We start from the raw sequence: 114724 nt of genomic DNA on the forward strand, positions 1-114724 counted from the left end.
GGCGATGCTCAAGACCGCAGAAGAATCCACGCCATGCACCATGTCCAGTCTGTCTGAACCGGACAGCCGTGGGCTTGACCCGGCCATCCATCTTTCGAGTGAGGATGGATGCCCGGGCCTTCGCCGTGCCGAAGCGGCTACGGCCGCGCAGGCGGGTCAAGCCCGGGCATGACGAGTCCCCTATTGTCAGGCCATTTTGGGGTCTAGACACGCGAGACGCTGTCACGCCAGCGCCTCGCTCTTCAGCAGGCGCTCCAGCGTCTCCAGCCGGTCGGCGTCGCGCGGCGGCTTGTCCCAGCGCAGCCGGCTGATGCGCGGAAAGCGCATCGCGATGCCGGATTTGTGCCGCGGCGAGCGCTGCAGGCCCTCGAACGCCACTTCGAGCACAAGGCCCTGCTCGGGCTCGTGCACGACATGCCGCACGGGACCGAACTTCTCGGTGGTGTTGCGGCGGACGAAGCGGTCGATCTGCAGGAGCTCCTCGTCGGTGAAGCCGAAATAGGCCTTGCCGACGGGGACGAGCTGATCGCCGCCGTCTCCTGCCGTCCAGACGCCGAACGTGTAGTCGGAGTAATAGGACGAGCGCTTGCCATGGCCGCGCTGCGCATACATCAGCACGGCATCAATGATGTGCGGATCGTGCTTCCACTTCCACCATTGCCCCTTGGGACGGCCGGGCAGATACAGCGCGTCCCGCCGCTTCAGCATCACGCCTTCGACCGCCTCGGCATCGTCGCCGGCACCGGCCGAGGCGGGATTGGCACGCGCAGCCTTCAGCTCGTCCCAGGTCGCGAACGCAATCGTCGGCGACAGGTCGACGCGCGGGTCATCCAGACGCCGGATGAACGCTTCGAGCCGCTCGCGCCGCTGTTCGAACGGCAGCTCGCGCAGATCGTGCTCCTCATCGCCGAGCAGGTCGTAGGCGCGCAGGTGGATCGGATACTCCTTCATCAGCTTCGGCGACACCGTCTTGCGGTTCAGCCGCTGCTGCAGCACGTTGAAGCTCTGCACGCGACGGTCGCGCACCACCAGCAGCTCCCCGTCGAGCGCGCCGGGCAGATGCAGCGAGGGCAGCAGGTCCGGGAAGCTTGCCGTGATGTCCTCGCCGCTGCGCGAATACAGCCGCGTGACGACGCGGCCATCGGCCTCGCGGCCGCTCACTGCCTGCACGCGGATGCCGTCCCATTTCCATTCCGCGATGTAGTCGGCTGCCTTCATGTTGGCGAAGTCGTCGTCGTCGACGGCATGCGCCAGCATCACCGGCCGGAACGGCGCGGGATCGCGATTGACCGGCTTGTCGCCGCGGCCTTCCAGCCAGGCGAACAGGTCGAGATAGGGCGGCGCGAGGCCCGGCCAGATCAGCTCGACCTCGTGCGGGTCCTTGTCGCCGAGGGCGGCGGCCGCGGTCTTGGCGAGGCGCGCGGAGATGCCGATGCGCAACGCGCCGGTGACGAGCTTCAGCAGTGCCCAGCGCCCAGTTTCGTCGAGTTCATCCAGCCATTGCGCGAGCTGCCGCGGCATCTCGGTCTTGCCGAGCGTGCGCAAGGTGGTGACGACCTCGGTCAGCGTCGGCGGTGGCGGGTTGTTGTGGCCTGCGGCGTGCGATCCGGGTGTGTGCGCTTCAGGGAAACCGCCTGTGTGGCACCCCCCTCCCTGACCCTCCCCCACAAGGGGGGAGGGAACGGAGAGAGCGGAGCTCGGAGGGGCAAGAGCACTTTTCGAGCTGCCGTTCGCTATCGAATGAGATGCAAACTCCGGGTCCCACTCGGCTCCCTCCCCCCTTGTGGGGGAGGGCTGGGGAGGGGGGTACCCGGAAACGAGCTGCTTATTAGGAGCGCCCTTCGGCCACATCAGCGCGACCGTCTCCGAGAGATCGCCGACATAGTCATACGACAGCGCGAACAGCACCGGATCGGTGCGCGCGGCGATGAGATCGCGGATCAGCGCCGGCTTGGCGTGCTTGAACGACAGCGCGCCGGTCAGCGCGCCCAACGCGTAGCCGCGATCGGGATCCCCGACCTCGCGGAAATACGCCGTCAGCAGCCGCAGCTTGTTGTTGCGGCCGGGCTCGTAGGCGAGGCGGTCGAGCAGCTCGGCGAAGCGGTTCATGCCTCGGCGTCCTCCGTCGCCGCCACTTCGCTCTCCTCCTCGTCGCCGTAGCCGACCAGGTCGAGCGGCCGCGCGGCAAGCCCGCGCGACTGGCACCAATGCACCAGCGCGTCCTCCTGCCCATGGGTGACCCACACTTCGCTTGCGCCGGTCGCCGCGATCGTCGCGGTCAGCCCGTCCCAGTCGGCATGGTCCGAGATCACCAGCGGCAGCTCGATGCCGCGCTGCCGGGCTCTGGCGCGCACCCGCATCCAGCCCGAGGCGAAGGCGGTGACGGGATCGGGAAAGCGCCGGGTCCACAGGTCGGAGGTCGCGCTCGGTGGCGCAAGCGTGATGGTGCCGGCAAGCTCGGCCTTCTTGACGCCCTTCACAGGCCGCAACTCGCCCAGCGCGATGCCCTTGTCCTGATAGTAGCGCGTGATCTTCTCCATCGCGCCATGTAGGTAGATCGGCCGATCATAGCCGGCCTCGCGGATCAGCGCGATCACGCGCTGCGCCTTGCCGAGCGAATACGCGCCGACCAGATGCGCGCGCTCGGGAAACAGCGCCACCGAGGCCAGCAGCTTGTTGACCTCCAGCGCCGCGTCGCCGTGACGGAAGACGGGCAAGCCGAACGTGGCCTCGGTGATGAAGACGTCGCATTGCACGAGCTCGAACGGCGCACAGGTCGGATCGCGCGCATCCTTGTAGTCGCCGGAGGCGACGATGCAGGTCCCGCCGCGGGACACCTTGATCTGCGCCGAGCCCAGCACATGGCCCGCCGGGTGGAAGCTCACGGTGACGTCGCCGAGCCTGATCTCCTCGCCATAGCGGATCGGCTGCGTGTTGCCGGCAAAATTCTCGCCATAGCGCAGCCGCATGATGTCCAGCGTCTCCTGCGTCGCCAGCACGGCGCCGTGGCCGGCACGGGCATGATCGGAATGGCCGTGGGTGATCAGCGCCCGCTCGACCGGGCGCACGGGATCGATATGAAAGCCGCCGGACTTGCAGCACAGGCCGGACGGAACAGGCAACAGAATGTCTTGCGGGCGCATCAAGTTCATATAGGTCTCGTCAGCCGGATTTTCAGTCTGTCCCATTCCCGGCCGGGATGCGCGGGCTTGACCCGCGCATGCATCTCCTGGAATGACAGCCCGCCCAGACCACGGTTCCAGCATGCCCCACCGTTTCTTCCTCTCCTCCGGCGACCTGATCGCCGACCGCCGCTACGAGTTCGCCCGCGACCTGCAATTGAAGGGCGATCTGGCCGCGGCCGCGGAGGTGATGGAGCAGGCCATCGAGGTCGCGCCGAACTTCGCCTCGGCGTGGTTCGAGCTCGGCCAGATCAGGATTGCGCTCGGCGAAACCGACAAGGCGGTCGCCGCGTTCCAGAACGCCCGGGCCGCCGATCCGGATGACCGCCATGGCGCCGGCGTGCGGCTGATGCAGCTCGGTGCCGCGCCGCTGTCGGATATGCCGAAGGCCTATGTGCAGTCGCTGTTCGACCAATACGCGCCGCGCTTCGAGTCCGAGCTGATCGAGCGGCTCAACTACCGGGCGCCGAACATCCTGTTCAAGGCCGTGCTCGCGGTGCGCGCGGCCGAGCGCAAGCCGGCCTACTTCAAGCGCGCGATCGATCTCGGCTGCGGCACCGGGCTGGGCGCGGCGGCGTTCGCCAAGAACGTCGACAGCATCATCGGCATCGACCTGTCGGCCGGCATGATCGCGGAAGCGCGCGCCACCGGGCTCTATGCCGGGCTCGAGGTCGACGATATGACTGCAGGGCTGGCGCGCCAGGACGATGCGTCTGCGGATCTCATTCTTGCTGCCGATGCGATGGTCTATGTCGGCGACCTCGGCCCGGTGTTGCGCGAGGCGCAACGTGTGCTGATGCCGGGGGGGCTGCTGACCTTCACCGTCGAGACCCATGACGGCGACGGTGTCATCATGGGCAAGGGGCTGCGCTATGCCCATGGCGCGGAATATGTCCGTGGCGTGATCGCAGCCGCGGGATTGAAGCTGGCTCATCTCGCGCCGGCGTCGCCGCGCACCGAGGAGCAGCTGCCGGTGCGCGGGCTGGCCGTGGTCGCCACCAGGACTTGAGTCTACACGCTATTGAATGCGCTGCACGCGGCGTCCAATGCGGCAACTTCGCTCTTGCCGCAGCTCTCCCGATGCCAAAAAATGCCGGCAGTCCAGGGAGAGACAAAAATGAAAAAACATCTGACGCGGCGCGATTTCTGCGCCACCGCGCTTGCGACCATCGGCGCCTCGACGATCGCGTCGCCCTATGTCTGGGCCGCCGAGAAGAAGTATGACGCCGGCGCCAGCGATACCGAGATCAGGATCGGCCAGACCATTCCGCATTCCGGCCCGGGTTCGCTGTATGGCGTGCTCGGCCGTGTCGGCGAGGCCTATTTCCAGATGCTGAACGAGCAGGGCGGCATCAACGGGCGCAAGGTCAAGTTCCTGACGATGGACGATGCCTATAGCGCGCCTAAATGCGTCGAGGCGACCCGGCGGCTGGTCGAGCAGGACGAGGTGCTGGCGCTGTACGGCTCGCTCGGCACCGCGCCGCAGACCGCCGTGCACAAATATCTCAACTCCAAGGGGGTGCCGCAGCTCCTGCTCAACACCGGCGCCTCGAAGTGGAACGACCCCAAGAACTACAAATGGACCATGGCCGGCCTGCCGCTTTATCCGACGGAGGCGCGCATCCTCGCCAAGCATGTGCTGAGCGTGAAGCCGGAAGCCAAGATCGGCATCCTCTATCAGAACGACGATTTCGGCCGCGATTTCCTGGGACCGTTCAAGAAGGTGCTGGCCGATGCCGGCGGCAAGGCGCAGGTGATCATGGAGCAGACCTATGATCTCACCGAGCCGACGGTGGACTCCCAGCTCATCAACCTGTCGAAGTCCGGCGCCGACGTGTTCTACAACATCACCACCGGCAAGGCGACGTCGCAGTCGATCCGCAAGGTGGCCGAGCTCGGCTGGAAGCCGCTGCAGCTGTTGTCGGCCGGCTCGACCGGCCGCTCGATTCTCTCGGCCGCCGGACTCGAGAATGCCAAGGACATCGTCGCCATCCGATATTCCAAGGATGCCGGCGTGCCGCAATGGAAGGACGACCCGGACGTCAAGGGTTTCGAGGCGCTGCGCGCCAAGTACCTGCCCAACATCGATCCCGACAACACCATCGCCTATGCCGGCTACGGCCAGGCGGTGTCGATGGGCGAGATCCTGCGCCGCTGCGGCGACACGCTGACCCGCGAGAACGTGCTCAAGCACGCCACGACGCTCGCGGGCTTCCACTCGCCGTTCTTCCTCGATGGCGTCAACTACGCCTACACGCCGGACGACTACACGCCGATGAAGACGCTCTACATCTCGATCTTCGACGGCAAGGATTGGAGCATCTCCGAGAAGCCGATGACAGAGTAGGGATTTTCTCTCCATCGGATGATGACACCGGAGCTGTGGCCGCACTCTCCGGTGTCGTGCCGGCGAGCGCAGGGACCCATACCGCGGGGTCAATCGGTCAGGCATAACTGCCAGTCATCGTCTCGTCGGGGCCGGTGGCTATGGGTCCCTGCGTTCGCAGGAACGACAAAGGAGTTTGCTGAGGCGCTGGTGCGCTTCAGCATGGGCTGGGCCGACGGCGGAGGTGGTCGAGGCAATCGCGTGTTATCGCCCCGACCCTCGACGAACCGCGCGTGACTGCCTACCTTCCCCCGGTGCCGCCCCGCGTCTCACCAGTCCCGTCCGACGACAGCGCCGCGCTGCCTGACCATTTCGCAAAATGGTTCGCGGCGCGCGGCTGGGCGCCGCGCGCGCATCAGCTCGCGCTGCTCGACAAGGCGCGGGCCAACCGGTCGGCACTGCTGATCGCCCCGACCGGTGCCGGCAAGACGCTCGCCGGGTTCCTGCCAACCTTGGTGGAATTGGGCTCGGCCTCTGCGTCGAATGACCGATCTGCTCGCGCCAAACAATCCGCTCTCTCCTCTCCCTCCCCCCTTGTGGGGGAGGGGCGGGGAGGGGGGCCTCCGGCGGAAGTATCGATGAGTCCCGCGCCTTCACGCCGGTACGCCTCGCACGAATCCGGCGAGTCCACTGCCGCGGATCCCGATCCTTCGTCTTCGCGAGTAGCAGGAACCAACCCGGCAGCTGCAAAGGTGATTTCAACGGGGCGATCCGTCGTTCGCTCCACCGGCCTGCACACGCTCTACATCTCGCCGCTCAAGGCGCTCGCGGTCGACATCGCGCGCAATCTCGAGGCGCCGATCTCCGAGATGGGCCTGCCGATCAAGGTCGAGACCCGCACCGGCGACACGCCGGTGTCGCGCCGGCAGCGGCAGCGCCGCTATCCGCCGGACATTTTGCTGACCACACCCGAGCAGATGGCGCTGCTGCTGTCGTCGGACGATGCGCCGTTCCTGTTTTCCTCGCTGAAGCGCGTCGTGCTCGACGAGCTGCACGCGCTGGTCACCTCCAAGCGCGGCGATCTCTTGTCGCTCGCGCTGGCACGGCTGTGGCGGCTCGCGCCGGACATGCGCATGATCGGCCTGTCGGCGACGGTCGCCGAGCCCGAGCAGCTCGCGCGCTTCCTGGTGCCGCAGCCGCGCGGCGGCATCGCTGCGGCCGATGTCGTGGTCGCCGGCGGCGCCGCACCGCCGGTCGTCGAGATGCTCGACACCCAGGAGCGGTTGCCCTGGGCCGGCCACAGCGCGCGCCACGCGCTGGCCGAGATGTACGAGCTGATCAAGAAGAACAAGACCACGCTCGTGTTCGTCAACACCCGCAGTCAGGCCGAGATGCTGTTCCAGGAATTCTGGCGCATCAACGACGACAACCTCGCCATTGCCCTGCATCACGGCTCGCTCGACGTCGCACAGCGCCGCAAGGTCGAGGACGCGATGTCGGCCGGCCGGCTGCGCGGCGTCGTCTGCACCTCCTCGCTCGATCTCGGCGTCGACTGGGGCGACGTCGACCTCGTCATCAATGTCGGCGCGCCCAAGGGCTGCTCGCGGCTGATGCAGCGGATCGGCCGCGCCAATCACCGGCTCGACGAGGCCTCGCGCGCGGTGCTGGTGCCGGCCAACCGCTTCGAGGTGCTGGAATGCTCGGTGGCGATCGACGCCATCGCCGACAACGCGCAGGACACGCCGCCGCTGCGCATTGGCGCGCTCGACGTGCTGGCCCAGCACGTGCTCGGCTGCGCCTGCGCCGAGCCGTTTCTCAGCGACGAACTCTATGCGGAGGTGATCACCACCGCGCCCTATGCGTCGCTGTCGCGGGCCGATTTCGACGACGTCGTCGACTTCGTCGCCACCGGCGGCTACGCGCTGAAGACCTATGAGCGGTTCGCGCGCATCAAGCAGGATGCGAAGGGCCGCTGGCGCGTCGCCAATCCCAAGGTGCGGCAGAGCTATCGCCTGAACGTCGGCACCATCGTCGAAGAAGCGATGCTGAAGGTGCGGCTGGTGCGCGCGCGCGGCGGCGGCACGGGAGCGACCGGCGCGATCGCGCGCGGCGGCCGGCTGCTCGGCGAGATCGAGGAGGCGTTCATCGAAGGCCTCACGCTCGGCGACACTTTCGTGTTCAGCGGCGAGATCGTGCGCTACGAGGCGCTGGCCGAGGACCAGGTCTATGTCAGCAGGGCCAACGACTCCGATCCGAAGGTGCCGTCCTATATGGGCGGCAAGTTTCCGCTGTCGACCTATCTCGCCGAGCGCGTGCGCGGCCTGCTCGACGACCGCACGGCCTGGAGCGCGTTGCCGGAGCAGGTGCGCGACTGGCTGTCGTTGCAGAAGGACGTGTCGCGCATCCCGGCCCGGCGCGAGCTGCTCGTCGAGACCTTTCCGCGCTCCAACAAGCACTACATCGTCTGCTATCCGTTCGAAGGCCGGCTCGCGCATCAGACGCTCGGCATGCTGCTGACGCGCCGGCTCGAGCGGGCGCGCGCCCGGCCGCTCGGCTTCGTCGCCAATGAATATGCGCTTGCGGTGTGGGGGCTCGGCGACATGTCGCTGATGGTCAAGCAGGGGCGGCTCGACCTCGCCAAGCTGTTCGACCCGGATATGCTCGGCGACGATCTCGAAGCCTGGCTCGCCGAATCCGCACTGATGAAGCGCACGTTCCGCGCCTGCGCCATCATTTCCGGCCTGATCGCGCGGCGGTCGACCACCGAAGAGAAGACCCGCCGCCAGGTGCTGTTCTCGACCGATCTGGTCTACGACGTGCTGCGCCGGCATCAGCCCGATCACATGCTGTTGCGCGCGGCGCGCGCCGATGCCGCCACCGGCCTGCTCGATCTGAAGCGACTCGGTGATATGCTCCAGCGCATCGAGGGACGAATCACCCATCGGGAACTCGATCGCGTCTCGCCGCTGGCGGTGCCGGTGATGCTGGAAATCGGCCGCGAATCCGTCTATGGCGAGGCCGCCGACGAGCTCCTGGCCGAGGCTGCCGAGGAACTCGTGAAGGAAGCGATGGGGTAGAAGCGAGGCGGACTTGCGGGGGACTTTCTGTGCATCGGGCATGATGGACGTCGCCGGCGCCGCGCTGCGCGTCGATCTCTCCGGCGCGCTGGTGTGGGACGAGCAGCGCCTGCTCGTCGTCTCCGATCTGCATCTTGAAAAGGGCTCGAGCTACGCCTCGCGCGGCACGCTGCTGCCGCCGTTCGATACCGTCGCGACCCTCAATCGCCTCACAGCCGTGATCGCCCACTACAATCCGCGCATCGTGATCGCGCTCGGCGACAGTTTTCACGATCGCGACGCGCATACGCGCCTGACCGGCGACGATCGCGCCTGCATCGCCAACCTCCAGGTTGGCCGCGACTGGGTCTGGATCACGGGCAACCACGATCCGGCGCCGCGCGGCATCGGCGGCGAGGTGGTCGACGCGATCACGATCGGCGCGATCAGCTTCCGCCACGAGCCGACCGGCGCGCGCGGCGAGATCGCCGGCCATCTGCATCCCAAGGCGCGGGTGGCGACGCGGGCGCGCACTTTGGAGCGGCGCTGCTTCGTCTCCGACGGCGAGCGCGCCGTGATGCCGGCGTTCGGCGCCTATGCCGGCGGCCTGAGCGTGCGCGACGCAGCCTTTGCCAAGCTGTTTCCCAAGCGTGCCTTCATCGCGCATGTGCTGGGCGATACCAGGCTGCACAGCATCGCCGCGGCGCGGTGTTATTAGTTGGATGGTGGAAATTCATTAGTTGGATTGGTGATCAGAGGTCGAACGGATCATTCGAAGTTGGACTGATCATGCCCCTCGCGCGCACCGCTGCGCCCTCTCCCCCGCGTGCGGGGGAGAGTTGGAGAGGGGGCGCCACGTGCAGCGCTGCTGGAGCGGCCCCCTCCCTAGCCCTCCCCCGCAAGCGGTAGAGGGGACGCACCGCCGTCGTGGCGGCAGAGTGGCAGGAGGGGTAGACAGATGCTCGTCACGCCGCCTTCGTCTGCACCTTCTCGCAGAACTCGGCCAGCCGGTCCGCGAGCCGCAGCGTCGCCGGGCTGGCGTCGGGCGAGGCGAGCAGCGCGACCTCGGTGCGGTCGATCGGCGCAAAGCCTTCGCGGGCCGTCAGCACGCGGTGCTCCGACTGCACGGACATCTCGGACAGAATGCTCAGCCCCATGCCGGCGGCGACCGCGGCCTGGATGCCGGCGAGGCTCGACGAGGTGTAGGCCATGTGCCAGGCGCGTCCCTCGCTCTCCAGCGCATGGATCGCGCGGGTGCGATAGATGCAGCCGAGCGGGAAGCCGATCAGCGGCAGCGAGCGGGCCTCGAGGCTGACCGGATGGCTCTTGCTGGTCACCCAATAGACCTGCTCCGGCCATGCTGCGATCGCCGCCGTGCTGTCGTCGACGCCGCGCTTGAGTAGCGCCAGGTCGAGGTCGCCGCGCTCGATGTCGCGCTTGAGGTTGAGGCTCTGGTCGGCGCGCACGTCGAGCCGCAGATCGGGATGGGCGCGCGAGAACGCCGCGAGCAGTTTTGCGAGGCGGTAGGCGGCAAAGTCTTCGGGGATGCCGAGCTTGACCGCGCCGGCCGGACCCGGCCGCGCGACGACGTCGCGGGCCTCCTCGGCGAGCGCTAGCAGGCGGCGGGCGTAGGACAACAGCCGCTCGCCGGCCTCGGTCGGTATGACCGCGCGGCCGTCGCGGTTGAGCAAGGTCTGGCCAAGGTCGTCCTCGAGCCGCCGGATCTGCTGACTGATGGTCGACTGCGTACGGTGGACGCGCTCGCCCGCGCGGGTGAAACCGCCCGCCTCGACCACCGAGACGAAGCTGCGCAACAGGTCCAGATCGAGCATTCCTGGCCTCCATTTGGAAAACCACTGAGTTTCAGTCTATCATTTAATTTCCAGATGGGAAAGAACAGCCCTACATCGAGGACGAAGGAGATCCCCGATGTCGTCCGTATCCTCCGTTGCGGTGACCCCCGTGAAGTCGAACCTGCTGCCGCTCGAGATCGGCCTGTTCTGCCTGCTGTGGAGCTTTGCCTTCGTCGCCGGCAAGATCGGCGTCACCTATTGTCCGCCGCTCCTGCTGCTTGCGGCGCGGTTCTCGCTCGCCGGCGTGCTCATTCTCGCGGTGCCGGCTATCCGGGGCGAGCTGCGCATGAGCTGGCGCGATGCGGCGGTGTTCGCGATCATCGGCATCGCCAACAACGCACTCTATCTCGGCCTCGGCTATACCGGCTTGCAGACGGTGTCGGCGGGGCTCGGCGGCCTGATCGTCTCGGCCAATCCGGTGTTCACCGCGGTGTTCGCCGCGCTGCTGCTCGGCGAGCCGCTGACCCTGCGCAAGGTCGCGGGCCTCGCGCTCGGCACCATCGGCGTCGCCATGATCGTCTGGCACCGCATGTCCGTCGGCACCGACCACCTCGAAGGCATCCTCTATACGCTGGCGGCGCTGGCCTCGATCGTCACCGGCACCATCCTCTTCAAGCAGCTCGCGCCGAAGGGCAGCCTGTGGGTCGGCAACGGAATCCAGAATCTCTCCGCCGGGCTGGTGCTCTGGCCGGTGGCGCTGGGCGTGTCGCACGTGGGCGAGATCGTGCTGAATGCGCAACTGATCGGTGCGTTCGCCTTCCTGGTGCTCGGCGGCTCGATCCTCGCCTACGTGCTCTGGTTTCACCTCCTGAAGGTCTGCGGTGCGACCGCCGCCAGCGCCTATCACTTCGTGATGCCGCCGCTGGCGATGATCTTCGCCTTCGTGGTGCTCGGCGAGCACGTGGCGCTGCAGGATCTGCTCGGCGTCATACCCGTCGCGCTCGGGATCTATCTGGTCACGCGGGCTCCGGCCCGCACGGTGGGAGCACAAGCATGAGCGTTGCGATCACGCTGATCGGCGGCCCGACCGCCCTGATCGAAATCGACGGCTTCCGCCTGCTGACCGATCCGACCTTCGACGATCCCGGCACATATCAGCTGCCGCACGTCACCCTGGAGAAGCTCTCGCGACCGGCGCTGACGGCAGATGCGGTCGGCGACGTCGACGCGGTGCTGCTCAGCCATGATCAGCATTCCGACAATCTCGATCATGGCGGACGGGCCTTCCTGTCCCGTGCGCGGCGCGTGCTGACCACCGAGATCGGTGCAATACGGCTCGGTGCGTCAGCCGAAGGGCTCGCGCCCTGGAGCGAAACCGAGCTGACGAAGAATGGCAGGTCGTTGAAGGTTGTGGCGACCCCGGCGCGCCACGGTCCGGCCGGCATCGAGCCGGTCGCGGGCGATGTCATCGGATTCGTGCTGCAGTCGAAAGGGTCTGCGCCGATCTATGTCAGCGGCGACACCGTGTTCTACGACGGCGTCGCCGAGGTGGCGCGGCGCTTTCGTGCGGGAATCGTGCTGCCGTTTGCTGGCGCGGCGCAGACGCGCGGGCCGTTCCACCTGACCATGGACACCAACGACACGATCGAGACGGCCCGGGTGTTTTCCGACGCGCTGATCGTTCCCGTCCACACCGATGGCTGGGCACATTTCCGGCAGAGCGCGCAGGACCTGCGCAACACGTTCGACGCACTCGGCTTCGGGGCGCGGCTGAAGCTGCTGGAGCCAGGTGTGCGGACGGTGATCGAACGCTGACCTCGCACAGCGACTAATCCCTTCGGAACACGATCGACGCCATCCATCCCGTCATCAGCGCCATCGCGGCGGTGACCAGGCCATAGACGAAGCCGTTCTGCTTGGCGGAGGCCGCGACGAACTGCTCGAAGCCGACCTTGACGATCTCGAACGCAGTCTCGGTCTTGGTGACCAGCGCGCCGTCGGCGAGCAGCTTGATCTCGACCTCGTAGGTGCCGATCGGGACCGCAGCGGGCAACGGGATTCCGGTGCGGAACAGCGTCGGCGTGAGGAAGGTCACCGCGGACGTATCCTCGCGGTACAGGCCGTGCTGCGACTGCAGCCGCACGAAGGCGCTGCGGAACGCGTCGTTCGGGACGACATCGGCATAGTCGGGACCGACGCGCTGCGTGAGCAGCACGTTGTTGAGTCCGAGCTGCTGCCGGCGCAGCACCTCGGGCGCGGCCATCGCATCGAAGGGGCGGTTGGCGAACAGCGCCAGATAGCCGGGCACTTTCAGGAACTGGCGGGAGTCGGTGTTGATCCAGATGCCGAACTTTCGTTCCTTGCGCCGCGTCACCATGTCGGCCCGCGGTCCGCGGACGGTGACGACGAGGTCATAGGCGGTGCGGCCCGGCGGCGTCTGGATGTCCTTCTCGACCGAGCCGAACAGCACCAGCTCCTCGCCGGAATAGTTCGGCGTCACCGTCACGCGATGGTTGGAGACCGAGACGATCAGGCGCTCGGCGCGTGCGGATGCGGCGCCGGCCAGCAGCAGCATGACGATAAGGCTGGCGAGGCGGAGCGGCGTCATTGGCTGATCTCGGTCTCGCGGATCGTGAACAGGTCGTCGGGCTTGATCACGAGCTCGATCGCGAACCGGATGCCGACGGCGAGGATCAGCAGGCCGAGCAGCAGCCTAAGCTGCTCGCCGCGGATCATCTGGCCGGCGCGAGCCCCGAACTGCGCGCCCGTGACGCCGCCGACCATCAGGATCAGCGCCAGCACGGCGTCGACCAGATGATTGCTCATCGCGTGCAGCATGGTCGCGATCATCATGGTGGCGAGCGTCAGCACCATCGAGGTGCCGATGACGGTCGAGGTCGGCACGCGCAGCAGGTAGATCAGCAGGGGCACCAGAATGAAGCCGCCGCCGATGCCCATCACGGCGCCGAGGAAGCCGATGATCAGACCGATGGCGATCACCGGAATGACGGAGACGTAGATCTTCGAGCGCTTGAAGCGCATCTTCAGCGGCAGGCCATGAATCCAGACATGGCTGCCCGGACGCCGCACGGTCGCGACCGCGCCCTGGCGCGCGCGCATCATCGCGCGCAGGCCTTCCCAGAACATCGTGCCGCCGACGCTCGTCAGCAGCGCGACATAGGACAGCGCGATCATCAGATCGAGCTGGCCGAGCGACCGCAGCAGGGTGAAGGTGGCGACGCCGAGCCCCGTGCCGAGCGCGCCGCCGATCATCAACACCGAGGCCAGCGAGGGATCGATGGCGCGCCGCCGCCAATAGGACAGCGCGCCGGAGAACGACGAGGCGGCGATGTGGCTGGAGACCGAGGCGACCGCAACTGCTGGGGTGATGCCGACGAAGATCAGGAGCGGCGTCATCAGGAACCCGCCGCCGATGCCGAACATGCCGGAGACGAAGCCGACGGCCGCGCCCATCGCCAGCAACAGGAAGATGTTGACCGGGATGTCGGCGATCGGAAGATAAATCTGCATCCGCGCGGCCTCTGCCATCCTTCGAGCGAGCATCCCGCGCATGCCATGCAGGACGCCAAGCTCCTGCATAACCGAAAATCGCAGCGAAGGGATCAGTCATTCCCGCCCGAAGTCACATCCGCCGACGCCGAGCGTGGGGTTCTGAGGGCTCGGTCAAAGGGCCTTGAGCTGCGCGGTCACCAGCCTCATGGCCTCGGCATCGCTCGGATCGAGCCAGCGGATGTCGCGGGTCTGCGACATCGCCTCGATGACCTGCGACGATACGCCCATGCGCGTCATGTAGCCGAGGATGGCACCGGTGACGCGCTGGGTGTCGGCGACCGCGTCGGCGCCGCGGGCCTCCGACGTGAAGCGGTGCACGCCGAGCGCCGAACCATCGAGGCCGTAGCGGGTCTGCCCGCCGGCAAAGGCGAACACGCAGGCGCTGGCGCAGAATCCCGGACGGATGCGGCCGCCATTGTCGGCCACGCCGACGGCGGTCGCGAGTCCGTGGGCGCGGATGATCTCGCCCATCAGCACCCCCTGGTCGAGGTTGCCGCCGGGCGAGGACAGCAGGATCACGTCACCCGGCTTGAGACGGGCCTCGCTGATCCGCTCACGCAGCCAGCCGGCCGCCGCTGGTCCGATGGGGCCGCTGACGGCGAGCACGGCGCGCCTGTCGCCCAGCCCGGCAAGGACGGGGTCGGCGACCAGCGCCGCCGACAGACTTGGCGAAATGTACCGATCCTTCCAGAACGACCAGGCGTCAGGCCGCGACAGGTCGCGGTAGGCGCGAATGCCCCCGCCGAGCACGATTGCAACGAAGAAGATGACGGAAGCCAGCCGGCGCCATCGGAACGCCGCAGGATAGCCGTCGGTCACTTGCTGCATTCGTTGGCGAGGAGGCGGAGCAGCGACGACGTTCGCCGTGGTCCGCGGCGGCACGCGGGGCCCCGTCGGCGACTGCAGGAAGTGCGCGCCGTCCTGTTGTTCCTTCCCCGCTGACACCTGTCGATGCTCCTCGCGGCGCTCGTGATGATCCGCCGCGACAACCTATATCGATCGACCGCGCGACACTATGGCGGCGCGATCGCAAGCCGGGAGGATTTTTTTGGCTGCGCGCGAGCGCTCGTCCATGTCGAGAGGGGGCGCTATACCCGTGTCAGCGCGGCGCCGTCGCCGCCGCGCGCTTCGCCAGGGCCGCCTTGGCGGCGGCAGCCTTCGCGATCGCCTGCGTGCCATCCCAGCCGCCGGCGGGCGCCGGCACGTTCACGGCGTCGTCGGGCTGCGGTTCGACCGTGAAGGTCTGGATCGCGAGCTTGGCCGCGGCGAGCGACTGGACATCGAGCCGCTTGGCGACATCGTCGCGCTTGCGCCCTGCGTCGACGTCACCCTGCGCTGCGGCCAGGGTGAACCATTTGTAGGATTCGGCGAGGTTCTGTTCGACGCCGATGCCACGGGCATAGAGAATGCCGAGGTTGAACTGGCTATCGGCGACGCCGCGCTCGGCGGCCTTGCGGAACCATTGCGAGGCGCTCTTGTAGTTCGCGCCCTTGCCGCCGCCGTCGGCGTCCAGGACGGCGAGATTGTGCATCGCCTTGGCATTGCCGCGCTCGGCGGCGACCACGTAGTAGCGGCGGGCGATGTCGGCGTCCTTCTTCACGCCGAGACCCTTCTCGTAGAAGGTGCCGAGACGGAAGACCGCCGGGATCAGCCCGGCCTGCGCCGCGCGGTCATACCACTTCGCGGCTTCCTCATAGTTCGCCGCGACACCCTTGCCCTCGGCAAAGCGCACGCCGACTTCGTAGGCGGCGGTCGGATCACCCTTCAAGGCGGCATTGCGCAGCGCCAGTCCGCCGATGGCATCGGGCAGCTTCTCGGAGGCGGGCACCTGCACCAAACCGAGCTTCTGGCCGTTGGCAGCGGTGGGGATCGTGCCGGTGACGTCAGTGGGGACGGCAGCGGGTAAGGTGGCTGGCTTTTCGACGTCCTGCGGGATCGCGAGCATCGCGATCGTCTCCGCTTCGCTCGGCATGGCCCGATTGTAGGACTGACGGTCGAGCGGCGTCGGCGAGGTCAACGACGGCGCGCTCTGGTCGGGCGTCGTCGGCCGCGGCGACAGGCTCGGCGAGGCCGACGGCATCTGCGCGCGCGGCGCCTCGCCCTGAGTCTCCATCGGCGAGATCGGCGGCGGCGTGCTGCCGCTGTCGAGCAGCGACATCGCGAATTTGAAGGTGCCGAGCACGATCACCACGACGCTTGCACCGACCAGGAGCGAACGGATCTTCGACCCGATGGTCGAGACCTCTTCGTCGCCCTCGGCGGTGAGAGCGAACGTCGGCTTGTCCTTGGGTTTGGCCTTGGGCTTGACAGCGTCGCTGGCGACGTCCTTGGGGAGGTCTTTCGGCGGCTCCTTGGCCTTGTCCTTCGGCTTGTCCTTCTTCGCCTTCTTGGCGTCTACAGGCTGTGCGGCCGCCGCGGCCTGCGCCGCGCGGCGCGCAGCCGCGATGAAGCTCGATGTCGACACCGGCTCCCGCTTGCCGGCGGGAAGCTCGCTCAGGGCATCCTCGGACGCGGCGATCCGCTCGGCGGGCGATGCGGTCCGGCCAGGCGGACGGGTGCCGGGTTCGAGCGGATGATCCGGTGGCAGCTCGGGGACGATAACGGTCGGGCGGGGCGCCTGCGCTGCGTGCGGCTCCAGGATGTCGGCGATCGCCTTCGGCGGAATCGGCGGCGGCATGGCAGCCGATGGCGCCTGCGCGGCGTGGAAGTCGCGCGAGGCCGCTGCGAACGCCTGTTGACCCGCGGCCGGAGCGACAATCTGTCCCGCTGGCTCCTCGGCCGCCGGATTGGGCAGCTCCGGGCGGTAGGCAGGCTCTGGCTTGGCCGGCTCGGCATAGGCCTGGGGCGCTGTCGCGCGTGCGGCCGGCATCGGCGACTCGATTGGCGGCGCCAGCGGCGGCAGCGCGGCCGGCGGGCTCGCGGTGGCGCGCACATTGCGCAGGTCGCCTTCGATCATGGCGAGGCGGTCGACGACGTGCCCCAGCGTGTTGTGGACGGCCTCGAGCGAGTCCTGGGTGTTGCGGTCGGTCTCGGTCTGGCTGAAGCGGATGTCGGACAGCTCGCGCTTGACCATGTCGATCAGGCCGCCGTCCTGCGACGTTTCGCGCTGCGACCGGCTCTCCGCCAGCGCTGCGAAGGTCGCCTGCTGCCGTTCGAGATAGCGCAGGATGTCCTGCAGGCCATCCTCGACCCGGGTCATGTTGCCGCCGCGCGGGTCGTTGGCGGCTTCGAGCCGCTCCAGCAGGTAGCTGATCCGCTGTTCGAGATGCGTGATCGCCGATGAGCCGTCGCTGCCGACCTGCAGGCGGTCGATCCGGTCGGACAGGCCGCGCAGCGCGTCCTCGATCTGGGCGGTGTTGTCGGGCGCGGCCGCCGGCGGCTCGCGGCTCTCCAGGGTCGAGGTCAGCGCGGCGATGCGCTGTTCGAGCGCCGCAAACGACTCGTGGAACGAGTCGTGATTGTCGCGCGCCTGCGTGACCTGGTCGACCTTCGACGACAGCTGGCGGAGATCGTCCGACAGCCGTTCCAGCGCGTCGTTGGAGGCGACATTGGCGACGATCGCACGCAGCGCCGCGATGGCGCTTTCGAGCTGCTGCACGGTGCCGGGGTCGTCATTGGCGCGCAGGATCAGGTCGAGCTTGGCGCCGAGATTGCGGATCGCCTCGTCATAGACGGCGAGCTGCTCGGCAGGCTTCAGCGAGCCGACGACCTCGCGGATGTCGGTCAGCGCGCGCTCGATGCCGGCCAGAGCCTGGCCGTCGACGCCGGTGTTGCGGTTCTCGTCGATGCGGCGCGACAGCGAGCGGATCTCGTTCTCGATCGACTCGATCGCGCGGCGCGGCATCGCCTCGGTAATGGCGTGACGGATCTCGGAGAGCTCGTTGCGGAAGCCGGCGATCGACTGCTCGATGCCGTCCTCGGGGCGATGCAGCGCCTCGATCTGGCTCGTGATCTTCAGCAGATGGCGTTCGAGCAGCGAGAAATCGGGAGTGGGTGCCGCCGGTTGCGGCGGCGTCAGCGGCGCGCTGATCGGGGTCATCAGCGGCGCTGCTGCGGATGCCATGGCGGGCGCGGTCGGCGGCGCCTGGTGCGGCGGCAGCGGGCGCGCATTGTCGAGCTCGCTCTGGCGGGCGCTGATTTCGGCGACGGCCACGTCGAACGAACCTGCGCTGAGCGGCTGGGCCGGACGGTAGAGCTGCGCCGCGGCGCGCTCGACGCCGTCAGGACCACGATAGCGGTCCTCGGTGTCCGGCTTGCGCAGCGGCGTCGAGATCTGTGACAGGCGGGCGTCGAGCCGCGAGATCGCGTCGTTCAGCTGGCGCGCGACGCCCTGCTCGTCGCGCGGCGCATCCTTGCGAGCGACGGGGCGCGACATCTGCTCGATCTGCCGTGCGATGGAGTCGAGCCGCTGATGGATGTCGGTCACCTCGCGGGCATCGCGGCTGACGGTCGGCGTGCTGCGTGGCGCGGGGCTGCCGCGGAAATCGGGCGGGGCCGATGCGCCGAGCGTGGAGTTGATCCAGTCGTTCAGCGTCATGCCGGCGCGTTGCGCCGCGGCCTCGGCCCTTTCACGGACAGACGGGTCGATGCCTTCATTACTCCACGGTACGCGCGAATTCATGTCTCGTCCGGTTCCGCTTCCAGCGCTCCACCAAGCGCCTCCAGCCTCCCCACGCGTCCCGGACGTGAACATGAACGGGTCCGCGCAGATCGTCTGCTCCAGGTCCCGACTTTTGACTTTTACGGTAAATAACGCGTTAAGTTTACCGCAGGCGCGGTCAGAAGTTTTGCGCTGTCAAACCGCGCGTATCAGCCGGCATTTTCGCGTGATGATGGATCGAGCGGCCGCACGCTGCCCGCGCCGGATATCGTCGACAGCGCGGTGATCGCCTCCTCGCACCATTCCGCCACCATGCGCTCGTGACGCAGTCCGAGCCGCAGGTTGAGCAGCTTGCCCATGTCGGCCGGGGCGACGCTGCCGTCAGCATAATGCTTCTTGAGAATGCGATCGTAGCGCTCGGCGCGGTCGCGATGATGCTCCAGCCGCGCCATCAGGTCGGCCCGGATCGGCGCGATGTCGGCGGCGCCCAGTGCATAGAGCCGCACGAGAAGATCGTCCTTCGTCGAGGCCGGTGTGCTTGGCCGCGCCGCCCAGCTGCGGAACGCCGCGCGGCCCTCGGGGGTCAATGTGTAGACCAGCTTGTTGGGCTTGCCGGTCTGCACCACCTCGCGGCCCTGGATATAGCCGCGGTCGCGCAGCCGCGACAGCTCGCGGTAGATCTGCTGGTGGTCCGTCTTCCAGAAGAAGCCGATCGAGGAGTCGAACGTCTTGGCGAGCTCGTAGCCCGTCATCGGATGTTCGGTGAGGCAGGCGAGGATGGCGTCGCCGAGGGCCATGGCCGGAAACTGCTCCCGTTTTTCTGATCGTGTTCTGCCCCGCTCCACGCTTGACATTATGCACACTGGCGCATATGCGTCAATGTGCATATGGGGTGGTTGTGGTGCTGGCCTGTTCCGCCCCGAGGAGACGCCCAATGACAATGACCGGCCTCGATGGATGGTACGGCTATATGAGGTCTCACGATCTCGGCGCTTTGCGGGAGCTGCTGCACCCGGACGCCGTATTCGAAAGTCCCGTCGTGCATACGCCGCAGCGCGGCCGCGACATCACCTTCAAATACCTCGCAAGTGCTGAGAAAGTCCTGGGCGGTCCCGGATTCAAGTATGTCGGGGAGTGGCGTAACGCCACGGGCGCCGTGCTCGAATTCGAGAACGAGATCGAAGGCATCAAGCTCAACGGCGTCGACATCATCAGCTTCGACGACGCCGGTCTGATCACCCATTTCAAGGTCATGGTGCGCCCGCTCAAGGCGATCAACCTGCTGCACCGCCTGATGGGCGAACAGCTCGCCGCGATGAGCAAGCCGTCGTGACGTGACCGACGGCCGCAACGTGACGGCTGCCGCAAGTGCCTCAAACCCGCTACAGTCCGCGGCCTGCATTGTCTGCCGCGTCCGTGGAAATCCCAGTCTGAAACTTCAGCCTTCCTGCCGGAGACGCCGATGCCGATCTACAAAGCCCCCGTGGAAGATGTCACCTTCCTGCTCAACGACGTGTTCCAGATCGACCGCTACGACAATCTGCCGGGCTTCTCCGATGCCTCGGCCGATGTCCGCGAGGCGATCCTCGGCGAAGCCGCCAAGCTCGCCGAAGAGGTTCTGCACCCGCTGAATCGCGTGGGCGATCTCGAGGGCTGCAAGCGCCATGACGACGGCAGCGTGACAACGCCGAAGGGCTTCAAGGACGCCTACAAGCAGATCGTCGAGGGCGGCTGGCTCGGCCTGTCGGCACCGACCGAATATGGCGGCCAGGGCCTGCCGGTGACGCTCAGCCAGACCGTCAACGAATTCCAGTGCTCCGCCAACATGGCCTTCTCGATGTATGGCGGCCTCACCATGGGCGCGACGGCGGCGCTCATCGTGCACGGCAATGAGGAGCAGAAGAAGACCTACGTGCCGAAGATGGTCGCCGGCGAATGGACCGGCACCATGAACCTGACCGAGCCGCATTGCGGCACCGATCTCGGTCTCTTGCGCACCAAGGCGGTGCGCCAGGCCGACGGCAGCTTCAAGATCTCCGGCACCAAGATCTTCATCTCCGCCGGCGAGCATGACCTCGCGGACAACATCATCCACCTCGTGCTCGCCCGCATCGAGGGTGCGCCGGCCGGCATCAAGGGCGTGTCGCTGTTCGTGGTGCCGAAGTTCATGGTCAACGCCGACGGCTCGGTCGGTGCGCGCAATGGCGTCAGCTGCGGCTCGATCGAGCACAAGATGGGCATCCACGGCAACTCGACCTGCGTGATGAACTACGACAACGCCACCGGCTGGCTGATCGGCGAAGAGAACAAGGGCATGCAGGGCATGTTCGTGATGATGAACGAGGCCCGGCTCGGCGTCGCCGTGCAGGGTCTCGCGCAATCCGAGGTCGCCTATCAGAACGCGGTCGCCTATGCGCGCGAGCGCATCCAGGGCCGCTCGCTGACCGGCGCCAAGGCGCCGGACAAGGCCGCCGATCCGATCATCGTGCATCCCGACGTGCGCCGCACCCTGCTGTCCATCCGCGCCTTCAACGAGGCCGCGCGCGCCATGGTGGTGTGGACCTCGCTGAAGAGCGACGTCGCCCACCGCTCGCAGGACCCGAAGGACCGCCAGGCGGCTGACGACCACATGGGCCTGATGACGCCGGTGATGAAGGGCTACATGACCGACATGGGCTTTGCCAACGCCGTCCAGGCGCAGCAGATGTATGGCGGTCACGGCTACATCGCCGAGCACGGCATGGAGCAGTTCGTGCGCGATGCGCGTATCGCCATGATCTACGAGGGCGCCAACGGCATCCAGGCGCTGGACCTCGTCGGCCGCAAGCTGCCGCGCGACGGCGGCCGTGCGGTGATGGCGTTCTTCAACGAGGTCGGGACCTTCGCCAAGGAGCAGGGCGGCAATGACGCGATGAAGCCGTTCGTAGCTCCCTTGTCGACCGCGCTCGGCCATCTGCAGCAGGCCACGACCTGGCTGATGCAGAACGCGATGACCAAGCCGGACAATGCCGGCGCCGCCGCGACCGACTACATGCATCTCTTTGCGCTGGTCACCTTCGGCTACATGTGGGCGAAGATGGCGAAGGTCGCGCAGGACAAGATTGCGGCCGGTGACAGCTCGACCTATCTCACCACCAAGCTGGTGACGGGGCGCTTCTTCATGGAGCGCGTGCTGCCAGAGACGGCGGCGCATCTCGCCCGCCTCCAGGCCGGCTGCGCGACCGTGATGGAACTGCCGGCGGAAGCCTTCTGAGGATCAGACGAGAGCCGGTGCGCGCCGCGCGCCGGCTCCGTCGTCAATGCCAACAACAAATCTGACCAGATGAGGAGGGCGTGATGCCTGAGGCCTTTATCTACGACCACGTACGGACTCCCCGCGGCCGCGGCAAGGCCGACGGCAGCCTGCATGAGGTGACCGCGCTCGCGCTCGCCACCGTGCCGCTGAAGGCGCTGAAGGACCGCAACAACATCCCTGAGGACGCGGTCGACGACGTCGTGCTCGGCGTGGTCGATCCGGTCGGCGAGGCCGGCTCCGACATCGCGCGCTTCGCCGCGCTGAATGCGGGTCTCGGCGATGCCGTTCCGGGCATTCAGATCAGCCGCTTCTGCGCCTCCGGCCTTGACGCCGTGAACTTCGCCGCGGCGCAGATCATGAGCGGCCAGCATGAGCTGGTCATCGGCGGCGGTGCGGAATCGATGAGCCGCGTCGGCATCGGTGCTTCCGGCGGTGCCTGGCCGATGGATCCGTCGATGGCGGTGCCCGCCTACTTCATGCCGCAGGGCGTCTCGGCGGACCTGATCGCGACCAAATACGGCTTCTCGCGCGACGACGTCGACGCCTATGCGGTCCAGAGCCAGCAGCGCGCCGCGAAATCCTGGGAGGAAGGCCGCTTCGACAAGTCGGTCGTGCCGGTCAAGGACATCAACGGCCTGACTATCCTCGCCAAGGACGAGCATATGCGTCCGTCGACGACGATGCAGTCGCTGGCGCAGTTGCAGCCGTCGTTCGTGCAGATGGCGCAGATGGGCGGCTTCGACGCAGTGGCGATCCAGTCGCATCCGGAGATCGAGCGCGTCAACTACGTGCATCACGCTGGCAACTCCTCCGGCATCGTCGACGGCGCAGGTGCGGTGCTGCTCGGCAGCAAGGAGGCGGGCGCGAAGTATGGCATGAAGCCGCGCGCGAAAATCCGCGCCTTCGCCAATATCGGCTCGGAGCCGGCAATGATGCTGACCGGTCCGGTCGACGTCACCGAGAAGCTGTTCGAGCGCTCCGGCATGAAGAAGTCGGACATCGACCTGTTCGAGCTCAACGAAGCCTTCGCCTCGGTCGTGCTGCGTTACATGCAGGCGTTCGAGATCGACAAGGACAAGATCAACGTCAATGGCGGTGCGATTGCGCTCGGCCATCCCCTGGGCGCCACCGGCGCGATGATCCTCGGCACCGTGCTCGACGAGCTCGAGCGCACCGGCAAGGCGACCGCGCTGGTGACGCTGTGCATCGGCGGCGGCATGGGCACCGCGACCATCATCGAGCGGGTGTGACAGCCGTAGGGCGGGTTAGCCGGAGGCGTAACCCGCCGTGTTGCGAGAGGCGGTGGGTTACGCTGCGCTAACCCACCCTACGATCGACGAATACAGGACAACGCCGCGCCGACTGGCTGCTGGCACCGAGGGAGATCCATATGGCCTTCAAGAACTTCAAGCTCGAAACCGATGCCGACGGCATTGCGCTGATCACCTGGGACATTCCGGGCCGTTCGATGAACGTGCTGGACGAGACCTCGACCAACGAGCTCGAGGCCATCGTCAAGCAGACCACCGCCGACGCCGCCATCAAGGGCGTCGTCATCACCTCGGCCAAGGAGGCGTTCTGCGCCGGCGCCGATCTGTCCATGCTCGAAGGCATGAACCGCATCTATGCGGATGTGCTGAAGAGCAAGGGTGAGGAAGCCGCCAACCAGATGCTGTTCGACACCAGCCGGCGCTTCTCGCAGATCAACCGGTCGATGGAGACCTCGGGCAAGCCGTGGGTCGCCGCGATCAACGGCCTCGCGCTCGGCGGCGGCTTCGAGATCACCCTGTCGTGCCACTACCGCGTCGCGGCCGAGAACCCGAAGACCCGCCTCGGCCTGCCCGAGATCAAGGTCGGCCTGTTCCCCGGCGCCGGCGGCACCCAGCGCGTGCCGCGCATCGTGCAGCCGCAGGACGCCATGAACTTGCTGCTGAAGGGCGAGGCGCTCACGCTCGACAAGGCCAAGGCGCTCAAGCTGGTCGATGCGATCGTGCCGGCCGCGGATCTCATCAAGGCGGCCAAGGACTGGATCAAGGGTGGCGGCAAGGCGGTTCAGCCGTGGGACGAGAAGGGCTTCAAGCTGCCCGGCGGCCCGGTGTTCTCGAAGAACGGCATGATGATGTTCCCGGCCGGCAACGCCATCTATCGCCGCGAGACCTACGACAACTATCCGGCCGCGCGCGCCATCATGAGCTGCGTGTATGAGGGCCTGCAGTTGCCGATCGACGCCGCGCTGCGCGTCGAGTCGCGCTACTTCACCAAGATCCTGCGCTCCAAGGAAGCGGCGGCGATGATCCGCAGCCTGTTCCTGTCGATGCAGGAATTGAACAAGGGCGCGCGCCGCCCCGCGAACGTGCCGGCGACCAAGCTGAAGAAGGTCGCCGTGATCGGCGCCGGCTTCATGGGCGCCAGCGTCGGCTACGTCTCGGCGCGCGGCGGCCTCGAGGTGGTGCTGATCGACCGCGATCAGGAGAGCGCCGACAAGGGCAAGGCGCATGCGCAGAGCGTGATCGATGGCCTCGTCAAGAAGGGCCGCGCCAAGCCGGGCGAGGCCGAGGCGATCATGGGCCGCATCACCGCCACCGCCGACTACGCCGCGCTGAAGGATTGCGATCTCGTCATCGAGGCCGTATTCGAGGACCGCAAGGTCAAGGCCGAGACCTATGCCAAGGCGCAACAGCACCTGAAGGACGGCGCGATCTTCGCGTCGAACACCTCGACTTTGCCGATCACCTCGCTGGCCGAGGAGTTCAAGGACCAGGGCCGCTTCATCGGCATCCACTTCTTCTCGCCGGTCGAGAAGATGATGCTGGTCGAGATCATCATGGGCAAGGCCACCGGCGACGTAGCGCTGGCGACCGCGCTGGACTATGTCCGCACCATCGGCAAGACCCCGATCGTCGTCAACGACTCCCGCGGCTTCTTCGCCAACCGCTGCGTGATGCGCTACATCGCCGAGGGCAACGAGATGTTCCTCGAAGGCGTGCCGCCGGCGATGATCGAGAACGCGGCCAAGATGGCCGGCATGCCGGTCGGCCCGCTGTCGCTGTCGGACGAGGTCGCGCTCGATCTCGGCCTGAAGATCATGAAGGCGACCGAGCACGATCTCGGCCCCAACGCGATCAACCAGGACCACAAGAAGCTGATGGTCGAGCTGGTTGAGAAGCAGGGCCGCTTCGGCCGCAAGAACGCCAAGGGCTTCTATGACTATCCCGAGAAGGGCAAGGGTCAGAAGAGCCTGTGGCCGGATCTGGCCAAGCTGCAGCCGAAGCATCTCGATCCGGATACGCTGGATGTCGAGGAGCTGAAGCAGCGCTTCCTGGTGGTGCAGGCGGTCGAAGCCGCGCGCACGGTCGAGGACCACGTCATCACCGACGTGCGCGAGGCCGATGTCGGCTCGATCCTCGGCTTCGGCTTCGCGCCGTTCACCGGCGGCACGCTGTCCTACATCGACTTCATGGGCACCAAGAAGTTCGTCGAGCTGTGCCACACCTTCACGGCGAAGTACGGCTCGCGCTTCGCGCCGCCGAAGCTCCTGGAGGAGATGGCCGCCAAGGGCGAAACCTTCTACGGCCGCTTCCCGCCGAAGAAGGCGGCGGCTTAGTCCTGTTGTGAGTTAGCACGGAGCCGGCCTCGCCCGATCTCCGTTCCCTCCCCCCTTGTGGGGGAGGGTTAGGGAGGGGGGTAGCCACAGGCGACGGTGTCCGTGGCTACCCCCCTCTCTATCTCTCCCCCACAAGGGGGGAGAGAACCTACTGCCCGGGTGGCAGCAGAGAGCTCTTTCAACAGCGAACTCACCCCGCCTTCATCAGCCCTTCCTTGGTCAGCGCTTCCTGCACCTTGGGACGCGCCGCGACGCGGTTCTTGTAGGCCACGAGATTCGGCATCGCCGACAGGTCGAACTTCATCCGGTCGGCCCAGGTCAGGATGGTGAACAGATAGCCGTCGGCCACCGTGAACTGGCTGCCCATCAGGTAGTCGCGGCCGGCGAGCTGGCTGTCGATGTACTTGAACTTGCCCATCACCCGGTCCTTGAAGAACGCCTTGGCCTCGTCGGCGAGCACGGGAGAGAACATCGGGCCGAAGTTCTTGTGCAGCTCGGAGGTGATGAAGTTCAGCCACTCCAGCAGCTTGTAGCGCTCGCCGCTGTCGCGCGCCGGCGCCAATCCCTTGTCCTTGGCCTGGTCGGCGATCATCTGGACGATGACCGGTCCCTCGGTCACGATTTCGCCGCTCGGCAGCCCCAGGGCCGGCACCTGGCCCTTCGGATTGACCTTGAGATAATCGTCGCCATTTTCCAGGGTCTTGGCGCGCAGATCGACCTTGACCAGATCATAGGGCAGGCCGGCCTCGAGCAGGGCGATATGGGGCGAGAGCGAGCAGGCGCCGGGTGAATAATAAAGCTTCATCTTGTATTCCCTCCGTGAGACCTTTTCTTCGTGGAACCGGTCGGGGCGCCACATCCGCCTTTACATGCAGATGCATGGAATAGTCAAGATTGATGCAGCTGCATCGAATGCGCTAGACTGTGCATCTGAGGATACGAGCCGGCCCATGAAACGCAAACCATCGACCGAGGCGACCGCCGCCTGGATCCGCCTGATGCGGGTCCAGAGCCGGGTGCTGGACTGCGTCGAGCAGGAGCTGAAGAAGGCCGGGTTCCCGCCGCTCGCATGGTATGATGCGCTTCTCGAACTGTCGCGCGCGCCCTCCGGCGAGCTGCGTCCGGTCGAGCTGGAGCGGCAGATGCTGATCCCGCAATATTCCACCTCCCGGCTGATCGACCGTCTGGTCGACGAAGGTCTGGTCGTCCGGCGCGAATGCAAGATGGACAAGCGCGGCCAGTTCGTCGAGATCACCGAGGCCGGGCGCGAGCTGCAGAAGCGGATGTGGTCGGCCTATTCGGCCGCGATCGAGAAGCATGTCGGCTCCAAGCTGTCGGATACCGACGCCGCAAAGCTCTGCATGCTGCTGGATCGCCTCGGCTGCTCCTGTGGTCAGGCCGCTCCGTTGGCGGCCGGAGAGGGCGCAGCGATCCGATGAAGCATCCGTTCCCATTCACATCCGCGGCCCCCTGGGGTCCGCGGCCCTTCCTGTCACCACGCGCGACCCTCGAAGCGCTTCTGAACCGAGACTCCCATGGCGCGTGACCAGATCGATATGACCCCGTTGCAGTCGCGCGACGAGCTCGTGGCCTGGCTGGCCGCCGGCGTGAAGCCGCCGTCCGCCTTCCGCATCGGCACCGAGCACGAGAAGACGCCGTTCACGCTCGACGGTCACCGCCCGGTCCCCTACGAGGGCGCGCGCGGCATCGGCGCGCTGCTCGAAGGCATGAAGCTCTTGCTCGGCTGGGAGCCGATCATGGAGCGCGGCAACATCATCGGGCTCTATGACGTCACCGGCGGCGGCGCCATTTCGCTGGAGCCCGGCGGCCAGTTCGAGCTGTCCGGCGCGCCGGTCGAGACCGTGCACCAGACGCATGCGGAGCTGATGGCGCATCTGGCGCAGGTGCGCGAGATCGCGACCCCGCTCGGTATCGGCTTTCTCGGCCTGGGCATGACGCCGTCCTGGTCGCGCGCCGAAATTCCGATGATGCCCAAGGGCCGCTACAAGATCATGACCAGCTACATGCCGAAGGTCGGCAGGTATGGCCTCGACATGATGTACCGGACCTGCACAGTGCAGACCAATCTCGACTTCTCCTCCGAAGCCGACATGGTCAAGAAGCTCAGGGTCTCGGTGGCGCTGCAGCCGATCGCAACCGCGCTGTTCGCCAATTCGCCGTTCACCGAGGGCAAGCCGAACGGCTTCCTGTCGTTCCGCTCCGAGATCTGGCGCGACACCGACAATCAGCGCTCGGGCATGATCCCGTGGGCGTTCGAGGACGGTATGGGCTTCGAGCGCTGGGTCGACTACGCGCTCGATGTTCCGATGTATTTCGTGAAACGCGAGGAGACCTATATCGACGTCTCCGGCACCTCGTTCCGCGACTTCTTCGCAGGCAAGAACCCAGCGATGCCGGGCGAGCGGCCGACGCTGTCGGATTGGGCCAATCACCTCTCGACGATCTTCCCCGAGGTGCGTCTGAAGCGCTACCTGGAAATGCGCGGTGCCGACGGTGTGCCATGGGGCCGGCTGCCGGCGCTGCCGGCGTTCTGGGTCGGCCTGCTCTACGACGATGTCAGCCTCGATGCGGCCTGGGACCTCGTCAAGGACTGGACCGCGTTCGAGCGCCAGAACCTGCGCGACGACGTGCCGCGCCTCGGCTTCAAGACGCGCATCCGCAATCGCTACGTGTTCGAGGTGGCGAAGGAGTGCCTGACGCTCGCCCATCACGGCCTGCGCCGCCGCAACCGCGTCGATCAGAATGGCCGCGACGAGAGCCGCTATCTCGAGCCGCTCGATCAGATCATCGATTGCGGCCGCTCGCCGGCGGAGGAGATGCTGGAGAAGTTCGACGGCCCGTGGGGCGGCTCGGTCGAGCCGGCCTACGACGAATATGCGTTCTGATCGGAACGGCCGTCCCTGCAGCCGTCGCAGGTTCGCTGCGTCGCCTGTTCCACGTTGAGGCGGTTGGCGGCTCGGGTCCCCTGTTCTCTGTTGCGATTTGTGTCTCAGGATCGATTCAGCGCCTGGGCGCCGCTGCTTTGCCTTCCGCAGCTCCCCCGGTCCGGGCCGTTCATCCGCCATACAGGTTCGTGGCGATCAAATGACTGCCTAAAAACTCGCAAGAAAACTCGAACATTAACAATGGGTCGGATGGTTCAGCGGCGGCGCGTGGGGCGCTTCATCGGGGCATGGCTGAGGGCACTGGCGTGCCTGTTCGTGGCTGCCTGCCTGACGCCGGCTTCAGCCCAGACCTATTCCGATCGCCCCGGCGGCGACTACATGAGCGCGCCGATCGCCTCCGGCGACCCGGCCGATTGCGCGCTGCTGTGCGAGCACGACCGGCGCTGCCGCGCCTGGAGCTTCAGCTATCCGACCGTGATGGAAGCGGGTGCGGTGTGCTGGCTGAAGAACAGCGTGCCGTCGCGGGTGCCGGACAATTGCTGCGTTTCCGGCGTGCGCGGCGCTGGTGTCGTCGAGATCCGCAATGATGCGGTCGAGACGTCGATCGACCGTCCCGGCGGCGACTACCGCAGCTTCGACATCAAGACCACTGATCTGAAGGGCGGCGACAAGGCCGAGAAGGCCGCCGACAAGGGCGACAAGAGCAGCGGCGACAAGGCGGTGGACAAGAAGGAAGAAAAGGCCGCCGACGCCGAGGAGATCTGCAAGGCCGCCTGCACCGGCGACAACAAGTGCCGCGCCTGGACCTTCGCCCGACCAGGCTATGCCGGCAAGGAGGCGCATTGCTTCCTGAAGAAGGAAATCAAGCCGCCGCGGCGCAAGGCGGGCTTCACGTCGGGCGTCGTTCGCTGACCTGGCAAACGTCCGGCCCGCAGATTTTCTGCATCGTCGGGTAACATTGCATCCGTCTCCTGCGTATTGAACGACGGCACCGGACGGCTTTCGCCGCCGGCTGCCTGTCGCAACGCAGAGATCGGGTGTGTCATGACGTTTTCGCGCAGGTTCTTCGTCACCGCAGCAGTCGCTGCCACGTTTGCTTTCGCTGGGCTGAAGGCGGCCTCCGCCATCGAGACCGCCTATTCGGACGCCGCCTTCAAGGCTGCTCAAGCGGCTGGGCAGCCGATCCTGATCGAGATCCATGCCGGATGGTGCCCGACCTGCAAGGCGCAGAAGCCGATCATCGACAAGCTCGCGGCAGAACCCAAATTCAAGGACCTCAAGATTTTCCGCGTCGACTTCGACGACATGAAGCCGGTGGTGAAAGCGTTCGGCGCGCAGATGCAGTCGACCCTGATCACCTTCAAGGGAACCACCGAGACCGGACGTTCGGTCGGCGACACCAAGGAAGCCTCGATCGCGGCCCTGCTCGACAAGAGCCTGTAGCGCATCATGCTCGCGCTGCTGCTGGCCTTCGTGGCCGGCCTGCTCTCGATCCTGTCGCCCTGCGTGCTGCCGCTGGTGCCGATCGTGCTCGGCGCGGCGGCCTCCGCGCATCCGCGCGGTGCGCTGGCGCTCGCGGCCGGCCTTGCGCTGTCCTTCACCGGTATCGGCCTGTTCATCGCCCTCGCGGGCAACTCCATCGGCCTCGATGCCGGCGCGTTCCGTCTTGTCGCAGCGATCATCATGCTGGCGATCGGCGTCGTGCTGCTGGTGCCGTCCTGGCAGGCGCAACTCGCCGTCGCAGGTGGACCGGTGCAGCGCTGGGCCGACCGGCATTCCCAGGGCTTCGCAACGTCGGGCGCCGGCGGCCAGTTCATGATCGGGCTGCTGCTCGGCGCGGTGTGGTCGCCCTGTGTCGGTCCGACCTTGGGCGCGGCGTCGCTGCTGGCCTCGCAGGGACGCGACCTCGTGATGGTGAGCCTGACCATGCTGGCCTTCGGCCTCGGCGCCGGCCTGCCGCTGGTCGTGCTCGGGGTGCTGTCGCGAACGACCATGGTACGCCTGCGCGCGCGGCTGCTGTCGGCCGGCAAGCTCGGCAAGATGCTGATGGGGGCGGCCTTCGTCGTCGTCGCGGTCGCGATCCTCAGCGGCGTCGACAAGCAGCTCGAGGCGTGGCTGGTCGCCGTCTCGCCGGCGTGGCTGACGGAGCTGACGACGTCGATCTAACGCCCGAGCTGCATAGGCGGACCCACAACTCAGTGTCATTCCGGGGCGTGGCTCCGCGCGCCCCGGAATGAGCTGTTGCTATCCGCGTGGATCATTCCTCAGGAGCGATCACCGTGATCTCCGGCCACAGTGCCTTCCAGCGCGCCGCCTTGGCCGTGTAGTTCGTCACCGAGAAATTGGCCGTATAGTTCGGACGCACGATCATCTGGCCGATGTCGTCGAGGCCCTTGGGGGCATAGACCTCGTAGCCGCCAGAAGCCGGTCGGATGCCGACCTGCGTGTTCACGGTGAGGAAGCGATCGATGCCGTCGGTGGACCGTGTCACGGCAGGGTAGGGCCGGCCGTGCTTGGTCGGATACCAGAGATGCACGCGCGCCTGATTGCGGACTTCGACTTTGGCATCGACCCGATCGAGACAGGATGCCATGCGCCGGATCACGGCATCCTCGGCATCCCACGACGTGTCGGGATCGAAGTAGAAGATATCGTAGTCGTTGATGCCGTGATCGACCGGGCGGCCGGTGCGCACGTTCCAGACCGTCTGGGTCAGGCAGCCGGCGACGATCCACGCATCAGGCAGCGTCGTCACGCGCAGCATATCCAGGATCGCCGTGTTGACGGGATTGCGGAGCGCTGACGCGACGAAGTCCTCTTCGGTCATGCCCGTGGATAGCATGCAAATGGCATCCGATCATGCGGACATTGCTGCACCCACCGCACCGGATGCGGGAAAAAGCCGAGCGCTCAACCGCAATCGAACGCGGCGACGGCTTTCCGGGACGCCAGTGCCCGCCACTGCCGCCGCAGCAGCGGCGCGACGTCAGCGGCTCTCGCCTCGGACAGCCGCAGCAGCACGATTGGATAATCGCGGTAGTGATCAGTGAAATAGAACAGCTTCGGCCGGCTTTCCACCAGCATCGCGCGTTCGTCCGGCGGCACGCCCGGAAGGACGAGACTGTCCCCGTCCTCCTTCAGGCGCGCCAGCATCTTGTTGCGCACCTTCAGCGCTGACGTCCCATAGGACGTGCCGTCCTCGACCTCCGGCCATGCCAGCGCGAGCGCCCTGACATCGTCGAAGGTCATCGGCGTTCGTTCAACGCACCGCGGTGAAGAAGCGATCCAGCCGGAAGCCGGACAGCCAGGCCCAGACCGGCTGGTTCTTGTAGCCAAGGTCCCAGGAGCCGACCACGGCATCGGCGCGGCCGACGAGATTGTCGATCGGCAGCAGGCCGACGCCGCCATCGCGCAAGGCCACGCGGCTGTCGGCGGAGTTGTCGCGGTTATCGCCGAGCACGAACAGCTTGCCGGGCGGCACCGTCACCTCCGGCGTGTTGTCGAGACGGCCGTTGTCGCGCATCTTGAAGATCAGGTGCGAGACGCCGTTCGGCAGCGTCTCGACGTAGCGATAGGCCGGATCGTTGCGGCCGGTGTCGTCCTCGGCATCGCCGATGCCGTCCGGCTTCAGCGCGGCCGCCTGGCCGTTGATGTAGAGCTGACCCTGGCGCATCTGGATGCGGTCGCCGGGCAGGCCGACGACGCGCTTGACCCAGGCCTGCGAGGTGTCGCCCGGCCAGCGGAACACGACGACGTCGCCGCGCTTCGGCGTCTCGCCGAACAGGCGGCCGGTCTCCGGCAGCGTGATCTGCATCGGCAGCGACGAGGTGCCGTAGCCGTAGGGGAATTTGGAGGCGAGCAGGGCGTCGCCGATCATCAGGGTCGGCTCCATCGAGCCCGACGGCACGTAGAACGGCTCGGCGATCGCGCCCTTGGCGACGAACACCACCATGACGACCGCGACGAGCTGCGCGAGCTGGCCGCCCCAGGTGCTTTCCTTGCGGACGGCGCCCGTGCGCGGGGCCTTGGTGCTGGTCTTGTCCGTGGACATCTTCTCAAGGCTCATCGGCCCGTGCCTCCGACCGTAATGCGATCCATGCGAAGCGTCGGCTGGCCGACGCCGACCGGCACGCCCTGGCCGTTCTTGCCGCAGGTGCCGATGCCGGTGTCCAGCGACAGATCGTTGCCGATCATGCTGATGCGGTTGAGGTCGGTCGGACCGTTGCCGATCAGCATCGCGCCCTTCACCGGCGCGCCGACCTTGCCGTTCTCGATCCTGTAGGCCTCGGTGCACTGGAAGACGTATTTGCCCGAGGTGATGTCGACCTGGCCGCCGCCGAAATTGACGGCATAGATGCCGTTCTTGACGGAGGCGATGATCTCGGCCGGATCGCGCTCGCCGGCCAGCATGTAGGTGTTGGTCATGCGCGGCATCGGCACGTGTGCGTAGCCCTGGCGGCGGCCGTTGCCGGTCGGCGCCATGTTCATCAGCCGGGCGTTCTGGCGGTCCTGCATGTAGCCGACCAGGATGCCGTCCTCGATCAGCACGGTGCGGCTGGTCGGCGTGCCCTCGTCGTCGATCGACAGCGAGCCGCGGCGCGAGGCCATGGTGCCGTCATCGACCACGGTGACGCCCTTGGCGGCGACCGGCTTGCCCAGCAGCCCGGCGAAGGCGGAGGTCTTCTTGCGGTTGAAGTCGCCCTCGAGGCCGTGGCCGACCGCCTCGTGCAGCATCACGCCGGGCCAGCCGGCGCCGAGCACGACGTCCATCTCGCCGGCGGGGGCGGGCACGGATTCGAGGTTGACCAGCGCCTCGCGCAGTGCGCCGTCGGCGGCCTCGCGCCACGCCTTGGTCTCGATGAAGCGGGCATAGGCCTCGCGGCCGCCATAGCCCTTGCTGCCGCTCTCCTGGCGGTCGCCCTGGCCGGCGACGACGGAAACATTGACGCGCACCAGCGGGCGGATGTCGCGATAGCTCTCGCCGTCGGGACGCAGGATCTCCACGACCTGCCAGGTCGCGCCGAGGCTCACGGTCACCTGGCGCACGCGCGGATCCTTGTCGCGCAAATACGCGTCGATCTCGCCGAGCAGCTTGACCTTGCTTTCGAACCCCGGGGCGTCCAGCGGATTGTCGTCGCCATAGAGCCGGACGTTGGTGTGCGGCGGCGCGCTCGCGAACGTGCCGGAATAGCCGCCGCGCACGGCGCTGACGGCGTCGGCCGCGCGCATCAGGGCCGGCAGCGAGACGTCGGAGGAATGGGCATAGCCGACTGCATCGTCCTTCACCGCGCGCAGGCCAAAACCCTGGCTGGTGTCGTAGGTCGCCTGCTTCAGCCGGCCATTGTCGAAGGTCAGCGCCTCGGTCTGGCTGTATTCGAAGAATAATTCGCCGTCATCGGCGCCGGCCAGGCCACGCCCGACCTCGCTCCGGACCGCATCACGGTCCAGGTTGGCGCGCTCGAGCAGGGAGGTGGTGGGAGCAGTCATGTGTCAATCCGTTGTCGGAGCGTTCATTCCAAGATAGTTGTTTTGACGCCGGGGCGCGAGGGGCTGGATGATTACCGAACTGACATGGTTGAGATCGTTCCCATCACGTCCGCTCACATCGAGAGCTTCCACCGCACGCTCGATTACGTCGCGCGCGAACGGCGCTATCTGTCGTTCGTGCAGGCGCCGCCGCTCGAGTCGACGCGCGCCTTCATTCTGAACAACATCCACGAGGGATATCCGCAATTCGTCGCTCTCTCGGCCGGGGAGGTGGTGGGCTGGTGCGATGTGACGCCCAAATCAGGGCCAATCGATGCCCGGATCGGGGTGCTCGGCATGGGCCTAATGCCGCAGTTCCGGCACCAGGGCCTGGGCCGACGACTGATGGCGGCGGCGCTCGAGGCGGCGCGGGTGGCCGGCTTCTCGCGCGTCGAGCTCACCGTTTACCGCAGCAACACCAACGCCATCAGGCTGTACCAGCAGGCCGGATTCCTGCTCAAGGCGGTGCAGCCGCGGGAGCCCGGCGATGACGGGTTCGACAAGACCCTGCTGGTGATGGCGCTGGCGCTCGACGCACCACGCTGAGATCGCGTCACACCGTCTCACGGCCCGATCACGGCATCGTGCGAATCCCGTCAATCGCAGCCGACGTCAGGGCAGCTTGTCGAAGCCCTCGGCGAGGCCGTTGAGGCTCAGCGGGAAGCCGATGCCTTCCTCCGGCGTCTCGAAGATGATGAAGGTCGCGGTCTTCGCCGTCTTGAGCTGGCCGAGCAGCTTGTCCTCCAGCACCACCTCGGCGACGCAGCCATTGGGCAGACAGCGCACGAAGCCGGCGCGGCCGACGTCCTGGTTGTCGAGCTTCAGTCCGAGGCCGGACGGCAGCAGCACGCCGAGCGGCGCCACCACGCGCATCAGCCGGCTCTTCTGGTCGGCGGTCTTCAGCATGATCACGGTGAGGCCGGCATTGGAGCGGTCCTCGGCCACGACGCTCTGGATCAGCGCGCACTGCTCGGCCTGCGCGCCGGGCGGCGTGTCGCAGCGGATCTGCCAGTCGCCATGCACCGAGCGCACCGCGCCCTGCGCCCACGCCGCATGCGGCACGCCGACGACCGTCGCAGCGATCATCGCGACCGCGGTCGCTGCGGCGGAGGTCATCGCGGCAACACGCGTGAGTCGCGCACGCACCGCGCTGAATCGGTACAAACGGCGCGAGTCATTCGCAGCTGGGGTCGACATGTCAGCTGTCCTGTCCGTTGAAACCCTGATCCGGGTCGGTGCCATGACAATTTCCTGTGGGTGATCTGCGCGTCCGACGCCATGATACGGCAATGATGGCGTCTTGAGGACAGCGTCATCGGCGTACGGCACGAAACGATACCCAAAATGGCCGCACCCTGGTGGGCGCTGCCGCTGCGCCTCGCCGAATCAGCCTCGCAAACGGCCGTGTCCCGTTTGCCTACATCGCGCCGCACGCCTGTCAAGCGCCCGTTGCCCGCGAAATCACGGCATGCGGCAATCTCCCGGAAAATACGCTCGTCGCGACGAACAGCGCGGCGCGCGATATCAGGCGCAAGACTGCATTGCGATAGATCAAGAATTATGGTTTGAGAAGAAAGATTTCGTCATTCCAGTGAACTGGCCCAGGTGCTTTTCTATGCATCCGCCCGAAGGCCATTTGTCAGGAGAGCGGATCGAACGGCGCGCCGCTGCGTGAAGCGGGCGGTGCGCCGAGGGGGAAAGTTCTGAAGGGAGCGCGACGGCATGAAGATGTCGAAAGGCCAATTGAGCGCCTTGCTGGGGTTGGCCGTAACGGGCGTGACGCTCGTGTCGGGTGGAGCGGCGTTTGCTGAAACGGGCCAGCCGGCGCCATGGGAAGTCAAGCTGCAGGAGGCCGCGACGCCGGTGATGGAGAACATCACCTGGTTCCACGGCCTGCTGCTGACGATCATCACCATCATCACGCTGTTCGTGCTGGCGCTGCTGATCGCCGTGGTGGTCAAGTTCAACGCGCGCGCCAACCCGGTGCCGTCGCGGACGACCCACAACACGCTGATCGAGGTGGCCTGGACGCTGATCCCGGTGCTGATCCTGGTCATGATCGCGGTGCCGTCGTTCCGGCTGCTGTTCCTCGAGCTGGACGTGCCGAAGGCCGATATGACCATCAAGGCCACCGGCAAGCAGTGGTACTGGAGCTACGCCTATCCCGACAACGGCAAGTTCGAGTTCGACTCGCTGCTGGCGCAGGACAAGCAGCCGCGCCTGCTCGCCGTCGACAACGAGATGGTCGTGCCGGTCAACAAGGTGATTCGCGTCCAGACCACGGGCGCCGACGTGATCCACTCCTGGGCGATCCCGTCGTTCGGCGTCAAGATCGACGCCATTCCCGGCCGCCTCAACGAGACCTGGTTCAAGGCGACCAAGGTCGGCATGTATTACGGCCAGTGCTCCGAGCTGTGCGGCAAGGATCACGCCTACATGCCGATCGCGGTGCGCGTCGTGAGCGATCAGGAATTCACCGCCTGGGTCGAGGACGCCAAGAAGAAGTACGCCAGCGCGCCCACGAGCACCTATGCGTCGGCTGCGGGCGTGTCGCAGTAGCCGAGCGCGGATGAACGCTAAGATTGAGGGCCGCCTTGGCGGTCCACGGGGACACTGAGGATTGGACAATGGCGACGAACGTAGCGACCCATGCAGGCCATGACGATCACGCGCACGACCACCCGACCGGATGGCGGCGCTGGATCTATTCGACCAACCACAAAGATATCGGCACGATGTATCTGATCTTCGCGGTCTGCGCCGGCATCATCGGCGCCGCCATGTCGATCGCGATCCGCATCGAGCTGATGTATCCGGGCGTGCAGCTCTTCCACGAGAACCACACCTACAACGTGTTCGTGACCTCGCACGGCCTGATCATGATCTTCTTCATGGTCATGCCGGCGATGATCGGCGGCTTCGGCAACTGGATGGTGCCGCTGATGATCGGCGCGCCGGACATGGCGTTTCCGCGCATGAACAACATCTCGTTCTGGCTGCTGCCCGCCTCGTTCGCGCTGCTGCTGACCTCGACCTTCGTCGAGGGCGAGCCCGGCGCCAACGGCGTCGGCGCCGGCTGGACCATGTATGTGCCGCTGTCGACCTCGGGCCATCCCGGACCGGCGGTGGATTTCGCGATCCTGTCGCTGCACCTTGCCGGTGCGTCGTCGATCCTCGGCTCGATCAACTTCATCACCACTATCTTCAACATGCGCGCGCCGGGCATGACCCTGCACAAGATGCCGCTGTTCGTGTGGTCGATCCTGGTGACGGTGTTCCTGCTGCTGCTGTCGCTGCCGGTGCTCGCCGGCGCCATCACCATGATGCTGACCGATCGCAATTTCGGCACCACCTTCTTCGATCCGGCCGGCGGCGGTGATCCGGTGCTGTTCCAGCACCTGTTCTGGTTCTTCGGCCATCCGGAAGTGTACATTCTGATCCTGCCCGGCTTCGGCATGATCAGCCAGATCGTGTCGACCTTCTCGCGCAAGCCCGTGTTCGGCTATCTCGGCATGGCCTACGCCATGGTCGCGATCGGCGGCATCGGCTTCGTGGTGTGGGCGCACCACATGTACACGGTCGGCATGTCCTCGGCGACGCAGGCCTATTTCGTCGCCGCCACCATGGTGATCGCGGTGCCCACCGGCGTGAAGATCTTCTCCTGGATCGCCACGATGTGGGGCGGCTCGATCGAGTTCCGCGCGCCGATGCTGTGGGCGGTGGGCTTCATCTTCCTGTTCACGGTCGGTGGCGTCACCGGCGTCGTGCTGGCGAACGCCGGCGTCGACCGCGTGCTGCAGGACACCTACTACGTCGTCGCGCACTTCCACTACGTGTTGTCGCTCGGCGCCGTGTTCGCGATCTTCGCGGGCTGGTACTACTGGTTCCCGAAGATGTTCGGCTACATGTACAACGAGACCATCGCCAAGGCGCACTTCTGGGTGACCTTCATCGGCGTCAACCTCGTGTTCTTCCCGCAGCACTTCCTCGGCCTGTCGGGCATGCCGCGCCGCTACATCGACTATCCCGACGCCTATGCCGGCTGGAACCTGGTCTCGTCGATCGGCTCCTATATCTCCGGATTCGGCGTGCTGATCTTCATCTACGGGATCGTCGACGCCTTCATGCGCAAGCAGCAGGCGGCGAACAATCCGTGGGGACCGGGCGCCACGACCCTGGAGTGGACCCTGTCCTCGCCGCCGCCGTTCCACCAGTTCGAGGTGCTGCCGAAGGTGCAGTAACCCTGCTCTCGCGATGCGGCGCCGATCCGGCGCCGCATCGATATCCGCCGGCAGCGCGCTTGAGGGCGCGCCGTCGGAATCCTTGAGGCGAGGTGCTGACGCGACATGCGTCGGGGCCGTTTGAATTGAAGTCTGGATTCGTCGTGTCGGTCATTGATCAGAACGCCATTGCCGTCGGCCCGCGGATTTCCGAGGCCGATGTCGGCGATTATCTCGCGCTCCTCAAGCCGCGGGTGATGTCGCTCGTGATCTTCACGGCGCTGATCGGCCTGCTGATCGCTCCGGGCCATTTCCACCCCGTGCTCGCCATCACCTCCTTGCTGTGCATCGCCGTCGGCGCCGGTGCTTCCGGGGCGCTGAACATGGCGCTGGAAGGCGACATCGACTCGCTGATGTCGCGCACCGCCAACCGTCCGATCCCGCGCGGCCGCATCACCCGCCCGGAGGCGCTGGCCTTCGGCATCACGCTGTCGTTCTTCTCGGTGCTGACGCTCGGCATCCTCGTCAACTGGTTCGCCGGCGCGCTGCTCGCCTTCACAATCTTTTTCTACGTCGTCATCTACACGCTGTGGCTGAAGCGCTGGACCGCGCAGAACATCGTCATCGGCGGCGCCGCCGGCGCCCTGCCGCCGGTGGTCGCCTGGGTGTCGTCCACCGGATCGATCGCGCCGGAGCCGCTCTGGCTGTTCCTGATCATCTTCTTCTGGACCCCGCCGCATTTCTGGGCGCTGGCGCTGTTCCGCAGCGATGACTACGCCCGCGCCGGCGTGCCGATGCTGCCGGTGGTCGCCGGCCCGGACGCGACCCGGCTGCAGATCCTGCTCTACACCATCGTCCTGGTGGCGATCGCGGCTGCGCCGTGGCCGCTCGGCTATTTCGATGCCGTCTACGGCGTCGTCTCGCTGGCTCTTGGGGCTGGCATGCTGTGGCTCGCGGTCGAGGTGTTCCGCAAGCGCGAGCGCAGCGCCTCGCTTCGCGCCAACCGCAAGCTGTTCGCCTTCTCGATCCTTTATCTGTTCGTGCTGTTCGCGACGCTCGGACTCGAAGCGGTCGCGCGCATGATCGCGCCGCTGATCTGGTAAGGGGCGCGAGACTGGAAAACATGGCGACCACGATGGCGGATCGAAACGAGTCAGAGGGCATCGTCCTCACCGAGGCGCAGCTGCGCAGCCGGCGCCGCCGCTCGATCGCGATCGCGCTCGCGCTCGGCGTGCTGGTGGTGCTGTTCTTCGCGGTGACCATGGTGAAGGGTCCCGCGGTGCTGAATCGGCCGATGTAGAGACGCGATGCAGGACGGGACGAAGCAGACCGCGATGGAGACAACCGACCAGAACGTTCCGGCGACCGCGCCGGCCGCGCCGCGCCGCGGCCTCAGCCGCGATGCGCTGGTCGGCGGCATCTGCGGCGCCGTCGCGGTGCTGATGGTGGGCGCGGCCTATGCCGCCGTGCCGTTCTACAACTGGTTCTGCCGCGCCACCGGCTTCAACGGCACCACGCAGGTGGCGACATCAGCGCCATCCGCGGCGCCGCTGGCGCGCCGGATCTCCGTGCGCTTCGACTCCAATGTTGCCGGCGGTCTGCCCTGGAAGTTCGAGCCGGAGAAGACCGAGATCGATGTCGCGATCGGCGAGGTGGTCACGGTCTACTACAAGGTCACCAACGAGGCGGCGCGCACCACCATGGCGCAGGCGGCCTACAACGTGTCGCCGCTGACATCGGGCGCCTACTTCCAGAAGATCAACTGCTTCTGCTTTACCGAGCAGACCATGGCGCCGGGCGAGACCCGCGAGATGCCGGTGGTGTTCTACGTCGATCCGGCGATCACGGCCGACCACGAGAACGACAGCTTGAAGACGATCACGCTGTCCTACACCTTCTATCCCGTCCGCGACACACCGAAGCCGGTCGCTGCGGGCGAGCCGGACAAACCGCGGGGCAGCCTATGACTGTGACTGTGCGGAAATCCGATATCCGGGGACCATCGCTGTTGAACGACACCGTGCCGGCGCGACCGGCATCGATCTGGGGAGAGACTTGCCATGGCTGAGGCGCACGCCAAGCATCACGACTACCATCTCGTCGATCCGAGCCCTTGGCCGTTCGTCGGCTCGGTCTCGGCCTTCATCATGGCGTTCGGCGCGATCGGCTGGATGCACAAGATGTACGGCGCCGCGCCGATCGTGTTCGGCATCGGCACCATCGGCGTGCTCTACACCATGGCGAGCTGGTGGGGCGACGTCATCAAGGAAGCGCAGTACAAGGGCGACCACACCCGCGTGGTGCAGCTGCATCACCGCTACGGCATGATCCTGTTCATCGCCTCCGAGGTGATGTTCTTCGTCGCCTGGTTCTGGGCCTATTTCAATGCCGCGCTGTATCCGAACTACGAGGTGCAGGCGACCCGCGACGCCCTGTTCGGCGGCGTCTGGCCGCCGAAGGGCATCGAGACCTTCGATCCCTGGCATCTGCCTCTGCTCAACACGCTGATCCTGCTGACCTCGGGCACCACGGTGACCTGGGCGCACCACGCGCTGCTCGAGGGCGACCGCAAGGGCCTGAAATACGGCCTGATCCTCACCATCCTCCTCGGTGCGACCTTCACCTGCGTGCAGGCCTACGAGTACAGCCACGCGACGTTCTCGTTCGCCGGCCACGTCTACGGCTCGACCTTCTTCATGGCGACGGGCTTCCACGGCTTCCACGTCCTGGTCGGCACGATCTTCCTGATCGTCTGCCTGGCGCGCGCCTATGCCGGCCACTTCACGCCCAAGCAGCATCTCGGCTTCGAGTTCGCCGCCTGGTACTGGCACTTCGTCGACGTGGTCTGGCTGTTCCTGTTCATCTGCATCTACGTCTGGGGCCACGGCGCCGAGGCGATGGCCCACGGCGCGCACTGAAGCCGGCGCGCACCGGTTCCGTCGAACGTGCTAAGAAGGGGCGGCCGTCGGGCCGCCCTTTCTCGTTTGCGGCGGCGCCCGGCGGTTGATCGAAATGTGATCCGCTCTCGTCGCCTCCGGTTGTATCAGGGGGCGTCGCCCGGTCGCCCAGGGGGCAAGACACCATGACCACGCATCCGCCCGTCACTTTGGCCCAGACCGTCCTGCGCGGGCTCGCCTGCCGCTGCCCGCGCTGCGGCCAGGGCAAGCTGTTCGACGGCTTCCTCAACCTGCGCAAGCGTTGCGAAGCCTGCGATCTCGACTATGCCTTCATCGACACCGGCGACGGTCCGGCGATCTTCATCATGATGCTCGCCGGCGCCATCGTGGTCGGCGCCGCCCTGATCGTCGAGGTGAAGTATCAGCCGCCGTTCTGGGTCCATGCCGCGCTCTGGGGGCCGCTGATCCTGGTGACGACGCTGCTGCCGCTGCGCGCGATGAAATCGCTGCTGATCGCCCTGCAATTCCACCACAAGGCCGCCCCCGGCCGTTTGGTGGACAAGACGCCGCGATGAACGGTCCGAGTTCCGCGGAGCGGCGCTCCGGTTTTGAAGCGCTGCTCAGGTCCTGCCGTTGCGGTCTGTCTCTTGGGACATGGGTCAAGCCGCTTCCGGACGCGGAAGAAAAGGTAAGCCCTCGCCGCAAACACGCTGCGCTCCCTCCCCCCTTGTGGGGGAGGGTTGGGGAGGGGGGTAGCCTCAACGGCAGTCTTTGCTGGGGCACCCCCACCCCCAACCCCTCCCCGCAAGGGGGAGGGGAGCGCACTGTCCGCGCGGTGAAAGCGGGAGGCTATCTCACGCGTGTGGACACCATCGAACTCAAGCCGGCGCGCAGCGTCGGAGTCGCCGCATGACCTCCGCCCGTCCCACCACCTCCTCCCGCGCCTTCGCCGCCTTCACCTTCGTCATGGTCGCACTGTTCATCGGCCTCGGCGTCTGGCAATTGCAGCGCCGTGCCGAGAAGCATGCGCTGATCGCCGCGCTCACCGATCGTGTCGCCGCAGCACCCGCGCCGCTGCCTCCGCCAAGCGACTGGCGCACGCTGACGCCGGAGCGCGACGAATTCCGCCGCGTCAGCTTCACCGCGACCTATGCAAAGCTGCCGGATGCGATGGTCTACAGCGCCGGCTCGGCCGTGCGCGAGGACGTCTCTGGGCCGGGCACCTGGGCGTTCCTCCCCGCGCGCCTGCCGTCTGGCGAGACCATCGTGATCGACGCCGGCTTCGTCGCCAACACCATGCAGGAGCGCAGCATCCAGGATCGCCAGGTCGGCAAGCTCGTCACCGGCGAGCCCGTGATTCTCACCGGCTATCTGCGCTTCCCCGAGGCCGCCGGCCTGCTCACCGCGGCCGAGAGCCGCGACAAGCGGCTGTGGTTCACGCGCGACCATCGCGCGATGGCCAGGACGCTCGGCTGGGGCGAGGTCGCGCCATTCTACATCGACCTTGAAACGCCGGTGCCGGACAACGGCATCCCAAAACCCGGTCCGCTGTCGCCGCATCTGCGCGACGAGCACATGCAATACGCGGTCACGTGGTTCTCACTGGCCGCGGCGCTGATCGCCGCCTTCGCGGTATGGGCGAGGGGACGACGCGCGGCGAACCGATGACCCGTAGCCCGCATGAGCGCAAGCGACATGCGGGACCGGTGCCGACCCGCATGTACCTTGGCCACGTTGCTGGCAAAACGGCGCTTGACTTAGAGCGCGCTCGAACCCGTAGCCTGCCTGGCGTCGTGAATGGAGATAAAGCGCGCATGAAGATCGGCGAGCTGGCGAGGCAGTCGGGGCTGACGCCCCATACGATCCGCTACTACGAGCGGATCGGGCTGCTGCCCAGGGCCGATCGCGATCATGCCCGCCAGCGGGACTACGACGCATCGATCCTGACCTGGATCGAATTCCTCGGCCGCCTCAAGGCCACGGGAATGCCGATCCGGGACATGCTGCGCTACGCCGAGCTGCGCGCGGGCGGCGCTGCCACGGAGCCGGAACGACGCCGGCTGCTGGAGCGGCATCGCGACGCGGTCCGGGCGCGCGTCGCCAGCCTGCAGGATTGCCTTCTCGTTCTCGACGGCAAGATCGCCGGCTATGCCGGCAGCAGCGAGAGGACGAACGACGATGACGCGATCAACGCCCAGCCAAGCCACGACGACGAGCCCGATGCCGGGCGGCACGCCATCCGGCGCCAACACCGATCAGGATCGGCTGGCGCGCGGCCGGCGCGCGCTCGATAGCATCGACGGCGAGGCCGGCCACAATGTGATCGCGGCGCTCGCCGACATCGCGCCGGACTTCGCCACCTACGTGATCGAGTTTCCGTTCGGCGACATCTATTCACGCCCCGGCCTCGATCTGCGCAGCCGCGAGATCGCGACCATCGCAGCGCTGACCGCGCTCGGCAATGCCGGCCCGCAGCTGAAAGTCCACATTCAGGCCGGCCTCAATGTCGGCCTCAACCGCGACGAGATCATCGAGGTGATCATGCAGATGGCGGTCTATGCCGGCTTTCCCGCCGCGCTCAATGGATTGTTCGCAGCCAAGGCGGTGTTTGCCGAGGCCGACGCGAAGGCCGGTGAGGCCGCCTCGGTTTGAGCGGCGGGCGACGCACCGCGCCTCGCCGCCGCGATCGCTGCGATTCTGCCCCGAGTCGCCCGACGGGCTATTTGCAACGGCATGGGCTGGCATCCGATATCAAGAATTCGGCCGCGCCAGAAAACTGATTATGTAAGCATGTTCAACGCGCTGATGAGTTCAGCATCGACCGGCGGCACTTTTTCGCTTTCATTTTTTCCGAAATCGTGGTTGTCTATGGCCATCCCGCCTCGTTGCGAGGGGCGTACGCGTCGTCACGGACGTGAGGTGGGATGCGATGGACGGGTCGGCTGCAACTGACGAGTGCGGCCGGCGCGGACGGCGAAGTCGCGTGGTCCTGATACCCCGACGCTGGTATCAAGTTGGCGCTGGTGCCGATGCATCGCGTCGATGACGGTGGCCAAAAGGCCCGGTGCACCGAGGAGATCGCGTATAAGTCGTAAGCCATCGCGCAGGGAAGGCCGGGTCGCTCTGGCTGAACCTGTGGTTCCTGCCCCGTGCATTCTTGTTCGCACGGGGGCCGCGGGTGCCAGCCGGCATCCGGTCTTCCCTGCGCCCTCCGTCTGAGGAGGGAGGAATTTCCGTTACAGCTCGGGCGCCGATCGCGCCGCGAGAACGCGAAGCTGCGCCTTCTGACTGGAGAGCCTTGCCATGTGCGTTCGAATGTCACCGCGCGTCATTGCGAGGAGCGTCAGCGACGAAGCAATCCAGAATCCCGTCCACGGCCCTGGATTGCTTGGCTGGCGCTCGCAATGACGGAGGGGAGACCTGTGCTTTTGGCGGAGCAGCTTCAAAGGCGGCGATGCGCGTACGCTTCCACCGCCGTCGTCCCCGCGCAGCCGGGGATCCAGTCCGCCGCGGCGGCGCGGTCGACCACGGCCGTCGTGCGTCCTGGATCGCCCGGTTGAATCGGGCGATGACAGCGGGGTGGGGAAGGGCATCGGTCGCTACCTGCTGCCACCTGTCCAGGACCCGCCCCGTAACGCCGCCGTAACCCCTCGCTGTGACCATCGCTGCGGCAACAACCGGTTTCGCGCGCGGACCAAAACCATTATGGTGCCGGACCATGTTGCCGCCAGGCGGTTCCGATTTCGAATTCAATCAACGGGTTATGGCCTGGTGACGCAGGTCAGGAGAGCGGTTTGACGCGCTATGTTTCGACCCGCGGGGAAGCCCCCGCGCTCACCTTCTGCGATGTGATGCTGACCGGGCTCGCCCGCGACGGCGGCCTGTACGTGCCCGAGACCTGGCCGCAGCTGACACCCGAGACGATCGCCTCGTTCTTCGGCCGGCCCTATTGGGAGGTCGCCGTCGAGGTCATCAAGCCGTTCGTCGCCGGCGAGATTTCCGACGAAGAGCTCGGCCGCATGGCCAACGAGGCCTATGCGACGTTCCGTCACCCCGCCGTGGTGCCGCTCGACCAGATCGCACCGCATCAGTTCGTGCTGGAGCTGTTCCACGGCCCGACCTTGGCGTTCAAGGATGTGGCGATGCAGCTGATCTCGCGGCTGATGGACCACGTGCTGGCCAAGCGCGGCGAGCGCACCACCATCGTCGTGGCGACATCAGGCGATACGGGTGGCGCGGCGGTCGAGGCCTTCGCCGGCCGCGACAATGCCGACCTCATCGTGCTGTTCCCGCATGGCCGCATCTCCGAGGTGCAGCGGCGGATGATGACGACGTCGGGCGCGGCCAACGTCCATGCGCTGGCGATCGAAGGTCATTTCGATGACTGCCAGGCGATCGTGAAGGGCCTGTTCAACCATCACGGCTTCCGCGATTCGGTCAGGCTGTCGGGCGTCAACTCGATCAACTGGGCCCGCGTCGTCGCCCAGGTGGTCTACTACTTCACTTCGGCGGTCGCGATCGGGGCGCCCCACCGCGCCGTCGACTTCACCGTGCCCACCGGCAATTTCGGCGACATCTTCGCCGGCTATGTCGCCAAGCGCATGGGTCTGCCGGTGCGCACCTTGCGCGTCGCGACCAACGTCAACGACATCCTCGCCCGGACGCTGACGACCGGCATCTACGAGGTGCGCGAAGTGCATGCGACGGCTTCGCCCTCGATGGACATCCAGGTGTCGTCGAATTTCGAGCGGCTGCTGTTCGAAGCCGGCGGCCGCGACGCCGGCACCGTGCGGCGGCTGATGGACGGCCTCAAGCAGTCCGGCCGCTTCGTGCTGCCGGATGCGATGCTGGCCGCGATCCGCGCGGATTTCGACGCCGGACGCGCCGACGAGACCGAGACCGCCGCTGCGATCCGCGCCGCCTTCCGCGAGGCCGGCGATCTCGTCGATCCGCACACGGCGGTGGCGCTGGCGGTGGCCGATCGCGACGGAACGGATCTGTCGGTGCCGAACATCGTGCTGTCGACCGCGCATCCCGCCAAATTCCCCGACGCGGTCGAGGCCGCCTGCGGGATGCGGCCGCATCTGCCGGCGTGGCTCGAAGGGCTGATGAGCAGGCGCGAGGACATCAGGATCATGCGGAACGACCAGGCCGAGGTGGAGAAGTTCATCCGCTCGGTCAGCCGGGCCGCCAAGCAGGGAATTGCATGATGGGTGTGGAAGTCACCAAGCTGCCGACGGGGCTGACGGTCGTCACCGACACGATGCCGCATCTGGAGACGGCCGCGCTCGGGGTCTGGGCCGGCGTCGGCGGCCGCGACGAAAAGCCGGACGAGCACGGCATCTCGCATCTGCTCGAGCACATGGCATTCAAGGGCACGACGACGCGCAGCGCCCGCGAGATCGTCGAGACGGTTGAGGCCGTCGGCGGCGATCTGAATGCTGGGACCTCGACCGAGACCACGGCCTATTACGCCCGCGTGCTGAAGGCCGACGTGCCGATGGCGCTCGACGTGCTCTCCGACATTCTCGCCAATCCGTCGTTCGTGCCGGAGGAGCTGGAGCGCGAGAAGAACGTGATCGTGCAGGAGATCGGCGCGGCACAGGATACGCCTGACGACGTCGTGTTCGAGCATCTCAACGAGCTGTGCTTTCCGGACCAGCCGATGGGCCGCTCGCTGCTCGGCACCGCCAAGACGCTGGAGGCGTTCGATCGCGACAAGCTGCACGGCTATCTGTCGACGCATTACCGCGGCCCCGACATGGTGGTCGCCGCCGCCGGTGCCGTCGACCATCAGCGGGTGGTCGAGGACGTGACGAAGCGCTTTGCGAGCTTCAATGGCGGCGAGGGGCCGAAGCCGCTGCCGGCGGCGTTCGGCAAGGGCGGCTCGCGGGTCGTGCATCGCGATCTCGAGCAGGCGCATCTGACGCTTGCGCTCGAGGGCGTGCCGCAGGCCGACCCGTCGCTGTTCTCGCTGCAGGTGTTCACCAACATCCTCGGCGGCGGCATGTCGTCCCGGCTGTTCCAGGAGGTGCGCGAGAACCGGGGGCTCTGCTACTCCGTCTACACGTTCCACGCGCCCTACAGCGACACGGGGTTCTTCGGCCTCTACACCGGGACCGATCCGGCCGACGCCCCCGAGATGATGGAGGTCGTGGTCGACATCATCGGCAATGCGGTGGAGACCCTGAGCGAGGCCGAGGTCGCCCGCGCCAAGGCGCAGATGAAGGCCGGGCTCTTGATGGCGCTTGAGAGCTGCAGCGCCCGTGCCGAGCAATTGGCGCGGCATATCCTGGCCTATGGCCGGCCGCAGACCTTGCAGGAGATGGTCGCCAAGATCGAGGCGGTCAGCGTCGAGAGCACGCGCGATGCGGCGCGGGCGCTGCTCGCACGCAGCAAGCCGGCGGTGGTCGCGCTCGGCACCGGCAGGGGTCTGGACACGGCGGTCACTTTCGCCGAAGGTCTGACCGGTTCGCGATCGAAGGCCCAACTGCACTGAGCGTGGTTCGGCTCGGTGCGGTCCGCGCGCATTGAATCTCGCCAGATCTTGGCCTTGGAGATCTCGGCATTGGAGATCTGGGGTGGGTCGGAGCAGGCTTCGACCCGGAAAGAGCAGGGGGAGCATCACAGATGGCCCTGTTTCGCTTGCCATCCAACGGACCGGCTGCGTTGGCTCCGCGCGGCCAGGGCCTGCTGCTGCGTGCGCCGCAGATGGCCGATTACGCGCAATGGGCGCGGCTGCGCGAGATCAGCCGCGACTATCTCACGCCCTGGGAGCCGATCTGGCCGTCCGACGACCTGACGCGCTCCGGCTTCCGCCGCCGGCTGCGCCGCTATGCCGAGGACATCTCGGCCGACCGGTCCTATCCGTTCATCGTCTTCCGCGAGCAGGATGGCGCCATGCTCGGCGGCATCACGCTCGCCAATGTCCGCCGCGGCATCGTTCAGGCCGGCACCATCGGCTACTGGATGGGGCAGCCGTTCGCGCATCATGGCTACATGACGGCGGCGCTGCGGCTGCTGCTGCCGACCCTTTTCGGCGAGCTCAATCTGCACCGGGTCGAGGCGGCCTGCATCCCGACCAATATGCCGTCGATTCGCGTGCTGGAGAAATGCGGCTTCACCCGCGAGGGCCTGGCGCGTCGCTACCTCTGCATCAACGGGGTCTGGCAGGACCATTATCTCTACGGCCTGCTGCACGAGGATTTCCGGGGGTAGCAATCGTGATCGTGATCGCCGCGGGAGAGGCCAATCGGGGCTGGTTCCGGGCTCTGAAATGGGTATAGACGCCTTGGCTGGGCGACCGAGTTGCCGGGGATATCAGACGATGCGAGAGACGAGCGTGATCAGGGCTGGGACGTTGGCAGCCGTGCTGCTGGCCTTGGGAGCCGCGAGCGCGGCGCCGCCGGCCGCCGCCCAATCGCTGACCGACCGCTTCAAGAGCCTGTTCGGCGGCGGCTCCGACGACAAGGGGCAGGAGAACCTGCCCGCCAGCGGCGGACCGCCGGTCGATCCGACCGATGGCCTGACCTGTCCGCCGGTCAATATTCGCGCCGGCGCCTCGACCTACGCCGTGGCCGCGCCCGGCAAGCAGGCGGTCGGCAACGACGTCCGGTTCCAGGCGTCGATCACCAAGACCGCGCGGGAATGCAATCTCAACGGGGCCGAGATCACCGCCAAGATCGGCATTCAGGGGCGCATCGTCGCCGGCCCCGCGGGCGCGCCGGCGAGCGTCGACATTCCGATGCGCATTGCGGTGGTCCAGGGCGGCATCGGCGAGAAGGTGATCGCGACCAAGTCGTATCGCACCACGGTGCAGATGACCGAGGACGGCAGCGTGCCGTTCACGATCGTCGCCGAGGACATGGTCTATCCGGTGCCGCCGCCCGGCGCCAATGCCGACAATTACGTCTTCTACATCGGCTTCGACCCGCAGGCCCTGACCCCGGAGCGGCCGCACGGCAAGAAGCGGAGGTGACGATTGCCGTTGCGCGAAGCGGTCGCCGGAGAGTGTGAATAGCAAAAGGCCGGTGCGATGGAATCGCACCGGCCTTTTGAAGATGATGGATGAGATGGGCTGCCGCTCAGTTCAGCTTGCGGCCGACTTCGGCGATGCCCTTGGCGACGAGGTCTTCGCCAAGAGCGCCCTTGACCGACTGAGACAGCACGGTCGCTGCCGCCTGGACGGCGGCCTCCGCCGCAGCGGACCTGACGTCGGCGAGAGCCTGGGCTTCGGCGAGGGCGATCTTGCCCTCGGCGGCCTTGGTGCGACGGGCGACGAAGTCTTCCATCTTGGCCTTGGCCTCGGCTGCGATGCGCTCGGCTTCCGCCTTCGCGCTGGTGACGATCTCCTCGGCCTCGCGTTCGGCACTGGCGCGGCGGGTCTTGTAATCGGCGAGCACCTTGGCCGCCTCTTCCTTGAGCCGCTTGGCCTCCGCGAGCTCGTTCCTGATGCGCTCGGCGCGGTGGTCGAGCGCCGTCAGGACCATGCGGTGGACACCGAGATAGGCGAACAGGCCCATCAGGATCACGAAGGCGATCGCAACCCAGGTTTCTGGATCAGCAAGCAAATGCATCAGGCTGTTCCCTTCAACGATGCATCCACCGCAGCCTCGACCGTCTTGGCTGCGGGGGCCTTGCCGGTGAGCTGCTTCACGATCGCGCTGGCTGCATCTGCGGCGATGCCGCGGACATTGCTCATTGCGGTCGTGCGCGTGGTGGCGATGGATGCCTCAGCCGCCGCGAGCTTGGCTGCGAGGCTGTCTTCCAGCACCTTGCGCTCGGCGTCCGAAGAGGCCGCGAGCTTCTCGCGGGTCTCGGCTCCGATCGCCTGGGCACGGGCACGAGCCGTCGCCAGCTCGCTCTCATATGCCTTCATCGCGGCTTCGGATTCATCCTTCAGCCGCTGCGCTTCAGCCAGATCGCCGTCGATTGACTTCTGGCGGGCGTCGATGACGGCCCCGACCTTCGGCAGCGCCACACGCGAGACGATCACGTACAGCGCCACGAAGGCGATCACCAGGGAGACGATCTGGGACGGAAAGGTTTCCTTCGAGAACGGAGGGAAACCATGCCCGCCATCGGCCTCCGTATGGGCGCTTGCGGTGCCCTTGGCCTCGCCGCCCTTGGCTTCGCCATGACTTTCAGCCACGGGCTTCTCCTGTCCGGCTCAGGCCGTCTTAGACGGCGTACAGCAGGAGCAGCGCGATCAGCAGCGAGAAGATGCCGAGCGCTTCGGTCACCGCGAAGCCGAAAATCAGGTTGCCGAACTGGCCCTGGGCGGCCGACGGATTGCGCAGAGCGGCCGACAGGTAGTTGCCGAAGATGATGCCGATGCCGGCACCCGCGCCACCCATGCCGATGCAGGCAATGCCCGCGCCAATGTACTTCGCTGCAACCGGATCCATGAAACGAACTCCTTTGAGGGGTTTGGTAGAGAGGGCCGGATCAGTGGCCCGGATGGATAGCATCGTTGAGATAGATGCAGGTGAGGATCGTGAAGACGTAGGCCTGGAGGAACGCGACCATCAGCTCGAGGCCGGTCAGCGCGACCGTGAGGCCGAGCGGCAACAGCGCGCCGACCTTGCCGACGAAGCCGAGCGCACCGAGCATGGTCACGAAGCTCGCGAACACCTTCAGGGTGACGTGGCCGGCCAGCATGTTGGCGAACAGACGGACGCTGTGCGAGATCGGACGGGAGAAGAAGGAGATGATTTCGATCACGACCACCAGCGGCAGGATCACCGCGGGGATGCCGGAGGGGACGAACAGCTTAAAGAACTTCAGGCCGTTCTTGTAGAAGCCGTAGATGATGACCGTCAGGAACACCAGCAGCGCCAGCGCGAAGGTGACGATGATGTGGCTGGAGACGGTGAAGGTGTAGGGGATGATGCCGACGATGTTCGAGACGAAGATGAACATGAACAGCGAGAACACCAGCGGGAAGAACGTCATGCCGTGCGAGCCAGCGCTGGTTCTGATGGTGTTGGCGACGAATTCGTAGGACAGCTCGACCACCGACTGGAACCGGCCCGGCACGAGCGCGCGCCCGGCGGCCATCATCATGACGGCGATCAGCACGACCGCGAGCAGCATGTACGCGGACGAATTGGTGAAGGCGATCTCCTGATTGCCGATGTGGCCGATCGTGAAGATCTTGTTGAGGTGGAATTGATGGATCGGATCGATCATCCGCGTGGCGTCTCAGTTGTTCACCGGCCACGCCGGCGCTTTGCAATTCACTCGTTGGTCTTCCGCGCGAGGTCTTCCGCGCATGTCTCACTGGCGGGGCCTGTCGGGAGCTATGCCTGCGGATCTCACCACGTTCAACACGCCGGCCGCGAAGCCGAGCAGGAAAAACACGATGAATCCAAAGGGCGATGTCGACAGCAAGCGGTCGAAGCCCCAGCCAAGCACCGCACCGACGAGGACACCGGCGATCAACTCGGAGGACAGTCGCAGGCCACGCGCCATGGCCGAAGCCCGGGCTGCAGTGTCACCGCCGCCGTTTCCAGGTTGATCAGCCCCGATCTTTCGGCCGTCGCGAAATTCGGACAACCGTTGGTCGAGACTTCCGAGCCTCGCGGAAAGCGCAGCCTCATCGGGCGACTTGTCGCGATCCCCGTGTCCGCCGCTCTCGTTCGTGCCATCCGCCATGTGCTTATCCGCCATGTGTGGAGACCCGATCCGTTGCCGCGAGTGTCAGGAAATAGCGCCCCATCGCCCTTTAAAGCCGCGCGGACCATACTGACCGCATCCCCCCAAGTCAAGATTGCGTGTTGAACTGTTAGATGCCTGATTCTGCTCGTCTTCTCGGCTTTTTCGTCAGATCGGTCGCGCGTGTCACCGCGCCGCATCAACAGTGTTCTGTGCAACTGCGATCTTGCCCCTGTCAGGGCCCTCTGATCCGATGTCGCTGAACTCCAACCAGCACGGGAACCCGCATGTCGCGCCAGATCGATTACTATTTCTCGCTGCAGTCGCCATGGGCCTATATCGGCCACCGGCTGTTCCGCGACATCGCCGCGAGCCACGGCGCGAGCGTCAACCTCAAGCCGGTCATGCTGGTGGATCTGTTCGCCGAGACTGGCGGGCTTCCGCTGGCCAAGCGCCATCCGGCGCGGCAGCGCTATCGCATCGTCGAGCTGAAGCGGTGGCGCGACAAGCGCGGTCTCGATTTCCACATCCAGCCGAGCAACTGGCCGTTCAATGCCCGGCTCGCCGACGGCGTCGTCATTGCGGCGCAGCAGGGCGGCCTCGATCCGGAGCCCTATCTGCAGCGCGCCTTCCCGGCCATCTGGGAGCAGCAGCTCAATCTTGCGGATGCCGAGGTGATCGCCGGCCTGGCCGATGCAGCCGGACTGCCGGGCCGCGATCTCGTGACGCAGGCGGCGAGGGACGTGGTCGGGGCGGCCTACGAGCAGAACCGGCAGGACGCGATCGCGGCCGACGTGTTCGGCTCGCCGGCCTACGTGCTGGATGGCGAGATATTCTGGGGGCAGGACCGGCTCGAACTGCTGGCGGACGCGTTGAAATCCGGTCGCTCCGCCTATACGTCCGAAACATAGGTGCGGCCTGTGGCAGCGGATCGCACCTGAGGCAACGTCATGGCCGCGACACAATGTCGGCGTGCATGGCGGCGGTTGCGAATGCGCCTGGGAGAGCCAGCCATGAGTCTCACGAAGCCCTACCGGCCGCCGCTCCTCGCGCTGCTGGCGTTGAGCTGCCTGGGCGGAGAGGCGTTTGCGGTCGAGGACACAACGCCTGACGGCGACAAGGGACGCTACACGATGTCGACGACATCGGACGGCGTGATCCGGCTCGATACCAAGACCGGTGCGGTCTCGATGTGCAACAACAGCGGTGGATCGGGCTTTGCCTGTTACGCGGTGCCTGATGAGCGCGCCGCGCTGGACGCCGAGATCGGCCGTCTGCAGGCGGAGAATGAAAAGCTCAAGGGCCAGCTCGCGTCGCGCGACCAGAGCATCTCCGGCAAGATCGACGAGCCGCTGCCGAAGGACCAGGCGCTGCCCAAGTCCGATCAATTGAAGAAGGCGGAGCCTCGAGCCGGAGAGTCGAAGTCTGCTGATGGAACGCGCAAGCTCGAGATCCCGCTGCCCAGCGACCAGGACATGGACCGCATGATGGGGTTCCTCGAGCAGGCGTGGCGCCGGTTGCTCGACATGGCGACGCGGGTGCAGAAGGACGTCTCGGGCAGGATCTGAGACCGCTTCGAGGAGGCTGTATCCATGTCGGCACGATCGGCCTCGCGCACGGCACCTTCGGCCGCTGCGATCGATACGGTGGTGACGTCGATCCTGACGGTGCAGACTTCGGGCCGCGGCTTCACCGATCTCACGCGCGAGGTCGAGGCATTCCTGCGTGAAGTCTCCGCCAGGGAAGGCGCGGTGACCCTGTTCGTTCGCCACACCTCGGCGTCGCTGACGATCCAGGAGAATGCCGATCCCACCGTGCTGCACGATCTCACCACGGCGCTGGCGCGGCTGGCGCCGGAGGATGCCGGCTGGGTGCACGACACCGAGGGGCCCGACGACATGCCGGCGCACATCAAGACCATGCTGAGCTCGGTCTCGCTGCAGGTGCCGGTGCAGGACGGCCGCATGATGCTCGGCACCTGGCAGGCGCTCTATCTGATCGAGCATCGCGCGCGTCCGCATCGGCGCGAGCTGGTGTTGCGGTTCATCGGCGCGGCCTGAGGCCATAAAGAGAAAATCCGTGGGTCTGAAATGCGGAACGGCCGCGGAGCGATCCGCGGCCGTCCGTTCGAAGAAGATGCGGGCGGGGTCGCCGCCCGCGTCCTGATCAGTGCTGCTGGATGTCGACGTCCTTGGTCTCCGGCAGGAACAGGAAGCCGACGACCGCCGTGATCACCGCGAAGAAGATCGGGTACCACAGGCCGGCATAGATGTCGCCGGTCGAGGCCACGATCGCGAAGGCGGTTGCCGGCAGCAGGCCGCCGAACCAGCCGTTGCCGATGTGGTAGGGCAGCGACATCGAGGTGTAGCGGATCTTGGTCGGGAACAGCTCGACCAGCATCGCGGCGATCGGGCCGTACACCATGGTGACGAAGATCACCAGGATGAACAGCAGGCCGATGATCGCGGCGACCTGCGGACGGAAGACGTCGAACGGATGCGCCATCTTCACGATCGACGGATCACCCGCCTTCGGATAGCCGGCCTGGCCGATCGCGGCCGTCAGCGCCGGGTTGCTGGTCTTCGCATCGGTGTAGGGCACTTCCTTTCCGTTGAAGGTGACCTTCACGCCGGAGCCGGCCGGACCATAAACGGTCGAGTACTTGACCGAGGACTGGGCCAGGAAGGCGCGGGCGGTGTCGCAAGGCGCGGTGAAGACGCGGGTGCCGACCGGGTTGAACAGATCGCCGCAGCCGGCGGGATCTGCCACCACTTCCACCTTCGTCGCCTCGATCGCCTTCTCCAGCGCCGGGTTGGCGTTGGTGGTGATCATCTTGAAGATCGGGAAGAAGGTCAGCGCCGCGATCAGACAGCCGCCCATGATGATCGGCTTGCGGCCGATCTTGTCGGACAGCATGCCGAACACGATGAAGAAGCCGGTGCCGAGCAGCAGCGACCAGGCGATCAGCAGGTTGGCGGTGTAGCCGTCGACCTTCAGGATCGATTGCAGGAAGAACAGCGCGTAGAACTGGCCGGTGTACCAGACCACGCCCTGGCCCATGGTGGCGCCGATCAGCGCCAGCAACACGATCTTGGCGTTGCCCCAGTTCGCGAACGCTTCCGTCAGCGGCGCCTTCGAGCTCTTGCCCTCGTCCTTCATCTTCTGGAACACGGGCGATTCGTTCAGGCGCAGACGGATCCAGACGGAGACGCCAAGCAGCAGCACCGAGACCAGGAACGGAATGCGCCAGCCCCATTTGGCGAAGTCGGCCTCGCCGATGATGGTGCGGGTGAACAGGATGACCAGCAGCGACAGGAACAGGCCCATCGTCGCCGTCGTCTGGATGAAGGAGGTGTAGTAGCCGCGCTTGCCCATCGGGGCGTGCTCGGCGACATAGGTCGCGGCACCGCCATACTCGCCGCCGAGCGCGAGGCCCTGCAGCAGGCGCAGGCCGATCAGGATCACCGGCGCCGCGAAGCCGATGGTCGCGGCGTTCGGCAGCAGGCCGACGATGAAGGTCGACAGGCCCATGATCAGGATCGTGACCAGGAAGGTGTATTTGCGGCCGACGATGTCGCCGATGCGGCCGAACACGATGGCGCCGAACGGACGCACCAGGAAGCCGGCGGCGAAGGCGAGCAGTGCGAAAATGTCGCGGGTGGCCGGCGGATAGTCGCTGAAGAACTGCGCGCCGATGATCGAGGCCAGCGACCCGTAAAGATAGAAGTCGTACCACTCGAAGACGGTGCCGAGAGAGGAGGCCAGAATGACGAAGCGTTCGTCCTTCGTCATGCCTCCAGCTCTCGCTTGTGTGGCTACCATTGTTGACATCGGCATTCGCTCCCCATGATTGTTGTGATGATGGCTTTCGCCTCCGCATGCCGGACTTGGACGGCGCAGGTCGCGGAGACCTTGCTCTTCAGTAACATTGCAGTGAAACCCGCCCCAATACGACTTTCGGCTCTGCCCTCTGCGGCGCGCGGGAAAGATGGGGACATTGCGGCGGATCAAGTTCGCTGAGCGGCCGACGCGCTATCGATGTTGCGTTGCACAAGGTTCGGATTAACCGCCTTCCCTGCAAGTGGAATTGGACGCTTGCATGCAACCGGTGGCCGGGCGAGTATTTTACGGAAAACCGGGCGCGTGCAGTTGCAGCATGTCGTCGGTCTCGCAAGGTCAAGTCTGGATTCATGGCGGCTGCCAGCACTCATCTCGTCATTGCCGATGATCACCCGTTGTTCCGCAATGCCTTGCGGCAGGCAGTCGCGAGCGTGCTCGCGGAGGCCGTGGTCGACGAGGCCGGCTCGTTCGAGGACCTCACCGCTTTGCTGGAAAAGGATTCCGAGGTCGATCTGGTGCTGCTCGACCTCACCATGCCCGGCATCTCCGGCTTCTCGGGCCTGATCTATCTGCGCGCGCAATATCCGGCGATCCCGGTCGTCATCGTGTCGGCGAGCGACGACGGCGCGACGATCCGCCGCTCGCTCGATTTCGGCGCCTCCGGCTTCATCCCGAAGCGGTTCGGCGTCGACACCTTGCGCGATGCCATCAAGAAGGTGATGGACGGCGAGGTCTGGGTGCCGCCCGACACCGACTTGGCCGCCGGCGCCGATCCTGAAATGACCAGGCTGCGCGACCGCCTGGTCACCTTGACCCCGCAGCAGGTGCGCGTGCTGATGATGCTGTCGCAGGGCCTGCTCAACAAGCAGATCGCCTACGAGCTCGGCGTCTCCGAGGCGACCATCAAGGCACACGTCTCGGCCATCCTGCAGAAGCTCGGCGTCGAGAGCCGGACCCAGGCGGTGATCGCCGCGGCGAAGATCGCGGGGAGTGCGTGGCGGCAGGACGTGCCGACGGGGAAGTGACGGTCGCATCGCGCTAGGTAGCGTCACCCCGGGCAGGCTGCTGTGCGGCGGCCACGTGTGATTGCCAAACGAGCTTTCAATTGGTTTGCTCGTCATGCGCGGGCTTGTCCCGCGCATCCACGTCGCGCATCGTGCGCCGAAATGCGTGGATGGCCGGGACAAGCCCGGCCATGACGACAATGAGGATTGTACGATTGCGCTCCGGCTCGGTGCGCAGCGTCGGCCGATCGTGTCGGACCATCCGTGGTCACGCATTGAACGACTGCGTTCAACTTCGGATCTCCTTTCGCGACACACCTTCTCAGCCTCGCGGCGCCATCGGCGTCCGAGCTTTGCTGATCTTTCGCCCTCTCGAAAGCAGAGGGCGCAGGGAAGGCCGGGCGCTGGCCGCGCCCGTGGCCCGCCTGCAGAAAAAAGCAGGCGGCAGTCACCACAGGTCTGGCCGAACACGCCCGGCCCTCCCTGCGCGATGGTTTTGACGGCTGCTCCGAGCTCTCCCCGGGGACCGGCGTTCTTGCCCCCGTCATCCGCAACATCGTCGTCACGGACTTGGCATCAGCACCGGGATGCCAGGACCACACGGCTTGACCGTGCGCGCCGGATCGTTCGTCCGCAGGCCAAAGCCCGCTGCGAACCGACGCGCCCACCGCATCCCGCGCCCCACGTTCGTGACGATCGCGAAGCGCCCCTCATGGCGGGCACGGGATGGCGCGACGTGTATCATGATTTCGGGGAAAAAGAAATAAGATTCGACGGGCTGCGAATTTGTCGATCTGAATCGATAGCTGAACAGGACTGGAGTTCCGAGGACTCTTGGAGCCAGCGAACGCGCGCGGTCCTTGATCGCGCTCAAGCTGCGAGCAGCCGGTGGCTCTGCCGAGACGCGCTGGTGGGTTTGATCCGAGCATCGGCTGACGGCAAACGGCCGTCGCTGGGGACAACGGAGGCAGACGTAGAGGAGGAATAACTGACCGAGGTCCACAGGACTGGGTGCAAAAGGGGACATGAAAATGTCAGCGGCGTTTGAGCTTACGTCACCATTTCGGGTTTGATCGCCAAAAAATTGCAGATTAATGAGTTTGCTCGCGCCGGAAGTATTTGGGCGCGTGCGGAAGAGAGCGGGTCGTTATGCATTCACCAGCCGAGGTGCGCCACGCCAGGGACGCCGTCCATGGGCCTCTCTACCGGCCAGACATAGACGGATTGAGAGCTGTCGCCGTTCTCTCCGTGGTCGCCTTTCACGCCTTCCCTGGCACGCTCCGAAGCGGCTTTGTCGGTGTCGACATCTTCTTCGTGATATCGGGCTTCCTTATCACATCAATTATTCTCGGCGGGCTGGAAAGTGGCACATTCAGCTTTCAGGTCTTCTACGCCCGGCGGATCAAACGGATATTTCCCGCGCTCGCGCTCGTGCTAACCGCATCGTTAGCAGCGGGCGCGCTTCTGCTACTGCCAGACGATTTCCGTCTGCTCGGTAAGCATGTGGCCGCTGGCGCGGGCTTTGTTTCCAACTTTGCTCTGTCGCAGGAAGCCAACTATTTCGACGTCGCGGCAGACACCAAAATCCTTCTGCATCTCTGGTCGCTTGGCATCGAGGAGCAGTTCTATCTCCTGTGGCCGGCGCTGATCTGGATTGCCTGGCGGCTGCGCCTGAACCTGTTCACGGTTTTTGTCGCAATGTTTGCAGCTTCATTTATCTACAACATCAAGGCTACGCCATCGAACCCCGTCGCCGCATTCTATTCTCCGGGAGCCCGCTTCTGGGAGCTTTCAACGGGCAGCATTCTGGCCTATCTGGCATTTTCAACGCCACGGGCGGCGGTCTGGGTCGAAAATGGCCTCGCGACGGTCATAGCGTCCGTTCTCTTCGAGCGCGGGGGGGTGAACGAGAAGAAGATTTATCGCGACTTTGTTTCGGTGGCGGCTATCGCGCTGATTGCTGCGTCCGTCCTCGTGATCACGCGCCGGCAGGAGTTCCCAGGCTGGTGGGCGCTAATGCCGGTCCTCGGAAGTTACCTGGTCATCCTCGCCGGGCCGGGAGCTTGGCTCAACCGGGTGCTCCTCTCAAATCCGGTCATGGTCTGGATCGGTCTGATCAGCTATCCATTGTATCTGTGGCACTGGCCGCTGCTGACTTTTGTGCGCATCCACTATGGAGCCTCGCCGCCCCCGCAAGCCGTCATCACGTTGTTGGTCGGTGCGTCAGTCGGGCTTGCGTGGGGCACCTATCAGTTTCTCGAGAAGCCCATCCGGTCTGGCGAGCTGCGAGTCTGGATGGTGCCAGGGCTAGCAATGGCGATGATCGCCATCGGCGCATTTGGGCTCCTCGATGTCGCGATGCAGGGTTTCCCGGGCCGGATCAACGACGAGGACAAGCGTGAATATGCGGCGTATTTTTATGGCGGGTCGCCGCTGATCCAGGCCGAGGCTCAGGATATCATGCAGAACCGCTGTAACTTTTACGCCTGGGATAGTCCGGTCCCTACGCTCGCGCCAAGAAAGGCCATCGATCCCAGTTGCTATATGCGGCACTCCGATAAGAGTGTGCTCATTATCGGAGATTCCAATGCTGCGGACCTATATTACGGGCTCAATGAAGTTCTTCCGAAAGATGTGTCGGTGTTGCTGATCCACAGTTCGGGCTGCCAAGTCAGTCCAATTATCGAGCACATCATAGAGACTCACCACTGTAACATGGCTAACTACTTTGCGCTGCGTCGGATTGCGATCGATCCGCCCGATGTTCTGTTGCTTTCATCGAACAACTCGTTCGACATCGAGTACATCCGCAAGTTTTCGATGATGGTGAAGGGGTATGGCGTCAAGAAGGTGCTCGTGCTTGGTCAGCGACCGCATTGGAAGCGCTTTCTGCACAAGATCATTCTGGATGAGTATTGGAAGTCGACCCCGCGGTATATACCGGGTCACCTCGATGACGAGTTGATGTCGTTCACCAAAAAGTTTCAATCGCAGCTGAAGCGCGACGAGCCCTTCGACTTCGTGGACGAAATGCAAGCGTTCTGTAGCGCAGAGGGGTGCCTTGCTTTCCTCGGAGATAACCGTCGCGAAGGGCTGATCACGGCTGATACGGTTCACCTCCGCCCATTCGCCTCGGTCTGGTTGGCGCGCCAACAGCTAGCCCCCCTGATTTTGAGGTCTTTGGGTAGTCAGTAAGCTGAGTCGTACACTTTTCCGTTCTGCGTCATCAGTGGCACGCCGTCGGGCGTACCCGGGATAAAGCAGCCGAACTTCACGAGCAGGCCGTTGCCTCCGACAATGGATGGGCCCACCTTGCGATAGCCATCCCTCCTGGGGCAATTACCGATACGTAGCTGTTCGCTCCCGATGACCATGAACAATCGGTTGATGCTCGGCATGTCGCCCGACTCGTCCGCTATCGGCTCTATGCTGGCGCATCCTTGAGAGCTGCAGCCTAGCGTAAACCGCCCTCCGCCTTGCTCCATGCGCCAGACGATATCGAAATGACCGGCGACTTGGATTCCGCCATTGAAGGACGAGCCTGCCGTTGGACCGTCAAACGAAATAGCGATATCCTTGTCGCCAGATCCGTGAAAGACGAGCTTTCCTGAGCCGTCGAAAACCCCGTTGTTGTGTGCGAGCATTTGCGGTGTATTCGGGTTGTTGTCCCTATTGCAGTGCATCTCGATCTGCCCCTGCGGCCCAAATTGATCCGCCCATAGAAACAGCTCACCATTGTCGCCTGCCGTAATGCACGTCGCTGCATGCACCAGCTTTATCGTTCCGTTTCCGTTCGGAGATAGCGCGATCAAATTGCTGCCCAGGGGCTGCCCACTAATGGCAACCGCGTCATCTTTGAAGGTCTGGCCGATGGTCGGCGCGATCGTTACGAGCGATTGGCGGGTGTCGAGGTCCTGCTGGATCAGCTGAACGGCGGTGGCGAGATACTTCACTGGCCTGCTGATGCCGTCGTTGCCATCATCGCCGTCATTATCGACGAGGATCTTCAAACTTCCATTCGGAACTTTGTATCGACCGGGCTTGTGCGTCGAAATCCAACGACCTTTGTAGCTTGTTATTCCGACCGACTGGTTTGGATAAAGCCGTGGGTTGATGTCTTGTGGGAAGTCGATCAAGAGCTTGCCGGCCTCGGACTCTTCGTTGACGAGAACGATATCGCATCCATCTTCGATGCCAGTCGCCGCGGGAAGAGTAATTCGTATGTTTCCTCCGAACGCAATAATGTTCTGGTCGCACGCAAGCGGAAGGGGGCCGCTCCGACCGATAGTCCCTATAGGGCGTGACTGCGCGTTGAGGAGCGTGCCCGTAAGCACAATCAAGACGAAAAGAAATCGCCCCACCAAACCAAATCCAATCGGGAAATTTCAAATCTAGGATCAACTAACTTTCTAGGCTTTGTCTGGTAAGGTTCAACCATGGGCTGTGTCAACTGCCGCGATCTGCGTTTGGGTCGCCGACTTCGCTTCAACTCGGTCAAACCCGCCGTTTTTCGAGCCAGTTCCTCCTCCGGCCCTCTCAAGATCGTAGTCGTCGAGTGGGACCCCCGCTAAAGTACGGAGTGGCCGAACGCTAAAGAAACCGCCCCACAAACCCCAGCGCCGTTTCCGCCACCTCGCGCCAGCCGCTGTCGATGGTCAGCGAGTGGCCGCGTTGCGGGAATTGGGCGAATTCGGTGACGGCGTGCTGGTTGCGCTTCTGCCGATCGTAGGCGGCGCGGGCGACCGAGGGCGGCACGGTGTGGTCGTGCTCGCCGGAGATGATCAGCAGCGGGCCGCGTTCGACGGCCTCGCTGTCGACGTGGGCCTCGGTCCAGGGATTGAGGTTGGCGGCCGCGGCCTGGAAGATCGGTCGGCCCGGGGCAGGCGCCTGGTAGGTTTCGTATAATGCGTCGCTCTCGGCTTCCGGCACGGAGTTCGCAAACGCGTAGCGGAATTGTTCGGGGGTAAGACTGACGTTGCGGTTGGCATTGAGCGGGTTCTGCAGGACCGGCCAGGCGGAGCGCAGCGCCGAGACGGGCAGCGGCAGCACGCCGCGGAATGGCGCCGGATCGATCGCGACCGTCGCCGCCGACAGCCCGCGGCCGGCGAGGATCTGCGCGATCAGGCCGCCGAAGGAATGGCCGATCACGGCGGGGCGCCGGTCGAGCGCGCCCGCGATCGCGGCGAAGTGCGCCGCCACCTCGCCGATCGTTTCGGGCGCTGCGGCGCCGCCCATCTCCGCCGGCCACCCGGGCGCCAGCGTGGCGTAGCCTGCCGCGTTGAACAACTCGGCCCAGCGGTCCCACGAGCTGGGCTTCAGCCACAGGCCGTGGATGAAGATGACCGCAGGCTTTTGCACGGCGTTGGCCGCGCCGATCGCATCATCGAGAGCGTGGGTCGACATGATCGGCGCCTTCTGCTGCGTTGGATCAGTTGCGCGAGGATCAGCGCGACGACGGCGTGGCGGCCGGCTGCCCGTTGAGGAAGGCGTCGATCGCAGCGACCGTCGCGGTGGGCTGCTCTTCCATCAGCCAATGGCCGGAGCCTTCGATGACCTGCTCCTGCACGTTGTCAGCGCCGGCCCGTGCCACCACCGCCATGGTCGGGCCGAAGGACGCCGCGCCGCCGATCGCCAGCACCGGCATCGTCAGCTTGCCATGCGCCGCGAGCCAGGCGCGGTTGTCGATGGCGTCCTGATCGAAGGCGGCGAACTGGCTGAAGCCGGCATGCATCCGCCCGGGCCCGGCATAGAGCTCCGCGTAGTGGACGCGCGCGGCCTCCGGGAAATGCGCGGGGTTGGCCGAGAACTCGTTCCAGAAGCGGTCGAGATAGATGCGCTCGCGCCCCGCCACCAGGCGCTCCATGTCGGGGCCGCCGAAGCGGAAATGCCACAGCAGCGGGTTCTTGAGGATCTCCTCCCACGGGCCGATGCCCGGCACCGGCGCATCCATCAGCACCAGCTTGGTAACGCGGTCGGAATGCCGCGCTGCCAGCGCATAGGCGACCATATTGCCGATGTCGTGCGCCACGACCTCGGCGGTGCGCGCGCCCAGCGCGTCCATGACGCCGGTGATGTCCTCGGCCTGGTTGGCCTTCTCGAAACCCTTGTCGGCGCGGGCGGAGAGGCCGAGGCCGCGCAAATCGGGCACGATCACGGTGTGGTTCTCGGCGAGCTTGGCGGCGAGCGGCACCCACATGTCGCCGGTGTCGCCATAGCCGTGCAGCAGCACCACCGCGGGTCCTGTGCCGCCGACGCGGACGTGGAGCGTGGTGCCGTTGGTCGGGATCTCCTGGATGCGGAAGCTCTTCGGGAAATTGCCGGGCGCCTCGGTCGCGTCGGCGAGGGCGGCGCTGGTCAGCATCGTGAGCGCGGTGGCGGCGAGGGCGGTTCGTTGCAGCAGGCGGGGCAGGGTCATGACGGTCTCCGTAGGTTGCATCGTGTTGATGCACGCAAAGCTAGACGAACCCCAATCGCGGTATTAGAGGGTAGTGACGCCAAGGATTTTTGATCTGGACGCAAAGATGGTACTGGCCAGCGCGGACCGCGCTCGGGATCTCGAGGTGTTCTGCGCGGTCGCCGACAGCGGCAGCTTCTCGGCCGCGGGCCGGGGCCTCGGGCTGACGCCGTCGGCCGTTAGCCGCACGCTCGACCGCATCGAGGCGCGGCTCGGCGCGCGGCTGCTGCTGCGGTCCACGCGCGTGCTCACGCTGACCGCCGAGGGCCTGGTCTATCTCGCGGCCGCCCGCCGCATCCTCGCCGATCTCGACGAGGCCGAGCAGGCGATCGCGGATCAGGGCGCGCCGCGCGGGCGCATCCGGGTCAGCGCCGCGCTGTCGCACGGCCGCATCTGCATCGTGCCGTTGCTCGGCGAGTTCGTGCGGCGCTATCCGAACATCCTGGTCGACATCAATCTGAGCGACGGCCTCGTCGATGTGGCGGCGGGCCAGGCCGACGTCGCCATTCGCGGCGGTCCGCTGGCCGACAGCGCGCTCACCGCGCGGCGCCTCGGCGACAATGGCCGCACCATCGTCGCCTCGCCGGACTATCTGGCGCGCTGGGGCGTGCCGCAGACTCCGGAAGACCTCACCAACCACAACTGCCTGAACTTCAGCTTCCGCCGCGCCGAGCCGGTGTGGCCGTTCCGCCGCGACGGCGTCGACTATGCGCTGAAGCTGCGCGGCGCCGTCGAAGCCAACAGCGGCGACACGTTGACCGAGCTCGCGCTGGACGGCGTCGGCATCGCCCGCGTCGGCGATTTCAGCCTCGGCAACGCGATCGCAGAGGGACGGCTGGTGCCGCTGCTCGAGGCGTTCAATCCCGGCGACAGGGAAGTCTTCCACGCCGTGTTCGTCGGCGGTCCCAACATGCCCGCGCGCGTGCGCGTGTTCGTGGACTATCTCGTGGAGCGGATGGGCGCGAGGGGAGAACCTTAGTTCTTGCCTCAAAGGATGTTCTGCGACCCTCGCAAGCGACAGCGGCCGGGGTTTGCGCCCGGCCGCCGCGCCATGTTCGAGGATGCTCCGTCAACAGACGCTGTCAGATGCAGTGCGCGACGGCATGGATCGTCTGGGAGGCTTCCTTACCCAGCCGGCTGCAGGGTGAGCGCGACCTTCGGGAAGTCGATGTCGGTGTGCGCGGCGTTGTTGACGTAGTTCGTCAGCACGTTGATCGCGACGTTCGCGATGATCTCGATCAGCCGGCCATCGTCGAGACCCGCCGCGCGCGCCGTGGCGAGGTCGGCGTCGGCGACCTGTCCCTTGGTGTCGACGACGCGGCGCGCGAGGCGGGCGACGGCTGCGTCGATGGCGTCATCAGCGGTGCCTTCGCGAGCCTTGCGGAGGCCGTCCGGGCTGAGGCCTGCGCCCTTGCCCATCAGCGAATGGGCCGAGAGACAATATTCGCAGCCATTGGCCTGGGCGACCGCGAGCGCGACGATCTCGCGTTGCCTCGCGGTGAGCGCGCCCTTGGCGAGTGCATCGGAGAAGGCGATGTAGCCGTTCAGCGCGGCGCCCGACTGCGCGAGCGTCGAGAACAGGTTCGGCGTCATGCCGATCTTGGCCTTCACGGCGGACAGTGTGGCGACGACGCCGGCATCGGCGCTGACGGTGTCGACGGGAGCAATGCGGGGCATGGGAACATCCTTGGTGTGAGGTGCGGGCTTGCACGCCCCCTCCATGCCGGACTATGTGTGGCTTTAGGTGCCAGAAACATTGCAGATCGTCCCATGGACCCTTTTGCCGCGCTGTTTGCCCATGTCACGCCGCGGGCTCGGACCTTCTTCTCCGGCAACCTTTGCAACACCGTGGAATTCGGACCGGAGGGCCATCTGCACCTGTTCAAGGCCGGCGTGCTGACCCTGACCCAGCCGGGCGCAGACGACTTGAAACTGCACGAGCCGACCCTGATGTTCTTTCCGCGCGGACGGACGCATCGCTTCGTCGTCGATCCCGAGCGTGGTGCGGATCTCGTTTGCGCGACCGTCGAGCTCGGCGGCGCCGAGGGCAATCCGATCGGTGAGGGACTGCCCGAGCTCGTGGTGCTGCCGCTCGCCGGGCATCCGACGCTCACGCCGGTCTGCGACCTGCTGGTCGCCGAGGGGTTTGCCGATGGCGGCGGTCGGCAGGCGGCGCTGGACCGGCTGTTCGACTATCTGCTGATCCTGATCGTCCGCGACGTCGTCGCCAGCGGCGCGGTCGAGAGCGGCGTGCTCGCCGGGCTCGCTGACCCGCGCCTGGCGAAGGCGCTGACCGCGATCCATGACGCGCCGGGCCGGGCGTGGAGCCTCGAGGATCTCGCCGATATCGCCGGCATGTCGCGCACGCGCTTCGCCGATCTGTTCCGGGCGCGCGTCGGCCGAACGCCGATCGACTATCTGACGGCTTGGCGCATGACGCTGGCGCGGCAGCTGCTTGCCAAGGGCAAGTCCGTCAAGAGCGTCGCTTCGCAGGTCGGCTACGACAGCGCCGCGGCGTTCTCGCGTGTGTTCAGCCGGGTGTCGGGGCGCCCACCGCGGGAGGTGCGGTAGCCCGAGCGGCCGTTTCGCCGACCGGCGTTCCTACTCCGCCGCCACCATCTGCTGGATCCGCCACTGTCCCAACAACGCCCGCAGCGACGCCGGCTTCAGCGGCTTGTTGAGCACGGCGACGTTGTCGTCGCGGGCAGCGGCGCGGACGTGGGGGCTGCGGTCGGCGGTGATCAGGATCGCGGGCAGTGCCTCGTTGAAGCGGCGGCGGATGTCGCGGATGGCGGCGATGCCGTTGCCGCGGTCGAGATGGTAGTCGACGAGCAGGCCGGTGACGGCGCCATCGCGCGCCGCGATCGCCTCCATCGCGGACTCCGGATCAGGCACGGCGATCACCTCGGCGTCCCACGCCGTCAGCAGGGTCTTCATGCCGTCGAGGATCGCCGGATCGTTCTCGATGCAGACGATCAGCGCGCCGGCAATCGGCGTCGTCGCCAGCGGCGTCGCGCTGGTGACGGCGGCAGTGTGGTTGATCGCTTTCGCAATCGGCACCGTGACCGAGAACACCGAGCCGCGGCCGGGCCGCGAGTCCAGCGCGATGCCGTGATTGAGCACGCGCGCGATGCGCTCGACGATCGACAGCCCCAGGCCGAGGCCGCGCGCGATCCGCGCGCCCTGCTCGAGGCGGTGAAATTCCTTGAAGATCTCGCCGCGCTTCACCGGGGGGATGCCGACGCCGGTGTCGTAGACGCCGATCTGCAGCGACTGGCCGTGGCGGCGGCAGCCGACCAGCACGCGGCCCTTGGGCGTGTACTTGATGGCGTTGGAGATGAAGTTCTGCAGCAGCCGGCGCAGCAGCAGGCGGTCGGACTCGACCGGCAGCGACGACGGCACGAACACCAGCTCCAGACCCTTGGCGCGCGCGGCGGGCGCGAACTCGATCTCCAGCGAGCGCATCAAATCGGCCATCTTGAAGCTCGACACCGAGGGCGTCATCGCGCCGGCATCGAGCCGGGAGATGTCGAGCAGCGCGCCGAGGATCTCCTCGATCGCTTCCAGCGAGTCGTCGATGTTCTCGACCAGGCGCGAATCCTCGCCGGCCGTCTGCCGCTCGACGAGGCTCGTCACGTAGAGCCGCGCCGCGTTCAGCGGCTGCAGGATGTCGTGGCTGGCCGCCGCAAGGAAGCGCGTCTTGGAGATGTTGGCGTCCTCGGCGGCGCTCTTGGCCAGCGCCAGCTCCGAGTTCAGCCGCGTCAGCTCCTCGGTGCGGTCGCGGACGCGTTTTTCCAGCGTCGCATTGGCGCGCTCCAGTGCCTCGGCGGCCTCGAACGAGGGCGTGACGTCGGTGAAGGTGATGACGAGGCCGCCACCCGGCATGCGGTTGGTGCGGACCTCGATCACCATGTGGCGGTCGGCGAGGCGTTCCAGATAAGGCTCGCCCTCGGTGGTGTAGGCGGCGAGCCGGCGCGCCAGCAGCGCCTCGCCGTCCTCATAGGTGGGCGCGCCGATCGTGCTCATGAATTCGAGGATTTCCTTCAGCGGGCTGCCGATCTGCACCAGATCCGGCGGCAGCCCGAGCAGGTCGACGAACTGGCCGTTGGAGCAGATCAATTGCAGATCGGCGTCGAACACCGCGATGCCCTGACGCACATGGTTCAGCGCGGTCTGCAGGATCTCGCGGTTGAAATGCAGCGCGGCATGGGAATCGTCGAGCAGCTTGAGCGCGGCCTTGGCCGACACCGTGCGCTTGCGCAGGAGCAGCGACATCACCAGGCGCGACGACGCCGCGCCGATCGAGGAGGCGATCAGATGCTCGGCATGGCGCAGCAGCTCGAAATCGGCCGGCGCGGCCGGATCGAGCGGCAGGTTGCGCTGGGCGGCGAAGGCCTCGAACGAGGCGCGGGCGCGGCCGGGGCCGAGATATTGGCCGACCGTGCTCTGGATGTCCTGCACCGTCACGGTCGAGCGCCAGCGGCGGAAGCTCGGTGCGCTCGGCGTCAGCTCGGCCGGCACGAAGATGTCGGCCTGCAACAGCTCGATCGACGACGGCTGCCGCGCCAGCGACAGCACGATGTAGGTCAGCAGATTGAGCGACAGGCTCCACAGCACGCCATGCAGCAGCGGCGGCAGGTCGGTGCCGAGCAGCGCCTGCGGCCTGAGCGCCTCGAGCCCGAACGGGCCGTGCTGAAGAAACAGGATGCCCGCGGTCGAGGTGTCGAGGAAGCTCGGGATGAACAGCGTGTAGAGCCAGACGGCGAAGCCGACCAGCATGCCGCCCATCGCGCCGCGCGCGGTCGCGCGCCGCCAGAACAGGCCGCCGAAGAAGCTCGGCGCGAGCTGCGCGATGGCGGCGAACGACAGCAGGCCGATCGCGGCGAGCTGGGTGTTACCGAGCGCGCGATAGTAGAAATAGGCCATCACCATGATGGCGAAGATCGCGATGCGGCGGGTGCCGAGCAGGAAGCCGGCGAAGTCGCGGCCGATCTCGCGCTGCTCCTGCTGGCGCTGCAGCACCAGCGGCACGACGATGTCGTTGCAGACCATGATCGACAGCGCGACGCATTCGACGATCACCATCGCGGTCGCCGCCGACAATCCGCCGACGAAGACCAGCACCGACAGCCATTGCGAATTGGCCTCGATCGGCAGCGCCAGCACATACATGTCGCTGTCGACGGCGCCGAACGGGAAGGTGATGAGGCCGGCGAGCGCGATCGGGATCACGAACAGATTGATCGCGACGAGATAGAGCGGAAACAGCCAGCGCGCGCGCGACACCTCGGCATCGTCGGCGTTCTCGACCACGCTGACATGGAACTGGCGCGGCAGCAGCATCGCGGCGCAGAACGACAGCAGGGTCATGGTCAGGAAGCTGCCGATGCCCGGCACGTATTCCAGCGCGCGCTCGGCCTCCGGCGATTTCATCGCACGCTCGATCAGCTCGACCGGCGAGAACATAACGAAGGTGACGAAGGCGCCGGCGGCGATGAAGGCGACCAGCTTGATGATCGATTCGGTCGCGACCGCCAGCATCAGGCCGTGCTGGTGCTCGGTGGCGTCGGTCTGGCGGGTGCCGAACAGCACCGCGAAGATCGCCATCGCCAAGGTCACCATCAGCGCCATGTCGCCGACGATCGGGATATGGGCGAAGGCGCGGTCGTCGACCATGATGGTCTCGAGCGACGATGCCACCGCCTTGAGCTGCAGCGCGATGTAGGGCACCGAGCCGATGATCGCGATCAGCGCCACGGTCGCCGCCACCGCCTGGCTCTTGCCGTAGCGGGCGCCGATCAGGTCGGCGACCGAGGTGATGTTCTGCGACTTGGCAAGGCGGATGACTCGGCGCAGCAGCGGCGTGCAGGCGCCGACCATCAGGATCGGCCCGAGATAGATCGCGAGGAAGTCGACGCTGTTGCGCGAGGCGAAGCCGACCGAGCCGAAGAAGGTCCAGGACGTGCAGTAGATGGCGAGCGACAGCGGGTAGATCAGCCCGGCCAGCGGTGACGGCCGCCGTTCACCGGCCCGGTTGCCGCGGCTGGCGACCAGGAACAGGAACCCGATGTAGCCGAACGCGGCCAGGATCACGCCCCAGTCGTGCAGCATGCGTTGACGCCAACTCCTCGATCGATCCCTCTGGACGAGCAGCAAACTTAGCGCTTTGCGGGGGGCGGGGCGATAGGGATGTGGCAGGGGACGCGGGAATGAAGCGGCGTCGTTAAGGACGGCGGCGCGTTGGCTATTGCGGCGCGTCCTGCCCATGAGAGCCGATGTCGTCGCAGCGGGGCCGGTCTGCTCCCCTCCCCCTTGCGGGGAGGGGTTGGGGGTGGGGGTCTCCGGGCGCTTAACTCAGTGGGACGCGCGCGTCGCGCTACTCGAAGGCTACAGTTGTGAGCTCGCGAGCCCAGCTCCTCACCGGCAGCGGGACTCGTGGACCCCCACCCCCGACCCCTCCCCGCAAGGGGGAGGGGAGCGCAGCGGAGTGCTGGGCGGTAGCTTTGCCAGACCAGCGGAAGTGCCGTAGCCCGGATGAGCGCAGCGATATCCGAGGTCTCATGTGCGGTCGAGTTGAACCCGGGTGTCGCTGCGCTCACCCGGGCTACGAACTCACTCCGCCGCCAGCGGCTTCTCGTGCAGCGCGAGTCCCAGGCGTTCCCAGACCTGCAGCAGGGCCTCGGCCAGGCGGTCGATCAGGCCGTCGTCGTGGTAGGGCGAGGGCGTGATGCGCAGGCGCTCGGTGCCCTTGGCGACCGTGGGGTAGTTGATCGGCTGGATGTAGATGCCGTGCTCTTCCAGCAGCAGGTCGGAGGCCTGCTTGCACTTCTCGGGATCGCCGACGAACAGCGGCACGATGTGGGTGTCGTTGGTCATCACCGGCAGGCCGGCGGCGTGGAGGACCGCCTTCACCCGCGCGGCGCGGTCCTGGTGGCGTTCACGCTCCCAGCTCGACGATTTCAGGTGCTTGATCGCAGCCGTGGCGGCCGAGCAGATTGGCGGCGGCAGCGCGGTCGTGAAGATGAAGCCCGGCGCGTAGGAGCGCACGGCATCGATGATCTCGCCCTTGGCGGCGATGTAGCCGCCGAGGCAGCCGAACGCCTTGGCCAGCGTGCCTTCGAGGATGTCGATGCGGTGCATGACGCCGTCGCGCTCGGCGATGCCGCCGCCGCGCGGGCCGTACATGCCGACCGCATGCACCTCGTCGACATAGGTCATCGCGTTGTAGCGCTCGGCGAGATCGCAGATCTCAGCCAACGGCGCGACGTCGCCGTCCATCGAATACAGGCTCTCGCAGGCGATCAGCTTCGGCCGGTTCGGGCCCGCGGCGATCAGCAGCTGCTCGAGATGGGCGAGATCGTTGTGGCGCCAGATCTGGCGCTCGCAGCCGGACTGGCGCACGCCCTCGATCATCGAATTGTGGTTCAGCGCGTCCGACAGGATCAGGCAATCCGGGATCAGCTTGGCGAGCGTGGCGATGCCGGTCTGGTTGGAGACATAGCCTGACGTGAACAGCAGCGCCGCTTCCTTGCCATGGAGGTCGGCGAGCTCGGCTTCCAGCTGCACCAGGGGATGATGAGTTCCGGCGATGTTGCGGGTGCCGCCGGCGCCGGTGCCGACGCGGGTCGCGGTCTCGACCATCGCGCCGACCACCCTGGGGTGCTGGCCCATGCCGAGATAGTCGTTGGAGCACCAGATCACGACATTGCGCGGTCCGCTCGGCGAGTGCCAGGTCGCATGCGGGAACCGGCCGGCGATGCGTTCGAGATCGGCGAAGACACGGTAGCGACGCTCATCATGCAGGCGACCGAGGGCGGCACTGAAGTACTGGCTGTAGTCCATCACGAAACCCGAACTGGCGCGCTGCAGTGCAGCACCTGAAGCGAAAACCTCGCGGCATGCGTGGCGTGAGGTCTTCTTAGAGCGTTTCCAGAGCGGCTGTCGAGCCGGAATCCCACGGCGGGAATTGGGCGATTTGTCCAAGGGGGAGCTGATCCCGGCTGAACGGCGCCAGGATTGCGGCGACGCGGCGGCGTTGCGGCCCCGCAGCCTCAGGTGGTGCGATAATGCAGCACGCCGTCGGCGTCGCCGGCGGTCAGGCGGCCCTCGACCAGCATGTAGTTGACATGCGCGATCAGCTCGCCGGCGGCGAAGCCCATCTGATGCGCATCGAGCACGTGCTTATGGAACACGACCGGTACGAGCTGCGCCGAGGTCTTGGTCTCGTCGCGGCAGGCGTCCGCGATCATCCGGCAGCGCTCCTCATGGTGGTCGGCGAGCTGCTTGATGCGCGTCTTCAGCCCGTAGAACGGCACGCCGTGGCCGGGCAGCACCAGCACGTCATAGGGCAGGGTGGTGGTGAGGCTCGCCAGCGACGCCAGATACTCGCCGAGCGAGTTCTGGTCCGGCTCGACCGCCCAGACGCTGACATTCGGCGAGATCTTGCTCAGCACCTGGTCCGCGGACAGGAACAGCTTGTCGGCGGCGCAATACAGCATGACCTGGTCGAGCGCGTGACCGCCGCCGGTGATGACCTTGAAGCGCCGGCTGCCGATCTGGATCTCGTCGCCATGGGAGATGCGGCGGTAGGAGGCCGGCAGCACCGAGACGCGCTGCAGATATTCCTGGCCGCGGCCGAGCAGCTTGTCGGTCAACGTTTCGTCCATGCCGTGGCGGCGGAAGAACAGCCGCTGCGCATTGCGGCGCTCCTCGGTGCCGCGGTTCTGGTGATAGACCGACTGCAGGTACTCGACCTGCGACATCACCAGCGGGCAGGCGAAGCGCTCGACGATCCAGCCGGCGAGCCCGACATGGTCGGGATGCGAATGCGTGACAATCAGCCGGGTGATCTTCACGTGCTTCAGCGGGCCATCGAGCAGCCGCGTCCAGGCGGCGATCGACTCCTCGTTGCCGAAGCCGGAGTCCACCGCGACCCAACCATCGCCGTCGGCGAGCAGATAGATGTTCACATGGTTGAGGCGGAACGGCAGCTTCAGGCGCAGCCACAGCACGCCGGGCGCGACCTCGACGACCTGGTCCTCACCGGGATGCTGCTCCCAGGGATAGCGCAGGGCTTCGGCGGAGGAGGGAACGGTGTCTGTCTTGGTCATGCCTCATCGATTAACGGCCGCCGCGGGCGAGCGCCAGCCGAAAAACGCGATGGAAGCGGCATGGCTGGACGGCATTCCGGGACGCGGCAGGCCGGGCCTCATGGTTCGAGACGGCGCTGCGCGCCTCCTCACCATGAGGGTTGAGGGTCGGCGCTTCGATCCCACGCCCGGTTGGCCGCAAAGCGACCTGCGCCTCCTCACCCTGAGGAGCCGGCCGCAGGCCGGCGTCTCGAGGGGCGAGGCCCGATATCGACTACGCCGCCCTGATGTTGGTCAGGAACGCGTCGACCTCCGCGCGCAGCGTCTCCGCCTCGCGGCGCAGCGCCTCCGAGGCGCTGAGCACCTCGTTGGCGGAGGTGCCGGCCTGGGCCGAGGCGCTGGAGACGCCGGTGATGTTGTTGGAGACCTCGGTGGTGCCGGAGGCCGCCTGCTGGATGTTGCGGGCTATCTCGTGCGTCGCGGTTCCCTGCTGCTCCACGGCGGCGGCGATCGCGGTGGTGACGTTGTCAATCTCGGCGATGGTCCCGCCGATGTTGCGGATCGCCGACACGGCCGACGAGGCGACCTGCTGCATGCTCGCGATCTGCGAACGGATCTCGTCGGTGGCCTTGGCGGTCTGGCTCGCCAGGCTCTTCACCTCCTGCGCGACCACCGCGAAGCCGCGCCCGGCCTCGCCGGCGCGCGCCGCCTCGATGGTGGCGTTGAGCGCGAGCAGGTTGGTCTGCGAGGCGATCGCCTGGATCAGGTCGACGACGACGCTGACGCGGCTCGCATTGTCGGCGAGCCCCTGCATCGTCGAGTCGGTGGCGCCGGCTTCCTCGACCGCCTTCTTGGCGATCTGGGCCGAGGTCACGACCTGGCGGCTGATCTCCGCGATCGACGACGACAATTGCTCGGTGCCGGCCGACACGGTCTGGACGTTGACCGAGGTCTCCTCGGCAGCCGCCGCGACCGCATTGACCAGCGAGTTGGACTGGTCGGCGGTCTGCGACATGCTCTGTGCGGTCGCCTGCATGGCCGTGGCGGAGTTCTGCAGCGTGCCGAGGGCGCTGCGCACCGTCGCCTCGAACGTGGCGATCTGGGCCTCCATGCGCGCGGCGCGCTCGGCCTTGGCGGCATTCTCGCGGTCCTGCTCGGCGGCCAGGGTGCGGGCACGGACCATGTTGTCGCGGAACACCTGCAGGGTGTCGACCATCGCGCCGATCTCGTCGCGCTGCTTCGAGGCCGCAATCTCGGTGTCGAGATCGCCGCTCGACAGCGTCTGCATCGCCTGCTGCAGCCGCTTGATCCGGCGCAGGATGTTGCCGCCGACATAGAGCCAGACGAACAGCACCGAGCCGAGCAGCGTCGCTGCGCCGGCGCCGACCATGCCGAGCGTCGCCAGCTCGATGTCGCGGCCCGCCGTGCCGGTGGCGCCTTCGGTCGACTTGCGCACGCCCTCGACGAGCTGCTGCACGCTGATGTCGAGGCCGACATTCAGCTTGCGCGTCTCCTCCAGCACGGTCTGGCCGTAGTCGTTGGCGTCGAGCTCCTTCTCGCGGGTCTTGAACACGCGGGTCTTGCCCTCGCCGAGCGCGGCGAGCTTCAGCGCGGCGTCGTGGATCGCCTTGGTGCTGCGGCCGGTCGGCAGCAGTTCGAGATTGGATTTGAGCTGCGCCAGCGCCTCCTTGAACTGCCGCTCGATCGTCTCCAGCGTGTCGCTGTCGTTCGCCGAGAGCGCGGCGGCCATCTGCGCCACCAGCAGGTTGCCGGATGCGATCACGTTGCCGAGCTGCTCGACGAAGCGGGCGGCGGCCGTCGCGTCGTCCGCCGACACCTCGGCCGCGCCGAGCACGGCGTTGAGCTGCGTCTGCGCGTCCAGCATCGGCTCGTTGGCGGCGGCGGTGAAGTCCGCCTGCGCCTTGCGCAGGGCGTCATACTGCTTGTTGTGAAGGGCTGCGACGTCGAGCCGCTCGCGCGCCGCCGACACCAGGCTCTGATTGGCCTCGTTGATGTTCTTGATGGTCTCGGCGAGCGGCGCCACCACGCTTTTCGCGGCGCCGAGCGCGCTGATCTCGCTCAGCCGCTCCTGCGTGGTCTTCTGGATCTCCTGCATCCTCTTCAGGCGATCGTTGAGCGCGTCCTCGCTCTGGGACTGCAGCAGCGCCGGGCCGAGGCTCGCCAAGCTGGAGCTCTGCGCCAGCAGTTGCAGGCTCGAGGTCAGGCGCGGAATGTCGCGGCCCGAGAGCTCGACCATGGCGCCGCCGACGTGGCGCAGCATCAGTCCCGCAGCGACGCTGATCGCGATCGCCATGCCGGCGATCACCGCGAAGGCTGCGAACAGGCTGCCGCGGACGCCCCATTTGGGTCGCAGCGCCCCGAGCATCCTGCTGAAGCTGAACCGAATCGCCATCTCTGGTGTCCCCCAATATGCACTATTTGTAGCTGTTGCTTGCAGGCAGTATCGGGGCCGGCGGTTAACAAATCAGGGAAACTACTCAGGGCGTGCCGAATTTTCGCGGATTTTCGCATTTCACCGCGCGGCATTTAACGGGATGGAAGGGATTGTTCGGCCGCGCTTTCGATAACCTATGACAGAAAAGGCCGGCATCGCTGCCGGCCTTCCCGTCGTTTGTTGTTATTTGACGCCTGCGGATCAGTAGCGGGCCGCGAGCGGAGCGCCCCAGTTGAAGCGGTAGTTCACGCCAGCCTTGAAGGTGTGGTCGTCGGTGGTGAAGCTGCCGGTCGGGACCAGCGCGGCGGGCGCCGTGAAGGTGGCGCTGCCGAAATTGTAGTACTGATACTCGGCCTTGGCCGACCAGTTGGGCGCGAACATGTATTCGAGGCCGGCGCCGACGGTCCAGCCGTTGCGGTGGTCGCCGCTGGTCGCGAAGCCGACCGGCGTTCCGGCGAACGTCACCTTCTCGTTGTTGTCGGAATAGGCATAGCCGCCCTTCACGTAGAGCAGGCCCGGACCCCAGGTGTAGCCGAAGCGGCCGGTGATCGAGCCGAGGCCGCGCTGGCTGTTAGTGTAGGCGTAGCCGCCCGGGAATGCTGCTCCGACGCTGCCGCTCAGCCAGCTGTACTGGCCTTCCGCGCCGATCACCCAGGTCGGGGCGAACTGCCAGTCGGCGCCGACCTGCACGCCGCCCAGGAAGCGGCCGTTGGAGTTGTTGCCAGTGGCGAGGCCGGAGAAATTGTTGTCGCTGGAGAACGCGCCGCCGAGATGGGCGCCGAGATAGAAGCCGGTCCAGTTGTAGATCGGAGCGGCGTAGGCCGGCGGCGCCTTGGTGGCGTAGGGGTAGGTCCGGGCGCCGAGATCGGCGGCGAAAGCGGACTGGGCCGAAGCCAGCGCGGCGACTGCAACGGTTGCGAACAGGATCTTCTTCATGGCGGGTCTCCGATACTCAACTAACAAGGCTCGCGCGTCGCGCGCCGTCGATGGATCGGAGATAGATCGCTTTTGAGTAAAATGCTGTCACTCGCGCAGCACACCGGCTTCCAACCCGACTTTCTCCGGGCAAAGGTTCTGGCGTAGTTAGCAATGCACTAACGAAGGCTGAACCGGGAGTTAACGCCGCGCCTTGCTGTGCCGTCGCGGCACAACCGGTTAAGGCGCGTTAAGGGCTCGATGCAGATCCGCGACTGCGTCGCGCAGCTGCTCGCGATGAACGATGTCGTCCTTGGGCATCGAAGCGATGTCGGCGGCGAGCTCGCGAAGAATCCCGGCGAGCAGTCCAAAGTGCAGATGCATGCGGATCGATTTTCGGACGTCCTCGGGGCCGGGCCGCTCCAGGGTCAATGCCAGGCCGGATGATTCGAGATGGGCTTCGAACCGCGAGGAATGCTCGAACGTGCCGGCATAGAACTTGTCGGGATATTCGAGCGCGATCTCGGCCTTGTCCGGGATGGGTTTCGACATGGTGGCTCCTGGTGGCTCCTGCAGCAACGACGCTTGAATGTTCGCAGATCCACCTCCCGCCGCCTTGCGCCAGGTCAGAGTGGGAGGAGCGCCTGCATCCCCGGCCGAAACGGGCTGCACCGCATTTCTACGGGGGCGGAAATTTACCTTCCCTGAGAAAAGGTTGTGCACGCTGATCAAATTAACGACTCGATGCCGGTCGTTCCGGACGGACCATCTCCATGCAAGCGAACGGAGAGGGCTCCGGCGGGACGACGGCGGGTGCAGTCCACGCTCCAGCGAAATGTGCCGCCGCCATGAAGATGCGTCTCTCCATTTCCACGTTCATTGCGGCTTTCGGCCTCGTGCTCGCACTAGGCTTCGGTGCGGTCGTGCTGACCAGCGCCTTTGCGCTGCGCGAGCTCAAGGTCGGCGGGCCGCTCTACGACAAGATCAAGCTCGGCAATGATCTGGTGGCCGACATCCTGCCGCCGCCTGAATATGTGCTCGAGGCCTATCTCGAGGCGACCCTCGCACTCCGGACGCCGAAGGATCTCGACACGCATGTCACGAAGCTGGCGCAACTGAAGAAGGACTATGAGGATCGCAAGACGTTCTGGACCGGCTCGGCGCTGCAGCCTGATCTGAAATCGCTGCTGGTCGAACGATCGGACGGCGAGGTCCGGAAATTCTGGCAGGCCCTGGAAGCCGAGTTGATCCCGGCGCTGCGCTCCGGCGACATGGCGAAGGCCGATGCCGCCTATGCCCGGCTGGCCGACGCCTACGCCGCCCACCGCGCGGTGATCGACACGCTGGTCGACAAGGCGAACAAGTTCAATTCGGACATGGAGGCGACGGCGGCGACCCAGGACCGCAGCATCTCCATCATCGTGTGGAGCGTGTCAGGCATCGTTCTGGCCCTGGTCGTCGCCGGCATGTCGGGTCTGGTGCTCGGCGTCGTCCGTCCTCTGTCGCGCATGACCGGCCTGATGCGGCGGATCGCCGAGGGCGATCTGTCGGCCGATATCTCCTATTCCGAACGCGGCGACGAGATCGGCGCGATGGCGGGCGCGCTGAGCATCTTCAAGACCAACGCGCTCGAGAACGCGAGCCTGCGCGACAGGCAGGAGCGCGATCGCTCGGCCGCCGAGGAGCACAAGAAGCGCGCCATGCTCGACATGGCCGACGTGATCGAGCGCGAGACCGAGACGTCCGTCGAAGCCGCGGCCGGCGCATCGCGCCAGGTCGAGGCCGTGGCCGCAGGCCTCTCGAAACTGGCCGAGGAGCTGTCGACCGATGCGCAATCGGTGGCCGCCGCCTCGGAGCAGTCGCTCTCCAATGCCCAGACGGTCTCGTCGGCAGCCGAGCAACTGAGCTCGGCGATCCGCGAGATCTCGAGCCAGGTGGCGCGCGCCAGCACGATCACCAAATCGGCGGTGACCGGGCGTGAGAAGGCCAAGAACACGATGCTCTCCTTGTCGACGGCCGTGGACAAGATCGCCGAGGTCTCCAACCTGATCGGCGGCATTGCCGAGCAGACCAACCTCTTGGCGCTCAATGCCACCATCGAGGCCGCGCGCGCCGGCGATGCCGGCCGCGGCTTTGCCGTGGTTGCGGCCGAGGTCAAGTCGCTGTCGGATCAGACCGCCAAATCGACCGAGGAGATCTCGCGCCTGATCGGCGAGGTACAAACCACCACGCAGGCCACCGTCGACGTCGTCGAAGGCATCGGCAGCCAGATTTCCGAGATCGACGAGGTCGCGGCCTCGATCGCTGCGGCGATGGAGGAGCAGCACGCGGCGACCCAGGAGATCAGCCGCTCGGTCCAGTCATCGGCCAGCGCGGCGCGCGACGTGTCGTCCAAGATCGGCAATGTCGGCAGGGATGCCGGCATGGTCAACGATCGGGCCGCCGAGGTGCGCAGCGCCATCGGCTCGGTGGCGACGGGCCTGACCTCGCTCCGCGCCACGCTGGTGAAGGCTGTGAGGACCGCGACCGCCGAAGCCGACCGCCGGCAGTCGCCGCGGATGAAGTCGACCCTGCCGATCAAGGTCGTCGACGATCGCAAGGGCGTGGTGAAAGCCGATCTGGTGGATATTTCCGAGGGCGGCGCCTGGTTCCGGTTCGACCCCGAGCCGGGCATCGGCGATCGCGGCGTCATGGAGTTCAGCGGCTTCGATGGCCGCGTGCCCTATCGGGTCCGCGCCCGCGACAAGGACGCGCTGCATGTCGAGTTCGACGCCAGCCAGAACCGCGAGGCGTTCCTGGCTTGGTTCAGGCGGACCTTTGCGCGGCAGGCGGCGTAAACGAAGCGAGGTCGCTGGCCTCCGCTCTCGGTCAGGAGAACGGAGGCATTGCTTCGAACGGGTTTCGTTGCCGCGCTCACGTCATTGACGCGAGACCAGATCGCTGATCCGCACCGGAAACCGCCTGATGCGGATGCCGGTCGCATGCGCCACCGCATTGGCGACTGCGCCGGCCGAGCCGGTGATGCCGATCTCGCCGACGCCCTTGATGCCGAGCGGATTGACGAACGGATCGTGCTCCTCGACCGTGAACGCCTCGATCGCCGGCACGTCGGCGCTCACCGGCACGTGATACTCGCCGAGATTGGCGTTCATGATGCGGCCGGTGCGGCGGTCGGTGACCGCCTCCTCGTGCAGCGCCAGCGAGATGCCCCAGATCATGCCGCCGACGAGCTGGCTCTTCACCAGCTTCGGGTTGATGATCCGCCCTGCCGCGAATGCGCCGACCATGCGAGTCACCCGGACCTGGCCGAGATCGGGATCGACCTTCACCTCCGCGAAGACCGCGCCATGTGAATGCATCGCGTATTGCTCGTTGGCGGCAGGGTCGGGCATGCCGCTGCCGGAGCCCTCGACCTCGTCGAGGCCGGCGCGTGCGAGGATGTCGGCATAGCTCTCGCCGCGGCCCTCGTCGTCGCGCCGGAGCAGCCGGCCGTTGCGCGCGATCACGCCGGCATTGCCGGCGCCGAACAGCGGCGAATGCTGATCGGAGGTCGCGAGCTCCGCGAGCCTGGCGATGACGGCGGCGCCGGCATTGTGGATCGCCGTGCCGACGGTCGCGGTATGTGCCGAGCCGCCGGCGATGCCGGCATCCGGCAGGTCGGAGGTGCCGGCCTTGAACGTCACCTGATCGAGCTCGAGCGCGAGAGAATCCGCCGCGACCTGCGCGAACGCGGTCCAGGCGCCCTGGCCCATGTCGTGCGCGCCGCTCTCGACCACGCCGGTGCCGTCGCGCCGGATCACCGCGCGGGCCTGGCCTGCAAACATCAGCGCATGGAACGTCGCGGTGCCCATGCCCCAGCCGACCAGGAAGCCGTCTCTGTCGCGCATCATCCGCGGCTTCAGCGGCCGCTCCCACCAGCCGAACCGCTCGGCGCCTTGCGTGTAGCACTCGCGGAGCGCCTTGGATGAGAACGGTTTGCCCGTGGCCGGCTCGACCTCGGCGTAGTTCTTGACCCGGAAGGCGAGCGGATCGAGGCCGCAGGCTTCGGCCATTTCGTCGACGGCGCTCTCCAGCGCGATCGATCCCGGCGCGATTCCGGGGGCGCGCACGAACAGCGGCGTGCCCGTGTCCATGCGTACCGCGTCATAGGTCGTCGCGATCGCCGACGCGGCATAGAGCGTGTGCGTCACATGCGCCGCGGATTCGTAGAAGTCCTCGAAGCTGGAGGTCGCGATCCGGGCGTGGTGATGGATGCCTGCGAGCTGCCCGGCCGCGCTGGCGCCGAGGCGCAAGGTCTGCCGGGTCGGCGAGCGGTGGCCGAACGGGCCGTAGAGCTGCTCGCGCCGCGCCACGAGCTTCACCGGGCGGCCGACCATCCTGGCGGCGAGAATGCCGAGCACCTGCGGCCCGGCCATCAGGCCCTTGCCGCCGAAGCCGCCGCCGAGATAGGGGCTGCGGATCAGGATGTTCTCAGGCGCGATGCCGAACAGCTCGGCAAGGCGGCCGCGCATCATCACCAGGCCCTGGGTCGGCGTGTCGATGATGAGCCTGTCGCCCTGCCACTCGGCGACGATCGCGTGCGGCTCCATTGCATTGTGATAATGCGGCGGGGTCTCGTAGATCGCGGTGATCTGCTTGTCGCTGCCCGCCAGCGCGGCCTCGACGTCGCCGTGATGACTCTCGGCGGGAAAACCCATGCCGACGACAGGCGGCACATAGGCGTCGGCGGCATCGAGACCGATGCGGGCCGGCTCGGCCTCGTAGCGCGGCGACAGCAGCGCGGCGCCCTCGGTCGCAGCTTCCAGGCTTTCGGCAATGACCAGCGCGATCGGCTGGTTGGCGTAGCGCACACGGTCGTTCTGCAGCGCCTCGAAGCGGAACGCGAACGGGTTCGGCTTGCCGTCGGGATCGGCATGCAGCGGCGGCCGGTTGGCGGAGGTCATCACCTCGACGACGCCGGGATGCGCCTTGGTGGCTTCGACATCGAGCGCGACGACACGGCCGCGCGCAATGCTGGAGACCGCGAGCACGGCATAGAGCAGGCCGGGCGGATTGTTGTCGGCGGCGTAGCGCGCGGTGCCGGTGACCTTGGCGCGGCCATCGACGCGGGATAGCGGCTGGCCGACGTTGGAGCCGTGTCTGACATGGGCGGGATCGCGGGAGGGATTGAGCTCAGGCGTCATGAAGTGCTCCTGGAACGGCGGAGAAGGGAGAGGCCGGCAGCGCCGGCACGCGCGACGGCGTGCCCTCGGCTGCGGCGGCCAGCGCGCGCATGATCAGGCTGCGCGCGAGCGGGATCTTGTGGGCGTTGTCACCGGATGGCTTTGCATCGCGCAGCGCGATCTCGGCAGCGTGCTGGAATGTGTGCGGCGTGGCCGGCTGGCCCGTGAGCAGCGCTTCGGCCTGGTGGGCGCGCCACGGCTTGGCGGCGACGCCGCCGAGCGCCAGACGTGCGTGTGTGATGGTGCCATTCTCGATCACGAGACCGGCCGCGGCGGAGACGACGGCGAAGGCGTAGGAATTGCGCTCGCGCACCTTCAGATAGCGTGCATGCCCGGCGAACGCGCGCGCCGCCGCGGGCAGCCGGACCGCGACAATCATCTCGCCCGGCGCGAGCACGCTCTCGCGCTCCGGCGTGGTGCCGGGGAGCAGATGCAGCGCCTCCAGCGCGACCTCGCGCCGGCCGGAGCCGCCTTCGATCTCGACGATCGCATCGAGCGCCGCGAGCGGCACGCAGAAGTCCGAGGGATTGGTGGCGATGCAGGCCTCGCTCCAGCCGAGCACGGCGTGCTGATGGGTGTCGCCGCCGCGCGCGTCGCAGCCTGCGCCGGGCGTGCGCTTGTTGCAGGCCGAGGCCGGATCATAGAAATACGCGCAGCGTGTCCGCTGCAGCAGATTGCCGCCGACGCTGGCCGCGTTGCGCAGCTGCGCCGACGCGCCCGACAGCAGCGCTTCGGCGACCGCCGGGAAGTCGCGCGCGAAGGCTGCGTCATGGGCAAGGTCCGCATTGCGCACCAGCGCGCCGATCCGGACGTCGCCATTGCCTGACGTCTCGATGCGCGTCAGCTCCTTGATCTGGGAGATGTCGACCAGCCGCGCCGGCCGCACGACATTGCCCTTCATCAGGTCGAGCAGGTTGGTGCCCGAAGCGAGATAGGCGGCGCCGGGCGCGCTGGCCGCTACGATCGCCTCCGCGACCGTCGACGGCTTCACGTAGTCGAACCGGTTCATGCCGCGCGCTCCTTGTCCTCGGTGAGCGTCGCCTGGGCGTCGAGCACGGCCTCGACGATGCCGACATAGGCGCTGCAGCGGCACAGATTGCCGCTCATGCCTTCGCGCACGCGCTCCGGATCATTGCCGGCCTGGCCTTCGTTGATGAGGCCGACCGCGCTCATGATCTGGCCGGGCGTGCAGAAGCCGCATTGCAGGGCGTCGTGGGCGATGAAGGCCTCCTGCACCGGGTGCAGCTGGTCTCCGTTGGCGAGCCCCTCGATGGTGGTGACGGCTGTGCCGTCGAGGCTGAGCGCGAGCGTCAGGCAGGAGTTGATGCGGCGGCCGTCGACCAGGACGGTGCAGGCGCCGCACTGGCCGCGGTCGCAGCCTTTCTTGGTGCCGGTGAGATGGAGGCGCTCACGGAGGAGGTCGAGCAGGGTGACCCTGGGGTCGTCGAGCGCAAGCGTTCGCGGCTCACCGTTGACGGTGAGTCTGACAGTCCAATTCATGCGTTGTTCCGATCGAAGCGATGGCCTAATCGGATCGCAGCGGGCACCGCCTTACGGGCGGTGGTCCGTCCAGATCCAGCGACCGCGGGACGAAAGCCCAGGAAGGTTGGCTATCCCGGAGTGGCAGGTCTATTTATACGGAGGGTTCCTCCGTTTAGCAAGAGGACATGAACGGTCCGTCATCAAGAGCTGGTGAGATGGAGACGAAACCACAAGACCGCCATCGCAAGCCGCGCGCGGACGCGCAGCGCAATCGCGAGCGGGTGCTGGAGGCGGCCAAGGCGGTGTTCAGCGTCGGCGGCGCCGAGGCGAGTCTGGAAGCGGTGGCGCGCCAGGCCGGCGTCGGCATCGGCACGCTGTATCGTCATTTCCCGACCCGCGAGGACCTGTTCGAGGCCGTGTACCGGCGCGAGGTCGAGCAGCTCGCGGAGCTGGCCGAGGAGCTCAAGAGCGAGCCGTCGGCGGTCGAGGCGCTCCGGCGCTGGCTGCGCTCGACGGTGCAGTTCGTCGCCACCAAGAAGGGCATGATGGCCGCGCTCGCGATCGTCATGACCGCGAACTCCGAGCTCGCCGCCTATTCGCACGGCCATCTCACCCGCTCGATCGGCGCGCTGCTCGCCCGCGCCGTCGACGCCGGCGAGATTCGCGGCGACATCAGCGCCGACGACGTCCTGCGCGCGCTGATCGGCATGTGCTACATGCACGACCAGACCGGCTGGCAGCAGAGCGTGCTGCGGCTGCTGGATGTGTTCGTGGATGGGCTGAAGGTGGGGAAGGGAAGAGTCGGCGAAGCGTAGTTGACGATGTCCGCGCTCAGCGGGGCGGAAATAACAACAACGTCAACGATGTCAGGAAAGCGTCCTGGTTTTGGACGCGGGCGGCCTCGAAGCTCGTCAGTGCAGCTCTCGCCATTCTGATGGCGAGCTGCGCATCCAGGGTTTTGACCCGGATCATCGGATTATAGTCGGCTTCATGTCGCTTCTCCTGTAGCTCCAGGACAGCAGATGCGAACGCGTGAAGGTTTGCTCCAAAGCCTCCGGAAGGTGCAAACGGCAGGTATTTTGCGGAAAGCTTCGACTTTTTGACCTCCTCGCATAGCAATCGGAGGTCTCGATGATCCACGGCTCTATAGACGAGGGCGTATAAGGGTGTCCCTTGTTTCGTCTTGCCAACGAATTGATCTGCAGCGGCAATGAGCGTTGCATGAAACAATCCATAATAGGCAGCGGAAATTGCGCGACGGATGTTCACCTGTCGCGGTGGCCCCGCTGCAGGCGGAGCGATCAACTGCTCAGCCTGCTGAAACAGATGCTCCGGATTAAGTATCGCCAACGGGCTCGTTCTCCGCCTCGTATTCGATCAGCGGAAAACGGTCCTCGCCTGCAGCCCGGAGCTGCTCTTGGATCTGGACCAGCGTATCCAGCACTGCTTCTCCCTCGATGCTGGTCCCTTGGATGGGGCTCAATACGATGGTGATCCGCAGGGCATCACGGCCTTCGGAGTCCGCATAGGGCGCTGTGGTGACGTCTGTAACCGCGGCGGAGCTGCTCAGATTCGCAATGGCGACCTCGCGGGCGATCTTGGCGATTTTGGCGTTGTCCAGCATGGACGCAATATACGCTGCATTCCGGAGAGTTGCCATCGGCTACCGTCCGGAGTTTCATACGGCTCGACGGCCATCTCACCCCCGCAACCACTCCATCAGCGCCTGCGCCGTCTCCTCCGGCTGCTCGGGTTGCGGCAGGTGGCCGCAATTCTCCAGCACCACCAGCCAGCTGCCGTCGATGCCGTCGGCCATCTCCTTCGACAGGCTGTTCGGGATGGTGTTGTCGGTGTCGCTGGTCAGCACCAGGGTCGGACAGCGGATCGCGGTCAAGGTCGGCCGCGAATCCGGGCGCGACATGATCGCCGTCAACTGTCGGATGAAGCCGATGACGCCGACCTCCTCGGCCATGTCGTGCACGAGCTGGCGCAGCCGCGGATCATCCTGGCGCGACGGATGGACGAAGCCGGAGAACAGCTCGTCGACAACGCCGTGGTAGTCGCCCTCCTTGGCGCGGGTGATCATGGTGCGGCGGCGGGCGCTCGCCTCCGGCGTGTCGGGCCGCGCCTGGGTGTTGATCAGCGCCAGCCGACCCACGCGCTCCGGCGCCTGGCGCATGATCTCTAGCGCGATGTAGCCGCCCATCGAATGTCCCGCGAGCGCGAAGCGCGGCGGCGCCTCGGAGAGGATGCGGCGCGCGATCGCGGCCATGCTGTCGTCGCGGACGTGGTTCGCCACCATCACCGGCCCGAGCCGCCACAGCGCCGGGATCACCGGCGCATAGATGCGGGGCGACGAGATCAGGCCAGGCACCAGCACGAGCGGCAGCGCATCAGTCATGGGTCTTCCCCCCGGAAACGGCGTTCACCTGCATGTCCGGGTGTCGTCCGCCCGGAATGCCATTTACGCGCGAGAGGCGGCCGATGTCCAACGATGTGCTGCGGCTCGCGCCCGGCGTCCCAGGGCGCCGACCTCGTCCCCAGCCTTGTCCTGGCTCATCCTGCGCCTCTTCGCGACAGTGGATGGCCAGCCGGATGATCGCTGTGATCGGGGCGCACGCGATGCTGCTTGGGCCGCGGCGCCTCTGGCTTTCGTGATTACGGCGTCATTCGCGGCAATCTGGTGGCGTCGTCCGCAATTCGCGCGCGAGGAAGAGGTCTAACTACTTCCGCTCCGGATCATGCCACCATCGCATGCAGCGCGATGATACCTGGATGGATCGTCAATCGTGGCAAACGAGGTCGGGCGTCACGATAATATCACGTAATGGGCGTGGGGCCCGGCGTCGCAAGGCCTGCGACCACAACGATTAGTTCGAGCGGCTGGTAACTTCACGTGGCTGTTGACGCCCGGCGCTCTCGTTCCGTCGCGGCGATGAATTGATAGCACCGGGCTGTCGGCGATGACATCGGAGCGATCGTCGCACCCGGAGGAAACATATCCGCGCGAAGTCTAGCTCTTGCCGGAGCAGCGCGGGCCGACGCTGTTGATGCAACGAGAGACGACTGCTCGCTCGGCAGCAGCGGGGACGCGTCCGGCGACGTCGCTGCCGGATGAAACAGTGGCACTCGCGGCAGCGAGGTCGATGCGAAGCTTAAGGTGCTGTGGCCCAATGCGCGAGCACGAGCCGGCACGGCTGCAGCCGAGCCCGGTGCCTCTTGTCGAAGGATCAGACGAGCAGTGGCTGCGCCGTGGCGGCGAGCTTCTTCAGCAGCGGCAGGAAGCGCTCCTTCATCTCGTCGAAGCCGATGCGATCGACGTGGCCGCCGATGTTGGCGGCGGCGATGATGCCGCCGTCATAGCGGCGAATCGGCACGGAAATCGAGCGGAAACCCTCCTCCGCCTCGCCGTCGACGAGCGAATAGCCGTCGTCCCGAACGGCCGTGACCGACGCGATCAACGCGTCCTTGTCGGTGATCGTCTGCGGCGTCATCTCGGTCAGCGTCATGCGCTCGACGGCCTGGCGCAACTGATCGTCCGGCATCCGGCTCAGCAACACGCGGCCGACCGACGTGCAGAACGCCGGCAGCCGATAGCCGATCTCCAGGCCGGTGGAGAACATGCGCGCCGGCGTCGCGCGCGCGATGAACACGACCTGGTCGCCGTCGAGGACGGCGAGAGAGCAGACCTCGCGGGCCTCGCCGGCCGTGCTGTCCATCAACGGCTGCATCACGCTGTTGACCTGGTTGGAGGCGAGATAGCTGGAGGCCAGCAGCAGCACGCGCGGCGTCAGCGAGAACAGCCGGTCGTCGCCATGGACGAAGCCGGAGGCTTTCAGGGTCAGCAGAATCCGTCGCACCGTGGCGCGGGCGAGGCCGGTGAGTTCCGCCGCTTTGCTCAGCGTCATCGGCCGGCCCTCGCGGCTGAAGGCTTGTATCACCCGCAGGCCGCGATCGAGCGCTTCCACGAACTCGGGACCGTCGCCCCGAGCCTGCTTCTTCTCCTCATCAGTGCGCTTCAGTTTCGGCATCGGCCTGACATGATCCGCTGTTGTTGTTTTCGGCCGCAGTGAAGCTGCAGTCCGTTGGCCCCTCGGCTTCGGTTGTAGCTTTTTCACTTGCGCTTCTCCCCACTTAAAGCGAATCTAATCTGGGCGAACATGTGTTCGTCTAGCGAACATTATTAGATGATCGCGTGACGCTCAACGCCCGACTTGCGACGGAATAGGAGAGACGGCCATCATGATGAGCCAGGAGCAGAACGACCTGATCACGCGCGTCGGACCCGGCGCGCCCGCCGGTAAACTAATGAGGATGTACTGGCAGCCGGCCGCGCTGGTCGATGAGCTCGCAGGCGAGCGCCCGGTGCGCGCGGTGAAGCTGCTCGGTCAGGACTTCGTGCTCTTCAAGGATGCGCAAGGCCGCTACGGACTACTTGATCGCGATTGTCCGCATCGCGGCGCAGATCTCGCCTTCGGACGGCTGGAGAACGGCGGGTTGCGTTGCGCCTTCCATGGCTGGCTGTTCGACGCTGACGGCAATTGTCGGGAGACGCCGGCCGAACCGGCCGGCTCGCCGCTGTGCAAGAACGTCAAGCAGCGCGCCTATCCCGTGATCGAGAAGGGAGGCATCCTCTGGGCCTGGCTCGGCGATGGTGCAGCCCCGGCGTTTCCCGATCTCGACTGCTTCACCGCGCCCGACACCTACACCTTCGCCTTCAAGGGCCTGATCGAGTGCAACTGGCTGCAAGCGCTGGAGGTCGGCATCGACCCGGCGCATGCCTCGTTCCTGCATCGCTTCTTCGAGGACGAGGACACGTCGACGGCCTATGGCAAGCAGTTCCGCGGTGCCTCCGCCGACAGCGAGCTGCCGATGACCAAGGTGCTGCGCGAGTACGATCGTCCGATCATCAATGTCGAGCGTACCGAATACGGCCTGCGCATCATCGCACTGCGTGAGATCGATGCCGAACGCACCCATGTCCGCGTCACCAATCAGCTGCTCCCGCATGCCTTCGTGATTCCGATGAGCACGGAGATGACGATCACGCAGTGGCACGTGCCGGTCGATGACGAGAGCTGCTACTGGTACGCGATCTTCACCAGCTATGGCGCGCCGGTCGACCGGGCGAAGATGCGGGCGCAGCGGCTCGAGCTCTATGAGCTGCCCGACTATCGCTCGCGCAAGAACAAGAGCAACGATTACGGCTTCGATCCACGGGAGCAGGCGACCGCGACCTACACCGGCATGGGCAACGACATCAACGTGCACGACCAGTGGGCGGTGGAGTCGATGGGCCGGATCCAGGACCGCACCCGCGAGCATCTGGGCCAATCCGACAAGGCGATCATCCAATATCGTCGGCTGCTGCGCGAGCAGATCGAGAAGGTCGCGAGCGGCGAACCGCCGATGCTGTTCCTCGATGCCGCCGGGGCCCGCAGCGTGCAGGGCCCGGCGACGATGGACGGCATCGGCCCGACGCGCGGCTGGGAGACCTACTGGATGGAAGTCGACGTCCGCCGCCGCCGCAACGCCCCCTGGGCAGCGCCGGTGCCGGCCGATATCGTGCGTCTCGCGCCGCATCTGAGCGCGGCGGAGTGATGGCAGGCGTGAGTGCGCATATGTCCTTCGGTGTAGTTGGCCAGCTCTCGCTCCGAGCGCAGTGCGCTCCCTCTCCCCGTTCTTCACCGGGAGAGGGTTGGGGTGAGGGGCAGCCGCACGGGAAGTGCGAGTGGTTGGACCTGTCCCCCCTCACCTGGATTGCATCTGACGATGCGATCCGACCTCTCCCCGCAAGCGGGGAGAGGTTAGGGCTCGCGCGCCGCAAGACTGCGCCCATGATCTCGCAGTTTGACAATGCATCATGGAGCCATCGTTGAGTTTCGTCGCCAAGCATCAGTTGTGGACCGTCGAGCAGGCCGAGGCCGCAGTGCGCATGCGCCGCCTCGCCGAGGAGCACGGCCTCACCACCATCCGCTTCTCGTTCCCGGACCAGCACGGCATCCTGCGCGGCAAGACGCTCACTGTCGATGCTGCGTTGTCCTCGCTCGAGGACGGCTGCTCGATCACGACGACCCTGCTCGCCAAGGACACCTCGCATCGCACCGTGTTTCCGGTGTTCACCGCCGGCGGTGGCTTCGGCATGGCCGAGATGCAGGGCGGCAGCGATGCACTGATGGTCGCCGATCCCACCACGTTCCGCGTCCTGCCCTGGGCGTCCGGCACCGGCTGGGTGCTCTGTGATCTGTACTTCGCCAACGGTGCGCCGGTCCCGTTCGCCACGCGCAATCTCTACCGGTCGGCATTGGCGACGCTCGAACAGCGTGGCTATCAGTTCATGGCCGGCCTCGAGGTCGAGTGCCACATCTTCAAGGTCGAGGATCCCAGGCTCGCGCCCGGTGATGCCGGCTCGCCCGGTCAGCCCGGCGTGCCGCCGACGGTCAGCCTGCTGACCCAGGGCTATCAATATCTCACCGAGCAGCGCTTCGATCAGATGGAGCCGGCGCTCGAGATCATCAGGGCCAATCTTGTCGCGCTCGGCCTGCCATTGCGCTCGATCGAGCTCGAATATGGCCCGAGCCAGTGCGAGTTCGTCCTGCAGCCGGCGCTCGGGCTCGCGCCTGCAGATACGATGGTGCTGTTCCGCAGCGCCGTGAAGCAGATCTGCCAGCGCCACGGCTATCACGCCACCTTCATGTGCCGGCCGCGCATCCCCAACGTGATGTCGTCGGGCTGGCATCTGCACCAGTCGCTGGTGGCGCGCGACGGCGGCAACGCCTTCATGACCGAGGATGCCGAAGGTCTGTCCGCGCTCGGCCGCCACTACATGGCGGGCCTGCTCGCGCATGCGCGCGCCTCGGCGCTGTTTTCGACGCCGACGATCAACGGCTACCGGCGCTACCGCGCCTATTCGCTGGCGCCGGACCGTGCCATCTGGGGCCGCGACAACAGAGGCGTCATGATCCGCGTGCTCGGCGGCCCCGGCGATCGCGCCACGCGCCTGGAGAACCGCATCGGCGAGCCCGCCGCCAATCCCTATCTCTACATGGCGTCGCAGATCGCAGCCGGCCTCGATGGCATCGACCGCAAGCTCGAGCCGGGACCGTCGGCCGATGTGCCCTATGAGACCAAGGCGAGCCTGCTGCCGAAATCGCTGCGCGAGGCCGTCGATGCGCTGAAGGATGACGCGTTCTTCCGCCAGGCGTTCGGTTCGACCTTCGTCGACTACTACACCTTCATCAAGAATGCTGAGCTCGAGCGCTTCCAGGCGGAGGTCTCCGACTGGGAGCAGCGCGAATATTTCGAGATGTTCTGACGGCGATGCACCGCCTCACCGGCTGCGCACCAGCCCGCCGTCGACCTGGTTGTTTTGCCCGGTGACGTAGGCCGCGGCCCCGCGGCGCGGGTATTTCCGTATCCGCCGGATTTGTTCCCGCGCCGCCGCGTCGCATTTTCGTGAGTCCTGTGTCCGTTATTCCGCGCGCAAGCGGGCCTGCGGGAACCCGATCCCATCCAGCGGCATATCGAAGGAGTCGTTGCACAACTCACGCCGGTGCCGGCGCGACCCTGCATGTCATGGCGATGGAAGGCGGAGCAAGGAAGCATGTTGGAACACGGGCCGCAGCGCGATCGCGCGATTGTCGACAGCGGCGATGCATCCGATCTGTCGTCTGAGCGCCACGACATCTTCTTCGCGGCCGTCGAGACCACGCGGATGCCGATGATCGTCACCGATCCGCGCCAGCCTGACAATCCGATCCTGTTCGCCAACCGGGCGTTCCTGGAGATGACCGGCTACGCGCTGTCCGAGATCGTCGGAGCCAATTGCCGTTTCCTGCAGGGGCCGGACACCGACCGCGACACCATCGCGGCGATCCGCACCGCGATCGCCAACCGCCAGGACATTGCGGTGGAGATCCTCAACTATCGCAAGAACGGCGCTGCGTTCTGGAATGCGCTGTTCGTCAGCCCGGTCTACAACCGCGACGGCGAGCTGGTCTATTATTTCGGCTCGCAGCTCGACGTGTCGCGCCGGCGCGACGCCGAGAGCGCGCTGGTGCAGTCGCAGAAGATGGAGGCGATCGGCCAGCTCACCGGCGGCATCGCGCACGACTTCAACAACATTCTTCAGGTGATCATCGGCTACACCGAGACCCTGCAGGGCGCCGTCAGCGAGCTTGCCCCGCGTCACCGCCGCGCCGTCGAGAACATCCGGTCGGCCGCCAACCGGGCCGCGACCCTCACCCAGCAGCTGCTGTCGTTCGCGCGCAAACAGCGGCTCGACAGCCGGCCGATCAACCTCAACAACATGATCGAGACCATGGTGCAGATGGCGCGCCACACGCTCGGCGACAGCGTGCGCATCGTCGTCAAGGCGCAGCCCGGCCTGTGGAACAGCCGTGTCGACCAGACCCAGGCGGAGGTCGCGCTGCTCAATCTGTTCGTCAACGCGCGCGATGCGATGCCGCACGGCGGCACGTTGACCATCCGCACCGAGAACAAGGAGATCGCGGAGGAGGACATCGTGCAGTTCGGCGTGCCCAAGGGCGGGCGCTATGTCGCGCTGAAAGTGTCCGACGACGGCGTCGGCATTCCGCACCACATTCTCGCGCGGGTCGCCGAGCCGTTCTTCACCACCAAGGAGGAGGGCAAGGGCACCGGGCTCGGCCTCGCCATGGTCTACGGCTTCACCCGCCAGTCCGGCGGCAGCACCTATATCTACAGCGAGGTCGGGCAGGGCACGACTGTGCAGCTGCTGTTTCCGGCGACCGAGCAGGCGATCGCTGCGCCGTCGATCCGGCCGCAGATGGCGATGGACCGCACCGGCAGCGAACGCATCCTTATCGTCGAGGACCGCCATGAAGTCGCCGAGCTGGCGCGCTCGATCCTGGAGGATTTCGGCTATCGTACCGAGGTCGCGGCCAATGCGCATGCCGCGCTCGAGCTGTTGGATTCGGAGGTCCGCTTCGATCTGCTGTTCACCGATCTCGTGATGCCCGGCGGCATGAACGGCACCGTGCTGGCGCGCGAGGCGCGCAAGCGCCAGCCGAAATTGAAGGTGCTGCTGACGACCGGCTATTCCGATGCCGCGGTCGAGCGCGCCGACGCCAACATCGGCGAGTTCGAGATCATCAACAAGCCGTACCGCCGCACCGATCTGGTCCGCCGCGTCAGGCAATTGCTCGACGGCCCGACCGGCGTGACCTGATGCGACGCTTGACCAGGCGACTCCTCGCATCGAAAGTCGGGCTGGAGAGCGGAGATCCAACCATGCGTCACGTCACGGTGCAGACACCGGCCGATGCGCCAGTCCTTCAGCCCCGCGGTGAGCCACGGGAACTGGGCGTGGTCGCAGCCGGTGCCTATGCCAATGGCCGCCGCGTCGCCGACATTCAGATCGAGGACGCCGGCGCCTGGAGCAAGCGGCCCGGCCACGTGGTGTGGATCGGGCTGCACGAGCCCGACGCGGCGCTGTTGCAGCGCGTCGCGGATCAGTTCGGCCTGCACGAGCTCGCGATCGAGGATGCGTCGAAGGCGCACCAGCAGCCCAAGGTCGAGCGCTACGGCGATGCGCTGTTCGTCGTCGCCCGCACCGCGCAGCTCGTCAAGGAGCACATCGTGTTCGGCGAGACCCACATCTTTGTCGGCCCCGGCTTCGTGGTCTCGGTGCGCCACGGCGCCTCGACCTCCTATGGCGCGGTGCGCGAGCGCTGCGAGAGCTGTCCGGGCTCGCTCGCCAAGGGCGAGGACTACATCCTCTATGCAATCCTCGACTTCATCGTCGACAATTACCGGCCGGTGACCGAGAGCATCATGGCCGAGGTCGAGACGCTGGAGGAGGTCGTGCTGCAGCGGCCGCTCGCGCGCCACGAGGTCGACCGGCTGTATCGCCTGCGCCGCGACCTGCTGCGGCTGCGCCGCGCCGTCGGCCCCGTCGTCGACGTCTGCAAGCGGCTCGAGCATGTCGACAACGTCGCGATCGACGCCGAAATGGCGCCGTTGTTTCGCGACGTGCTCGACCACGCCAAGCGCGCCGAGGAGGATGCGGATTCCCTGCGCGAGATCCTCGCCTTCGTGTTCGAGGCCAGCATGATGGCCGGCCAGGCGCAACAGACCGACATCGCGCGGCGGCTGGCCGCCTGGGCGGCCATCCTCGCGGTGCCGACCGCCGTCGCCGGCATCTACGGCATGAACTTCGAGCACATGCCGGAGCTGAAATGGCAATACGGCTACTACGCCGTGCTGGGCTTCATCGCCACCGTATGCAGCGTGCTGTACTGGCAGTTCCGCCGGCGCGGATGGCTGTGAGGGGACGGGCCGCCGGTCCCTCCTCGCGAAGCGGGTTCAGCCACATGCGCGCGGCGCGTGGGCGCTGCTGCAAATCCCCTGCGCCGAGGCCGCCGAGCACGACGCGGCGCGGGTGACATCGAATTGCCCCTGAGGAAGCAACGGGCTGCCATGGCGCAACGTCACGCCGCGGCGGATCGCCCGGGATGTGCGGACCACCACGCGGCGATGGCCTCCGTCAGCTCGTCCCAGATCGCGGTCGGCAGATCAGGCACGGCGACGCGCACGCTGTAGCGATCCGTGGTGGCGTCGTGAAACCATTCCGTCGCAGCGAAATCGAAGCCGAAGCTGCCGGCGTGGCGGATCGGAAGCCCGGCGCGCCGGAGATCATCACTCATGGCGGTTGCGGCTTGCCGGGCGGTGGCCTCGTCGAGCGGCGCGCGACCGGCGAGCGTGACGTAGAGGCCGTGCGCGAAGTCGAGCTCCGCGGTCAGGCCGCGCAGCGTGGTCGCGAAGTGGCGCCGCGCCCGCCGGCTGTTGCGCAGGATGGCGGCCACGCGTCGCGCGGTCAGCTCGCGATAGGCCGGCAGGCCGACGTAAGGCGGGAAATGCGCCGGCAGCGCCGCGCCGCCGAGCAGCCTGACGGCGTTGCGCGTCTCGTCCGGCAGCGCCCGAAGCACAATGCGGCCCGCGGCGCCGGCCTTGCTCCAATCGGCGAAAGCGACCGAGCCGAGCCGGCCATATTCAGCGCCGAGCGAGTCGAGCTTGGTGTGGCTGCGCACCATCACGACCGGCACGTCCCAGCGCCGCGTCCAGGCCAGCACGCGGCGAATGCGGCCGGAGCCGTTGGCAAAGCAGGTGGTGTCGAAGATCAGGAGATCGATCGCCGGGCGGTCGCAACCCAGCACGGCTTCGAAGCGCGGCGCGGTCGCGCTGGAATCGATCAGCAGCAGCCGCGGCGCGGGCGAGCGCTGCGCCAGCGCGGCGGCCAGGTCGCGGGTCAGCGTCACCGGGCGCAGATGCCGCGCATGCGCCGCGACCAGCTCCTGCGTCTCGCCATAGGAGCCCGGCAGCATCAAGAGGTCCGCCGTGCCGAGAACGGGCCGCGTCGCCAGCAGCAGTGCCGCGATCGCCGCCATGCCGGAGATGGTGTAGATGGTGTCATGGCGGCTCTCGCCCGCCGCGTAGAACGACGGCCCGCGCACGTCGAGATCGGCGCGCTGATAGTCGTAGCTGAAGGCGAACGGGCCGGCGCGATGATCGTCCGCATCCGCCCAGGCCGTCTCTGTCGCGGTCCAGTCGCTGAGCGCGTGCTCGGCCTTCAGCGCGGCCGTGAGCTGAAACTTGCGCCGGATGACCTCCATCACCGAGCGCGGCGCCGGCAGCGCATGCGGTCTCCGCAGGCAGCAATTCAGGAGCTGCAGCTCCTGATGCTTGCGGGCGAGATAGGCTTCGATCGTCTCCATCGGGCTCTTCATGGGTGATGCTGGCGGCCGGGATGCAACGCGTGGGGATCGCGATGGGTCCAACGGAGTGCGGCAACGCGGCGCGGTTTGCTGTAGTCTGGCCGGACAAGGAGGAGACGATGGGCAGGGAACTCGAAGGCAAGGTGGCGGCGGTCACCGGCGCGGCGTCGGGCATCGGCCTGGCCAGCAGCGCGGCGATGCTGGCGGCCGGCGCGCGCGTCGTCATGATCGATCGCGACGCCGCGGCGCTGGCGAAGCTGCGCGAGACCCATGGCGACGCCGTGATCCCCGTCGTGATCGACCTGCTCGATCCCGCTGATTGCGCCACCCTTCTGCCGCGCGTCCTCGATGCGGCCGGACGGCTCGACATCCTCCACGCCAATGCCGGCAGCTATCTCGGCGGCGATCTCGTCGACGCCAGGACCGACGCGATCGACCGCATGCTGAACCTCAACGTCAATGTCGTCATGAAGAATGTGCGCGACGTTCTCCCGCACATGATCGCGCGCGGGTCGGGCGACATCATCGTCACCAGCTCGCTCGCGGCGCATTACCCGACGCCGTGGGAGCCGGTCTATGCGTCGTCGAAATGGGCGATCGACTGCTTCGTGCAGACGGTGCGGCGCCAGGTGTTCAAGCACGGCATCCGCGTCGGCGCGATCTCGCCCGGCCCGGTGGTCACCGCGCTGATCGCCGACTGGCCGGCCGAGAAGCTGAAGGAGGCGCGCGAGTCCGGCAGCCTGCTGGAGCCCTCGGAGGTCGCCGAGGTGATCATGTTCATGCTGACCCGTCCGCGCGGCATGACCATCCGCGACGTCGTGATGCTGCCGACGAATTTCGATCTGTAGGGCCGTCCAAAATTTCCCGAGCTGGACTCAACCCCAAGTCGTCGCCGCGCGTCAGGACATTCTTCGAGCGGGGCGGGATGACCTGTCCGGCGCCCGTGTCTCCGATCAAGGACGCGCGACGTCTCCGTGGAACTACGGGGGTCGAATTAAGCGCAACCTTAATCATACGGAACCTAGCGTGAGCCCGCGCAATCCGGGGGCAATAATGAAGATCGGCCGACTTTTCGCAATTTCCATGCTGTCGGTGACGGCTTTGGCCGTCCTCCCTTCTGCTCAAGTCGTGATCGAGCAGGTCAGGGCTGTCAGCAACAAGGCCGAGGCGATCAAGACGGTCGAGGCGTTCGGCGCCGTGCTGCTCTACGCGCAGGACGTGGTCGGCCATCGCGCCCCCTACATCACGCCCATATTCCAGGATTCGCCCGCGACGCCCGCGCAGCTCGAAGGCGTGCGCAAGATCAGGCAATCGGCCGAGGCATCCTTCGCCAGGGCGCGCGCGCAGCTGGCGAACGTCTCCAACAGCGAGGCGATCACACGCAGCCTGGACCAGGCCTCGTCCAAGCTGAACGAGATCCTCGCCAAGGTGGACCCCACGCTGACCGCGCCGCTGAACGCGCGTGATCCGGCCGTCATCAAGAGCTTTCTCCCAGGGGTCACCCAGGTCGCCCTGGCGATCGAGCCGATCCTGAACCAGCTGCAGAACCGCATCGCCAATGCCGACGCGTCGCTGACGACGCTGCTCGACGTCGCCCGCACCGCGCAGGACCTGCGCGTGACCGCCGGCGGCCGGGCTGCCGCGCTGTCGCCGGCGCTCAGCGCCCGCCGCGCCGTCACTCCGGCCGAGAAGGCGGCGATGGACCGCGCCCAGGGCCGCACCGAGGCCGACCGCGAGCGCCTGGATGCCGGCATCGACCAGCTCGGCAATCCGGAGCGGCTGCTCGCGGCGTTCAAGGAGGCGCGTGACGCCTATTTCGGGCGCGCCGTTCCGATCGTCGACAAGGACATCGCAGCCGGGCTCGGCGATCTCAACTACGCACTCACCGCCGACAGCCTGGCCGAGGCGGTCGTCCCGGCCGTGCAGAAGTTCTTCGTCGTGCGCGACGCCGCGATCGGCGAGGCCCGCGACCGCGCCGTCGCGGCGCGCGATGCGGCCTATCTGATGCTCGCGCTGGCGACGGCGGTGGTCGCGGCGCTCGCCGGCATTCTCGTGTTCGTCACCCTGCTGCTACGCCGCCGCGTGATCAACCCGATCGTGGCCCTGACCGGCCTGATCGGCGAGATGGCGGCCGGCCATGACGACGTGGCGATCCCGACGATCGATCGCGACGACGAGATCGCCGCGATGACCGGCTCGCTGCAGACCTTCAAGGAGGCGCTGCTGGAGAAGAAGCGCGCCGAGCAGGCGGCCGCGGCCGACGCGCAGGCCAAGATCGAGCGCGGCCAGCGTGTCGAGCGTTTCACCCGCGAGTTCGAGATGGCGATCGGCGAGGTCGTCGGCATCGTGTCGTCAGCGTCGGCCGACCTGGAGCGCTCGGCCTCGTCGCTGACGACGACCGCCGGCCGCTCGCTGGAGCTCGCCACCGTCGTCACCCAGGCGTCCGAGGAGGCCTCGACCAACGTGCATTCGGTCGCCGCGGCCGCCGAGGAGATGAGCTCATCGGTCACCGAGATCAGCCGCCAGGTGCAGGACTCGGCACGCATCGCCAACGAGGCGTTGGCGCAGGCGCGCAAGACCAACGACAACGTCGCCGAGCTCGCCAAGGCCGCCGCGCGGATCGGCGACGTCGTCGAGCTGATCAATGCGATCGCCGGCCAGACCAACCTGCTCGCGCTCAACGCCACCATCGAGGCCGCCCGCGCCGGCGAGGCCGGACGCGGCTTCGCGGTGGTCGCCTCGGAGGTGAAGGCGCTGGCCGAGCAGACCGCCAAGGCCACCGGCGAGATCGGCCAGCAGATCGGCGGCATCCAGGCGGCGACCCAGGAGTCGGTCGGCTCGATCAAGGAGATCGGCGAGACCATCGCCCGGATGTCGGAGATCGCGTCCGCCATCGCCTCCGCCGTCGAGGAGCAGAGCTCGGCGACGCGCGAGATCTCGCGCAACGTCCAGCAGGCGGCGCACGGCACCCAGCAGGTGTCGGCCAACATCGCCAGCGTCCGGCATGGCGCCGACGAGACCGGCTCGGCCTCGTCGCAGGTGCTGTCCGCCGCGAAGTCGCTGTCCGGCCAGAGCAGCCGCCTCCGCGACGAGGTCAGCAGGTTCCTCGACTCGGTGCGGGCGGCGTGAGGGTGCATTTTGCGTGGCCACGACGAGGGCCGCGCATCGCCACCCGATCGCAGCAGCTGTAGCCCGCATGAGCGCAAGCGACATGCGGGGCCGGCCCCCTCAGATATCGGTGCCGCTCATGCGGGCTACAGCTACTCAGATCTGCGCTGCTGCCGATGCTCCGCGATCGGACCGATCGCGCCCTTTGTTCTTCTCGGCTGCCCCATTCTCCCGCGAACGCGGGAATCCATAACCCCAGGCGGCGAGACAGGTTCAACTGAAGTGGACCCCACGCACGGGACCATGGATCGCCGAAATTAAGGTGTGATCACGCCTGCCTTGTCGTTCAAATCAAGCAGCTTCCTGCTGCTGCGTTTGGGCCTGCTGTGGGGATGTGGGCAACGCGTTTGCGTTGTCAAAGCGAAGCGGCATATCCACAGTCTGGGCCGCCTCGATCACATCCATGCCGGCGCACCATGCCGCCATGGAAAACTGATTGTTCATCGCCTGGTGCGGGCGGCGATGATTATAAAAGGTCATCCATGAGCCGATGCCGTCTCGCGCTTCGCGCCCGTCAGCATAGGCTTTCAGATGCACTTCCTCATACTTGATCGAGCGCCACAATCGTTCGATGAAGATGTTGTCCATGAAACGGCCGCGTCCGTCGATCGAAATCGCAATGCCTGCAGCCTCCAGCCTGCCGGTGAAGGCTGAGCTGGTGAACTGCGCGCCCTGATCGGTGTTGAAGATCTTAGGCCGGCCGTGCCGCGCCATCGCCTCGTCGGGCGCAGCGATGCAAAAGCCCGTATCCATCGTGTTCGACAAGCGCCACGCCAGCACCGCCCGGGTGGCTCAGTCGATGATCGCCACCAGATACAGGAACCCCTGCGCCATCGGAATGTAGGTGATGTCGGCCGCCCAGACGTGATTGGGCATCGGTGATGCTGACGCCGCGCAGCAGATAGGGATGGATCTTGTGGCCGGAGACGGCCTTGCTGGTGCCGGGGCGCGGGACCAGCGCCAGTACCGTTAACGGACCGCCGGACAATGGTTGAAGTTTCCGATACAGCTGCTCTTTGAGTTTTCCTTCCAACCCTCTCCCTTTGAGGGGTTTCCAAGACATGTCTTGCAAGAAGTGGTCGACGTCGTGCCCTTGCAACCTAGGTTTTTGTAGCAAGTGCCCGCGTGGACGGTCCAAGGAATGAAAACAATCGCGACTATTGCGGCGGCGGTGCAGATATTTCTCATCGTTTTTTCCCATTTGAAGCGGTGATGGTCTCGATCGAGCCGATAAGCGAAGGGCTCGACCAGCATTTCGGTCGCCAAAGCGGGCACGGCATTGGTAGCTACCAATGTTAACGCTGGAGACTTAAACCGACATCGGGGTCGCACCCCGTTTTCGCATTGGGAGAATCCCCCATGGGCCGCCCAGCTTCGCACGCGTGAACTTGCCGGACGCAGACGGGCATGGATCAAGGCGCCGGTGCGCCGTAAGGGTCGCCGAGCAGCACGCTGCGGATCGCCACCAGAAGGTCTTCCGTCATCTCCCGCTTGGCGACGTAGCCGTCGGTGCCGGATTCGAAAGCGCGGCGGACGTATTGCGGCGAATCATGCCTGTTCGATCCAGGTAGCGGCAGACGAACAAAGCGCGCGCGAACGTCTCTCACCAGATCCAAACCATTGCTATCGCCAAGGAACAAATTGACGATCCCTAGATCGGGTTTCGTGGCCGCGATGGCCACGAGCGCATCCCGTTGGGTGGCCGCCAAGGCACATACGACAAGATCGGGCTCAGCATTGATCAGCGCGGTCAGCCTGCGCCGCATCAGGGGTGACTGTCCACAATGAGCAGACGCCGCTTGCGCCGTGCTGATCGCGCAGTCCGCTTTAGCACCATGGACCAGACCGCGTGTTCGGCCGTCGCGCTTGCCGGAAAGCGGCTTGGTCGAGAAGTCATCGGCGGCATGGCAGACGTGTATGACACTAACCGCGCACTTGGGCGAACTTTATGACTCAACCCAATCGGCCGATTGTAACCCATTGAGCCGCGCGTTGGGCGAGTTCAGCAGCCGATTCGATCGCCAGCTTATTCTTGATGTGCTCAAGATGGGATTCTACCGTTTTGACGCTGCGGTTCAGTAGACCAGCGATCTGCCGCGTGGTTCGGCCCTGACCAACGAGCCGAAATACCTGTAATTCGCGATCGCTCAGCGTGCGCACCGGCGAGGCGGCCTCGAGCGGTCGCGCGCCGACGCATCGTTCAGCCAGCCGCCGCTGCAGAGCCTCGCTCATGTAGGTCTCGCCTGCAAGCACCCGACGAATGGCAGCGATCACGGTCGATTCGAGCTGTTGTTTGGTGACATAGCCGAGGGCGCCGGCGCAAAGCGCGCGCTCGGCGAACACCTCTTCGTCGTACATCGAAAGCACCAGCGAGCGAACGCCGGGATGACGCGCCTTGATTTCCTTGACGAGGTCTAGGCCGTCGTCGTCGCCGAGAGCAAGGTCTACGATCACCAGATCAGGGCGACTGATCGCGATGGTCTTGAGCGCGGCCACGCGCGTACCGACCGCGCCGTGAACGGCGAGGCCATTTTCCGCCTCGATGAGGGCGATCAACCCGCGGCACAGCACGGGATGATCGTCGACGACAAGCAGCCTCTTCCGCACCGCGTCCGCGGCTTCATCAGCCAGGCAAGTGGGCATCGCCGATACTTTCCTGCCGTTCGTAATTCGATAACAGCGGAAACGCGCACGCAACCATGACGCCGCGACGGGCCTGCGGCTTCACAGTAAGAGAACCGCCGATCGCTCGCGCGCGGTAGTCCATGGTATAAAGCCCGATGCCGTCATGATCGCGCCATTTTTCGGGAAGCCCGACACCGTTATCCCGGATGCTCAATAGTCCCGAGCCTGCAGTGCACGCCAGACGGATCTCGATTTCGTCGGCTCGGCCGTGGCTGACCGCATTGCGGACGGCTTCTTGGGCGATGCGCACGAGGTGGCTCGTGGTTTCGCGGCCAAGATCGGGACAAGGGTTATCTTCCACAAACGCACAAAAGGCGCCATGAGCGGCGCTGACGTTGCGGGCGAGGCTCTCAAGGGAGCCGACAAGATCCGCGCTATTCAGACCGATCGAGCTGAGCCCACGGGCGAGGTCACGCGCCTCGCCGATGGTCTCGTTCAGCAATCGTACGAGTTCGGCCGCGGCCGCGGCGGGACTCGGTTGGCCACTCGCCGCCAAACTTCGCCACAGCGCCGCAGCTAGCGCCGCTAAGCCGGCGAGCGATTGGCAGAGCCCGTCGTGGAGTTCACGCCCGATGCGCTGCCTCTCGCGAGAGGCAATCGCAAGAATTTCACGTTCAAGAATTTCTTGTTGCCCAATATCGCGAGTTATGGCTTCGATCTGCTCCCGTTGCATCGAAGACCAGCCAGGTTTTCTCGTGACTAAGATACACCCTTAGGATGTATCAGCAGTATGATCGAGTCAACTTCAAAGATCGATTTAAACCGCATAACTTTATGTACATTAGAGCTACGCGCCGCACCGTTGTAATTGTCGATCGGCAGGGCGCCGATGAAGCTCATCGCGTCGACGGAGAGCACTGCGCCGCCATTCGTCGTCTTTCCCGACGCTAGCATGAGCCAGTGGACGCTGAGCCTTGCAGCTTCCATACGCATGAAATGTGGACGTGAGGTGAAGGTCTCACAGGCGTTGAATAGCGGGCGGCGGGTTTATCCTCATTCATGATTGATCGCCTCGGCAACTCTGTTGAGGCAATCTCATGACAGGCAAGATCAAACCAATCTCGATCTGTCTCGCGGGCGCCCGACCGCAAGGTACGACCGCCGTGCTTCCACATCAGTTGCGCGAAGCGAAATGCAACGACAGCGGTCGCCACGCTTCCATTAGACGTCCGTGTAGCAGCCAGTCCTCCGGCTTCCGTCGGCTTTGGTGAAGTGCGTGCGTGCATTCACGGCACCGATGTCTCCAAGGATCCTGATCTGGATGTCGCTGCCGGAAATCTCGGTGACCGGCGACTTCCGGGCGACTTGCTGCAGTAAGCCGGCGCGGTGGAGGACGGTCCCGTCCGGGGATTACGGTGACGCTGCACCAAACAAAGCCCCCTCCGCCGCCTGCATCCCAGCTCTGCTAAAACTGCCCGTCGTGCCACTCTGCCGCACTCATTCCCCTTGTGTCGTCGGGCAAATCACCTGCACATTTTCCGCCGTCCCGTGCTCATCGAAGAGGGGCGTTCGCGAGTCGTCACGAGCGTTGGGTGTGGGATGCGGTGGCCGGGTCGGAGTTGCAGCGCGCATTCGCGAGCGGACGAACAACTTCGATGCGGACGGCGAAGTCGCGTGGTCCTGGCCTCCCGACGCTGAGGTCAAGCTCGCTGATGTGCGTCGCGCGCATCGCGGGTGATGGGGGCAACAAAGCCCGGTCCCCAGGGAGAGCGCGTATAAGCCGTAAGCCCATTGCGCAGGGAGGGCCGGGTGTGTTCGGCCAGACCTGTGGTACCTGCCGCCTGCATTTTCTTTCTGCAGGCGGGCCACGGGCGCGGCCAGCGCCCGGCCTTCCCTGCGCCCTCTGTATCGAAGAGGGCGGTCTCCCAGCAAAGCTCGGACGCAAATTGCGCCGCGAGGCCGATGACGCGCATCCGCGCGTGGCCTGTGGTCCCGAGGGGTCGCCGAAGATCATGTTGGGGGAATGATGCCCTGGTGCTGCCGGACAGGATTGAACTGTCGACCTCTCCCTTACCAAGGGAGTGCTCTACCACTGAGCTACGGCAGCAAAGGGACTGGCGGGGACCGGCCCGAAGGCCGCGACCGAACGCGGGCGGTTCTTGCCACAAGGTCCCCGCCTGCGCAAGCGCGGCTCGCCCGGTTTTGCGGGAAAGACGTCAGCGCGATGCATCGAAAGGGAGCGAAAGACCTCCGGATCGGAGCGGAATCGCTCATTCGCGGCGGATTCTCGCGGTTTGCCGCTCAAGCTGCCCAGCCGGCCGTCGCCGCGACGGGCAACTCCCCATCCGGGCAGGCGACGGCCGGCCGGGCGGAACCTAGCGTCTGCGTCGCCAACGCCTCTTGGCTTTCGCATCTGCGGCCCCAATTGTGCCTCTGGTATGGGGTGACCGGGGGAAGGGGATGACGGATAAGACCGGGAAGGCGGCGCCGAAGGGCGCGCGCGAGGAGCGGCTGAAGCAGGCGCTGCGCGAGAACCTGAAGCGGCGCAAGGCGCAGAGCCGCGAGCGCAGCCAGGCGGTGACGGTCGAGAAGGACGGCTTGGACGAGGCCGCTGCCGGCGGCCCGGACGATTCGAAGCATTGAGCAGATGGTAGGCGGGGTGGGCGTGATGGCAGCGGATGACGGGATGACGGTGGATGCGGCGACACAACGGGCGGAGCTCGCGAAGACGTTGCCGCGCTTCGACCAGACTTTTCCGGAGCTGACGCCGCCGGAGATCGCGCGTCTGCGCGGCTTCGGCGAGATCCGGAGCTATCGTGACGGCGAGCTGCTGTTCGAGACCGGCAAGCCCGGCCCCGGCATGTTCGTGATTCTCAAGGGCCATGTCGCGATCACCCAGCGCGATGGCCTCGGTCACGTCACGCCGGTGATCGACCAGGGGCCGGGGCAGTTTCTGGCCGAGATCGCCCAGCTCTCCGGCCGCGTCGCGCTGGTCGACGGCCATGCCGAGGGCGACGTCGAGGTCATCCTGATTCGTCCCGAACGGCTGCGCGCGCTGTTGATCGCCGAGGCCGAGCTCGGTGAGCGCATCATGCGGGCGCTGATCCTGCGCCGGGTGAATCTCATTCAGGGCGGCGCCGGCGGCCCGGTCATGATCGGCCCGCCGCAATCGGCCGCGATCGCGCGGCTGCAAAGCTTCCTCACCCGCAACGGCTTTCCGCACCATCTGCTCGATCCCGCTGTCGATCACGACGCGGCCGACCTGATCGCGCGCTATTCGCCGACGCCGGCCGAGCTGCCGCTGGTGGTGGTGTCCGACGGCAGCGTGCTGCGCAATCCCAGCGAGACCGAGCTGGCGCGCGCCGTCGGCATGATCGGCGGTCCGCGCGGCGAGAAGATCTACGACGTCGCGGTCGTCGGCTGTGGGCCGGCGGGCCTTGCCACCGCCGTGTATGGCGCGTCGGAGGGGCTGACGGTTGCGGTGCTGGATTCGCGTGCGTTCGGCGGCCAGGCCGGCGCCAGCGCGCGCATCGAGAACTACTTCGGCTTCCCGACCGGCATCACCGGGCTCGCGCTGACCGCGCGCGCCTTCAACCAGGCGCAGAAGTTCGGCGCCGAGATCATGATCCCGGTGTCGGTCAATGCGCTCGACTGCGAGCGCAAGGCCGGCGCCTTCGTGCTGGCGCTCGAGGGCGGCGACGAGGTGCGGGCGCGCGCGATCGTGGTCGCGAGCGGCGCGCGCTATCGCCGGCCTGATCTTGCCCGGCTCAAGGAGTTCGAGGGCAGGGGCGTGTGGTACTGGGCCTCGCCGATCGAGGCGCGGCTGTGCGCCGGGCAGGAGGTTGCGCTGGTCGGCGGCGGCAATTCCGCGGGGCAGGCCGCGGTGTTTCTGTCGGGTCACGTCAAGAAGGTGCGGATGATCATCCGCGGCGGCGGGCTCGCCGCGTCGATGTCGCGCTATCTCATCGAGCGCATCGAGGCGACGCCGAACATCGAGCTGTTGTTCAACACCGAGGTGGTCGCGCTCGATGGCGGGGCAGACACGGGGCTCGAACGCATCACCTTGAAGAGCCGGCTGTCCGGCGAAGAGACGCCGGCCGACATCAGCAATCTCTTTCTGTTCGTCGGCGCCGATCCCGCCACCGGCTGGCTCGACGGCTGCGGTATCACGCTCGATCGCGCCGGCTTCGTCGTCACCGGCGCGCAGTCGGAGCAGAATGCCGGGCGGATGGTGTCGCCGCTCGAGACCTCGGTGCCCGGGGTCTATGCGGTCGGCGACGTCCGCTCCGGCTCGGTCAAGCGCGTCGGCGGCGCGATCGGCGAGGGCGCCCAGGTCGTCGCCGCGCTGCACGGGTTTCTGGCCGATGCGCTGGTCCCGCCGGTCTGATTCGCGCCTTCCGCCGCGGCGGGCCGCACCGTCAGGGGATGAATTCCCGCCGGTTGCGACCTGCCGTTGCGAACTCATCAAATCGCCGTAATGTCGGTCCTGTTGCGCCGACCTTAGCCCAATTTTCCGGCCAGCCCAGCAGGACCAGCATGGATCGCATTCGCATCGTCGGCGGCAACCCGCTTCACGGCACCATCCCGATTTCGGGCGCGAAGAATGCCGCCCTGCCGCTGATGATCGCGGGTCTTCTGACGCCGGAGACGCTGATCCTGGACAACGTCCCGCGGCTGGCCGACGTCGCGCAACTGCAGCGCATTCTCGGCAATCACGGCGTGGACATCATGTCGGTCGGCAAGCGTCCCGGCGATGGCCAATACCAGGGTCAGACGCTGCAGATCTCCGCGGCCAACATCATCGACACCACCGCTCCTTACGAGCTGGTGTCGCGGATGCGCGCCAGCTTCTGGGTGATCGCGCCGCTGCTCGCGCGCATGCACGAGGCGCGGGTGTCGTTGCCCGGCGGCTGCGCCATCGGCACGCGGCCGGTCGATCTCCTGATCATGGCGCTGGAGCGGCTCGGGGCCAGCATTGACATCGACGCCGGCTATGTCGTCGCCAAGGCGCCGGGCGGCCTGCGCGGCGGGACGATCGATTTTCCCAAGGTCACCGTCGGCGGCACCCATGTCGCGGTCATGGCGGCCGCGCTCGCCAAGGGCACGACCGTCATCACCAACGCCGCCTGCGAGCCGGAGATCACCGATCTCGCCGAGTGTCTCAACAAGATGGGCGCGCGTATCTCTGGCGCCGGCACGCCCCGCATCGAGATCGAGGGCGTGGCGTCGCTGCATGGCGCGCGCCATACCGTGCTGCCCGACCGCATCGAGGCCGGCACCTATGCGATCGCGACCGCCATGACCGGTGGCGACGTCCGCCTTGCCGGCGCGCGGCCGGAGTTGCTGCAATCGGCGCTCGACGTGCTGACCGAGGCGGGCGCCGAGATCTCGAGCGATGCCGAGGGCATCCGCGTCGTCAGAAACGGCCACGGCATCCGCCCGGTGCAGGTGACGACCGCGCCGTTCCCCGGCTTCCCGACCGACCTGCAGGCCCAGCTGATGGCGCTGATGGTCTGCGCGCAGGGCGCCTCGGCGATCACCGAGACCATCTTCGAGAACCGTTTCATGCACGTGCAGGAACTCGCGCGGTTCGGCGCGCGTATCAGTCTCGACGGCGAGACCGCGCGGATCGAGGGCACCTCGAATCTGCGTGGCGCGCCCGTGATGGCGACCGACCTGCGCGCCTCGGTGTCGCTGGTCATTGCCGGGCTTGCTGCGGAAGGCGAAACCATGATCAATCGCGTCTACCATCTCGATCGCGGCTTCGAGCGGCTGGAGGACAAGCTGAAGGCCTGCGGCGCCACGATCGAGCGCATTCGCGAGTGAGGTTGAAGGGATGATGCCGTGACCGACCGGCTCAAACTGATCGCGCTCGACGCCGACGATCTCGCCGTCATCTCGGCCCATGTGCAGGACGCGCGGGTGCAGGCGGCGGACATCATCTGGCGCCAGGCCGAGAAGCGGCTGGTGATCGGCATGAACCGGCTCGACTGGGATCAGGCGCTGCATGGCGAGAGCGAGCCGCGCCGGCTGCTGGCGGCGCTGCGGTTCGACCGGGTGCTGGCGTGCAAGTCGCGCCGCATCGACCTTGCCGCGCCCGAGGCAGCGCTGGAGCTGATCGGCATCGAATTCCACGCCGGCGCCGAGCCGCCGGCCGGCAGCGCGCTGCTGCTGTTCTCCCACGGCGGCGCATTGCGGCTGGATGTCGAATGCCTGGAATGCGAGCTGACCGATCTTGGCGAGGACGACCTCGGCACCAGCGATATCGATGGCGTCCCGCCGCTGACCGGGTAGGCGCCGGTTCAAAGGGTTGACGGCCCCGCGCTGCCGCGCCATTGAGCAGGAGGTCGGGGGCAGCCACCCCTTCGGAAAGTGCCAGAGATGCCCATTCGCCTGTCCCGCGCCAGCGCCGATTTCGACACCCAGTTTCGGCGGTTTCTCGCCGCCAAGCGCGAGACCTCCGCCGACGTCGAAGCCGCCGCCCGCGCCATCGTGGACGACGTCGCCAGGCGCGGCGATGCGGCGCTGCTCGAGGCGACGCGCAAGTTCGACCGGCTCGAGCTGACCGCCGCGTCGCTGCGCGTGACGCCCGCCGAGATCGAGGCCGCGGTGAAGGCCTGCGACGCGGCTACCGTCGACGCGCTGAAATTCGCCCGTGACCGCATCGAGGCCTTTCACCTCAAGCAGCTGCCGGCCGACCAGCGCTTCACCGACGCCGCCGGCGTCGAGCTCGGCTGGCGCTGGAGCGCGATCGAATCCGCCGGTCTCTACGTTCCCGGTGGCACCGCGGCCTATCCGTCCTCGGTGCTGATGAACGCCATTCCCGCCAAGGTCGCCGGCGTCGGGCGCCTCGTGATGGTGGTGCCGGCGCCGGACGGCAAGCTCAATCCGCTGGTGCTGGCGGCCGCCCATCTCGGCGGCGTGTCCGAGATCTACCGCGTCGGCGGCGCCCAGGCGGTGGCCGCGCTGGCGCATGGCACCGCGACGATCGCGCCGGTGGCAAAGATCGTCGGTCCGGGCAATGCCTATGTCGCCGCCGCCAAGCGGCTGGTGTTCGGCAAGGTCGGCATCGACATGATCGCCGGCCCCTCCGAGGTGCTGGTGATCGCCGACGACAGCGGCAATGCCGACTGGATCGCCGCCGACCTGCTCGCGCAGGCCGAGCACGACGCCAGCGCGCAGTCGATCCTGATCACCGACAGCCGCCGCCTGGCCGATGACGTCGCCCGCGCCGTCGAGGGCCAGCTCAAGACGCTTCCTCGCGCGGAGATCGCCGGCGCGTCATGGGCCGATTTCGGCGCCATCATCGAGGTCGACCATCTCGACCAGGCCGTGCCGCTCGCCGACGCCATCGCCGCCGAGCATCTGGAGATCATGACCGCCGACGCGGACGCGTTCGCCGCGAGGGTTCGCAATGCCGGCGCCATCTTCCTCGGCGCGCACACGCCGGAGGCGATCGGCGACTATGTCGGCGGCTCCAATCACGTGCTGCCCACCGCGCGCTCGGCGCGGTTCTCCTCCGGTCTCGGCGTGCTCGACTTCATGAAGCGCACGTCGCTGTTGAAATGCGGCCCCGAGCAGTTGCGCGCGCTGGGACCAGCGGCGATGACTCTGGGCAAGGCCGAGGGTCTCGACGCCCATTCACGCTCCGTGGGAATACGCCTCAATCTGCCATGACCCAGCACCCGCCAGGCGACGACCGGACCAATCGCATCGTGGCGGTGACGCTCGACGAGGAGTCGATCGGCCGCTCCGGTCCGGACATCGAGCATGAGCGGGCGATCGCGATCTACGACCTCGTCGAGGAGAATTTGTTCGCGCCCGAGGGCGCCGACGGCACCGGCCCCTTCACTTTGCATCTCGGCATCACCGCCAACCGGCTGATGTTCGACATCCGCAGGGAGGACGGCACGCCGGTGGTGACGCACCTGTTGTCGCTGTCGCCGTTCCGGCGGATCGTGAAGGACTACTTCATGATCTGCGACAGCTACTACCAGGCGATCCGCACTGCGACGCCCGACAAGATCGAGGCGATCGACATGGGCCGCCGCGGCATCCATGACGAGGGCTCGCGCACCCTGCAGGAGCGGCTCAAGGGCAAGGTGCGGGTCGACTTCGAGACCTCGCGCCGGCTGTTCACTTTGATCACGGTGCTGCACTGGAAGGGCGAGGGCCAGTGATGCCGCGGGCCGCCACGCGCGCGTCCCAGCTTTCGGCCAAGGGCGCGTAGGCGCATGGCCGAGGGGCCGCCGCGCGCGCGCCAGCCGCAGGCGGTGCTGTTCGCCTGCGGCCAGAACAGCGTGCGCTCGCCGATGGCCGAGAGCCTGCTGCGCCAGATGTTTCCGCAGGCGCTGTACGTCCGCTCCGCCGGGGTCAAGAAGGGCGAGCTCGACCCATTCGCGGTGTCGGTGATGGCCGAGCTCGGCCAGGACATCTCGCAGCACAAGCCCACCACCTTCGAGGAGCTCGAGGACTGGGAGGGCCTGAACTTCGACCTCATCATCACCCTCTCGCCCGAGGCGCATCACAAGGCGCTGGAGCTGACCCGCACCATCGCCGCCGACGTCGAATATTGGCCGACGCCGGACCCGACCGGCGCCGACGGCAACCGCGAGCAGAAGCTTTCAGCCTATCGCGAGGTCTGCGACGGCCTGTTCACGCGGATCCGCAAGCGCTTCGGCAAGCCCGGGCCCGCCGGTCTGTAGGTTTTCGGTTCCCGAGCCGGTGTCATCGAACCGAAATACCAACGTCGTCCCCCGCTCAAATTCGCGCCGTAGAGCAGGCCTGTCGCAGCCTTGTCGCAGCCTTCGGGTTGTGGAATGACAGCCCTTCCGATAGGTTCCGCGCGCCCGCCCCGCCGCTTCCGAATCCCTCAGCGAAATCAGCATGCTCGGCCGTCCCAAAATCGTTCTTGCATCCGGTTCGCCGCGGCGTCTGGCGCTGCTCAACCAGGCCGGCATCGAGCCCGACGCGCTGCGCCCCGCCGACGTCGACGAGACGCCGAAGCGCGGCGAGCTGCCGCGCGCCTGCGCCAACCGCCTCGCCCGCGCCAAGGCCGATGCGGCGCTGAAATCGGTCCAGCTCGACGACGAGCTGCGCGGCGCGTTCATCATCTCCGCCGATACCGTGGTCGCCGTCGGCCGCCGCATCCTGCCCAAGGCCAACCTGGTCGACGAGGCGTCGCAGTGCCTCCGGCTGCTGTCGGGCCGCAACCATCGCGTCTACACCGCGATCACGCTCGTCACGCCGAAGGAGGCGTTCCGCCAGCGCCTGGTCGAGACCCGCGTCCGCTTCAAGCGGCTCAGCGAGGACGACATCCAGGCCTATATCGGCTCCGGCGAATGGCGGGGGAAGGCCGGCGGCTACGCCGTCCAGGGCATCGCCGGCTCGTTCGTGGTGAAGATGGTCGGCTCCTACACCAATGTCGTCGGCCTGCCGCTGTACGAGACCACGACGCTGCTCGCCGGCGAGGGCTTCCCGATCCGCTTCGGCTGGCTGAACACGGTCGGCGTCTGACGCGAACGAGGGGATGCATCGGTCGCTGCGCGCGCCTAGATAGCGGCCATGCCCGACGAATCGACCAGCCCGAAGACCGCCACCCCGGCCAAGCCCGTCCGCCGCTGCCCGATCTGCAACCGGCCGGCCGCCGAAGGCTCGCGCCCGTTCTGCTCGCCCCGCTGCCGCGACGTCGACCTGCATCGCTGGCTGAGCGGCTCCTATGTCATTCCGGCCACTGAGGGCGACGAGGACGACGTCGAATAGATCAGTATTCTCATGATGTTGCGGCGGCGGTGCCGGGCGGCACGGGCGCGCGCTCCGCGCGGCTGCGCGACCGCAAAAGGAATGTGAAAACTTCGCCTCAGGGCGGTAGACAGCGCCGCCCGCTCTGACTATAACCCGCCGGCTCGCCGGGCTTTTTTGCCCTTCACGAGACCTGCCCAGGTAGCTCAGTTGGTAGAGCATGCGACTGAAAATCGCAGTGTCGGTGGTTCGATTCCGCCCCTGGGCACCACGCTTCGCCCTTCGGGCTACGCGTGGCGCAGCCGCGCTAGTGCCCGAAGGGCGAAGCGTGTCCGGCGAAGCCGGGCGTTTGAGCCCCACTCGCGCTTGAGCCACGTTCTCTGATCTCCTGATCAACCCTGTCAAACAGCCTGCCGCACGTCGCAGCCTTGCTGACGCCCATGCCGCCGCGATCCCGCGGCCTGTCAGGCCCGAGCTCTGCTGCAGTTGGCGTCCTCTTCAGGTGAGAGGGCGCAGGGAAGACCGAGTGCCGACTGGCACCCATGGCCCCCGTGCGAAAGAAGTGCACGGGGCAGGAACCACAGGCTCAGCCGGAATCAACCCGGCCTTCCCTGCGCAATGGGCTTACGGCTGCTCCGTGCTCTCCCAGGGGACCGGGCTTGTTGCCCCCGTCATCGGGATGTCGCCGACCAAGACACCAGCATCGGGGTGTCGGGACCACACGGCTTGACCGTCCGCGCAACGACGTTCGTCCGCACCTCCATGAGATGCTGCGTCGCCCCGCGGCCATCGCCCCCCGCCGCAACGTCCCGTGACGATCGCGATACGCCCCTCTCAGTGCGGGCGGGATGGCCAGAAATGTGGAGGTGATTTGCCCGACGGCGCAAGCGGAATCACTGCGGCAGAGTGGCACGACGGGCAGTTTGTGCAGACCGGGAATGCGTTGGCCGATGGAATCCGAGTCTGGAAGAAATGTGCACTGTTACGGCGATTCAAGCTCGAAGATGAAAGGTCCCCTTGATTGCAACAACTTCTCCATCGACGGAGCGCGCAGAAACTCGGATTCTATTGCAACCTATTTAGCCGACCCATCCTTAGGAAAATTTGATCAGTCACCCTGAGATGGAATTGCGCGGGGATCCAGAGGACGAGGCTGAGAATGCCCATCGATATTCGACCCGCGTGCTCGCGAACTGAAGGTGATGCGAGCGGAATCACGAGAACAACAAGCGCGGGAATCAGCCATCCGTTCACCGAGATGTTTATTTTGGCGGGTCCGCCGTTATGGATTAGCCAAGCGGCTGCCAGCACAATTCCTGCAGCGGCAGTAAGAGAGATGATCAGAGGTAGAACACGGCACATCGAGCAGATTCTAGACATCCGGCGGCCTGCACTTCCGAGCAGTCGCAATAGGTATCTGTAGTTTTTGTCCGAGGTCATGGAATCTCGTAGCACTGACTCAATGGCCAGAAAGTCCCATTCGACACTTTCTTGAGTGTGAATGGGGAGGACCTGAACTTGAGGTAAGTAGTATTCGGTCATGCGATAGCCGCTGGCCATCAGGGCGTACGCCTCGACCTCGGAGAAGCTGTCAAGGTCAGTGCGAATCCCTGCAAGAAGTTCCTGAACTCGCTTCCGAATACCGTATTCGGTCACCGGTTCGTCTGTTTGGTTTGAATCATCGCGCGGCTCTTCGCATCCCAACCAGTCGATCGGTACGACATCGAGATCCTTTTTAAGGTGAATGAACATCATTCCCTTGAGAAGGCCGCCTCTTTCCATGGTCTCTAAGCGGGCATATTGCTCCTGTCGAACGCGTTCCATAAGAATGGAATTGCTCCGCGTTAGCGACGCTAGCGTGCCCCCACCAGGATCTGGCGCAAATGCGGTTTGTCCCGAGGCGTCGCTCACGAGAACAACGCTGCAGCCTTGTTCGAAGAGGCTCGCGATCCCCTGGTTATCGTGCACTCCGCCGTCGACCTGTCTCAGTATAAGTGGCTCGGACTTTTTACCTCGTTCTTCGAGACGATATAGACCATCGATTCTGATTGGCTCGAAGAGGCCGGGCACGCACGCAGAAGCAACAACAGCCTGAGAGAGGCTGGTCGCTCGGTGCTCTGGTGGCGCCTCACTATGGTACATTCTTCGGAGCCGGTTCGTGCCGTCTGCATTGGGATCGATTCCCCAAGGAGACTCACCCATGAAGCTCGTCGTATATTGCCAAGCATGTCCCGTATTCAGCGTCGTGGCATTGAGTATCAATACTGGAACTTTCGTTTGACGACGCCAGTTGTATTTGTTCGGCTCGAAATCCTCTTCTCCTCCGTAAGGCTGAATTTTTAGATCTTTGAGAAGCAACGGGCCCTTCGGCTTGCGCTCACTCACTGCGTTCGTCCACACCCTTGCGAAGAGCTGGGCCTCGAGGAGTTCGCCTAGTCGAACCGTTCGCGTGTAGGCGCGGCTAACGATTGAACGCAGGAGCGGTAGAGGGTTGGCAAATACGCGCATCCGTATATTTGTCTGCACGCCGGCCAAAAAATCCGCTGCTACGCGCCGAACTAGCCTAATGTACGCATCGCGTAGCTCAATCTCGTTCAGATTCTCCAGCCCCTCGGTCTCCATCGTCTCCCGTAGCTGAAGGTAGTAGTGAGCGCCGATGATTGAGCCACCGGAAACACACGAAAGGACCTCCACGCGGCGCAGGACATCGAGCTCGGCCAGTTTTGCAAGCACCCCGATATGAAAGAGCGAAGCACGAAAGCCGCCACCGGACAGGGCCAGGCCGACCTTTCCAATAAAGGCGCTTTCGCGTGCGGCGGCGGAACCAACGAAAGCGTCGAGCGCCTTCGCAGCCTTCGCTACCACGGGCTCGTTCGGTGATGGGATGCCTCGGTTCTGGAGCTGACAGAGCGTCGCAAGCTGCGTGGCGGTGCTCCGGAATTCCCAATCAGGGACGCTTGGGAGAGCCTTGGCCGCCGAGAGCCAGCGCTCGGCCTCGTCGTACCTGCCTAGTCCAAACAGCGCATCGGAAAGCGTGACAAGATACCACCAGTTGTTGTTGAGCGTGGGGTCTGTCGTGCGCAACGGTAACAGCTTCGCCACGACGGCCTCTCGTATCGCCCTGGCCTCCATTCGGCGTCCCTCGACCGATGGCGTCCCTTCAGATGATTCGATGTCGGCAAGTTGGTCCAAAACGAACGCAGCGTTGATCGCGCTGTAGCCATAATCCTTCTCCGGACCAACATCGAAGCCACGACGGTAGTAGTGATATGAACGTTCCAGTTGGTCCTTTTGCCCGGTGGCCTGCCATCGGCGCTTGCAGATGGCGCCCACGATGCCGAGAGTCTCCTGGTCGGAGGTGTTCGCGATATCGAAGGTTCCTTTGAGGATCGCAAGCGCTTGATCAAGAGCCTTCAATACGGGCAAATCAGGATCTTTGTAGGTGCACAGCGCGTGCTGCTGGGCAAACCAAACCCGAAGAGCGACTTCAGAGGTCGACTCTTCACGAATTCTCGCAAGGACTTTCCGCGCCACGCCGAACCTGTCCTCGTTCTTCAGGCGGACCACCAAATCCTTCACCCGCTCGGGCGGGAGCTGATGGCCTCGCAGGTACTCCTGTGCTTCATTGGCTGCAGAGCGCGTGAGAATGACCCGCCCCTCAAACCCTGCCTCCGCCGCCAATTTCCGGAATTGACCGGTTATATCGCTTTCGGATCTGGCTGACCCCTCCCAGACAACTGCGGCGACGAGCCGATGCAGAGCACCCTCTCCTGCAAGCGTCCTGGCCTCGCGGATCACGGCTTCGTTCACGGCGGCATAGGTGGCAGCGTCGCTGGTGTGATTGCCGGAGAGCACGATCAGGTCTCCTGCTGCTTCGGCAGCCGAGACGAGACGGTCAAATAGCCGGCCCCAATCGCCCGGTCGGTCGATCACGGAGGTTTGTCGAAATCGCTCCAGCGGAGCCGGCACGACAATTCGACGTCGTAGACTGAGACGCTCTGCCTCCTCGAGTGCGAGGAGGTCAGCGCCGCAGGCGGCGGAGCTGACGATGGTGACGACGCGTTCACTGGTGAGCAGGTCGGCAAGCCGCTGGCGTACAACCGGGATGCTTTCGGGCGGAAAGCGTGAGGGAGCGGTATCAGCTCCATCGATCCGTCGTCCGGCGAGCGCGAGTACCGAGGATCTCTTGCGGAATGTCGAGCTCAGCAACTTGGCACCTTTTGAGTCGCATCGTCCTCGTGGCAGCCTCCTACAGAGAGCTAGCGGGCCTGTTCCTTCCAGCCGCTGTCTGCCAAAGGATCGTCGATATATGCATCTTGTACATTGTCGAAGATCTGACAGTTCTTCGCCTGCCCGCTCCCTCTTAAGAAGCTGAACGCCACACATCGCCGGTCGCCGGCGCAAGCCACTTGGCACGCCGTCAGGTCGGAGACGTTCGCGGTTGCAATCGGTCGTGCATCAAACCGATGATTATGAACAGTAGCCAATTGTACTGGCAGCGTTGAACGGGTCGGCAGCGCGAAAGGTTTCTTGATGCCGATTGCGGAGCGCGGCTCAAGTACGGACGTTGAGATTTTCCGCTTTAGAAAGCACATTTTATTCCAGCGATCGAAGCTGAATGCGACGCATGCCGGGTTCGCGTCGCACTGCAAGGCGCAGGCGTTGATTTCCGAATCGCGAATGCCAGCTTGGCCATCAGGTTGCACGATGTCTTGTTTATCAATGTCTTGGTTGTATTGCAGTGTGTAGTTGTCGAGGCGACTCGGCGGCGTCTCGTTCGCTGGCGGGACTTCCGGAGCCTGTTTGGCCGTCGTCGCTCCGAGGGGCTCCTTGGGTGTTGTCACTCCGGGAGGCTCTTTGGGGGTTGTCATTCCGGGGGGCTCCTTGGCTGTCGTCGCTCCGGCAACCTCCTTGGCTGTTGTCACTCCGAAGGGCTCTTTGGCGGCCGTATTCTGGTGACGTGCATCATACGAATTATTGCGATTCGAGCTGTCTTGCGGGCCCAGGAATTGATAGGCAAATGCGCCCGCTACCACGATCGCTGCGCCAGCAATTGCCAGCGCCCACCGACTCCGTCGCGCAGGGAGTATCGGGACAGGGGGCAGAATCGGCGGCGGCGGTTTTCCGGCGTGTGCCTCTTCAGGCGTTTTCGATGGGGACGCGATCAGCCGCGAAATATCATTGATCAACCGCTGGAACGCTTGGGTCGGCTCCGTGCCATTCCAATCTGACAGGTCCGCCGCTTGAAGGCTCCGAAATCCGATAGGAGGCCCGACGCCCTCAATAAGCACCGGGACCAGTATCCCTCGCCATTTTGCATCGTCCGCCTCTTCCTGCACCCA

General features: G+C 66.1%; 97 protein-coding genes, 2 tRNA genes and 1 pseudogene (1 of these 100 cut by a window edge). 55 read left to right on the forward strand and 45 right to left on the reverse strand.

Going from position 1 to position 114724, the window contains the following annotated elements; all coding sequences use genetic code 11:
• Positions 1-222: 222 nt before the first annotated feature.
• Together ACQR1H_RS21045 and ACQR1H_RS21050 are read right to left on the reverse strand one after the other, a co-directional pair.
• The gene (locus ACQR1H_RS21045; RefSeq protein WP_315801565.1) at positions 223-2109 is read right to left on the reverse strand and encodes an ATP-dependent DNA ligase; all 1887 of its coding nucleotides are present in this window, start codon (positions 2107-2109) and stop codon (positions 223-225) included.
• A complete protein-coding gene (locus tag ACQR1H_RS21050; RefSeq protein WP_434874832.1) occupies positions 2106-3143 on the reverse strand; it encodes a ligase-associated DNA damage response exonuclease in 1038 nt (345 codons plus the stop codon). The genes ACQR1H_RS21045 and ACQR1H_RS21050 overlap by 4 nt, the downstream gene beginning before the upstream one ends.
• A 121-nt stretch (positions 3144-3264) precedes the next feature.
• Between ACQR1H_RS21050 and ACQR1H_RS21055 the strand changes: the two genes are divergently transcribed.
• The 4 genes from ACQR1H_RS21055 (at position 3265) to pdeM (ending at position 9282) form a co-directional block, all read left to right on the forward strand.
• Positions 3265-4191 carry a methyltransferase domain-containing protein gene (locus ACQR1H_RS21055; RefSeq protein ID WP_434908139.1) on the forward strand — a complete coding sequence of 309 codons (927 nt, stop codon included), beginning with the start codon at positions 3265-3267 and terminating at the stop codon, positions 4189-4191.
• A 108-nt stretch (positions 4192-4299) separates the two neighbouring features.
• Positions 4300-5529 carry an ABC transporter substrate-binding protein gene (locus tag ACQR1H_RS21060; RefSeq protein WP_316181968.1) on the forward strand — a complete coding sequence of 410 codons (1230 nt, stop codon included), beginning with the start codon at positions 4300-4302 and terminating at the stop codon, positions 5527-5529.
• Between the two features lie 293 nt (positions 5530-5822).
• Positions 5823-8585, forward strand: coding sequence for a ligase-associated DNA damage response DEXH box helicase (locus ACQR1H_RS21065; protein ID WP_434888231.1), 2763 nt, complete (start codon positions 5823-5825; stop codon positions 8583-8585).
• A gap of 43 nt (positions 8586-8628) precedes the next feature.
• Positions 8629-9282: a ligase-associated DNA damage response endonuclease PdeM gene (gene pdeM, locus ACQR1H_RS21070; RefSeq protein WP_316237379.1), complete on the forward strand. Its 654-nt coding sequence runs from the start codon at positions 8629-8631 to the stop codon at positions 9280-9282.
• A 247-nt stretch (positions 9283-9529) separates the two neighbouring features.
• Here the strand turns inward: pdeM and ACQR1H_RS21075 are convergent, their stop codons facing one another.
• Positions 9530-10396 carry a LysR family transcriptional regulator gene (locus ACQR1H_RS21075; protein ID WP_434908140.1) on the reverse strand — a complete coding sequence of 289 codons (867 nt, stop codon included), beginning with the start codon at positions 10394-10396 and terminating at the stop codon, positions 9530-9532.
• Positions 10397-10493: 97 nt separating this feature from the next.
• Here ACQR1H_RS21075 and ACQR1H_RS21080 point away from each other — a divergent pair, with 97 nt between their 5' ends.
• Positions 10494-11414, forward strand: a complete 921-nt coding sequence (locus ACQR1H_RS21080; RefSeq protein WP_434900157.1) for a DMT family transporter — start codon at positions 10494-10496, stop codon at positions 11412-11414.
• Complete coding sequence (locus ACQR1H_RS21085; RefSeq protein WP_434874825.1) at positions 11411-12172, forward strand: MBL fold metallo-hydrolase; 762 nt, start codon at positions 11411-11413, stop codon at positions 12170-12172. Before ACQR1H_RS21080 ends, ACQR1H_RS21085 begins: the two co-directional genes overlap by 4 nt.
• 13 nt (positions 12173-12185) lie before the next feature.
• On the opposite strand, the gene ACQR1H_RS21090 is transcribed toward ACQR1H_RS21085, so the two are convergent.
• The 5 genes from ACQR1H_RS21090 to ACQR1H_RS21110 form a co-directional block, all read right to left on the reverse strand.
• On the reverse strand, positions 12186-12965 hold the full coding sequence (locus ACQR1H_RS21090) for a TIGR02186 family protein (protein ID WP_315801558.1): 780 nt from the start codon (positions 12963-12965) through the stop codon (positions 12186-12188).
• Positions 12962-13888 carry a sulfite exporter TauE/SafE family protein gene (locus tag ACQR1H_RS21095; protein ID WP_316181963.1) on the reverse strand — a complete coding sequence of 309 codons (927 nt, stop codon included), beginning with the start codon at positions 13886-13888 and terminating at the stop codon, positions 12962-12964. Before ACQR1H_RS21095 ends, ACQR1H_RS21090 begins: the two co-directional genes overlap by 4 nt.
• Before the next feature lie 153 nt (positions 13889-14041).
• The gene (locus ACQR1H_RS21100; protein WP_434908141.1) at positions 14042-14875 is read right to left on the reverse strand and encodes a hypothetical protein; all 834 of its coding nucleotides are present in this window, start codon (positions 14873-14875) and stop codon (positions 14042-14044) included.
• 154 nt (positions 14876-15029) lie between these two features.
• The gene (locus tag ACQR1H_RS21105; protein WP_434908142.1) at positions 15030-18551 is read right to left on the reverse strand and encodes a hypothetical protein; all 3522 of its coding nucleotides are present in this window, start codon (positions 18549-18551) and stop codon (positions 15030-15032) included.
• A 188-nt stretch (positions 18552-18739) separates the two neighbouring features.
• On the reverse strand, positions 18740-19327 hold the full coding sequence (locus ACQR1H_RS21110) for a PadR family transcriptional regulator (RefSeq protein ID WP_434885268.1): 588 nt from the start codon (positions 19325-19327) through the stop codon (positions 18740-18742).
• Between the two features lie 137 nt (positions 19328-19464).
• Here ACQR1H_RS21110 and ACQR1H_RS21115 point away from each other — a divergent pair, with 137 nt between their 5' ends.
• From ACQR1H_RS21115 to ACQR1H_RS21130, 4 genes are all read left to right on the forward strand, one after another.
• Positions 19465-19863: a nuclear transport factor 2 family protein gene (locus ACQR1H_RS21115; protein WP_315717936.1), complete on the forward strand. Its 399-nt coding sequence runs from the start codon at positions 19465-19467 to the stop codon at positions 19861-19863.
• A 129-nt stretch (positions 19864-19992) separates the two neighbouring features.
• Complete coding sequence (locus ACQR1H_RS21120) at positions 19993-21783, forward strand: acyl-CoA dehydrogenase C-terminal domain-containing protein (RefSeq protein WP_434889755.1); 1791 nt, start codon at positions 19993-19995, stop codon at positions 21781-21783.
• An 83-nt stretch (positions 21784-21866) separates the two neighbouring features.
• Positions 21867-23075 (forward strand): acetyl-CoA C-acetyltransferase, encoded by a 1209-nt coding sequence (locus ACQR1H_RS21125; RefSeq protein ID WP_315801552.1) that lies wholly within the window; start codon positions 21867-21869, stop codon positions 23073-23075.
• 140 nt (positions 23076-23215) lie between these two features.
• The gene (locus ACQR1H_RS21130; protein ID WP_434908143.1) at positions 23216-25429 is read left to right on the forward strand and encodes a 3-hydroxyacyl-CoA dehydrogenase NAD-binding domain-containing protein; all 2214 of its coding nucleotides are present in this window, start codon (positions 23216-23218) and stop codon (positions 25427-25429) included.
• A 190-nt stretch (positions 25430-25619) separates the two neighbouring features.
• On the opposite strand, the gene gstA is transcribed toward ACQR1H_RS21130, so the two are convergent.
• On the reverse strand, positions 25620-26234 hold the full coding sequence (gene gstA / locus ACQR1H_RS21135; RefSeq protein ID WP_316218180.1) for a glutathione transferase GstA: 615 nt from the start codon (positions 26232-26234) through the stop codon (positions 25620-25622).
• A 145-nt stretch (positions 26235-26379) separates the two neighbouring features.
• Here gstA and ACQR1H_RS21140 point away from each other — a divergent pair, with 145 nt between their 5' ends.
• The 5 genes from ACQR1H_RS21140 to ACQR1H_RS21160 all read left to right on the forward strand — a co-directional run bounded on the left by ACQR1H_RS21140 (position 26380) and on the right by ACQR1H_RS21160 (position 30501).
• Positions 26380-26868 (forward strand): MarR family winged helix-turn-helix transcriptional regulator, encoded by a 489-nt coding sequence (locus tag ACQR1H_RS21140; RefSeq protein ID WP_315801549.1) that lies wholly within the window; start codon positions 26380-26382, stop codon positions 26866-26868.
• 96 nt (positions 26869-26964) lie between these two features.
• Complete coding sequence (locus tag ACQR1H_RS21145) at positions 26965-28335, forward strand: glutamate--cysteine ligase (RefSeq protein ID WP_316218181.1); 1371 nt, start codon at positions 26965-26967, stop codon at positions 28333-28335.
• Between the two features lie 249 nt (positions 28336-28584).
• Entirely contained in the window at positions 28585-29247 is a 663-nt protein-coding gene (locus ACQR1H_RS21150; protein ID WP_315801766.1) for a PAN domain-containing protein, read from the forward strand.
• Between the two features lie 132 nt (positions 29248-29379).
• Positions 29380-29778: a thioredoxin family protein gene (locus ACQR1H_RS21155; protein ID WP_315801547.1), complete on the forward strand. Its 399-nt coding sequence runs from the start codon at positions 29380-29382 to the stop codon at positions 29776-29778.
• 6 nt (positions 29779-29784) lie between these two features.
• Entirely contained in the window at positions 29785-30501 is a 717-nt protein-coding gene (locus ACQR1H_RS21160) for a cytochrome c biogenesis CcdA family protein (RefSeq protein ID WP_434838097.1), read from the forward strand.
• Between the two features lie 91 nt (positions 30502-30592).
• Here ACQR1H_RS21160 and ACQR1H_RS21165 read toward each other — a convergent pair whose 3' ends face one another.
• The 4 genes from ACQR1H_RS21165 to tldD all read right to left on the reverse strand — a co-directional run bounded on the left by ACQR1H_RS21165 (position 30593) and on the right by tldD (position 33822).
• The gene (locus ACQR1H_RS21165; protein WP_316237378.1) at positions 30593-31162 is read right to left on the reverse strand and encodes a nucleotidyltransferase family protein; all 570 of its coding nucleotides are present in this window, start codon (positions 31160-31162) and stop codon (positions 30593-30595) included.
• 83 nt (positions 31163-31245) lie between these two features.
• A complete protein-coding gene (locus ACQR1H_RS21170; protein WP_434874819.1) occupies positions 31246-31584 on the reverse strand; it encodes an MmcQ/YjbR family DNA-binding protein in 339 nt (112 codons plus the stop codon).
• Positions 31585-31594: 10 nt separating this feature from the next.
• Positions 31595-32401, reverse strand: a complete 807-nt coding sequence (gene lepB, locus ACQR1H_RS21175) for a signal peptidase I (RefSeq protein WP_409997896.1) — start codon at positions 32399-32401, stop codon at positions 31595-31597.
• The gene (gene tldD, locus ACQR1H_RS21180; protein ID WP_315801544.1) at positions 32398-33822 is read right to left on the reverse strand and encodes a metalloprotease TldD; all 1425 of its coding nucleotides are present in this window, start codon (positions 33820-33822) and stop codon (positions 32398-32400) included. The genes lepB and tldD overlap by 4 nt, the downstream gene beginning before the upstream one ends.
• An 84-nt stretch (positions 33823-33906) precedes the next feature.
• Between tldD and ACQR1H_RS21185 the strand changes: the two genes are divergently transcribed.
• Entirely contained in the window at positions 33907-34407 is a 501-nt protein-coding gene (locus ACQR1H_RS21185) for a GNAT family N-acetyltransferase (RefSeq protein WP_315801763.1), read from the forward strand.
• 66 nt (positions 34408-34473) lie between these two features.
• Here the strand turns inward: ACQR1H_RS21185 and ACQR1H_RS21190 are convergent, their stop codons facing one another.
• Positions 34474-35103 carry an invasion associated locus B family protein gene (locus ACQR1H_RS21190; RefSeq protein ID WP_315801543.1) on the reverse strand — a complete coding sequence of 210 codons (630 nt, stop codon included), beginning with the start codon at positions 35101-35103 and terminating at the stop codon, positions 34474-34476.
• A gap of 480 nt (positions 35104-35583) precedes the next feature.
• Here ACQR1H_RS21190 and coxB point away from each other — a divergent pair, with 480 nt between their 5' ends.
• The 14 genes from coxB (at position 35584) to ACQR1H_RS21260 (ending at position 48956) form a co-directional block, all read left to right on the forward strand.
• Positions 35584-36420, forward strand: a complete 837-nt coding sequence (coxB, locus tag ACQR1H_RS21195) for a cytochrome c oxidase subunit II (protein ID WP_315801542.1) — start codon at positions 35584-35586, stop codon at positions 36418-36420.
• Between the two features lie 68 nt (positions 36421-36488).
• Positions 36489-38102, forward strand: a complete 1614-nt coding sequence (gene ctaD, locus ACQR1H_RS21200) for a cytochrome c oxidase subunit I (protein WP_315801541.1) — start codon at positions 36489-36491, stop codon at positions 38100-38102.
• Between the two features lie 143 nt (positions 38103-38245).
• On the forward strand, positions 38246-39184 hold the full coding sequence (locus ACQR1H_RS21205) for a heme o synthase (RefSeq protein ID WP_316181947.1): 939 nt from the start codon (positions 38246-38248) through the stop codon (positions 39182-39184).
• Positions 39185-39204: 20 nt separating this feature from the next.
• Entirely contained in the window at positions 39205-39381 is a 177-nt protein-coding gene (locus tag ACQR1H_RS21210) for a CoxF protein (RefSeq protein WP_315801539.1), read from the forward strand.
• A 7-nt stretch (positions 39382-39388) separates the two neighbouring features.
• Positions 39389-40048 carry a cytochrome c oxidase assembly protein gene (locus ACQR1H_RS21215; RefSeq protein ID WP_410051974.1) on the forward strand — a complete coding sequence of 220 codons (660 nt, stop codon included), beginning with the start codon at positions 39389-39391 and terminating at the stop codon, positions 40046-40048.
• Positions 40049-40141: 93 nt separating this feature from the next.
• The gene (locus ACQR1H_RS21220; RefSeq protein WP_315801538.1) at positions 40142-40999 is read left to right on the forward strand and encodes a cytochrome c oxidase subunit 3; all 858 of its coding nucleotides are present in this window, start codon (positions 40142-40144) and stop codon (positions 40997-40999) included.
• A gap of 164 nt (positions 41000-41163) precedes the next feature.
• Complete coding sequence (locus ACQR1H_RS21225) at positions 41164-41553, forward strand: DUF983 domain-containing protein (RefSeq protein WP_315717920.1); 390 nt, start codon at positions 41164-41166, stop codon at positions 41551-41553.
• A 334-nt stretch (positions 41554-41887) separates the two neighbouring features.
• Complete coding sequence (locus ACQR1H_RS21230) at positions 41888-42646, forward strand: SURF1 family protein (protein WP_316181945.1); 759 nt, start codon at positions 41888-41890, stop codon at positions 42644-42646.
• A gap of 146 nt (positions 42647-42792) precedes the next feature.
• Positions 42793-43272, forward strand: a complete 480-nt coding sequence (locus tag ACQR1H_RS21235) for a MerR family transcriptional regulator (protein ID WP_316181943.1) — start codon at positions 42793-42795, stop codon at positions 43270-43272.
• Positions 43199-43630 carry a carboxymuconolactone decarboxylase family protein gene (locus ACQR1H_RS21240; RefSeq protein WP_316181941.1) on the forward strand — a complete coding sequence of 144 codons (432 nt, stop codon included), beginning with the start codon at positions 43199-43201 and terminating at the stop codon, positions 43628-43630. Before ACQR1H_RS21235 ends, ACQR1H_RS21240 begins: the two co-directional genes overlap by 74 nt.
• A 1142-nt stretch (positions 43631-44772) precedes the next feature.
• Positions 44773-46188, forward strand: a complete 1416-nt coding sequence (thrC, locus tag ACQR1H_RS21245) for a threonine synthase (RefSeq protein WP_316181939.1) — start codon at positions 44773-44775, stop codon at positions 46186-46188.
• On the forward strand, positions 46188-47477 hold the full coding sequence (locus tag ACQR1H_RS21250; protein ID WP_315801761.1) for a M16 family metallopeptidase: 1290 nt from the start codon (positions 46188-46190) through the stop codon (positions 47475-47477). Before thrC ends, ACQR1H_RS21250 begins: the two co-directional genes overlap by 1 nt.
• Before the next feature lie 131 nt (positions 47478-47608).
• Entirely contained in the window at positions 47609-48196 is a 588-nt protein-coding gene (locus tag ACQR1H_RS21255; RefSeq protein WP_316181937.1) for a GNAT family N-acetyltransferase, read from the forward strand.
• A 142-nt stretch (positions 48197-48338) separates the two neighbouring features.
• Positions 48339-48956, forward strand: a complete 618-nt coding sequence (locus ACQR1H_RS21260; protein WP_316182056.1) for a hypothetical protein — start codon at positions 48339-48341, stop codon at positions 48954-48956.
• 106 nt (positions 48957-49062) lie between these two features.
• On the opposite strand, the gene ACQR1H_RS21265 is transcribed toward ACQR1H_RS21260, so the two are convergent.
• The 5 genes from ACQR1H_RS21265 to ACQR1H_RS21285 all read right to left on the reverse strand — a co-directional run bounded on the left by ACQR1H_RS21265 (position 49063) and on the right by ACQR1H_RS21285 (position 51634).
• Entirely contained in the window at positions 49063-49554 is a 492-nt protein-coding gene (locus tag ACQR1H_RS21265) for a F0F1 ATP synthase subunit B family protein (RefSeq protein ID WP_315801532.1), read from the reverse strand.
• Entirely contained in the window at positions 49554-50129 is a 576-nt protein-coding gene (locus ACQR1H_RS21270) for a F0F1 ATP synthase subunit B family protein (RefSeq protein ID WP_434908144.1), read from the reverse strand. Before ACQR1H_RS21270 ends, ACQR1H_RS21265 begins: the two co-directional genes overlap by 1 nt.
• 28 nt (positions 50130-50157) lie before the next feature.
• Positions 50158-50385: a F0F1 ATP synthase subunit C gene (locus tag ACQR1H_RS21275; RefSeq protein WP_006615622.1), complete on the reverse strand. Its 228-nt coding sequence runs from the start codon at positions 50383-50385 to the stop codon at positions 50158-50160.
• A gap of 40 nt (positions 50386-50425) precedes the next feature.
• A complete protein-coding gene (locus ACQR1H_RS21280; protein ID WP_316181934.1) occupies positions 50426-51169 on the reverse strand; it encodes a F0F1 ATP synthase subunit A in 744 nt (247 codons plus the stop codon).
• 87 nt (positions 51170-51256) lie between these two features.
• Positions 51257-51634 (reverse strand): AtpZ/AtpI family protein, encoded by a 378-nt coding sequence (locus ACQR1H_RS21285; protein ID WP_434888233.1) that lies wholly within the window; start codon positions 51632-51634, stop codon positions 51257-51259.
• A 287-nt stretch (positions 51635-51921) separates the two neighbouring features.
• Between ACQR1H_RS21285 and ACQR1H_RS21290 the strand changes: the two genes are divergently transcribed.
• The 3 genes from ACQR1H_RS21290 to ACQR1H_RS21300 all read left to right on the forward strand — a co-directional run bounded on the left by ACQR1H_RS21290 (position 51922) and on the right by ACQR1H_RS21300 (position 53694).
• On the forward strand, positions 51922-52545 hold the full coding sequence (locus ACQR1H_RS21290; protein WP_434888229.1) for a 2-hydroxychromene-2-carboxylate isomerase: 624 nt from the start codon (positions 51922-51924) through the stop codon (positions 52543-52545).
• Between the two features lie 102 nt (positions 52546-52647).
• Positions 52648-53202: a hypothetical protein gene (locus ACQR1H_RS21295; RefSeq protein ID WP_315801527.1), complete on the forward strand. Its 555-nt coding sequence runs from the start codon at positions 52648-52650 to the stop codon at positions 53200-53202.
• A 24-nt stretch (positions 53203-53226) separates the two neighbouring features.
• Positions 53227-53694: a secondary thiamine-phosphate synthase enzyme YjbQ gene (locus tag ACQR1H_RS21300; protein ID WP_434908145.1), complete on the forward strand. Its 468-nt coding sequence runs from the start codon at positions 53227-53229 to the stop codon at positions 53692-53694.
• Between the two features lie 106 nt (positions 53695-53800).
• On the opposite strand, the gene ACQR1H_RS21305 is transcribed toward ACQR1H_RS21300, so the two are convergent.
• Positions 53801-55471, reverse strand: coding sequence for an MFS transporter (locus ACQR1H_RS21305; protein ID WP_315801525.1), 1671 nt, complete (start codon positions 55469-55471; stop codon positions 53801-53803).
• A gap of 353 nt (positions 55472-55824) precedes the next feature.
• On the opposite strand from ACQR1H_RS21305, the gene ACQR1H_RS21310 reads away from it, so the two are divergent.
• Both ACQR1H_RS21310 and ACQR1H_RS21315 read left to right on the forward strand, forming a co-directional pair.
• The gene (locus ACQR1H_RS21310) at positions 55825-56499 is read left to right on the forward strand and encodes a response regulator transcription factor (protein ID WP_315801524.1); all 675 of its coding nucleotides are present in this window, start codon (positions 55825-55827) and stop codon (positions 56497-56499) included.
• Positions 56500-57627: 1128 nt separating this feature from the next.
• Positions 57628-59673 carry an acyltransferase family protein gene (locus tag ACQR1H_RS21315; protein ID WP_434908146.1) on the forward strand — a complete coding sequence of 682 codons (2046 nt, stop codon included), beginning with the start codon at positions 57628-57630 and terminating at the stop codon, positions 59671-59673.
• Here the strand turns inward: ACQR1H_RS21315 and ACQR1H_RS21320 are convergent.
• The 3 genes from ACQR1H_RS21320 to ACQR1H_RS21330 all read right to left on the reverse strand — a co-directional run bounded on the left by ACQR1H_RS21320 (position 59667) and on the right by ACQR1H_RS21330 (position 62893).
• Positions 59667-60839: a hypothetical protein gene (locus ACQR1H_RS21320; protein ID WP_316182206.1), complete on the reverse strand. Its 1173-nt coding sequence runs from the start codon at positions 60837-60839 to the stop codon at positions 59667-59669. The genes ACQR1H_RS21315 and ACQR1H_RS21320 overlap by 7 nt on opposite strands.
• Positions 60840-61068: 229 nt before the next feature.
• Entirely contained in the window at positions 61069-61881 is an 813-nt protein-coding gene (locus tag ACQR1H_RS21325; RefSeq protein ID WP_434864223.1) for an alpha/beta hydrolase, read from the reverse strand.
• 40 nt (positions 61882-61921) lie between these two features.
• Positions 61922-62893 (reverse strand): alpha/beta fold hydrolase, encoded by a 972-nt coding sequence (locus ACQR1H_RS21330; protein ID WP_434908147.1) that lies wholly within the window; start codon positions 62891-62893, stop codon positions 61922-61924.
• Positions 62894-62999: 106 nt separating this feature from the next.
• Here ACQR1H_RS21330 and ACQR1H_RS21335 point away from each other — a divergent pair, with 106 nt between their 5' ends.
• Positions 63000-63911: a LysR family transcriptional regulator gene (locus tag ACQR1H_RS21335; RefSeq protein ID WP_434908148.1), complete on the forward strand. Its 912-nt coding sequence runs from the start codon at positions 63000-63002 to the stop codon at positions 63909-63911.
• A 146-nt stretch (positions 63912-64057) separates the two neighbouring features.
• On the opposite strand, the gene ACQR1H_RS21340 is transcribed toward ACQR1H_RS21335, so the two are convergent.
• The gene (locus tag ACQR1H_RS21340; RefSeq protein WP_434908149.1) at positions 64058-64609 is read right to left on the reverse strand and encodes a carboxymuconolactone decarboxylase family protein; all 552 of its coding nucleotides are present in this window, start codon (positions 64607-64609) and stop codon (positions 64058-64060) included.
• Positions 64610-64702: 93 nt separating this feature from the next.
• Between ACQR1H_RS21340 and ACQR1H_RS21345 the strand changes: the two genes are divergently transcribed.
• The gene (locus ACQR1H_RS21345) at positions 64703-65503 is read left to right on the forward strand and encodes an AraC family transcriptional regulator (protein WP_315801516.1); all 801 of its coding nucleotides are present in this window, start codon (positions 64703-64705) and stop codon (positions 65501-65503) included.
• 30 nt (positions 65504-65533) lie between these two features.
• On the opposite strand, the gene ACQR1H_RS21350 is transcribed toward ACQR1H_RS21345, so the two are convergent.
• From ACQR1H_RS21350 to ACQR1H_RS21375, 6 genes are all read right to left on the reverse strand, one after another.
• Positions 65534-69043 (reverse strand): PAS domain-containing hybrid sensor histidine kinase/response regulator, encoded by a 3510-nt coding sequence (locus tag ACQR1H_RS21350; protein WP_434908150.1) that lies wholly within the window; start codon positions 69041-69043, stop codon positions 65534-65536.
• A gap of 501 nt (positions 69044-69544) precedes the next feature.
• Positions 69545-70774 carry a 5-aminolevulinate synthase gene (hemA, locus tag ACQR1H_RS21355; protein ID WP_316218207.1) on the reverse strand — a complete coding sequence of 410 codons (1230 nt, stop codon included), beginning with the start codon at positions 70772-70774 and terminating at the stop codon, positions 69545-69547.
• Between the two features lie 209 nt (positions 70775-70983).
• Positions 70984-72042 (reverse strand): MBL fold metallo-hydrolase, encoded by a 1059-nt coding sequence (locus ACQR1H_RS21360; RefSeq protein WP_434889768.1) that lies wholly within the window; start codon positions 72040-72042, stop codon positions 70984-70986.
• 253 nt (positions 72043-72295) lie between these two features.
• Positions 72296-74434 carry a methyl-accepting chemotaxis protein gene (locus tag ACQR1H_RS21365; RefSeq protein ID WP_434908151.1) on the reverse strand — a complete coding sequence of 713 codons (2139 nt, stop codon included), beginning with the start codon at positions 74432-74434 and terminating at the stop codon, positions 72296-72298.
• A 243-nt stretch (positions 74435-74677) separates the two neighbouring features.
• Positions 74678-75412, reverse strand: coding sequence for a porin family protein (locus tag ACQR1H_RS21370; RefSeq protein WP_315801511.1), 735 nt, complete (start codon positions 75410-75412; stop codon positions 74678-74680).
• A gap of 219 nt (positions 75413-75631) precedes the next feature.
• Positions 75632-75943 (reverse strand): hypothetical protein, encoded by a 312-nt coding sequence (locus ACQR1H_RS21375; RefSeq protein WP_434908152.1) that lies wholly within the window; start codon positions 75941-75943, stop codon positions 75632-75634.
• A 296-nt stretch (positions 75944-76239) separates the two neighbouring features.
• Between ACQR1H_RS21375 and ACQR1H_RS21380 the strand changes: the two genes are divergently transcribed.
• A complete protein-coding gene (locus ACQR1H_RS21380) occupies positions 76240-78228 on the forward strand; it encodes a methyl-accepting chemotaxis protein (RefSeq protein ID WP_316218212.1) in 1989 nt (662 codons plus the stop codon).
• An 81-nt stretch (positions 78229-78309) separates the two neighbouring features.
• On the opposite strand, the gene ACQR1H_RS21385 is transcribed toward ACQR1H_RS21380, so the two are convergent.
• From ACQR1H_RS21385 to ACQR1H_RS21395, 3 genes are read right to left on the reverse strand one after another with little or no spacing between them, the layout of a single operon-like run.
• Positions 78310-80574 carry a xanthine dehydrogenase family protein molybdopterin-binding subunit gene (locus ACQR1H_RS21385; RefSeq protein ID WP_434908153.1) on the reverse strand — a complete coding sequence of 755 codons (2265 nt, stop codon included), beginning with the start codon at positions 80572-80574 and terminating at the stop codon, positions 78310-78312.
• Complete coding sequence (locus ACQR1H_RS21390; RefSeq protein ID WP_434908154.1) at positions 80564-81622, reverse strand: FAD binding domain-containing protein; 1059 nt, start codon at positions 81620-81622, stop codon at positions 80564-80566. Before ACQR1H_RS21390 ends, ACQR1H_RS21385 begins: the two co-directional genes overlap by 11 nt.
• On the reverse strand, positions 81619-82113 hold the full coding sequence (locus tag ACQR1H_RS21395; protein WP_434908155.1) for a (2Fe-2S)-binding protein: 495 nt from the start codon (positions 82111-82113) through the stop codon (positions 81619-81621). Before ACQR1H_RS21395 ends, ACQR1H_RS21390 begins: the two co-directional genes overlap by 4 nt.
• 197 nt (positions 82114-82310) lie before the next feature.
• On the opposite strand from ACQR1H_RS21395, the gene ACQR1H_RS21400 reads away from it, so the two are divergent.
• Positions 82311-82910, forward strand: coding sequence for a TetR/AcrR family transcriptional regulator (locus ACQR1H_RS21400; protein WP_434874803.1), 600 nt, complete (start codon positions 82311-82313; stop codon positions 82908-82910).
• A gap of 16 nt (positions 82911-82926) precedes the next feature.
• Here ACQR1H_RS21400 and ACQR1H_RS21405 read toward each other — a convergent pair whose 3' ends face one another.
• From ACQR1H_RS21405 to ACQR1H_RS21420, 4 genes are all read right to left on the reverse strand, one after another.
• Entirely contained in the window at positions 82927-83445 is a 519-nt protein-coding gene (locus tag ACQR1H_RS21405) for a hypothetical protein (protein WP_316182225.1), read from the reverse strand.
• On the reverse strand, positions 83432-83719 hold the full coding sequence (locus ACQR1H_RS21410; RefSeq protein WP_434889773.1) for a hypothetical protein: 288 nt from the start codon (positions 83717-83719) through the stop codon (positions 83432-83434). Before ACQR1H_RS21410 ends, ACQR1H_RS21405 begins: the two co-directional genes overlap by 14 nt.
• 75 nt (positions 83720-83794) lie before the next feature.
• The gene (locus tag ACQR1H_RS21415; protein WP_316182227.1) at positions 83795-84496 is read right to left on the reverse strand and encodes an alpha/beta fold hydrolase; all 702 of its coding nucleotides are present in this window, start codon (positions 84494-84496) and stop codon (positions 83795-83797) included.
• Between the two features lie 829 nt (positions 84497-85325).
• Positions 85326-86126, reverse strand: a complete 801-nt coding sequence (locus ACQR1H_RS21420) for an IclR family transcriptional regulator domain-containing protein (RefSeq protein WP_316237309.1) — start codon at positions 86124-86126, stop codon at positions 85326-85328.
• A gap of 211 nt (positions 86127-86337) precedes the next feature.
• Here ACQR1H_RS21420 and ACQR1H_RS21425 point away from each other — a divergent pair, with 211 nt between their 5' ends.
• The 4 genes from ACQR1H_RS21425 (at position 86338) to ACQR1H_RS21440 (ending at position 92403) form a co-directional block, all read left to right on the forward strand.
• Entirely contained in the window at positions 86338-87696 is a 1359-nt protein-coding gene (locus ACQR1H_RS21425) for a Rieske 2Fe-2S domain-containing protein (protein ID WP_434908156.1), read from the forward strand.
• A 274-nt stretch (positions 87697-87970) separates the two neighbouring features.
• Complete coding sequence (locus ACQR1H_RS21430; RefSeq protein WP_434908157.1) at positions 87971-89410, forward strand: glutamine synthetase family protein; 1440 nt, start codon at positions 87971-87973, stop codon at positions 89408-89410.
• A 288-nt stretch (positions 89411-89698) separates the two neighbouring features.
• Entirely contained in the window at positions 89699-91303 is a 1605-nt protein-coding gene (locus tag ACQR1H_RS21435; RefSeq protein ID WP_315801498.1) for a hybrid sensor histidine kinase/response regulator, read from the forward strand.
• A gap of 62 nt (positions 91304-91365) precedes the next feature.
• Positions 91366-92403, forward strand: a complete 1038-nt coding sequence (locus ACQR1H_RS21440; protein WP_316218225.1) for a magnesium and cobalt transport protein CorA — start codon at positions 91366-91368, stop codon at positions 92401-92403.
• 161 nt (positions 92404-92564) lie between these two features.
• On the opposite strand, the gene ACQR1H_RS21445 is transcribed toward ACQR1H_RS21440, so the two are convergent.
• Positions 92565-93848 (reverse strand): hypothetical protein, encoded by a 1284-nt coding sequence (locus tag ACQR1H_RS21445; RefSeq protein WP_434874807.1) that lies wholly within the window; start codon positions 93846-93848, stop codon positions 92565-92567.
• 119 nt (positions 93849-93967) lie between these two features.
• Between ACQR1H_RS21445 and ACQR1H_RS21450 the strand changes: the two genes are divergently transcribed.
• Both ACQR1H_RS21450 and ACQR1H_RS21455 read left to right on the forward strand, forming a co-directional pair.
• A complete protein-coding gene (locus ACQR1H_RS21450) occupies positions 93968-94696 on the forward strand; it encodes an SDR family oxidoreductase (protein ID WP_315801496.1) in 729 nt (242 codons plus the stop codon).
• Between the two features lie 205 nt (positions 94697-94901).
• Entirely contained in the window at positions 94902-96977 is a 2076-nt protein-coding gene (locus ACQR1H_RS21455; protein ID WP_434881781.1) for a methyl-accepting chemotaxis protein, read from the forward strand.
• A 330-nt stretch (positions 96978-97307) separates the two neighbouring features.
• Here the strand turns inward: ACQR1H_RS21455 and ACQR1H_RS21460 are convergent.
• From ACQR1H_RS21460 to ACQR1H_RS21480, 5 genes and pseudogenes are all read right to left on the reverse strand, one after another.
• A pseudogene (locus ACQR1H_RS21460) lies at positions 97308-97977 on the reverse strand (IS3 family transposase); the annotation flags it as partial.
• A 451-nt stretch (positions 97978-98428) separates the two neighbouring features.
• On the reverse strand, positions 98429-98782 hold the full coding sequence (locus ACQR1H_RS21465) for a response regulator (protein ID WP_434838075.1): 354 nt from the start codon (positions 98780-98782) through the stop codon (positions 98429-98431).
• A 187-nt stretch (positions 98783-98969) separates the two neighbouring features.
• The gene (locus ACQR1H_RS21470) at positions 98970-99659 is read right to left on the reverse strand and encodes a response regulator (protein ID WP_434838074.1); all 690 of its coding nucleotides are present in this window, start codon (positions 99657-99659) and stop codon (positions 98970-98972) included.
• Positions 99640-100374: a sensor histidine kinase gene (locus ACQR1H_RS21475; RefSeq protein ID WP_434838073.1), complete on the reverse strand. Its 735-nt coding sequence runs from the start codon at positions 100372-100374 to the stop codon at positions 99640-99642. Before ACQR1H_RS21475 ends, ACQR1H_RS21470 begins: the two co-directional genes overlap by 20 nt.
• A gap of 1299 nt (positions 100375-101673) precedes the next feature.
• A tRNA-Thr gene (locus ACQR1H_RS21480) sits at positions 101674-101748 on the reverse strand.
• Positions 101749-102101: 353 nt separating this feature from the next.
• Between ACQR1H_RS21480 and ACQR1H_RS21485 the strand changes: the two genes are divergently transcribed.
• The 10 genes from ACQR1H_RS21485 to ACQR1H_RS21530 all read left to right on the forward strand — a co-directional run bounded on the left by ACQR1H_RS21485 (position 102102) and on the right by ACQR1H_RS21530 (position 109653).
• The gene (locus ACQR1H_RS21485; RefSeq protein WP_434908158.1) at positions 102102-102284 is read left to right on the forward strand and encodes a hypothetical protein; all 183 of its coding nucleotides are present in this window, start codon (positions 102102-102104) and stop codon (positions 102282-102284) included.
• Positions 102285-102309: 25 nt separating this feature from the next.
• Complete coding sequence (locus tag ACQR1H_RS21490) at positions 102310-104028, forward strand: FAD-dependent oxidoreductase (RefSeq protein ID WP_434908159.1); 1719 nt, start codon at positions 102310-102312, stop codon at positions 104026-104028.
• Between the two features lie 149 nt (positions 104029-104177).
• Positions 104178-105467, forward strand: coding sequence for a UDP-N-acetylglucosamine 1-carboxyvinyltransferase (gene murA, locus ACQR1H_RS21495; protein ID WP_316182250.1), 1290 nt, complete (start codon positions 104178-104180; stop codon positions 105465-105467).
• 18 nt (positions 105468-105485) lie between these two features.
• Positions 105486-105935, forward strand: a complete 450-nt coding sequence (locus ACQR1H_RS21500; RefSeq protein ID WP_316182252.1) for a DUF2948 family protein — start codon at positions 105486-105488, stop codon at positions 105933-105935.
• Between the two features lie 87 nt (positions 105936-106022).
• Positions 106023-107318: a histidinol dehydrogenase gene (hisD, locus tag ACQR1H_RS21505; RefSeq protein ID WP_434874813.1), complete on the forward strand. Its 1296-nt coding sequence runs from the start codon at positions 106023-106025 to the stop codon at positions 107316-107318.
• Entirely contained in the window at positions 107315-107821 is a 507-nt protein-coding gene (locus ACQR1H_RS21510; protein ID WP_006613054.1) for a UPF0262 family protein, read from the forward strand. The genes hisD and ACQR1H_RS21510 overlap by 4 nt, the downstream gene beginning before the upstream one ends.
• Positions 107822-107875: 54 nt before the next feature.
• On the forward strand, positions 107876-108346 hold the full coding sequence (locus ACQR1H_RS21515; protein ID WP_316182256.1) for a low molecular weight phosphatase family protein: 471 nt from the start codon (positions 107876-107878) through the stop codon (positions 108344-108346).
• Positions 108347-108527: 181 nt separating this feature from the next.
• A complete protein-coding gene (locus tag ACQR1H_RS21520) occupies positions 108528-109157 on the forward strand; it encodes a Maf-like protein (RefSeq protein ID WP_006613056.1) in 630 nt (209 codons plus the stop codon).
• A gap of 48 nt (positions 109158-109205) precedes the next feature.
• Positions 109206-109403: a DNA gyrase inhibitor YacG gene (gene yacG, locus ACQR1H_RS21525; RefSeq protein ID WP_315801484.1), complete on the forward strand. Its 198-nt coding sequence runs from the start codon at positions 109206-109208 to the stop codon at positions 109401-109403.
• A gap of 174 nt (positions 109404-109577) precedes the next feature.
• Positions 109578-109653: transfer RNA gene (locus tag ACQR1H_RS21530), tRNA-Phe, on the forward strand.
• A gap of 794 nt (positions 109654-110447) precedes the next feature.
• Here ACQR1H_RS21530 and ACQR1H_RS21535 read toward each other — a convergent pair.
• Together ACQR1H_RS21535 and ACQR1H_RS21540 are read right to left on the reverse strand one after the other, a co-directional pair.
• Positions 110448-113591, reverse strand: a complete 3144-nt coding sequence (locus ACQR1H_RS21535; RefSeq protein WP_434908160.1) for a tetratricopeptide repeat-containing protein — start codon at positions 113589-113591, stop codon at positions 110448-110450.
• A gap of 50 nt (positions 113592-113641) precedes the next feature.
• Positions 113642-114724, reverse strand: partial view of a TIR domain-containing protein gene (locus ACQR1H_RS21540; RefSeq protein ID WP_434908161.1) — the 3' portion only. 204 nt of this gene lie beyond the right edge of the window; only the last 1083 of its 1287 coding nucleotides appear in the window; its start codon lies beyond the right edge, outside the window — the gene reads right to left on this strand; it ends in the stop codon at positions 113642-113644.

The organism is Bradyrhizobium sp. HKCCYLRH2015, assembly GCF_051168215.1.
GTDB lineage: Bacteria > Pseudomonadota > Alphaproteobacteria > Rhizobiales > Xanthobacteraceae > Bradyrhizobium.

Coding starts and splice junctions, on each gene's coding strand:
- ACQR1H_RS21045 (WP_315801565.1), bottom strand. CDS start 2,109: ATGAACCGCTTCGCCGAGCTGCTCGACCGCCTCGCCTACGAGCCCGGC.
- ACQR1H_RS21050 (WP_434874832.1), bottom strand. CDS start 3,143: ATGCGCCCGCAAGACATTCTGTTGCCTGTTCCGTCCGGCCTGTGCTGC.
- ACQR1H_RS21055 (WP_434908139.1), top strand. CDS start 3,265: ATGCCCCACCGTTTCTTCCTCTCCTCCGGCGACCTGATCGCCGACCGC.
- ACQR1H_RS21060 (WP_316181968.1), top strand. CDS start 4,300: ATGAAAAAACATCTGACGCGGCGCGATTTCTGCGCCACCGCGCTTGCG.
- pdeM (WP_316237379.1), top strand. CDS start 8,629: ATGGACGTCGCCGGCGCCGCGCTGCGCGTCGATCTCTCCGGCGCGCTG.
- ACQR1H_RS21075 (WP_434908140.1), bottom strand. CDS start 10,396: ATGCTCGATCTGGACCTGTTGCGCAGCTTCGTCTCGGTGGTCGAGGCG.
- ACQR1H_RS21080 (WP_434900157.1), top strand. CDS start 10,494: ATGTCGTCCGTATCCTCCGTTGCGGTGACCCCCGTGAAGTCGAACCTG.
- ACQR1H_RS21085 (WP_434874825.1), top strand. CDS start 11,411: ATGAGCGTTGCGATCACGCTGATCGGCGGCCCGACCGCCCTGATCGAA.
- ACQR1H_RS21090 (WP_315801558.1), bottom strand. CDS start 12,965: ATGACGCCGCTCCGCCTCGCCAGCCTTATCGTCATGCTGCTGCTGGCC.
- ACQR1H_RS21095 (WP_316181963.1), bottom strand. CDS start 13,888: ATGCAGATTTATCTTCCGATCGCCGACATCCCGGTCAACATCTTCCTG.
- ACQR1H_RS21105 (WP_434908142.1), bottom strand. CDS start 18,551: ATGAATTCGCGCGTACCGTGGAGTAATGAAGGCATCGACCCGTCTGTC.
- ACQR1H_RS21110 (WP_434885268.1), bottom strand. CDS start 19,327: ATGGCCCTCGGCGACGCCATCCTCGCCTGCCTCACCGAACATCCGATG.
- ACQR1H_RS21115 (WP_315717936.1), top strand. CDS start 19,465: ATGACAATGACCGGCCTCGATGGATGGTACGGCTATATGAGGTCTCAC.
- ACQR1H_RS21120 (WP_434889755.1), top strand. CDS start 19,993: ATGCCGATCTACAAAGCCCCCGTGGAAGATGTCACCTTCCTGCTCAAC.
- ACQR1H_RS21125 (WP_315801552.1), top strand. CDS start 21,867: ATGCCTGAGGCCTTTATCTACGACCACGTACGGACTCCCCGCGGCCGC.
- ACQR1H_RS21130 (WP_434908143.1), top strand. CDS start 23,216: ATGGCCTTCAAGAACTTCAAGCTCGAAACCGATGCCGACGGCATTGCG.
- gstA (WP_316218180.1), bottom strand. CDS start 26,234: ATGAAGCTTTATTATTCACCCGGCGCCTGCTCGCTCTCGCCCCATATC.
- ACQR1H_RS21140 (WP_315801549.1), top strand. CDS start 26,380: ATGAAACGCAAACCATCGACCGAGGCGACCGCCGCCTGGATCCGCCTG.
- ACQR1H_RS21145 (WP_316218181.1), top strand. CDS start 26,965: ATGGCGCGTGACCAGATCGATATGACCCCGTTGCAGTCGCGCGACGAG.
- ACQR1H_RS21150 (WP_315801766.1), top strand. CDS start 28,585: ATGGTTCAGCGGCGGCGCGTGGGGCGCTTCATCGGGGCATGGCTGAGG.
- ACQR1H_RS21155 (WP_315801547.1), top strand. CDS start 29,380: ATGACGTTTTCGCGCAGGTTCTTCGTCACCGCAGCAGTCGCTGCCACG.
- ACQR1H_RS21160 (WP_434838097.1), top strand. CDS start 29,785: ATGCTCGCGCTGCTGCTGGCCTTCGTGGCCGGCCTGCTCTCGATCCTG.
- ACQR1H_RS21165 (WP_316237378.1), bottom strand. CDS start 31,162: ATGACCGAAGAGGACTTCGTCGCGTCAGCGCTCCGCAATCCCGTCAAC.
- ACQR1H_RS21170 (WP_434874819.1), bottom strand. CDS start 31,584: ATGACCTTCGACGATGTCAGGGCGCTCGCGCTGGCATGGCCGGAGGTC.
- lepB (WP_409997896.1), bottom strand. CDS start 32,401: ATGAGCCTTGAGAAGATGTCCACGGACAAGACCAGCACCAAGGCCCCG.
- tldD (WP_315801544.1), bottom strand. CDS start 33,822: ATGACTGCTCCCACCACCTCCCTGCTCGAGCGCGCCAACCTGGACCGT.
- ACQR1H_RS21185 (WP_315801763.1), top strand. CDS start 33,907: ATGGTTGAGATCGTTCCCATCACGTCCGCTCACATCGAGAGCTTCCAC.
- ACQR1H_RS21190 (WP_315801543.1), bottom strand. CDS start 35,103: ATGGCACCGACCCGGATCAGGGTTTCAACGGACAGGACAGCTGACATG.
- coxB (WP_315801542.1), top strand. CDS start 35,584: ATGAAGATGTCGAAAGGCCAATTGAGCGCCTTGCTGGGGTTGGCCGTA.
- ctaD (WP_315801541.1), top strand. CDS start 36,489: ATGGCGACGAACGTAGCGACCCATGCAGGCCATGACGATCACGCGCAC.
- ACQR1H_RS21210 (WP_315801539.1), top strand. CDS start 39,205: ATGGCGACCACGATGGCGGATCGAAACGAGTCAGAGGGCATCGTCCTC.
- ACQR1H_RS21215 (WP_410051974.1), top strand. CDS start 39,389: ATGCAGGACGGGACGAAGCAGACCGCGATGGAGACAACCGACCAGAAC.
- ACQR1H_RS21220 (WP_315801538.1), top strand. CDS start 40,142: ATGGCTGAGGCGCACGCCAAGCATCACGACTACCATCTCGTCGATCCG.
- ACQR1H_RS21225 (WP_315717920.1), top strand. CDS start 41,164: ATGACCACGCATCCGCCCGTCACTTTGGCCCAGACCGTCCTGCGCGGG.
- ACQR1H_RS21230 (WP_316181945.1), top strand. CDS start 41,888: ATGACCTCCGCCCGTCCCACCACCTCCTCCCGCGCCTTCGCCGCCTTC.
- ACQR1H_RS21235 (WP_316181943.1), top strand. CDS start 42,793: ATGAAGATCGGCGAGCTGGCGAGGCAGTCGGGGCTGACGCCCCATACG.
- ACQR1H_RS21240 (WP_316181941.1), top strand. CDS start 43,199: ATGCCGGGCGGCACGCCATCCGGCGCCAACACCGATCAGGATCGGCTG.
- ACQR1H_RS21250 (WP_315801761.1), top strand. CDS start 46,188: ATGGGTGTGGAAGTCACCAAGCTGCCGACGGGGCTGACGGTCGTCACC.
- ACQR1H_RS21255 (WP_316181937.1), top strand. CDS start 47,609: ATGGCCCTGTTTCGCTTGCCATCCAACGGACCGGCTGCGTTGGCTCCG.
- ACQR1H_RS21265 (WP_315801532.1), bottom strand. CDS start 49,554: ATGCATTTGCTTGCTGATCCAGAAACCTGGGTTGCGATCGCCTTCGTG.
- ACQR1H_RS21275 (WP_006615622.1), bottom strand. CDS start 50,385: ATGGATCCGGTTGCAGCGAAGTACATTGGCGCGGGCATTGCCTGCATC.
- ACQR1H_RS21280 (WP_316181934.1), bottom strand. CDS start 51,169: ATGATCGATCCGATCCATCAATTCCACCTCAACAAGATCTTCACGATC.
- ACQR1H_RS21285 (WP_434888233.1), bottom strand. CDS start 51,634: ATGGCGGATGGCACGAACGAGAGCGGCGGACACGGGGATCGCGACAAG.
- ACQR1H_RS21290 (WP_434888229.1), top strand. CDS start 51,922: ATGTCGCGCCAGATCGATTACTATTTCTCGCTGCAGTCGCCATGGGCC.
- ACQR1H_RS21295 (WP_315801527.1), top strand. CDS start 52,648: ATGAGTCTCACGAAGCCCTACCGGCCGCCGCTCCTCGCGCTGCTGGCG.
- ACQR1H_RS21300 (WP_434908145.1), top strand. CDS start 53,227: ATGTCGGCACGATCGGCCTCGCGCACGGCACCTTCGGCCGCTGCGATC.
- ACQR1H_RS21305 (WP_315801525.1), bottom strand. CDS start 55,471: ATGCCGATGTCAACAATGGTAGCCACACAAGCGAGAGCTGGAGGCATG.
- ACQR1H_RS21310 (WP_315801524.1), top strand. CDS start 55,825: ATGGCGGCTGCCAGCACTCATCTCGTCATTGCCGATGATCACCCGTTG.
- ACQR1H_RS21315 (WP_434908146.1), top strand. CDS start 57,628: ATGCATTCACCAGCCGAGGTGCGCCACGCCAGGGACGCCGTCCATGGG.
- ACQR1H_RS21325 (WP_434864223.1), bottom strand. CDS start 61,881: ATGTCGACCCACGCTCTCGATGATGCGATCGGCGCGGCCAACGCCGTG.
- ACQR1H_RS21330 (WP_434908147.1), bottom strand. CDS start 62,893: ATGACCCTGCCCCGCCTGCTGCAACGAACCGCCCTCGCCGCCACCGCG.
- ACQR1H_RS21335 (WP_434908148.1), top strand. CDS start 63,000: ATGGTACTGGCCAGCGCGGACCGCGCTCGGGATCTCGAGGTGTTCTGC.
- ACQR1H_RS21340 (WP_434908149.1), bottom strand. CDS start 64,609: ATGCCCCGCATTGCTCCCGTCGACACCGTCAGCGCCGATGCCGGCGTC.
- ACQR1H_RS21345 (WP_315801516.1), top strand. CDS start 64,703: ATGGACCCTTTTGCCGCGCTGTTTGCCCATGTCACGCCGCGGGCTCGG.
- ACQR1H_RS21350 (WP_434908150.1), bottom strand. CDS start 69,043: ATGCTGCACGACTGGGGCGTGATCCTGGCCGCGTTCGGCTACATCGGG.
- hemA (WP_316218207.1), bottom strand. CDS start 70,774: ATGGACTACAGCCAGTACTTCAGTGCCGCCCTCGGTCGCCTGCATGAT.
- ACQR1H_RS21360 (WP_434889768.1), bottom strand. CDS start 72,042: ATGACCAAGACAGACACCGTTCCCTCCTCCGCCGAAGCCCTGCGCTAT.
- ACQR1H_RS21365 (WP_434908151.1), bottom strand. CDS start 74,434: ATGGCGATTCGGTTCAGCTTCAGCAGGATGCTCGGGGCGCTGCGACCC.
- ACQR1H_RS21370 (WP_315801511.1), bottom strand. CDS start 75,412: ATGAAGAAGATCCTGTTCGCAACCGTTGCAGTCGCCGCGCTGGCTTCG.
- ACQR1H_RS21375 (WP_434908152.1), bottom strand. CDS start 75,943: ATGTCGAAACCCATCCCGGACAAGGCCGAGATCGCGCTCGAATATCCC.
- ACQR1H_RS21380 (WP_316218212.1), top strand. CDS start 76,240: ATGAAGATGCGTCTCTCCATTTCCACGTTCATTGCGGCTTTCGGCCTC.
- ACQR1H_RS21385 (WP_434908153.1), bottom strand. CDS start 80,574: ATGACGCCTGAGCTCAATCCCTCCCGCGATCCCGCCCATGTCAGACAC.
- ACQR1H_RS21390 (WP_434908154.1), bottom strand. CDS start 81,622: ATGAACCGGTTCGACTACGTGAAGCCGTCGACGGTCGCGGAGGCGATC.
- ACQR1H_RS21395 (WP_434908155.1), bottom strand. CDS start 82,113: ATGAATTGGACTGTCAGACTCACCGTCAACGGTGAGCCGCGAACGCTT.
- ACQR1H_RS21400 (WP_434874803.1), top strand. CDS start 82,311: ATGGAGACGAAACCACAAGACCGCCATCGCAAGCCGCGCGCGGACGCG.
- ACQR1H_RS21410 (WP_434889773.1), bottom strand. CDS start 83,719: ATGCTGGACAACGCCAAAATCGCCAAGATCGCCCGCGAGGTCGCCATT.
- ACQR1H_RS21415 (WP_316182227.1), bottom strand. CDS start 84,496: ATGACTGATGCGCTGCCGCTCGTGCTGGTGCCTGGCCTGATCTCGTCG.
- ACQR1H_RS21420 (WP_316237309.1), bottom strand. CDS start 86,126: ATGCCGAAACTGAAGCGCACTGATGAGGAGAAGAAGCAGGCTCGGGGC.
- ACQR1H_RS21425 (WP_434908156.1), top strand. CDS start 86,338: ATGATGAGCCAGGAGCAGAACGACCTGATCACGCGCGTCGGACCCGGC.
- ACQR1H_RS21435 (WP_315801498.1), top strand. CDS start 89,699: ATGTTGGAACACGGGCCGCAGCGCGATCGCGCGATTGTCGACAGCGGC.
- ACQR1H_RS21440 (WP_316218225.1), top strand. CDS start 91,366: ATGCGTCACGTCACGGTGCAGACACCGGCCGATGCGCCAGTCCTTCAG.
- ACQR1H_RS21445 (WP_434874807.1), bottom strand. CDS start 93,848: ATGGAGACGATCGAAGCCTATCTCGCCCGCAAGCATCAGGAGCTGCAG.
- ACQR1H_RS21450 (WP_315801496.1), top strand. CDS start 93,968: ATGGGCAGGGAACTCGAAGGCAAGGTGGCGGCGGTCACCGGCGCGGCG.
- ACQR1H_RS21455 (WP_434881781.1), top strand. CDS start 94,902: ATGAAGATCGGCCGACTTTTCGCAATTTCCATGCTGTCGGTGACGGCT.
- ACQR1H_RS21465 (WP_434838075.1), bottom strand. CDS start 98,782: ATGCGGCGCAGGCTGACCGCGCTGATCAATGCTGAGCCCGATCTTGTC.
- ACQR1H_RS21470 (WP_434838074.1), bottom strand. CDS start 99,659: ATGCCCACTTGCCTGGCTGATGAAGCCGCGGACGCGGTGCGGAAGAGG.
- ACQR1H_RS21475 (WP_434838073.1), bottom strand. CDS start 100,374: ATGCAACGGGAGCAGATCGAAGCCATAACTCGCGATATTGGGCAACAA.
- ACQR1H_RS21485 (WP_434908158.1), top strand. CDS start 102,102: ATGACGGATAAGACCGGGAAGGCGGCGCCGAAGGGCGCGCGCGAGGAG.
- ACQR1H_RS21490 (WP_434908159.1), top strand. CDS start 102,310: ATGGCAGCGGATGACGGGATGACGGTGGATGCGGCGACACAACGGGCG.
- murA (WP_316182250.1), top strand. CDS start 104,178: ATGGATCGCATTCGCATCGTCGGCGGCAACCCGCTTCACGGCACCATC.
- hisD (WP_434874813.1), top strand. CDS start 106,023: ATGCCCATTCGCCTGTCCCGCGCCAGCGCCGATTTCGACACCCAGTTT.
- ACQR1H_RS21510 (WP_006613054.1), top strand. CDS start 107,315: ATGACCCAGCACCCGCCAGGCGACGACCGGACCAATCGCATCGTGGCG.
- ACQR1H_RS21515 (WP_316182256.1), top strand. CDS start 107,876: ATGGCCGAGGGGCCGCCGCGCGCGCGCCAGCCGCAGGCGGTGCTGTTC.
- ACQR1H_RS21520 (WP_006613056.1), top strand. CDS start 108,528: ATGCTCGGCCGTCCCAAAATCGTTCTTGCATCCGGTTCGCCGCGGCGT.
- yacG (WP_315801484.1), top strand. CDS start 109,206: ATGCCCGACGAATCGACCAGCCCGAAGACCGCCACCCCGGCCAAGCCC.